The sequence below is a fragment of the Nocardia sp. NPDC001965 genome (assembly GCF_053594175.1).
In genome coordinates, this window is record NZ_JBSFDZ010000018.1 from 1 (window position 1) to 111,292 (window position 111,292).

117 protein-coding genes, 1 tRNA gene and 3 pseudogenes (1 of these 121 cut by a window edge) are annotated in these 111,292 nt (G+C 67.1%); 51 read left to right on the forward strand and 70 right to left on the reverse strand.

The genetic code is table 11. The features are described 5' to 3' along the window. Positions 1–391: 391 nt before the first annotated feature. Complete coding sequence (locus ACWCPQ_RS23030) at positions 392–2,035, reverse strand: alpha,alpha-trehalose-phosphate synthase (UDP-forming) (RefSeq protein WP_449902425.1); 1,644 nt, start codon at positions 2,033–2,035, stop codon at positions 392–394. Between the two features lie 89 nt (positions 2,036–2,124). Beyond that, positions 2,125–2,295, reverse strand: a complete 171-nt coding sequence (locus ACWCPQ_RS23035; protein WP_449902143.1) for a hypothetical protein — start codon at positions 2,293–2,295, stop codon at positions 2,125–2,127. 144 nt (positions 2,296–2,439) lie between these two features. Between ACWCPQ_RS23035 and ACWCPQ_RS23040 the strand changes: the two genes are divergently transcribed. The 3 genes from ACWCPQ_RS23040 (at position 2,440) to ACWCPQ_RS23050 (ending at position 3,821) form a co-directional block, all read left to right on the forward strand. Further along, positions 2,440–3,273: an alpha/beta fold hydrolase gene (locus ACWCPQ_RS23040; RefSeq protein ID WP_449902145.1), complete on the forward strand. Its 834-nt coding sequence runs from the start codon at positions 2,440–2,442 to the stop codon at positions 3,271–3,273. Positions 3,274–3,421: 148 nt separating this feature from the next. Beyond that, the gene (locus ACWCPQ_RS23045) at positions 3,422–3,652 is read left to right on the forward strand and encodes an MbtH family protein (RefSeq protein WP_063035441.1); all 231 of its coding nucleotides are present in this window, start codon (positions 3,422–3,424) and stop codon (positions 3,650–3,652) included. A gap of 97 nt (positions 3,653–3,749) precedes the next feature. After that, positions 3,750–3,821 (forward strand) — tRNA-Thr (locus ACWCPQ_RS23050). Between the two features lie 211 nt (positions 3,822–4,032). Here the strand turns inward: ACWCPQ_RS23050 and ACWCPQ_RS23055 are convergent. From ACWCPQ_RS23055 to ACWCPQ_RS23110, 12 genes are all read right to left on the reverse strand, one after another. Further along, positions 4,033–4,518: a h domain protein gene (locus ACWCPQ_RS23055; RefSeq protein ID WP_449902148.1), complete on the reverse strand. Its 486-nt coding sequence runs from the start codon at positions 4,516–4,518 to the stop codon at positions 4,033–4,035. A 97-nt stretch (positions 4,519–4,615) separates the two neighbouring features. After that, a complete protein-coding gene (locus tag ACWCPQ_RS23060; protein ID WP_449902151.1) occupies positions 4,616–5,524 on the reverse strand; it encodes a hypothetical protein in 909 nt (302 codons plus the stop codon). After that, on the reverse strand, positions 5,521–6,987 hold the full coding sequence (locus ACWCPQ_RS23065; RefSeq protein WP_449902153.1) for an MCE family protein: 1,467 nt from the start codon (positions 6,985–6,987) through the stop codon (positions 5,521–5,523). The genes ACWCPQ_RS23060 and ACWCPQ_RS23065 overlap by 4 nt, the downstream gene beginning before the upstream one ends. Then, positions 6,984–8,258: an MCE family protein gene (locus tag ACWCPQ_RS23070; protein ID WP_449902155.1), complete on the reverse strand. Its 1,275-nt coding sequence runs from the start codon at positions 8,256–8,258 to the stop codon at positions 6,984–6,986. The genes ACWCPQ_RS23065 and ACWCPQ_RS23070 overlap by 4 nt, the downstream gene beginning before the upstream one ends. Next, entirely contained in the window at positions 8,255–9,574 is a 1,320-nt protein-coding gene (locus ACWCPQ_RS23075) for an MCE family protein (protein WP_449902157.1), read from the reverse strand. The genes ACWCPQ_RS23070 and ACWCPQ_RS23075 overlap by 4 nt, the downstream gene beginning before the upstream one ends. Positions 9,575–9,689: 115 nt before the next feature. Continuing rightward, positions 9,690–10,751 carry an MCE family protein gene (locus ACWCPQ_RS23080; RefSeq protein WP_449902159.1) on the reverse strand — a complete coding sequence of 354 codons (1,062 nt, stop codon included), beginning with the start codon at positions 10,749–10,751 and terminating at the stop codon, positions 9,690–9,692. Continuing rightward, positions 10,748–11,773 carry an MCE family protein gene (locus tag ACWCPQ_RS23085; RefSeq protein WP_449902162.1) on the reverse strand — a complete coding sequence of 342 codons (1,026 nt, stop codon included), beginning with the start codon at positions 11,771–11,773 and terminating at the stop codon, positions 10,748–10,750. The genes ACWCPQ_RS23080 and ACWCPQ_RS23085 overlap by 4 nt, the downstream gene beginning before the upstream one ends. After that, positions 11,770–12,900 (reverse strand): MCE family protein, encoded by a 1,131-nt coding sequence (locus tag ACWCPQ_RS23090; RefSeq protein ID WP_449902427.1) that lies wholly within the window; start codon positions 12,898–12,900, stop codon positions 11,770–11,772. Before ACWCPQ_RS23090 ends, ACWCPQ_RS23085 begins: the two co-directional genes overlap by 4 nt. Positions 12,901–13,064: 164 nt before the next feature. After that, entirely contained in the window at positions 13,065–13,922 is an 858-nt protein-coding gene (locus ACWCPQ_RS23095; protein WP_449902165.1) for an MlaE family ABC transporter permease, read from the reverse strand. 3 nt (positions 13,923–13,925) lie between these two features. Next, a complete protein-coding gene (locus tag ACWCPQ_RS23100) occupies positions 13,926–14,690 on the reverse strand; it encodes an MlaE family ABC transporter permease (RefSeq protein ID WP_058853254.1) in 765 nt (254 codons plus the stop codon). 297 nt (positions 14,691–14,987) lie between these two features. Next, the gene (locus ACWCPQ_RS23105) at positions 14,988–15,893 is read right to left on the reverse strand and encodes a 3-oxoacyl-ACP reductase (RefSeq protein WP_449902168.1); all 906 of its coding nucleotides are present in this window, start codon (positions 15,891–15,893) and stop codon (positions 14,988–14,990) included. Positions 15,894–15,937: 44 nt separating this feature from the next. Next, the gene (locus tag ACWCPQ_RS23110; RefSeq protein ID WP_449902171.1) at positions 15,938–16,126 is read right to left on the reverse strand and encodes a ferredoxin; all 189 of its coding nucleotides are present in this window, start codon (positions 16,124–16,126) and stop codon (positions 15,938–15,940) included. Positions 16,127–16,352: 226 nt separating this feature from the next. Between ACWCPQ_RS23110 and ACWCPQ_RS23115 the strand changes: the two genes are divergently transcribed. Together ACWCPQ_RS23115 and ACWCPQ_RS23120 are read left to right on the forward strand one after the other, a co-directional pair. Beyond that, a complete protein-coding gene (locus ACWCPQ_RS23115) occupies positions 16,353–17,546 on the forward strand; it encodes an acyl-CoA dehydrogenase family protein (RefSeq protein ID WP_449902173.1) in 1,194 nt (397 codons plus the stop codon). A 26-nt stretch (positions 17,547–17,572) separates the two neighbouring features. Then, positions 17,573–18,679, forward strand: coding sequence for an acyl-CoA dehydrogenase family protein (locus ACWCPQ_RS23120; RefSeq protein ID WP_449902175.1), 1,107 nt, complete (start codon positions 17,573–17,575; stop codon positions 18,677–18,679). Between the two features lie 108 nt (positions 18,680–18,787). Here ACWCPQ_RS23120 and ACWCPQ_RS23125 read toward each other — a convergent pair whose 3' ends face one another. The 3 genes from ACWCPQ_RS23125 to ACWCPQ_RS23135 all read right to left on the reverse strand — a co-directional run bounded on the left by ACWCPQ_RS23125 (position 18,788) and on the right by ACWCPQ_RS23135 (position 21,190). Continuing rightward, positions 18,788–19,156 (reverse strand): type II toxin-antitoxin system death-on-curing family toxin, encoded by a 369-nt coding sequence (locus ACWCPQ_RS23125; RefSeq protein ID WP_449902177.1) that lies wholly within the window; start codon positions 19,154–19,156, stop codon positions 18,788–18,790. Beyond that, positions 19,156–19,353: a plasmid mobilization protein gene (locus tag ACWCPQ_RS23130; RefSeq protein ID WP_449902180.1), complete on the reverse strand. Its 198-nt coding sequence runs from the start codon at positions 19,351–19,353 to the stop codon at positions 19,156–19,158. Before ACWCPQ_RS23130 ends, ACWCPQ_RS23125 begins: the two co-directional genes overlap by 1 nt. A gap of 190 nt (positions 19,354–19,543) precedes the next feature. Then, positions 19,544–21,190: an acyl-CoA synthetase gene (locus ACWCPQ_RS23135; protein WP_449902183.1), complete on the reverse strand. Its 1,647-nt coding sequence runs from the start codon at positions 21,188–21,190 to the stop codon at positions 19,544–19,546. Between the two features lie 62 nt (positions 21,191–21,252). Here ACWCPQ_RS23135 and ACWCPQ_RS23140 point away from each other — a divergent pair, with 62 nt between their 5' ends. Then, positions 21,253–22,035, forward strand: a complete 783-nt coding sequence (locus ACWCPQ_RS23140) for a crotonase/enoyl-CoA hydratase family protein (protein ID WP_449902185.1) — start codon at positions 21,253–21,255, stop codon at positions 22,033–22,035. Between the two features lie 257 nt (positions 22,036–22,292). On the opposite strand, the gene ACWCPQ_RS23145 is transcribed toward ACWCPQ_RS23140, so the two are convergent. Beyond that, positions 22,293–22,709, reverse strand: coding sequence for a VOC family protein (locus ACWCPQ_RS23145; protein ID WP_449902188.1), 417 nt, complete (start codon positions 22,707–22,709; stop codon positions 22,293–22,295). Between the two features lie 110 nt (positions 22,710–22,819). Further along, the gene (locus tag ACWCPQ_RS23150) at positions 22,820–23,014 is read right to left on the reverse strand and encodes a hypothetical protein (protein WP_449902189.1); all 195 of its coding nucleotides are present in this window, start codon (positions 23,012–23,014) and stop codon (positions 22,820–22,822) included. Between the two features lie 601 nt (positions 23,015–23,615). On the opposite strand from ACWCPQ_RS23150, the gene ACWCPQ_RS23155 reads away from it, so the two are divergent. The 3 genes from ACWCPQ_RS23155 to ACWCPQ_RS23165 all read left to right on the forward strand — a co-directional run bounded on the left by ACWCPQ_RS23155 (position 23,616) and on the right by ACWCPQ_RS23165 (position 25,496). Continuing rightward, positions 23,616–24,620 (forward strand): sigma-70 family RNA polymerase sigma factor, encoded by a 1,005-nt coding sequence (locus ACWCPQ_RS23155; protein ID WP_449902192.1) that lies wholly within the window; start codon positions 23,616–23,618, stop codon positions 24,618–24,620. A gap of 235 nt (positions 24,621–24,855) precedes the next feature. Beyond that, positions 24,856–25,077, forward strand: a complete 222-nt coding sequence (locus ACWCPQ_RS23160; protein WP_449902195.1) for a FitA-like ribbon-helix-helix domain-containing protein — start codon at positions 24,856–24,858, stop codon at positions 25,075–25,077. After that, positions 25,074–25,496 (forward strand): PIN domain-containing protein, encoded by a 423-nt coding sequence (locus ACWCPQ_RS23165; RefSeq protein ID WP_449902197.1) that lies wholly within the window; start codon positions 25,074–25,076, stop codon positions 25,494–25,496. The genes ACWCPQ_RS23160 and ACWCPQ_RS23165 overlap by 4 nt, the downstream gene beginning before the upstream one ends. Before the next feature lie 417 nt (positions 25,497–25,913). Here the strand turns inward: ACWCPQ_RS23165 and ACWCPQ_RS23170 are convergent, their stop codons facing one another. Then, positions 25,914–26,951 carry an LLM class F420-dependent oxidoreductase gene (locus tag ACWCPQ_RS23170; RefSeq protein ID WP_449902199.1) on the reverse strand — a complete coding sequence of 346 codons (1,038 nt, stop codon included), beginning with the start codon at positions 26,949–26,951 and terminating at the stop codon, positions 25,914–25,916. A gap of 61 nt (positions 26,952–27,012) precedes the next feature. Here ACWCPQ_RS23170 and ACWCPQ_RS23175 point away from each other — a divergent pair, with 61 nt between their 5' ends. From ACWCPQ_RS23175 to ACWCPQ_RS23195, 5 genes are read left to right on the forward strand one after another with little or no spacing between them, the layout of a single operon-like run. Then, the gene (locus ACWCPQ_RS23175) at positions 27,013–28,026 is read left to right on the forward strand and encodes a Zn-ribbon domain-containing OB-fold protein (RefSeq protein WP_449902202.1); all 1,014 of its coding nucleotides are present in this window, start codon (positions 27,013–27,015) and stop codon (positions 28,024–28,026) included. Between the two features lie 13 nt (positions 28,027–28,039). Beyond that, positions 28,040–29,107, forward strand: coding sequence for a thiolase domain-containing protein (locus ACWCPQ_RS23180; RefSeq protein WP_449902204.1), 1,068 nt, complete (start codon positions 28,040–28,042; stop codon positions 29,105–29,107). Beyond that, positions 29,104–30,270: a thiolase domain-containing protein gene (locus ACWCPQ_RS23185; protein ID WP_449902207.1), complete on the forward strand. Its 1,167-nt coding sequence runs from the start codon at positions 29,104–29,106 to the stop codon at positions 30,268–30,270. The genes ACWCPQ_RS23180 and ACWCPQ_RS23185 overlap by 4 nt, the downstream gene beginning before the upstream one ends. 2 nt (positions 30,271–30,272) lie before the next feature. Further along, positions 30,273–31,148, forward strand: coding sequence for a TIGR03619 family F420-dependent LLM class oxidoreductase (locus ACWCPQ_RS23190; RefSeq protein WP_449902429.1), 876 nt, complete (start codon positions 30,273–30,275; stop codon positions 31,146–31,148). Between the two features lie 59 nt (positions 31,149–31,207). Next, the gene (locus ACWCPQ_RS23195) at positions 31,208–31,624 is read left to right on the forward strand and encodes a nuclear transport factor 2 family protein (protein WP_449902209.1); all 417 of its coding nucleotides are present in this window, start codon (positions 31,208–31,210) and stop codon (positions 31,622–31,624) included. Between the two features lie 301 nt (positions 31,625–31,925). Here the strand turns inward: ACWCPQ_RS23195 and ACWCPQ_RS23200 are convergent, their stop codons facing one another. Then, positions 31,926–32,807 (reverse strand): NAD(P)H-binding protein, encoded by an 882-nt coding sequence (locus ACWCPQ_RS23200; protein ID WP_449902212.1) that lies wholly within the window; start codon positions 32,805–32,807, stop codon positions 31,926–31,928. Positions 32,808–32,891: 84 nt separating this feature from the next. Between ACWCPQ_RS23200 and ACWCPQ_RS23205 the strand changes: the two genes are divergently transcribed. After that, the gene (locus tag ACWCPQ_RS23205; protein ID WP_449902214.1) at positions 32,892–33,734 is read left to right on the forward strand and encodes a helix-turn-helix domain-containing protein; all 843 of its coding nucleotides are present in this window, start codon (positions 32,892–32,894) and stop codon (positions 33,732–33,734) included. Here the strand turns inward: ACWCPQ_RS23205 and ACWCPQ_RS23210 are convergent. After that, positions 33,715–34,003, reverse strand: a pseudogene (locus ACWCPQ_RS23210) (zinc-binding dehydrogenase); the annotation flags it as partial. The gene ACWCPQ_RS23205 and the pseudogene ACWCPQ_RS23210 sit on opposite strands and share 20 nt — an antisense overlap. A 220-nt stretch (positions 34,004–34,223) precedes the next feature. Beyond that, positions 34,224–35,480, reverse strand: a complete 1,257-nt coding sequence (locus tag ACWCPQ_RS23215; protein WP_449902431.1) for a cytochrome P450 — start codon at positions 35,478–35,480, stop codon at positions 34,224–34,226. Positions 35,481–35,638: 158 nt separating this feature from the next. Between ACWCPQ_RS23215 and ACWCPQ_RS23220 the strand changes: the two genes are divergently transcribed. Then, positions 35,639–36,802, forward strand: a complete 1,164-nt coding sequence (locus tag ACWCPQ_RS23220; protein WP_449902216.1) for a steroid 3-ketoacyl-CoA thiolase — start codon at positions 35,639–35,641, stop codon at positions 36,800–36,802. 437 nt (positions 36,803–37,239) lie between these two features. Beyond that, positions 37,240–37,656, forward strand: coding sequence for a helix-turn-helix domain-containing protein (locus tag ACWCPQ_RS23225; protein ID WP_011207048.1), 417 nt, complete (start codon positions 37,240–37,242; stop codon positions 37,654–37,656). 234 nt (positions 37,657–37,890) lie between these two features. Here ACWCPQ_RS23225 and ACWCPQ_RS23230 read toward each other — a convergent pair whose 3' ends face one another. The 5 genes from ACWCPQ_RS23230 to ACWCPQ_RS23250 form a co-directional block, all read right to left on the reverse strand. Continuing rightward, positions 37,891–38,913 carry a hypothetical protein gene (locus ACWCPQ_RS23230; RefSeq protein ID WP_449902219.1) on the reverse strand — a complete coding sequence of 341 codons (1,023 nt, stop codon included), beginning with the start codon at positions 38,911–38,913 and terminating at the stop codon, positions 37,891–37,893. After that, complete coding sequence (locus tag ACWCPQ_RS23235) at positions 38,910–39,422, reverse strand: ImmA/IrrE family metallo-endopeptidase (protein WP_449902222.1); 513 nt, start codon at positions 39,420–39,422, stop codon at positions 38,910–38,912. The genes ACWCPQ_RS23230 and ACWCPQ_RS23235 overlap by 4 nt, the downstream gene beginning before the upstream one ends. A gap of 5 nt (positions 39,423–39,427) precedes the next feature. Next, positions 39,428–40,678, reverse strand: coding sequence for a hypothetical protein (locus ACWCPQ_RS23240; RefSeq protein WP_449902224.1), 1,251 nt, complete (start codon positions 40,676–40,678; stop codon positions 39,428–39,430). A 461-nt stretch (positions 40,679–41,139) separates the two neighbouring features. Continuing rightward, positions 41,140–42,054 (reverse strand): SDR family oxidoreductase, encoded by a 915-nt coding sequence (locus ACWCPQ_RS23245; protein ID WP_449902226.1) that lies wholly within the window; start codon positions 42,052–42,054, stop codon positions 41,140–41,142. 46 nt (positions 42,055–42,100) lie between these two features. Next, positions 42,101–42,898, reverse strand: a complete 798-nt coding sequence (locus tag ACWCPQ_RS23250; protein ID WP_449902229.1) for an SDR family oxidoreductase — start codon at positions 42,896–42,898, stop codon at positions 42,101–42,103. A gap of 65 nt (positions 42,899–42,963) precedes the next feature. Here ACWCPQ_RS23250 and ACWCPQ_RS23255 point away from each other — a divergent pair, with 65 nt between their 5' ends. Genes ACWCPQ_RS23255 through ACWCPQ_RS23270 form a run of 4 tightly spaced genes read left to right on the forward strand, consistent with a single transcriptional unit; the run spans position 42,964 to position 46,457 of the window. Then, entirely contained in the window at positions 42,964–43,728 is a 765-nt protein-coding gene (locus ACWCPQ_RS23255) for an enoyl-CoA hydratase family protein (RefSeq protein ID WP_449902230.1), read from the forward strand. Positions 43,729–43,744: 16 nt separating this feature from the next. Further along, positions 43,745–44,623, forward strand: coding sequence for a CoA transferase subunit A (locus ACWCPQ_RS23260; RefSeq protein WP_449902232.1), 879 nt, complete (start codon positions 43,745–43,747; stop codon positions 44,621–44,623). Continuing rightward, positions 44,620–45,378, forward strand: a complete 759-nt coding sequence (locus ACWCPQ_RS23265; protein ID WP_449902233.1) for a CoA-transferase subunit beta — start codon at positions 44,620–44,622, stop codon at positions 45,376–45,378. Before ACWCPQ_RS23260 ends, ACWCPQ_RS23265 begins: the two co-directional genes overlap by 4 nt. Beyond that, entirely contained in the window at positions 45,375–46,457 is a 1,083-nt protein-coding gene (locus ACWCPQ_RS23270; protein WP_449902235.1) for an NAD(P)H-dependent flavin oxidoreductase, read from the forward strand. The genes ACWCPQ_RS23265 and ACWCPQ_RS23270 overlap by 4 nt, the downstream gene beginning before the upstream one ends. A 182-nt stretch (positions 46,458–46,639) precedes the next feature. On the opposite strand, the gene ACWCPQ_RS23275 is transcribed toward ACWCPQ_RS23270, so the two are convergent. After that, positions 46,640–47,380, reverse strand: coding sequence for a globin domain-containing protein (locus ACWCPQ_RS23275; RefSeq protein ID WP_449902237.1), 741 nt, complete (start codon positions 47,378–47,380; stop codon positions 46,640–46,642). A gap of 54 nt (positions 47,381–47,434) precedes the next feature. Between ACWCPQ_RS23275 and ACWCPQ_RS23280 the strand changes: the two genes are divergently transcribed. Next, positions 47,435–47,812: a winged helix-turn-helix transcriptional regulator gene (locus tag ACWCPQ_RS23280; protein WP_449902239.1), complete on the forward strand. Its 378-nt coding sequence runs from the start codon at positions 47,435–47,437 to the stop codon at positions 47,810–47,812. Here ACWCPQ_RS23280 and ACWCPQ_RS23285 read toward each other — a convergent pair. After that, a complete protein-coding gene (locus tag ACWCPQ_RS23285) occupies positions 47,805–48,026 on the reverse strand; it encodes a hypothetical protein (RefSeq protein WP_449902240.1) in 222 nt (73 codons plus the stop codon). The genes ACWCPQ_RS23280 and ACWCPQ_RS23285 overlap by 8 nt on opposite strands. Before the next feature lie 141 nt (positions 48,027–48,167). On the opposite strand from ACWCPQ_RS23285, the gene ACWCPQ_RS23290 reads away from it, so the two are divergent. Further along, complete coding sequence (locus ACWCPQ_RS23290) at positions 48,168–48,440, forward strand: hypothetical protein (RefSeq protein ID WP_449902243.1); 273 nt, start codon at positions 48,168–48,170, stop codon at positions 48,438–48,440. 95 nt (positions 48,441–48,535) lie between these two features. Continuing rightward, entirely contained in the window at positions 48,536–48,883 is a 348-nt protein-coding gene (locus ACWCPQ_RS23295) for a DoxX family protein (protein ID WP_449902245.1), read from the forward strand. Positions 48,884–48,925: 42 nt separating this feature from the next. Here ACWCPQ_RS23295 and ACWCPQ_RS23300 read toward each other — a convergent pair whose 3' ends face one another. The 7 genes from ACWCPQ_RS23300 to ACWCPQ_RS23330 form a co-directional block, all read right to left on the reverse strand. After that, on the reverse strand, positions 48,926–49,672 hold the full coding sequence (locus tag ACWCPQ_RS23300) for a DUF427 domain-containing protein (protein WP_449902247.1): 747 nt from the start codon (positions 49,670–49,672) through the stop codon (positions 48,926–48,928). A 94-nt stretch (positions 49,673–49,766) separates the two neighbouring features. Beyond that, positions 49,767–51,008 carry an MFS transporter gene (locus ACWCPQ_RS23305; RefSeq protein WP_449902249.1) on the reverse strand — a complete coding sequence of 414 codons (1,242 nt, stop codon included), beginning with the start codon at positions 51,006–51,008 and terminating at the stop codon, positions 49,767–49,769. Then, positions 51,005–51,475, reverse strand: coding sequence for a MarR family winged helix-turn-helix transcriptional regulator (locus tag ACWCPQ_RS23310; protein WP_449902251.1), 471 nt, complete (start codon positions 51,473–51,475; stop codon positions 51,005–51,007). Before ACWCPQ_RS23310 ends, ACWCPQ_RS23305 begins: the two co-directional genes overlap by 4 nt. 280 nt (positions 51,476–51,755) lie before the next feature. Continuing rightward, on the reverse strand, positions 51,756–53,069 hold the full coding sequence (locus tag ACWCPQ_RS23315; RefSeq protein ID WP_449902253.1) for an alpha/beta hydrolase family protein: 1,314 nt from the start codon (positions 53,067–53,069) through the stop codon (positions 51,756–51,758). Positions 53,070–53,139: 70 nt separating this feature from the next. Beyond that, positions 53,140–53,721: an ArsR/SmtB family transcription factor gene (locus ACWCPQ_RS23320; protein WP_449902255.1), complete on the reverse strand. Its 582-nt coding sequence runs from the start codon at positions 53,719–53,721 to the stop codon at positions 53,140–53,142. A gap of 110 nt (positions 53,722–53,831) precedes the next feature. Then, positions 53,832–54,983, reverse strand: a complete 1,152-nt coding sequence (locus ACWCPQ_RS23325; RefSeq protein ID WP_449902434.1) for an acetyl-CoA C-acetyltransferase — start codon at positions 54,981–54,983, stop codon at positions 53,832–53,834. Between the two features lie 42 nt (positions 54,984–55,025). Continuing rightward, the gene (locus ACWCPQ_RS23330) at positions 55,026–55,637 is read right to left on the reverse strand and encodes a TetR/AcrR family transcriptional regulator (RefSeq protein WP_449902258.1); all 612 of its coding nucleotides are present in this window, start codon (positions 55,635–55,637) and stop codon (positions 55,026–55,028) included. Positions 55,638–56,009: 372 nt separating this feature from the next. On the opposite strand from ACWCPQ_RS23330, the gene ACWCPQ_RS23335 reads away from it, so the two are divergent. Then, positions 56,010–56,516, forward strand: coding sequence for a nitroreductase/quinone reductase family protein (locus ACWCPQ_RS23335; protein ID WP_449902261.1), 507 nt, complete (start codon positions 56,010–56,012; stop codon positions 56,514–56,516). Between the two features lie 209 nt (positions 56,517–56,725). Here ACWCPQ_RS23335 and ACWCPQ_RS23340 read toward each other — a convergent pair whose 3' ends face one another. Next, the gene (locus ACWCPQ_RS23340; protein WP_449902263.1) at positions 56,726–57,523 is read right to left on the reverse strand and encodes an SDR family oxidoreductase; all 798 of its coding nucleotides are present in this window, start codon (positions 57,521–57,523) and stop codon (positions 56,726–56,728) included. Beyond that, positions 57,520–58,680, reverse strand: a complete 1,161-nt coding sequence (locus tag ACWCPQ_RS23345; protein ID WP_449902436.1) for an acyl-CoA dehydrogenase family protein — start codon at positions 58,678–58,680, stop codon at positions 57,520–57,522. The genes ACWCPQ_RS23340 and ACWCPQ_RS23345 overlap by 4 nt, the downstream gene beginning before the upstream one ends. Before the next feature lie 192 nt (positions 58,681–58,872). Here ACWCPQ_RS23345 and ACWCPQ_RS23350 point away from each other — a divergent pair, with 192 nt between their 5' ends. The 5 genes from ACWCPQ_RS23350 (at position 58,873) to ACWCPQ_RS23370 (ending at position 64,649) form a co-directional block, all read left to right on the forward strand. After that, positions 58,873–60,444 carry a FadD3 family acyl-CoA ligase gene (locus ACWCPQ_RS23350; RefSeq protein WP_449902265.1) on the forward strand — a complete coding sequence of 524 codons (1,572 nt, stop codon included), beginning with the start codon at positions 58,873–58,875 and terminating at the stop codon, positions 60,442–60,444. Next, positions 60,441–61,352 (forward strand): enoyl-CoA hydratase, encoded by a 912-nt coding sequence (locus ACWCPQ_RS23355; protein WP_449902268.1) that lies wholly within the window; start codon positions 60,441–60,443, stop codon positions 61,350–61,352. The genes ACWCPQ_RS23350 and ACWCPQ_RS23355 overlap by 4 nt, the downstream gene beginning before the upstream one ends. Beyond that, positions 61,353–62,492, forward strand: coding sequence for an acyl-CoA dehydrogenase family protein (locus ACWCPQ_RS23360; RefSeq protein ID WP_449902271.1), 1,140 nt, complete (start codon positions 61,353–61,355; stop codon positions 62,490–62,492). Continuing rightward, positions 62,489–63,523 (forward strand): acyl-CoA dehydrogenase family protein, encoded by a 1,035-nt coding sequence (locus ACWCPQ_RS23365; RefSeq protein WP_449902274.1) that lies wholly within the window; start codon positions 62,489–62,491, stop codon positions 63,521–63,523. The genes ACWCPQ_RS23360 and ACWCPQ_RS23365 overlap by 4 nt, the downstream gene beginning before the upstream one ends. Before the next feature lie 73 nt (positions 63,524–63,596). Then, entirely contained in the window at positions 63,597–64,649 is a 1,053-nt protein-coding gene (locus ACWCPQ_RS23370; RefSeq protein WP_449902276.1) for an acyl-CoA dehydrogenase family protein, read from the forward strand. A gap of 11 nt (positions 64,650–64,660) precedes the next feature. Here ACWCPQ_RS23370 and ACWCPQ_RS23375 read toward each other — a convergent pair whose 3' ends face one another. After that, on the reverse strand, positions 64,661–65,503 hold the full coding sequence (locus ACWCPQ_RS23375; protein WP_449902278.1) for a helix-turn-helix transcriptional regulator: 843 nt from the start codon (positions 65,501–65,503) through the stop codon (positions 64,661–64,663). A gap of 101 nt (positions 65,504–65,604) precedes the next feature. Between ACWCPQ_RS23375 and ACWCPQ_RS23380 the strand changes: the two genes are divergently transcribed. Further along, positions 65,605–66,360, forward strand: a complete 756-nt coding sequence (locus ACWCPQ_RS23380; protein ID WP_449902280.1) for an SDR family oxidoreductase — start codon at positions 65,605–65,607, stop codon at positions 66,358–66,360. A gap of 244 nt (positions 66,361–66,604) precedes the next feature. Here ACWCPQ_RS23380 and ACWCPQ_RS23385 read toward each other — a convergent pair. Next, positions 66,605–67,159: pseudogene (locus tag ACWCPQ_RS23385) on the reverse strand (zinc-binding dehydrogenase); the annotation flags it as partial. A gap of 292 nt (positions 67,160–67,451) precedes the next feature. On the opposite strand from ACWCPQ_RS23385, the gene ACWCPQ_RS23390 reads away from it, so the two are divergent. Further along, complete coding sequence (locus tag ACWCPQ_RS23390; RefSeq protein ID WP_449902282.1) at positions 67,452–67,799, forward strand: hypothetical protein; 348 nt, start codon at positions 67,452–67,454, stop codon at positions 67,797–67,799. Between the two features lie 241 nt (positions 67,800–68,040). Beyond that, positions 68,041–69,087 carry a ribosome small subunit-dependent GTPase A gene (rsgA, locus tag ACWCPQ_RS23395; RefSeq protein ID WP_449902283.1) on the forward strand — a complete coding sequence of 349 codons (1,047 nt, stop codon included), beginning with the start codon at positions 68,041–68,043 and terminating at the stop codon, positions 69,085–69,087. Between the two features lie 121 nt (positions 69,088–69,208). Here rsgA and ACWCPQ_RS23400 read toward each other — a convergent pair whose 3' ends face one another. From ACWCPQ_RS23400 to ACWCPQ_RS23415, 4 genes are all read right to left on the reverse strand, one after another. Further along, positions 69,209–69,583 carry a type II toxin-antitoxin system VapC family toxin gene (locus tag ACWCPQ_RS23400; protein WP_449902285.1) on the reverse strand — a complete coding sequence of 125 codons (375 nt, stop codon included), beginning with the start codon at positions 69,581–69,583 and terminating at the stop codon, positions 69,209–69,211. Then, entirely contained in the window at positions 69,580–69,837 is a 258-nt protein-coding gene (locus tag ACWCPQ_RS23405; RefSeq protein WP_449902287.1) for a type II toxin-antitoxin system Phd/YefM family antitoxin, read from the reverse strand. Before ACWCPQ_RS23405 ends, ACWCPQ_RS23400 begins: the two co-directional genes overlap by 4 nt. Positions 69,838–69,957: 120 nt before the next feature. After that, positions 69,958–70,287, reverse strand: a complete 330-nt coding sequence (locus tag ACWCPQ_RS23410) for a hypothetical protein (protein WP_449902289.1) — start codon at positions 70,285–70,287, stop codon at positions 69,958–69,960. 1 nt (position 70,288) lies between these two features. Further along, positions 70,289–71,497 carry a Rieske 2Fe-2S domain-containing protein gene (locus ACWCPQ_RS23415; protein ID WP_449902292.1) on the reverse strand — a complete coding sequence of 403 codons (1,209 nt, stop codon included), beginning with the start codon at positions 71,495–71,497 and terminating at the stop codon, positions 70,289–70,291. A 214-nt stretch (positions 71,498–71,711) separates the two neighbouring features. Between ACWCPQ_RS23415 and hsaA the strand changes: the two genes are divergently transcribed. The 5 genes from hsaA (at position 71,712) to ACWCPQ_RS23440 (ending at position 75,777) form a co-directional block, all read left to right on the forward strand. Then, positions 71,712–72,875 carry a 3-hydroxy-9,10-secoandrosta-1,3,5(10)-triene-9,17-dione monooxygenase oxygenase subunit gene (gene hsaA / locus ACWCPQ_RS23420; RefSeq protein WP_449902294.1) on the forward strand — a complete coding sequence of 388 codons (1,164 nt, stop codon included), beginning with the start codon at positions 71,712–71,714 and terminating at the stop codon, positions 72,873–72,875. Further along, the gene (gene hsaD, locus ACWCPQ_RS23425; protein ID WP_449902296.1) at positions 72,875–73,753 is read left to right on the forward strand and encodes a 4,5:9,10-diseco-3-hydroxy-5,9,17-trioxoandrosta-1(10),2-diene-4-oate hydrolase; all 879 of its coding nucleotides are present in this window, start codon (positions 72,875–72,877) and stop codon (positions 73,751–73,753) included. The genes hsaA and hsaD overlap by 1 nt, the downstream gene beginning before the upstream one ends. Before the next feature lie 2 nt (positions 73,754–73,755). Continuing rightward, positions 73,756–74,655 (forward strand): iron-dependent extradiol dioxygenase HsaC, encoded by a 900-nt coding sequence (gene hsaC / locus ACWCPQ_RS23430; RefSeq protein ID WP_449902299.1) that lies wholly within the window; start codon positions 73,756–73,758, stop codon positions 74,653–74,655. 93 nt (positions 74,656–74,748) lie between these two features. After that, entirely contained in the window at positions 74,749–75,366 is a 618-nt protein-coding gene (hsaB, locus tag ACWCPQ_RS23435) for a 3-hydroxy-9,10-secoandrosta-1,3,5(10)-triene-9,17-dione monooxygenase reductase subunit (RefSeq protein WP_449902302.1), read from the forward strand. A gap of 78 nt (positions 75,367–75,444) precedes the next feature. Next, positions 75,445–75,777 carry a type II toxin-antitoxin system VapB family antitoxin gene (locus tag ACWCPQ_RS23440; RefSeq protein ID WP_449902305.1) on the forward strand — a complete coding sequence of 111 codons (333 nt, stop codon included), beginning with the start codon at positions 75,445–75,447 and terminating at the stop codon, positions 75,775–75,777. Here ACWCPQ_RS23440 and ACWCPQ_RS23445 read toward each other — a convergent pair. Continuing rightward, the gene (locus tag ACWCPQ_RS23445; protein ID WP_449902307.1) at positions 75,695–76,114 is read right to left on the reverse strand and encodes an acyl-CoA thioesterase; all 420 of its coding nucleotides are present in this window, start codon (positions 76,112–76,114) and stop codon (positions 75,695–75,697) included. The genes ACWCPQ_RS23440 and ACWCPQ_RS23445 overlap by 83 nt on opposite strands. Positions 76,115–76,173: 59 nt before the next feature. After that, positions 76,174–77,163, reverse strand: coding sequence for an NAD(P)-dependent oxidoreductase (locus ACWCPQ_RS23450; protein ID WP_449902439.1), 990 nt, complete (start codon positions 77,161–77,163; stop codon positions 76,174–76,176). 48 nt (positions 77,164–77,211) lie between these two features. On the opposite strand from ACWCPQ_RS23450, the gene ACWCPQ_RS23455 reads away from it, so the two are divergent. Next, positions 77,212–77,598 carry a winged helix-turn-helix transcriptional regulator gene (locus tag ACWCPQ_RS23455; RefSeq protein ID WP_449902310.1) on the forward strand — a complete coding sequence of 129 codons (387 nt, stop codon included), beginning with the start codon at positions 77,212–77,214 and terminating at the stop codon, positions 77,596–77,598. Here ACWCPQ_RS23455 and ACWCPQ_RS23460 read toward each other — a convergent pair. Together ACWCPQ_RS23460 and ACWCPQ_RS23465 are read right to left on the reverse strand one after the other, a co-directional pair. Further along, positions 77,577–78,326 (reverse strand): hypothetical protein, encoded by a 750-nt coding sequence (locus tag ACWCPQ_RS23460; protein ID WP_449902313.1) that lies wholly within the window; start codon positions 78,324–78,326, stop codon positions 77,577–77,579. The genes ACWCPQ_RS23455 and ACWCPQ_RS23460 overlap by 22 nt on opposite strands. A 179-nt stretch (positions 78,327–78,505) precedes the next feature. Beyond that, positions 78,506–78,880, reverse strand: coding sequence for a MerR family transcriptional regulator (locus ACWCPQ_RS23465; protein ID WP_449902316.1), 375 nt, complete (start codon positions 78,878–78,880; stop codon positions 78,506–78,508). Positions 78,881–78,944: 64 nt separating this feature from the next. On the opposite strand from ACWCPQ_RS23465, the gene ACWCPQ_RS23470 reads away from it, so the two are divergent. After that, entirely contained in the window at positions 78,945–80,048 is a 1,104-nt protein-coding gene (locus ACWCPQ_RS23470) for an alkene reductase (protein WP_449902318.1), read from the forward strand. 42 nt (positions 80,049–80,090) lie between these two features. Here the strand turns inward: ACWCPQ_RS23470 and ACWCPQ_RS23475 are convergent, their stop codons facing one another. Next, positions 80,091–81,059 carry a helix-turn-helix transcriptional regulator gene (locus ACWCPQ_RS23475; protein WP_449902321.1) on the reverse strand — a complete coding sequence of 323 codons (969 nt, stop codon included), beginning with the start codon at positions 81,057–81,059 and terminating at the stop codon, positions 80,091–80,093. Between the two features lie 82 nt (positions 81,060–81,141). Between ACWCPQ_RS23475 and ACWCPQ_RS23480 the strand changes: the two genes are divergently transcribed. Continuing rightward, on the forward strand, positions 81,142–81,750 hold the full coding sequence (locus ACWCPQ_RS23480) for a TIGR03086 family metal-binding protein (protein ID WP_449902323.1): 609 nt from the start codon (positions 81,142–81,144) through the stop codon (positions 81,748–81,750). On the opposite strand, the gene ACWCPQ_RS23485 is transcribed toward ACWCPQ_RS23480, so the two are convergent. The 3 genes from ACWCPQ_RS23485 to ACWCPQ_RS23495 all read right to left on the reverse strand — a co-directional run bounded on the left by ACWCPQ_RS23485 (position 81,723) and on the right by ACWCPQ_RS23495 (position 85,175). Then, positions 81,723–83,429, reverse strand: coding sequence for an FAD-binding protein (locus ACWCPQ_RS23485; protein WP_449902326.1), 1,707 nt, complete (start codon positions 83,427–83,429; stop codon positions 81,723–81,725). The two genes, ACWCPQ_RS23480 and ACWCPQ_RS23485, sit on opposite strands and share 28 nt — an antisense overlap. A gap of 343 nt (positions 83,430–83,772) precedes the next feature. Next, complete coding sequence (locus tag ACWCPQ_RS23490) at positions 83,773–84,225, reverse strand: ABA4-like family protein (RefSeq protein WP_449902328.1); 453 nt, start codon at positions 84,223–84,225, stop codon at positions 83,773–83,775. Beyond that, complete coding sequence (locus ACWCPQ_RS23495; RefSeq protein ID WP_449902331.1) at positions 84,222–85,175, reverse strand: hypothetical protein; 954 nt, start codon at positions 85,173–85,175, stop codon at positions 84,222–84,224. Before ACWCPQ_RS23495 ends, ACWCPQ_RS23490 begins: the two co-directional genes overlap by 4 nt. A gap of 108 nt (positions 85,176–85,283) precedes the next feature. Between ACWCPQ_RS23495 and ACWCPQ_RS23500 the strand changes: the two genes are divergently transcribed. The 3 genes from ACWCPQ_RS23500 (at position 85,284) to ACWCPQ_RS23510 (ending at position 88,660) form a co-directional block, all read left to right on the forward strand. Then, complete coding sequence (locus ACWCPQ_RS23500) at positions 85,284–85,922, forward strand: MerR family transcriptional regulator (protein WP_449902333.1); 639 nt, start codon at positions 85,284–85,286, stop codon at positions 85,920–85,922. Positions 85,923–86,084: 162 nt separating this feature from the next. Then, positions 86,085–87,773 (forward strand): 3-oxosteroid 1-dehydrogenase, encoded by a 1,689-nt coding sequence (kstD, locus tag ACWCPQ_RS23505; protein ID WP_449902334.1) that lies wholly within the window; start codon positions 86,085–86,087, stop codon positions 87,771–87,773. A gap of 23 nt (positions 87,774–87,796) precedes the next feature. After that, positions 87,797–88,660: a MaoC/PaaZ C-terminal domain-containing protein gene (locus ACWCPQ_RS23510; protein ID WP_449902336.1), complete on the forward strand. Its 864-nt coding sequence runs from the start codon at positions 87,797–87,799 to the stop codon at positions 88,658–88,660. Positions 88,661–88,733: 73 nt separating this feature from the next. Here ACWCPQ_RS23510 and ACWCPQ_RS23515 read toward each other — a convergent pair whose 3' ends face one another. Continuing rightward, positions 88,734–89,963 (reverse strand): MFS transporter, encoded by a 1,230-nt coding sequence (locus ACWCPQ_RS23515; protein WP_449902338.1) that lies wholly within the window; start codon positions 89,961–89,963, stop codon positions 88,734–88,736. Between the two features lie 91 nt (positions 89,964–90,054). On the opposite strand from ACWCPQ_RS23515, the gene ACWCPQ_RS23520 reads away from it, so the two are divergent. Then, the gene (locus ACWCPQ_RS23520) at positions 90,055–90,636 is read left to right on the forward strand and encodes a helix-turn-helix domain-containing protein (protein ID WP_449902340.1); all 582 of its coding nucleotides are present in this window, start codon (positions 90,055–90,057) and stop codon (positions 90,634–90,636) included. Between the two features lie 38 nt (positions 90,637–90,674). On the opposite strand, the gene ACWCPQ_RS23525 is transcribed toward ACWCPQ_RS23520, so the two are convergent. Both ACWCPQ_RS23525 and ACWCPQ_RS23530 read right to left on the reverse strand, forming a co-directional pair. After that, a complete protein-coding gene (locus ACWCPQ_RS23525; protein WP_449902341.1) occupies positions 90,675–91,436 on the reverse strand; it encodes an esterase/lipase family protein in 762 nt (253 codons plus the stop codon). A gap of 140 nt (positions 91,437–91,576) precedes the next feature. Next, positions 91,577–92,512, reverse strand: coding sequence for a MerR family transcriptional regulator (locus ACWCPQ_RS23530; RefSeq protein WP_449902344.1), 936 nt, complete (start codon positions 92,510–92,512; stop codon positions 91,577–91,579). Positions 92,513–92,645: 133 nt separating this feature from the next. Here ACWCPQ_RS23530 and ACWCPQ_RS23535 point away from each other — a divergent pair, with 133 nt between their 5' ends. After that, positions 92,646–93,620: an amidohydrolase family protein gene (locus ACWCPQ_RS23535; RefSeq protein WP_449902347.1), complete on the forward strand. Its 975-nt coding sequence runs from the start codon at positions 92,646–92,648 to the stop codon at positions 93,618–93,620. Beyond that, positions 93,617–94,198 carry an acyl-CoA-like ligand-binding transcription factor gene (locus ACWCPQ_RS23540; protein ID WP_449902350.1) on the forward strand — a complete coding sequence of 194 codons (582 nt, stop codon included), beginning with the start codon at positions 93,617–93,619 and terminating at the stop codon, positions 94,196–94,198. The genes ACWCPQ_RS23535 and ACWCPQ_RS23540 overlap by 4 nt, the downstream gene beginning before the upstream one ends. Before the next feature lie 216 nt (positions 94,199–94,414). Here the strand turns inward: ACWCPQ_RS23540 and ACWCPQ_RS23545 are convergent, their stop codons facing one another. Then, positions 94,415–94,888, reverse strand: coding sequence for a hypothetical protein (locus ACWCPQ_RS23545; RefSeq protein ID WP_449902352.1), 474 nt, complete (start codon positions 94,886–94,888; stop codon positions 94,415–94,417). 190 nt (positions 94,889–95,078) lie between these two features. Between ACWCPQ_RS23545 and ACWCPQ_RS23550 the strand changes: the two are divergent. Continuing rightward, positions 95,079–95,302 (forward strand): annotated as a pseudogene (locus ACWCPQ_RS23550) (ATP-binding protein); the annotation flags it as partial. Between the two features lie 437 nt (positions 95,303–95,739). On the opposite strand, the gene vph reads toward ACWCPQ_RS23550, so the two are convergent. Next, positions 95,740–96,594, reverse strand: coding sequence for a viomycin phosphotransferase (gene vph, locus ACWCPQ_RS23555; RefSeq protein ID WP_449902440.1), 855 nt, complete (start codon positions 96,592–96,594; stop codon positions 95,740–95,742). A 603-nt stretch (positions 96,595–97,197) separates the two neighbouring features. On the opposite strand from vph, the gene ACWCPQ_RS23560 reads away from it, so the two are divergent. Then, positions 97,198–97,455 carry a hypothetical protein gene (locus tag ACWCPQ_RS23560; RefSeq protein ID WP_449902354.1) on the forward strand — a complete coding sequence of 86 codons (258 nt, stop codon included), beginning with the start codon at positions 97,198–97,200 and terminating at the stop codon, positions 97,453–97,455. Between the two features lie 30 nt (positions 97,456–97,485). Here ACWCPQ_RS23560 and ACWCPQ_RS23565 read toward each other — a convergent pair whose 3' ends face one another. After that, positions 97,486–98,688: a hypothetical protein gene (locus ACWCPQ_RS23565; protein ID WP_449902355.1), complete on the reverse strand. Its 1,203-nt coding sequence runs from the start codon at positions 98,686–98,688 to the stop codon at positions 97,486–97,488. A gap of 101 nt (positions 98,689–98,789) precedes the next feature. Here ACWCPQ_RS23565 and ACWCPQ_RS23570 point away from each other — a divergent pair, with 101 nt between their 5' ends. Beyond that, positions 98,790–99,467 carry a class I SAM-dependent methyltransferase gene (locus ACWCPQ_RS23570; RefSeq protein WP_449902358.1) on the forward strand — a complete coding sequence of 226 codons (678 nt, stop codon included), beginning with the start codon at positions 98,790–98,792 and terminating at the stop codon, positions 99,465–99,467. 60 nt (positions 99,468–99,527) lie between these two features. Here the strand turns inward: ACWCPQ_RS23570 and ACWCPQ_RS23575 are convergent, their stop codons facing one another. The 3 genes from ACWCPQ_RS23575 to ACWCPQ_RS23585 form a co-directional block, all read right to left on the reverse strand. Beyond that, positions 99,528–99,911: a flavin reductase gene (locus ACWCPQ_RS23575; RefSeq protein ID WP_449902361.1), complete on the reverse strand. Its 384-nt coding sequence runs from the start codon at positions 99,909–99,911 to the stop codon at positions 99,528–99,530. Between the two features lie 45 nt (positions 99,912–99,956). After that, entirely contained in the window at positions 99,957–101,543 is a 1,587-nt protein-coding gene (locus ACWCPQ_RS23580) for an FAD-dependent monooxygenase (RefSeq protein WP_449902364.1), read from the reverse strand. A 318-nt stretch (positions 101,544–101,861) separates the two neighbouring features. Beyond that, positions 101,862–103,289: an FAD-dependent oxidoreductase gene (locus ACWCPQ_RS23585; RefSeq protein ID WP_449902367.1), complete on the reverse strand. Its 1,428-nt coding sequence runs from the start codon at positions 103,287–103,289 to the stop codon at positions 101,862–101,864. A gap of 65 nt (positions 103,290–103,354) precedes the next feature. On the opposite strand from ACWCPQ_RS23585, the gene ACWCPQ_RS23590 reads away from it, so the two are divergent. Beyond that, positions 103,355–103,996 (forward strand): TetR/AcrR family transcriptional regulator, encoded by a 642-nt coding sequence (locus ACWCPQ_RS23590; protein WP_449902368.1) that lies wholly within the window; start codon positions 103,355–103,357, stop codon positions 103,994–103,996. A 21-nt stretch (positions 103,997–104,017) separates the two neighbouring features. Here ACWCPQ_RS23590 and ACWCPQ_RS23595 read toward each other — a convergent pair whose 3' ends face one another. The 8 genes from ACWCPQ_RS23595 to ACWCPQ_RS23630 form a co-directional block, all read right to left on the reverse strand. Next, a complete protein-coding gene (locus ACWCPQ_RS23595) occupies positions 104,018–104,494 on the reverse strand; it encodes a hypothetical protein (protein WP_449902371.1) in 477 nt (158 codons plus the stop codon). After that, the gene (locus ACWCPQ_RS23600; RefSeq protein ID WP_449902374.1) at positions 104,491–105,765 is read right to left on the reverse strand and encodes a DUF58 domain-containing protein; all 1,275 of its coding nucleotides are present in this window, start codon (positions 105,763–105,765) and stop codon (positions 104,491–104,493) included. The genes ACWCPQ_RS23595 and ACWCPQ_RS23600 overlap by 4 nt, the downstream gene beginning before the upstream one ends. After that, positions 105,762–106,724: an AAA family ATPase gene (locus ACWCPQ_RS23605; RefSeq protein ID WP_449902377.1), complete on the reverse strand. Its 963-nt coding sequence runs from the start codon at positions 106,722–106,724 to the stop codon at positions 105,762–105,764. Before ACWCPQ_RS23605 ends, ACWCPQ_RS23600 begins: the two co-directional genes overlap by 4 nt. Before the next feature lie 28 nt (positions 106,725–106,752). Continuing rightward, on the reverse strand, positions 106,753–107,247 hold the full coding sequence (locus tag ACWCPQ_RS23610) for a hypothetical protein (RefSeq protein ID WP_449902380.1): 495 nt from the start codon (positions 107,245–107,247) through the stop codon (positions 106,753–106,755). Further along, the gene (locus ACWCPQ_RS23615) at positions 107,244–108,320 is read right to left on the reverse strand and encodes a DUF4129 domain-containing protein (RefSeq protein ID WP_449902382.1); all 1,077 of its coding nucleotides are present in this window, start codon (positions 108,318–108,320) and stop codon (positions 107,244–107,246) included. The genes ACWCPQ_RS23610 and ACWCPQ_RS23615 overlap by 4 nt, the downstream gene beginning before the upstream one ends. Before the next feature lie 372 nt (positions 108,321–108,692). After that, positions 108,693–109,871 carry a hypothetical protein gene (locus ACWCPQ_RS23620; protein ID WP_449902384.1) on the reverse strand — a complete coding sequence of 393 codons (1,179 nt, stop codon included), beginning with the start codon at positions 109,869–109,871 and terminating at the stop codon, positions 108,693–108,695. A 107-nt stretch (positions 109,872–109,978) separates the two neighbouring features. After that, positions 109,979–111,172 carry a lipid-transfer protein gene (locus tag ACWCPQ_RS23625; RefSeq protein ID WP_449902386.1) on the reverse strand — a complete coding sequence of 398 codons (1,194 nt, stop codon included), beginning with the start codon at positions 111,170–111,172 and terminating at the stop codon, positions 109,979–109,981. Positions 111,173–111,220: 48 nt separating this feature from the next. Beyond that, positions 111,221–111,292: the 3' end of a MaoC family dehydratase gene (locus tag ACWCPQ_RS23630; protein ID WP_449902388.1), read on the reverse strand. Its footprint extends 354 nt past the window's final position; 72 of the gene's 426 nt are visible here — the last part of the coding sequence; the start codon falls outside the window, past its right edge; it ends in the stop codon at positions 111,221–111,223.

Here is a 111,292-nt window from a genome sequence, read left to right on the forward strand (position 1 = left end):
GTTCAGGCCTCGAAGCGATGCGCCGCAGGCGCGAGTCTCGAGGCCTGAACGGCGAGACTCCGGGGGCCTCAACCCCCGCGCGCGCCAGCGCGCCGAAAACACAGCACCTTCACGAACAGGCCCGCCTCCCCCACCTTCACAAGGGCATGCCCACTTCCCCTACCTTCACGAACAGGCCCACCCCACCTTCACGAGCGGTGAGCCCCGATAACGAATGCCGCCGACCGTGCAGGCGTCGATCGTGAATACCGACACCCCCGCCCGCGAACGCGAATCGTGGGTTCGTCCCGCCCGACCCCGTCCGATGCGGGCCGATTGCAGCTCCGGGTATCTCGGATCGCCGTCGCCACCCCCCACCCACGCTCGCTTCCGGGACACGTGGTCCCCCAGGCTAGTCCGCGTGCGGCCCGGAGTCCTCGTACTCGTTGTCGACGTCGGCCATCAGCGCCTTGCCCGCGACCTGTCCTTGGGCCAGCGCGTCCAGGAATGCCCTGGCCCACCGGTCCACATCGTGGGCCAGGACCTGCCTGCGCAGCGAACGCATCCGGCGACGCCGGGTTTCGCGGTCGTCGGTGAGGGCGTCGACTATGGCGTCCTTCACGCTGTCGAGGTCGTGCGGGTTGCACAGGTATGCCTGGCGGAGCTCGGCGGCGGCGCCCGTGAATTCGCTGAGCACCAGGGTGCCGTTGAGGCCGGAGTGGCAGGCCACGTACTCCTTCGCGACCAGGTTCATACCGTCACGTAGCGGGGTCACCAGCATGACGTCGGCCGCGACGAAGAAGGAGATGAGTTCCTCGCGGGCGATGGGGCGGTGCAGATAGTGGACGACCGGGTAGCCGACGCGGGCGAATTCACCGTTGATGCGGCCGACCTGCCGTTCGATATCGCCGCGCATCTGGATATAGCTCTCGACGCGTTCCCGGCTGGGGGTCGCCAGCTGCACCATCACGGTTTCGGCCGGGTCGATACGGCCTTCGGCCAGGAGTTCCTCGAGGGCGTTGAGCCTGATGTCGATGCCTTTGGTGTAGTCGAGGCGGTCGACACCGAGGAGGATGTTCTTGGGGCTGCCGAGTTCGGCGCGGATGCGGGCGGCGCGTTCGCGGACCGAACGACGGCGTGAATGTTCGTCGAGACCCGCGGAATCGATGGAGATCGGGAAGGCACCGACGCGGACCGTGCGGAAACCGACCTGCACCACACCCATCTTCGACCGCACACCGACGGTGCCGCGAGAGGTGGGCTGTCCGGCCAGGCGCCTGGCCAGGTAGAGGAAGTTCTGGGCGCCGCCGGGGAGATGGAAGCCGATCAGGTCGGCCCCGAGCAGTCCTTCCACGATCTCGGTGCGCCACGGCATCTGCATGAACAGTTCCACCGGCGGGAACGGGATGTGCAGGAAGAATCCGATGGTGAGATCGGGGCGCAGCATCCGCAGCATCTTGGGTACGAGCTGGAGTTGGTAGTCCTGCACCCAGACGGTGGCGCCCTCGGCGGCGACTTTCGCGGTCTCCTCGGCGAAGCGCCGGTTCACCTGCACGTAGGCCGACCACCAGGCCCGGTTGTAGACGGGACGGACGATCACATCGTGGTACAGCGGCCACAGGGTCGCGTTGGAGAAACCCTCGTAGTAGTCGGCGACCTCCTGCGCCGACAGCGGCACCGGAAACAGTTCCAGCCCGTCCTCGACGATGGGGTCGACGTCGACGTCCGGCACACCGGCCCAGCCGACCCAGGCGCCCCGATTACTGCGCAGCACCGGCTCGAGTGCGGTCACCAGACCACCGGGACTGCGCTTCCAGCGAGTGCTGCCGTCCGGCAGCTTCTCCAGGTCGACCGGTAGCCGGTTGGCCACGACCACAAAGCCGGAACCGGCCCCGCGCTCACGCAGGGGTTCGGCGTCCACCGCTTCGGGGAGGGCCTCGGCCGGATCGATCGGGCTCTCCACCGGCCCGGAACCGTTGCGTTCTCCGGGCCGGTCGACGGACACGGCGGTTTCATCCTCGGGGGCGGAATCGCTGCTGGACGGCTGATCGGTCATCTGGTCCACTCACGCATCCTTTGCGCGGCGCTGTACGCCATGTAGTTGTGTGTGGGTCCGCCGACGTCGCCGTTGGCGCCGGTGGCTGTTTACTCGGCGCGGACTCCCGGGCCGATACCGAGCATCGACAGAAGCATCCGGCATTCGTCGGCATCGGCGGCATAGGCGGCCACGACCCGCTGCGCCTGACGAGCGGTCTCGTCGGCGAGGGGTTCCAGTTCGTCGTCGGCGATACCGTTGGCGCTGCTCTTCGCGGCCATCTCGATCCTCCCGGCAGGTGCGCTTGTATGTGAAATGTCAATGGTATCTGTCCATGGAAGTGGTCGCTCCCGCCGCGGGTAACGTAGCGGGGCCCCCGGGGCTATACCGTTGGCAGCAGAAACGATGAGGAAGGGGCCCGAAGCATGCCGTTGGCCACGGTGAACGGAATATCGCTCAACTATCAGGTCAAGGGAGACCGTGCCAAGGGCACCGACGTCAAAGGCGGCGGCCCGCTGGTGGTGCTGATCATGGGCACCGGTAGTCCCGGCCGGGTGTGGGAACTGCACCAGGTGCCGGCCCTGCTGGCGGCCGGGTACCGGGTGTGCACGTTCGACAACCGGGGTATCGCGCCCACCTACGAGGCCGCGGACGGAATGACCATCCACGAGATGGTGGCCGATACCGCAGCCCTGATCGAATTCCTGGACGAAGGACCCGCCCTGGTGGCCGGCACCTCGATGGGTGCCCGGGTGGCGCAGGAGCTCGCGCTGGCCCGGCCCGAACTGGTGCGCAAGGCGGTGTTCCTGGCCGGACACGGCCGGTTGGACCAGTTCCAGAAGACGCTGTCGCTGGGCGAACACGAGATGGACGCGAACGAAGTCCGGCTGCCGGCCAAATACGACGCCGCGCTGACCGCGGTGATGAATCTCTCGCCCGCCACCATGGCCGATACGAACAAGGCCCGGGACTGGCTGGATCTGTTCGAGTTCACCGGCGGTCCGGTTCCGCCCGGTATCCGGGCCCAGCGCCGCATGGACCACGATTTCGATCGGCTGCACGCCTACCGCGGTATCACCGTGCCGTGTCTGGCCGTCGGATTCGCCGACGATCGGATGATCCCGCCCTACCTGGCCAGAGAGGTCGCCGACGCCATTCCGGGCGGCCGGTACCAGGAGGTTCCCGATGCCGGGCACTACGGCTATCTGGAGCGCCCGGACGCGGTGAACAAGATCTTGCTGGAATTCTTCGCCTCGTGAGGGGAGGACCCACAGCTAACGCCGAGCTTGCTAGTGTCGACACATCGTTTGGGTTCGCGACGCGGCAGCCGGAGATCCAGACCCGAGCCGCCGGGGTGGGCCCACACAGATCCGAATCCACAACCCACGAGCACCCCAGTGAGGTGAAATGAGCACCAACCCGTTCGACGACGAGGACGGCCGCTTCTTCGTTCTGGTCAACGACGAAGAACAGCACTCCCTGTGGCCCGCCTTCGCCGAAGTCCCGGCCGGCTGGCGGGTGGTCTTCGGCGAGGAAAGCCGCGCCGCCTGTGTGGAGTACGTGGAGCAGAACTGGACCGATATGCGGCCCAAGAGCCTGCGTGACGCCATGGCGGCGGATGAGGCGGCCCGCAAGTAGGTCGCTCGCGGAGCCGGTCGATCCGTACAACCGCTGTGCGGCACCGTAATCAGGTGTCGCGCGGCGGTCGCGTACGGTTATGATGGCTCCGCTTCTCGCCTCCTTAGCTCAGTGGTAGAGCACTCGCCTTGTAAGCGAAAGGTCGTCAGTTCAATCCTGACAGGGGGCTCCGGACGAAACCGCCGGTTCACTCGCACTCGCGAGCGGACCGGCGGTTTACTTTCGTCCCGCCGCGCGGCGACTCATCCTGCCGCGAGACGGCCCGGGCGCACTCAGCCGTAGGTCGGTGTTCGATCCGGCGCGGGGTCATCCAGCAGCGGAAGAGCCCTCCACCGCTTCGGTGGAGGGCTCTTCTCCGTGATTCCGGACCCGGCTGCGGGCTAGATCGGGGTGACCGACGCGACCAGCCACCGGTCGTCGGATTTGTCCAGCGCCACCCGGACCCGGCTGCCCGTGGTGGTGCCCTGCGGGCTCTCTTTACTGGTGGTCACCTGGTTCAGGAAGAGCAGCACCACGGCGTGCGCCCGGTCGGCGGAGACGACTCCCCCGGCCTGACTGGTCGCCTTGACCGTCAGTTCCTTCTCCTTGGCGCCCGGAACGATCGCCTTGTCGATCAGTTCGAGGTAGTCGGCCTTGAAATCGGGGGCGAGGTCCTCGGCGGTCTTGGGCAGTTCCTTGTCCACCGTCTGGAATTCGTAGCTGAACATGGCCGATACCGTTCGGGTCGCGGCGGCGACCGCGTCGGTGCGGGACTGTTCGGACTGCCGGTAATCCCAGTACCGGTAGCCGCCGATACCGGCCACCACCGCCGCTGCCACGACGACCACCGCGGTGAGACCGATCAGGATCTTGTTACGCACACTCATTCTCAGTTCCTCCGCCCGGTCATACTGTGTTCACCTGGGCATGACCGGACATCGCCCTCCGTGGTTACGCGAGCTACCGCCTCCGGGCGCTGTCCGGTCATGCCACGAACTTCACGTCCGAGGCGGTCAGCGTCCCGTCGTCGGCCCGCTGCACGGTCACCCGGAACCGGTAGAACCGCTGCTGCTGTTCCTGCGATCCCGCGTTGGTGAGCGTCTGCTTCGCCGCGACGAGGATCACCGCGGATTCGTCGTCGTCGCGTTCGACGGCGGCTTCGACCACCTCACCGGTGGAGACGACCTTGGCCTGTTTGACGATCTCGGTGAACGGATCCACCCGGCCGTCGAACTCGGTCTTGAAATCACCCGAGGCCATGGTGAGGATGCGGTCGATATCCTCCTTGGCGGTATCGGCGCGAATGGTGGTCAGGTTGAGAACGGTCTGCCGCGCGGTCGCCACGTATTCGGAGCGACGCTCGTCGCGCTGCTGCGTGGACTGCACCGCGAGCACGGAGACAACGGCGACGCCCACCAGGCCGATCACCAGCACCGCCGCCGCGGCGAGCGCGGCGATACGCTTCCAGGACCGGGTTCCGGTGGCTTCCGGCCGGTCCGGATCGGCATCGTCCGCGGCGTCCGCGGCTTTGTCGCCCTTGTCCAGTCGTACGGTCTCCGCGGACTTCCCCGCCGCCTCGGAGGCCGGCGCCGGCACACCCTCGGCGGTCTCTGCGGTCACGATCTTCTCGGTCGCGGCCTCGGCATCGGGCTTACCGGCGACCGCGACCTTCTCGGTCGGGGCTTCGGTCGTAGCGGCCGCCGATTTCGCGGTGGCGGATTCGGTGGTCGCCGCAGCGGCAGCCGGTTCGTCGGCGGCCGGGGCCGCTGCCGCCGACCCGGGCTCGGCGGCGCCGGCTTCGAGCTTCTCGGTCGCGTCCGCCTCGGCCGGGGGCGGGCCCGCCGTCCGGCTGGCCCGCCTGCGGGTGCGGCCGGGGTCCTTGGTCTCGCTCATCGTTGCTGCTCCTCGAACATTGCCTGCCAATCCGCGGGTACGGTGCCCGAACCGCCGGGGGCGATATCACCCTGACGGTAGCTGCCTCCATCGCTGCCGGTGTAGACCCCGCTGGCCGGATCGTAGGAGAGGGCGGCGGCGGGGGTGCTTGCGCCCGAAAAACTAGCAGGTGCTGCGGGTACTCCCGCAACCCCCGGCGCCGCATCGGGCGCGGATGCGGGCGCCACCGGTCCGGGAGGTTCGGTCGGTGCGACCGGCTGCGGCGGCCCGAACGGCGGGTTGGTTCCCTCCGGAACGTAACCGGTGCGGCACAATTCGGGCGACGGCGCCCGGCGGCCGGGATATTCCATACACGGCGTATTGCGGATACCGCGAACCGCGGTCTTGTCATCCTGCGGGACCTTGCAATACAGGCCCTTCGGCGTGTCGGGGGTATCGAGTTGGCTCGGGTCGCGCCGCTGGTCCGGCGGCAGGAAGCCGGTGGTGCACGGCGGCGGATCGTTGAGCACGGTCATGAAGTCGACCAGCGCGCCGTATTCCATCGGCCCGCGTACCGCCGTGAGCAGGGCCGCGATCAGCGGCGGATACACCACCAGGATCTGTTCCAGACCGGAGTGGTAGGTGACACCCACCTGGCCCAGGCTCACCAGGTTGTTCAGCAACAGCGGCAGTGTGGGCCGCAGATCGTCGAACTGCTGGTTCACCCGCTCCAGCGCGGACGGGCCGTTGGCGAGGATGCTGCGCAGCGCCGGATCGTGCGCGCGCAGCGTGTCGGTGACGGTCGCCAGGTCCCGGGTCCACGAACGGATGGCGGCATCGGAGTTCACCTGGGTGTCCAGCAGCGGGCCGATCTGCTCGATCAGCTGTTTGGTCGGCCCGACATTGTCGTTGGCTTCCTGGACCAGCAGCGAGGCGGAGTCGAGGAAACGCTGCAGATCCGGTCCGGCACCGTTGAATGCCTTGAACGCCTCGTCGATGACCTGCCGCAGCCGGGTGTCGGCGACACTGGCCAGCAGCCGGTCGGCCTGATCCAGCAGCGCGCCGACATCCTGCGGAAGTTCGGTCCGGTCCACCGGGATCACACTGCCGTCGTACAGGTCGGCATCGCCGGGATCCGGTGGGGGCACCAGATCGACGTACTGTTCACCGATCGCGGACACGCTGCGGATCAGCGCCGAGGAATCGGCCGGGATCTTGTAGTCGCTGTCGACCGACAGCTTCGCCTCGACCCCTTCGCTGGTGAGCCGCACCTCTCGGACCACCCCGACATTGGTACCGCGGAAGGCGACATTGGCGTTCTGGTAGAGCCCGCCGGTAGCGGCCAGCTCCACCGTGACCTCGTACCGGCCGATCCCGAGCAGCGCGGGCACACCGACGTAGGTGCCGCCCATGACGGCGAGACCGACCACGGTGAGGATCGCGAAGATCGTCAGCTGGATTCGAACGAATCGGGACAGCGTCACCGGCCCTCGCCCCCTTGCGGCTGCTCCCCGGGCATCGGCACGGTCAGTCCGGGAATGGCGGGCAGGCCGGGAATCGGCGGCAGCCCCGGAATCGTCGGTTGCGGCTGTTCACCGGCGGCGGGCGCACCGGGCGGCGGCGCCAGCGGCGCGGTGAGCGGGTTGCCCTGCTGGCCGGCGGCTCCGGCGACCTGGCCCAGTGCCACCTCGACGCCGCCGAACATACCGCCGAGCCCGGTACCGGTGAGGAAGTTGGAATCCAGCCGCGCACCGGTCAGATCGACGGTCATGAACAGGTTCAGGTAGTCGCCCTTGATCGCCTTGTCCAGGTTCTTCAGCGGGAACGGGAACGAGGCGATGATCTTGAGCGATTCGGTGAGGTCGGCGCCCGTATCGGCGAGGGTCTGCAGAACCGGGGCCAGATTCGCCAAGTTCGCCTTCAGATCGTCACCACTGGCGGCGATCAGGCGGTTCACCACATCGCTGAGCTCACCCAGCTTGGTGATCGTGGTGGTGATGTTCTGCCGGCGGTCGGCGAGCACGGTCAGTGCCGGATGGATCTCCTCGATGGCCGCAGCCACCACATCGGTCTGCTGGACGAACTGCCCGCTGACCCGGTCCAGCCCTTCCATCGCGGCGATGATGTCGTTGCGCTGCCCGTCGAGATTGCGGATCAGATCGTTCATCTGCGGGATCAGGTCGCGCACTTCGTCTTCGTTACCGACGAGCGCCTTGTTCAGTTCGCCGGTGATGTTCTCCAGCTGGGAGATACCGCCGCCGTTGAGTACCACCGACAGCGAGGACAGCACCTGCTCGGTGGTCGGGTACACCCCGGCCCGGTCCAGCGGAATGACATCGCCTTCGGCGAGCCGTCCCTGCGGCGCCACATCCGCGGGCGGGGCCAGTTCGACGTGGTTGCTGCCGAGGAGACTGGTCTGGCCGATCTTGGCGGTGGCGTTGGCGGGCAACACCACATCGGGGTTCAGCGAAACGGTGACCAGCGCGTGCCAGTCCTCGACCTCGATATCGGTCACCGTGCCGACCGCGACATCGTCGACGCGCACCGGCGAATTCCGGGTCAACGTGGTCACGTTCGGCATCTGGATCCGGACCTTGTAGGAGCCGTCGCCGGTGCCCTCGGTACCGGGCATCGGCAGCGAGTTGAGTCCGTCGTACTGGCAGGCGGTGGCCGACAGCGCCACTGCCAGCCCGACGCCCACCGCGGCGATCCGGCGCCGGGCGCCCGGCAGCCGCAGCTCGAGCCGGCGCATCATCGTCCTCCTCCGGGCAGGCCGGGAATCTGGGGAAGCTGCACACCGGGAATGGCCAGCCCGGCGACCCCGGCGGGCACCGTGATCGGCGCGGGTTCCGGTGCGGCCGGTGGGCCGACCTTCTGCGGATCGACCTTGCCCGCCAGATCCGGTGTCGTGTACTGCAACTGGTTCGGGAACGCCGTCACACCGGTGGCCGGGTTGGTCATGATGGGCAGGTAGTTCATGGCCAGCGAGCTGAGCACCGGGGCGAGATACTGGGCGCAGAGGTCGGCGCTGGTATCGGATTGATTCTGTTCGAGGGCGCGAACCGAACCGCACAGGAAGCTCACCGGATCGGCGAAGTTGTTGAGCGAGATGGCGCCGGTCAGGGTGCCCTGGGCGGGTTTGTAGATCTGGTAGAAGTTCACCAGCGCGGTCGGACCCGAATGCAGTGCCTGTTCCAGTTCCGGTCGCTTGTCTACCAGGATCTGGGTGACATCGGCGAGCCGCTGCACACCCTCGGTGAGTTCGGTACCGCTGCCGTCGAGGAACCGGTGCACATCGCCGAGCGCGAGGTCCAGATTGTCCAGTCCCGCTCCGAGGTCGGTGGAAACCCCGGCCAGGACACCCGATACCGATGCCAACCGGCCGCCGAATTCGACGATCTGATCATTGCTCTTCGAGAGCACGTCCACGAACTTCTGCAGATTGCGGATGGTGCCGAACAGATCGGTGCGACCGTCGGACAGCGTGGTCAGCGTGGCCGAGAGTTCGTGCAGGGTGGCGCGGAAGCTGTCGCCGTTACCGTCCAGATTGTCGGCCGCGGTGTCGACGAACCGGCCGAACGAACCCTGGGGGTCGTCACCGACCGGGCCGAGAGCGGTGGACAGTTTGTTCAGTTCAGTTTTGATGTCGTCCCATTCGACCGGGACCGCGGTGTGCTCGAGCGGGATCTCGGCGCCGTCGGTGAGCTTGTCGCCACCGGTGTAGGCGGGCGCGATCTGGATGAACCGGGCCGATACCAGCGACGGCGCGATGATCACCGCGCGGGCGTCGGCGGGCAGATCGATGCCGCTGTCCACCGACATCGTCACCTTCACCTGGTCCTTGCCCGGTTCGATACTGTCGATCTTGCCGATCGGCACCCCGAGCACCCGCACATCGTCGCCCGCGTACAGGCCACTGGTCGAGGTGAAATAGGCGGTGATCTCGTTCTCGGTGATCCGCTGGAACGCCGTATATCCGCCGAACGCCACCAGCCCCACCACCACGACACCGGCGACGATCGCCACCCACTTCCGTGGAACGGCCCGAACCTTGTCCGTCAGAGTCGTCACAGCATTGCCCTCCGAACGGGTTCATGCGGTCCACGGAAAACGGAGCGAACGCGGGGGTATCGCACCATGCCGTCCGCGGAGGCCGTAGCGAAGGCGGAGGTATCGCAGTATCGCCTCATCGAGGTGGCTCCTGTACGGACGGGCCGATCTTCGGACCGGGTTCGAGCAGATAGGCGCGCAGCGAATCGGGCAGATGCTGCGGCCACACCAGCGCGTCCACCAGCGGGTGCAGCGTCTCACTGCTGGCGTTGACGACATAGGCGTTGAAGTACGGTCCGCTGCCCACCTGTTCACCGAGCGCCGCGGCGAACGGACCCAGGCCGTCGAGCGCGCCGTTGATGTTGTCCCGGTTGCGCTGCAGCAGATCGAGTATCGAGTTGAGTTTGTCCAGTGCCGGTTTCAGCTGGGCTTCGTTGTCGTGCACCAGCCCGGACAGCTGCTGGGCCAGCGCGTTCACATAGACGATCATCTGGCTGATGGCCGTGCGCCGCCGATCGAGTTCGCCGAGCAGCTGGTTGCCGTCGACCAGTAGCGCGTTGATGGAATCGGCCCGGTCGGCCAGGATCTTGGTGACATCCTGTGCGCGGGTCAGCAGATCCGAGAGCGCCTGGTCGCGGGCATTGATGGTCTTCGACAGCGCGGTGACGCCGTCCAGGGCCGACCGCAGCGGTGCGGGGGTGTCGGCGAAGGCCGCCGACAACGCGTCCAGTGTCTGGTCGACCTTCTGCAGGTCCAGGTCGCCCACGGTGCCGGCGAGGTCGCTGAGCGCTTCGTTGAGCGAGTACGGCGAGGTGGTGCGGGCCAGCGGAATGGTGTCGGTGACCTTCAGCGCCCCGTCCCCGGCCGGGTTGACGGCCAGCGATTTGCGTCCCAGCACCGTGTTGGTCTTGATGGCGGCCGAGGTCTTGTCGCCGAGCACAATTGATTCGTCCAGGCTGAAGCGCACCAGCACCTGCGCACCGTCGAGCTCCACGTCCTCGACCTTGCCCGACCTGACCCCCGCGACCTCCACATCGTCGCCGGTCACCAGACCACCGGCGTCGGCAAAGTTGGCGGTGAACGTCGCCCCGCCGCGGATGAACGGCAGCCGTTCGAACTGCAGGGCCGACAATGCCACCGCCACGGCGAGTACCAACCCGACGATGCCGATGGTCACCGCGCGCGATTGCTCTTTCATTCGCTGGCACACCTTCCGGTCGTCTGCTCACCGGGCAGTTCGAGCAGCAGCGGTTTCCCGTCCGGACCGTCGATCAGGAAGTTCGTCCGGCATACGTACAGCTGCAGGAACGAACCGTAGGAACCGATGCGGATCAGCTTGCGGTAGGTGGCCGGCAGTTTGTCGAGCACCCACTGCACGGTGTCCGAACCGTTGTCGAGGTTGGTGGCCAGCCGCCCGGTCTGCGCGATGGTCGCCGCCAGGTCTGGGCGGGCCTGGGCCAGTAGATCGGTGGTCGCGGCGGTGGCGTCGGCGATGCGCGGCAGTGCGGCACCGATCGGATCACGGTCGGCGGCCAGCCCGCTCACCAGGCGGCGCAGTTCGTCGATGGTGGTGGCGAACTGGTCGCCGCGGTCGTCGATGGTCTTCAGCACCGAGTTCAGATTGTCGATGACGCTGCCGATGAGTGCGTCCCGGTCGGCGAGGGTTTTCGTGAACGAGCCGCCGCTGTTGAGCAGTTCGACCAACGTCCCGCCCTGTCCTTGGAAGATCTGCAGCAGCGCGTTGGTCAGATCGTTGACCTGCGCCGGGTCGAGTCCACGCAGCAGCGGTTTGAACCCGCCCAGCAGCATGTCCAGGTCCAGTGCGGGCGCGGTCTTGTCCAGGCCGATGGTGCCGCCCTTGTTCAGGGCGGTCGCCTCGCCGGGGCCTTCGAGCAGTTCCAGGTAGCGGTCGCCGACCAGGTTCTCGTAGCGGATGGTGGCTCGGGTGCTGGTCAGCAGCCGGTATTCGGTATCGACGTCGAATTTCACGTGGGCGTGGTATTCGTCGTCGACCTGCACCGAGGAGATGGATCCGACCGGTACCCCGGCGATCCGGACCTTGTCGCCGGGCAGCATGCCCGAGGCGCTGGTGAAGACCGCGTTGTATCCGGTTTCCCGGGAGAACCGCATCTGCGAGAAGACCACCGCCAGGCCGGCGAAGATCAGGGTCATCACCAGTGTGAAGACGGCGAGTTTGACGGTGGTACCGGTGTTCTTCACTGGCCCACCCCTGGAAGTCCGGCGAACAGCACCTGGAAGACCTTGGGCGCGTTCAGTTGCAGCTTCGTCACCGGCGTGTAGGGATGCCCTTCCGAAGTGTCGGTGACGACATAGTCGGAATGGCTGTCCGGTACCCGGTCGAGCAGACCTCCGCACCGTGGTCCGCCGGTGGCGTTCACCTTGGGCAGATCGTTCGGATAGGTGTAGGGCGGAGACCCGTACATGAATCCCGTGTTCAGGGCGACACCTTCCTGTCCGCCACCGAAGACCGCCTCGCCCAGCGGCAGCGCCTTGGCACTTCCGCCGATCAGGCAGAACAACGCTTCCTTGTAGCCGTTCAACAGCTCACCGGTCGGGCGGAGCAGGTCGAGGGCCGTATCGATCTGCCCTTCGTTGTCGCGCAGAACCGCACCGGTGGTGTCGGCCAGGCCGGTGAGGTTCGCCAGCATGGAATCCACCTCGGATTCCGATTCGGTGATGGTCCGGCTGCTGACCGTCGCGCCGTCCACCGTGCGCAGCAGATCACCGGAGACATCGGCGTAGAGGTTGGTCACCGCGGCGGTGGTGTTCAGATCGCGCTGCAGGGTGGGCAGCGTCGGGTTGATCTCGCGCAGGTAGGAATCGCTGTCGGCGAGCAACTTGCCGAGGCTTTCGCCGCGGCCCTGCAATGCGGTGCCCAGCGCGGCCAGTGTGGCATTCAGCTTCTCCGGCTGCACATCGGCGAGCACATCGCTGAGATGCTGAAAGACCGTATTGAACTCGACGGTCACCTGATCGGCGGCCAGCAGCGCACCGGGTTGTAGCGATTCGGCGGCCGGCTCCTGCGGAATCACGAAGTTGATGTATTTCGCGCCGAACACGGTGGTCGAGCGGATATCGACGGTCGAGTTGGCCGGGACCAGATGTAGCAGACCGGGGTTCAGGGCCAGTCGCAGATTCGTGCCGTCGACCGTGCGGTCGATTCCGGCCACCCGCCCGATCTGCACCCCGCGCACCTTGACCTTGGCGTCGGGATCCAGCACCAGGCCGCTGCGCGGCGCGGATACGGTCACCTCGACGCTGGGGGTGAAACCGCCGAAGAACATGGTCAGCGAGACGGCCACCGCGGCCACCGCGGCCAGCACCATGCCCGCCCCGGCCAGTTTGATCCCGGCGCTCGCCCGCAGCGCCGTCCAGCGGTTCGCTCCGATGGGGGCCCAGGGGTCTTCGCCACCGCGGGACGACCCGCCCGCGGTGGCGTTCGACGCCGCTGCCCTCTTGTTGTTCGTTCGCATCAGTTCCGTCATCGCAGCTATCCGGAAAGGTTGAAGTTGCCGGAGGTGCCGTATACCGCCAGGGATATCAACAGGGTCACCGTGACCACCGCGACCAGCGAGCTGCGTACCGCGTTACCTACCGCGATACCCACCCCGACCGGGCCGCCGGCCGCGTTGTAGCCGTGATACGTATGGATCATCATCACCGCCAGCGCCATGAAAATGGCTTGGGCGAACGACCACAGAATGTCGCTCGGGATAAGGAATGTGGAGAAGTAGTGGTCGTACACACCGGCCGACTGGCCGTAGATGACTACGGTGGCGAAGCGGCTGGCGATGAACGACGCGATAACCGCCAGCGCGTAGAGCGGCACGATCGCGATCATCCCGGCCAGGACCCGGGTGCCCACCAGGTAGGGCACCGGCCGGATCGCCATGGATTCCAGCGCGTCGATCTCTTCGGCGACCCGCATGGCGCCCAGCTGGGCGGTGGAACCGGCCCCGATGGTGGCGGCCAGGCCGATTCCGGAGATCACCGGGGCGGCGATACGGACATTGAGGAACGCGGCGAAGAAGCCGGTCAGCGCCTCGACGCCGATATTGCCCAGGGAGCTGTAGCCCTGTACGGCGATGGTGCCACCGGAGAACAGCGTCAGGAACCCGACGATCACCACGGTGCCGCCGATCACCGCCAGCGCACCACTACCCATGCTGATCTCGGCGATGAGCCGGATCGTCTCGGTACGGTAGTGCACGAGTGCGCGCGGCATGGAGCCGATCGCCTTGCCGTAGAACACCGCTTGTTTGCCGAGATTGTCGAGGGAGGTCGACCAGCGGCGGACACGACGGGTGACTTTGGGAAAGCGGGATTGGATGATCACCGAGGCCGACATCGATCACCGCACCGCGAATTTGAGGCCGACGGCGGTGACCACGACGTTCACCACGAACAGCGCCATGAAGGCGAAAACCACTGTCTGGTTCACCGCATCACCGACACTTTTTGGACCACCTTTTACGTTCAAACCCAGATAACAGGCCACCATTCCGGCGATCAAACCGAAAAGGCCTGCTTTGACCGCGGAGATGAGCAGTTCGGGGAGATGGGTCAGCAGCGTGATGCCGTTGACGAAGGCACCGGGGTTCACATCCTGCAGATAGACCGAGAACAGGAACCCGCCCACGATGCCGATCGTGCACACCAGGCTGTTGAGCAGCAGCGCGACGAACATCGATGCCAGCACGCGTGGCACCACCAGCCGGTGGATGGGGTCGATGCCGAGCACTTTCATGGCGTCGATCTCTTCACGGATGGTGCGGGCCCCGAGATCCGCGCAGATGGCGGTGGCGCCGGCCCCGGCCACGATGAGGACGGTGACGATCGGACCCACCTGGGTCACCGCACCGAATGCCGCGCCCGCACCGCTGAGGTCCGCGGCGCCGATTTCGCGCAGCAGGATGTTCAGCGTGAAGCTCACCAGCACGGTGAACGGTATGGCCACCAGAAGTGTCGGCACGATGGATACTCGTGCGACGAACCACGACTGGTCGATGAACTCGCGCATCTGGAAGGGCCGGCGAAAACTCGCCCGGGCCACCGATGCGGCGAGTTCGAAGAATCCGCCCACGGCCCCCAACGGCACGGTAAGGACCTTGTTCATCCTGATCCTCCTTGCCCGACTACTGGTCCCGCTGGCGGCAGCTCGGGATACACCCCGGCGCACGCCCCGCTAAGTAGAACACGTTCATTTCCTAATTGGGGCCATTTTGAGGCTTCTGAACTGGAAGCTTGTTGCAATCCCAGACAGCGGGATTGGAACACGATTCATACGCCTTGAGCATCATTGTGTGAGGCCGGGCACAGTCGACCCCTCTGTTTACCAATGACTGGACGGTTGATCAACTCTCCGCGGCGAGTCCCGGGACCGAAACCCCGCGACCCGCTCCGGCGAGATCGCTCAACCCAGTTCGTGCAGAGCCGTTGCAGAGAAGGTACGACCTTCATCGCGCCCGGCGAAGTAACCGGTCAGCGTGGTAGCCAGATCGTCACCTGACCAATGCGAACCCGCCGCGTCGAACCGCTGCTCGACCACCGGCGCGGCCATCAGGGCCACCATGGGTCCGTACACCACGAACACCTGCCCGTTGACCGCGTCCGCCGCAGGTGAGGCCAGGTAGGCCACCAGCCGGGCGACATGGTCGGGCGAGAGCGGGTCGACCTCGCCCTCCGGGGCCGCACTGAAGACCTGCTCGGTCATGGCGGTGCGCGCCCGGGGGCAGATGGCATTGGCCCGGACACCGAATCGGTTGAGGGCGCGCGAGGCGGAAAGGGTGAGTGCGGTGATTCCGGCCTTGGCTGCCGCGTAGTTCGCCTGCCCCTCCGGACCGAGGAGACCGGCTTCGGAAGAGGTGTTGACGATCCGGCCGTAGACCGGAGCGCCGGCTTCCTTGGATTTCGCCCGCCAGTAGGCCCCGGCATTGCGGGTCAGCAGGAAATGTCCGCGCAGATGGACCGCCAGGACCGCGTCCCAGTCCTCGTCGGACAGGTTGAACAGCATTTTGTCGCGGGTGATACCCGCATTGTTGACCACGATGTCCAGGCCACCGAAGGATTCGGTCGCCGCGGTGATCAACGCGTCGGCGGTGGACCGCTCGGCGACACTGCCGGCCACGAACTCGGCCTTGGCGCCGAGTGCGCGCACCTGTTCCAGCGTCTCGGCCACGGCGTCGGACTCGGCCAGATCGTTGATCACGACCGAGGCTCCGGCTGCGGCCAGGGCGAGCGCTTCGGCCTTACCCAGGCCGGCACCCGCTCCGGTCACGATCGCAACTCGCCCGGCAAGGCTGGTATCTGTATCGCTCACCGGGCCGACTCTAGAACGTGTTCTTATTCACGGCAAGAGCCGATTCACAGCAAACGCAATGCGGCTTTCGGGCATTGCGCGACCGCTTCGGCCACTTGCGACTCCTGCTCCGGCGCGACCTCGCCCTCGGCGACGTGCAGCATGTCCTCGTCATCGAGTTCAAAGACGTCGGGAGCGATTCCCGCGCAGATTCCGTTCGCTTCGCACTGATCGAAGTCAACGCTGACCTTCATCGAAACTCCTTTTCCCGCCCTATGGCCGAAGCCTAACAAGCGACGGCCGCCGAGACGGGCTACATGGGCTGATTACCCTTCAATACTGGAACATGTTTCAGTGCATATGCAATGATCGGAGCAAGGTATCGGAGATCCATTCCGCGCTCCCGGCGGGCGAGCACGGCGCGATCCCACATCCAGGCCCCATCTCCAAACCCGTAGAACGAAGGCTCGAGGTACCGCTATGCGCATTGCGTATACCCCGGAACATGTTCAGCTACGCGCCGAGTTGCGTGAATATTTCGCCCGGCTGATCACCCCCGAACGGCGGGAGGCGCTGAGCTCGCAGACCGGCGAGTACGGCCAGGGCAATGTGTACCGCGAGGTCGTCGCGGAAATGGGCCGCGACGGCTGGCTGGCCCTGGGCTGGCCCGAGGAGTTCGGCGGCCAGAACCGGCCGATGCTGGATCAGCTGATCTTCACCGACGAGGCCGCCATCGCGGGCGCTCCGGTGCCGTTCCTGACCATCAACTCGGTGGCGCCGACGATCATGCACTACGGCAGCGATGAGCAGAAGAAGTTCTTCCTGCCCAAGATCGCGGCCGGTGACCTGCACTTCGCCATCGGTTACTCCGAACCCGGCGCAGGCACCGACCTCGCCAGTCTGCGCACCACCGCCGTACGGGACGGCGACGATTACGTGATCAACGGCCAGAAGATGTGGACCAGCCTCATCGCCTACGCCGACTACATCTGGCTGGCCGTGCGCACCGACCCCAGCGCCAAGAAGCACAAGGGCATCAGCATGCTGATCGTGCCCACCACGGCCGAGGGCTTCTCCTGGACCCCGGTCCACACCATGGCCGGCCCCGATACCAGCGCGACCTATTACCAGGACGTACGCGTCCCGGTCACCTCCCTCGTCGGTCCGGAGAACGGCGGCTGGCCGCTGGTCACCAACCAGCTCAACCACGAGCGGGTCGCGCTGACCTCCGCCGCCGCGCTGCAACTGGCACTGGCCCAGACGACCGCGTGGGCCAAAGAGACCAAAGCCGCGGACGGTTCCCGGATCTTCGACCGCGAATGGGTCCAGCTGAACCTGGCCCGGGTACACGCCAAGGTCGAATACCTCAAGCTCATGAACTGGGAGATCGCCAGCCGGGCCGACGCCGGTGGCGACGCGGCACCGCGGCCGTGGGACGCGTCGGCATGCAAGGTCTACGGCACCGAATTGTCGACCGAGGCCTACCGGCTGCTCATGGAGGTGCTCGGACCGCAGGCCTCATTGCGGCAGGACTCCCCCGGTTCGGTCCTGCGCGGCCGGCTGGAGCGGATGCACCGCGCCGCCCTGATCCTCACCTTCGGTGGCGGCACCAACGAGGTGCAGCGCGACATCATCGCCATGACCGCCCTGAAGCAGCCCGCCTCCGGCCGCTGACCTCAGCTCGACTCCAGGAGTTCATCATGGATTTCACCCCCACCGAAGCCCAGTCGGATCTGGCCCGGCTCACCGGCGAGGTCTGCGACAAACTGGTCACCGCCGATCGCCTCCGCGAATTGGATCGCGGCACCGCCAAGTTCGACGAGCCGCTGTGGAAATCGCTCGCCGAGACCGGCGTTCTGGCCGCCGCCCTGCCCGAGGATGTGGGCGGTAGCGGCTTCGGCTCGCTCGAGCAGACCGCGATCCTGCGCGAACTCGGCAAAGCCGTCGCGTCGGTCCCCTACCTGTGGTCGATCGTGCTGGGCGCGGGCGCCCTGGCCGAGTTCGGTTCCGCCGAACAGAAACAGCTCGCGACCGACGCCGGGGCGGGAATCTCGATCCTGACCGTGGCGCTGGCCGAAGAACACAACTGGGAACCGGCCCGCCCCGCCACCACCGCCACCGAGACCACCGACGGCTGGCGCGTCACCGGCACCAAGATCACGGTCCCGATGGCCGACCGCGCCGCGCGAATCCTGGTGCCCGCGTCGGTATCCGGAGTCGCCGCGGTCTTCCTGGTCGACCCGTCGGCCGAATCCGTCACTGTGACCGCCCAGCAGGTGACCGACCGCAGCGCCGAATCACTCGTCGAATTCACCGACGCCCCGGCCGAACTGCTGGGCACCGTCGAGGACGGCGCCCAGGTCCTGGACTGGCTGCTCGACCGCGCCTGGCTCGGCCTGGCCGCGCAGCAGCTGGGCACCCTCGAACGCTCCCTGGACCTCGTCGCCGGCTACGCCCGGGAGCGCGAACAGTTCGGCCGCGCGATCGGCAGCTTCCAGGCCGTGGCCCAGCGGCTGTCCGACAGCTACATCAGTCTCCAGGGCCTGCGCCTGACCGTCACCCAGGCGGCCTGGCAGCTCGCGGAGGGCCTGGACGCGACCGGGGCGGTGCACACCGCGAAGTTCTGGGCCGCCGAGGCGGGCCACCAGGTCGCGCACACCCTGGTCCACGTGCACGGCGGCGTCGGCATCGACCGCGACCATATCGTGCACAACTACTTCACCGCCGCCACCCGAAACGAGTTCGCTCTGGGCGGCGCTACCAACCATCTGCTGCCCCTGGCGCAGTTCGTCCCCGAATCGGCGTAGGCGGCGTCCTCACCCGGGCGCACCTCGCAGGCCACCGGCCGCCGAGACATACATAAGTGCGCAGAGTCGGCGGCTGTGGGCATTTCCCACAGCCGCCGCAAGCACCGACTATCTCTCGAATCTTGTCAGCTCGTCCGCGATCTTTGCCAGATCGAGTTGGCCTTGCGCCACCGCAAGGACGAACTCCTCAGCAGCATCCACATCGAAATCTACGGCGAGCGGATGCCCGTTCAGGTGCAGAAACACCCACGTCCCATACCAAGCGAGCCGTTTGTTTCCATCGACCATCGCGTGGTTGCGCGCGATGGATTCCATCAGCGCAGCCGCTTTCTGCCATAGATCCGGGTACGCATCCTGGCCGAAGACGCTGGCCCGTGGACGTGCCAGCGCTGATTCCAACAGCCCGTAATCTCGTACTTCTGGTGTTCCCAAACGCTCCGCCAGATGCATCAGCTCGACAAGCGTGAGGTACTCCATCAGGCGAGCCTCCGGTTGAGTTCTTTGCTGGCAGCCAGAACGTGATCGGCGGCTTCATTGAACAATCGCGAATGCGCGTTGATCGCGGTGATGACCGCGTCATGCGCAAACTGCTGCATGCTCCGCCCCTCCCGTTCGGCCCGCTGCCGCAGGGCCTCCAGCTCCTCATCAGTGAATCTGACATTCAGACCGGCCATACCAAACGGTACCACGCGGTACCATCAAGGCTCGTTCCGGAATTGCAGATCGCAGACAGTCGCGGCACGAGAACGCCGCTGAGCGGGCACCGAGAAGAAGAGCCCTGATCCCCAGCACTTACGTGGAACTACGATCCGAGCGACGCGTGGGCTGCCGCACGCCGTGCGGCAGCCCACGTACGCATCGTTTCTATGAGGCGTTACCCGCCGAACCGTGTTCGTCGGCGTCGCGCTCCTCGGTCTGCGCTTTGGCCCATTTGTAGTCGGGCTTGCCCGCCGGCGACCGTTTGATCTCGTCGACGAACCACAGGCTGCGCGGCAGTTTGTAGGAGGAGATCTCCTGAGTCAGCACCGGGCGCAGGTCCTCCAGGGTGGGACGGTTCGCGCCGCGACACTGCACCACGGCGGCCACCCGCTGACCCCAGCGTTCGTCCGGGACACCGACCACCAGCGCGTCGAAGATCTCGGGGTGGCATTTCAGCGCGCCCTCGACCTCTTCCGGATAGATCTTCTCGCCGCCGCTGTTGATACTGACCGAACCGCGCCCGAGCATGGTGACACTGCCGTCCTCCTCGACCCGCGCCCAGTCGCCGGGGATCGAGTAGCGGACGCCGTCGTACTCCTTGAACGTGGCAGCCGTTTTCACCGGGTCGTTGTAGTACCCGATCGGGATATGGCCCTTACGCGCCAGCACACCGGTCTGCCCGGAACCCGGCACGACAGGCTTGCCGTCCTCGTCGATGACCGCCGTGGACGCGTCGATCTTCACCCGCGGGCCGCCGGTGTGGGTCGCGCCCTTGGCGGCGATGGAGATACCACCGAAGCCGGTTTCCGAGGAACCGATCGAATCGGTGATGACGGTATTCGGCAGCAGGTCGATGTACTCGTCCTTGAGAGCGGGCGAGAACAGTGCCGCGCTGCTGGCCATCGCCCACAGGTTCGCGTGCTGGTAGGACTCACCGCTCTCCGGGTGCCCGGCCTTCAGGGCGTCCAGCATCGGCCGGGCCATGGCGTCGCCGGTTATGAAGATCATGTTGATGCCGTGCTGGTCGACGGCCTGCCAGACGGTGTGCGCGTCGAACTCCGGGATCATGATGGTCTTACCGCCGTCGAACAGACCGTGGAAGACCGCGGTCTGCGAACCGCCGTGGATCAGCGGCGGAATCGGGTAGCGCACCATCTGACCGCCGGCCGCGCCGTTCTTGGCCTGCTGCCATTCGTCCTCGACGTAGTCGCCGGTCATGAAGTTGATACCGCCGCCGAGCACCCGCCACCAGTCCTCGTGCCGCCACATCACGCCCTTGGGCATACCGGTGGTGCCGCCGGTGTAGATCATGAAGATGTCGTCGTTGGAGCGATCGCCGAAATCGCGTTCTCCCGACGATTCCGCCAGTGCCGCTTCGAAATCCACCGCGTCCGCCGGAGTGGCGCCCTCGGTACCGTCGTCGACGATCAGCACAGTTTTCAACTGCGTGACCTTCGGCCGGACATTCACCACCTTGTCGGTGTAGCGACGCTCGTGGATGAGCGCCACCATGTCCGAATTCTCGAAGATGTACTGCAACTCGTTCTCGACGTAGCGGAAGTTGACGTTGACCATCACCGCCCGCGCCTTGAACACCGCCAGCATCGATGTCACTGCCTCGATGGTGTTGCGCGAGTAGATGCCGACCTTGTCACCCGGCTGGACACCGTGTTCCAGCAGGTAGTGCGCCAGCCGGTTGGCTCGGTCCTCCAACTGGGCGAAGGTAACCGAGCGGTGGTCGTCAGCCAGCGCAACACGGTCCGGCACGAGGTCGATTGTGTGTTCGACGAGGTCGGCTATGTTGTACGTCACAAGGTCAAAAATAGAACGTGTTACTGTTTCTGGCAAGGGTCCGAGTAACAGGAGAAACAACGATGCCTCAATGCCTCGTCGAGAAGCGCGGCCATGTCCTCATCGTCACCATGAACCGCCCCGAGGCGCGTAACGCGCTCTCGACCGAGATGATGGCGATCATGCGGGATGCCTGGGATCAGGTCGACAGCGATCCCGATATCCGGGTCGCGATCCTGACCGGCGCGGGCGGGGCCTTCTGCGCGGGCGCCGATCTCAAGGGCATGACCCAGCAGCACCCCGGTGATTCGTTCGCCGGCGGCGGCTGGGATCTGTCCAAGATCGAGGCATTGCTGAAGGGCCGGCGGCTCACCAAACCGCTCATCGCGGCCGTCGAAGGCGCGGCCATCGCCGGCGGTACCGAGATCCTGCAGGGCACCGATATCCGGGTCGCGGGCGAGAGCGCGAAGTTCGGTGTGTCCGAGGCACGCTGGGGCCTGTTCCCGCTGGGCGGCTCCGCGGTCCGGCTCGTCCGTCAGGTCCCCTACACGGTCGCCGCCGATATCCTGCTGACCGGACGGCATCTGAGCGCCGCCGAGGCCAAGGACATCGGCCTCATCGGCCATGTGGTGCCGGACGGGCAGGCGCTCGACAAAGCACTCGAACTCGCCGACCTGATCGCGGCCAACGGTCCCCTCGCGGTGCAGGCGATCCTGCAGACCATCCGCGACAGCGAATGCGTCCCAGAGGAAGAGGCCTTCCAGATCGACGCCAAGCTCGGTATGGCGGTCTTCCAGTCCGCCGACGCCAAGGAGGGCCCGAAGGCGTTCAAAGAGAAGCGCAAGCCGAACTTCAGCGGCAAGTAGGAACCGAATCCGGCCGGCTCGGCCCCCGGTCCGTGAGCCCGGGGTGACTCCGGCCGGAGAACTGCCTCCGGACCCGACCGGCCGAACGGCCCTCTCGCCGTCCCGGACCGGAGAAACCCGCCGCACCGAACGCCCACTTCCCTCGGACGGTCACAGTCCGATCCGGGCGGACCTCTGCCGCCGGGACCACGCAGCAGAACGCCGAACGCCCGGCCGACAACCCCGTCGGCCGGGGCGTTCGCGTGGACGTACCGCGACTACGCGCCCGGGTAGTCCATGTAGAACGGCTCCCACTGGTGGCCGTCGGGATCGAGGAAGGTCCGGCCGTGCATCCCGACCTGCGCTTCCTGCGCCTGCTTATCGGCATTGATCTCCTCGGTACCGCCCGCGGACACCGCGGCCGCGGTCAGCTGGTCGACCTCCTCGGCGCTACCCAACGAGAGCGCGTACGCGGCACCCGTCGCGGCCCGGGTATCGGCGATCGGCCTACGGCTGAAGGTGCTGAAATGCCCGTGGGTGAGCAGCATCAGGCAGATGTTGTCGTCGACGACGATGCAGGCGGCGTTGTCGTCGGTGAAATCGTCGTTGACCTTCCAGCCGAGCGCCTCGTAGAAATTCTTGGACCGCCCCAGATCGGTGACGGGTAGGTTCACGAAAATCATCTTGCTGCTCACGGTTTCGGTCCTCTCGAAGTGGTCTTGTTTGCCGGCTGCAAACGTTCAGACGCGGACCGAACCCGGAACTCATCGGTGGACCCGAAATTCCCAGGTGACCGGATCGAAGGTTACGGCCGAACCGGCCGGACTTCGCCGGCCTTCGCGTACTTCCCGTGGCTGCCCGCACCGATCTGCCAGGTCACCGGCATACCGGGGGTGATGAGCTGTTCGTCGCCCTTGTACTCCCAGAGGGAGAACCAGACGTCGCCGGACCTGCTGGCGATCAGTCCGTCGTAGCTGTGTGGCAGCCACCACCGGACCACTCCGTCGAGGTGCGGATCGGGATCCCGGGCCGCCTCGACCTGTCCGTACGATATCGATCCCCCCGGCCCCGCCAGCCGCCTTCGGTCGGAAGCAACGGCTGGTCACCGCCCGTAGGGTCTGCGGGCCAGATCTTTCCGCTACGAGCCAGAACGTCGTCATGGATGTCCCGAGCGAATGCCCACGCCACATCGGCGGGGGTGTGCTCGTGGGGGGGTGCGGCCGATGAGGACCTTCAACGCGGGGACCGTGAATTCGATCCACCATGCCGGTGGAGAAGGTCGACGGCGCAGATGCTCGGGAATCGTTTCGTCGATGCGCACTTCGAAGCCGAGCGCGGCCTCGATATCGGCTGCCGGCAGATCGGCGCCTCGTCTCGCTGTCGCTCGATCCATATACCGATACTGCCGATCAGCGCCCGGCTTCAGAAGTGCTTTTCGGCCCGCGGCACAGTCACGTGTGCATGCCTTCCCGTCTGCCCCGGTACCGAGAACATTCCGGAAATGTGGCTTCTGAGCCTGGTGGGAGTCCTGTGCCACCGAGGCGAAACAACGTGTTTCATCCTCTGTTCACGTGTCGGTGCGCTGTGCCACAGTGGCACCCATGAGCGAGCAGACCGGCACCGTCGATGCCGATGTCATGAGATCTTTCGAGGCGCACAGACGCGAACTGTGCGCCTACGCCTACCGCATGCTGGGGTCGTCCTTCGAAGCCGAGGACGCCGTCCAGGACGCGTTCACCCGCGCCTGGAAGTCCTACGACTCCTTCGAGGGCCGCGCGAGCCTGCGATCCTGGCTCTACAAGATCACCACCAATATCTGCCTCGATATGCTCGACGGCCCACAGCGCCGGGCCCGGCCGATGGACCTGTCCGGTGCTTCTACGCCGGACAAACCACTGCCACCCCCGCAGCCGGATTACGTCTGGGTGGAGCCCATCCCGAACTCGCTCGCCTTCGGCTCCGATCCCGCCGAGCACGCCACCGCCAAGGATTCGCTGCGACTGGCGTTCGTCGCCGCCTGCCAGCATCTGCCCGCCACGCAGCGCGCCATCCTGATCATGCGCGAAGTCCTGCGCTTCTCCGCCAATGAGACGGCCGAAGCGCTCACCATGAGTACGGCTTCGGTGAACAGCGCCCTGCAGCGCGCCCGGGCCACTATGGGCAAGGTGAAGCCCGCCGAAACCGACAGCTACGACGAGGCCGACGAGGACCAGCGCAAACTGGTCTCCGACTTCGTGGCGGCGTTCGAGTCCTACGATATGGACGCGCTCACCGCGCTGCTGAAAACCGATGTGGCGCTGTCCATGCCGCCCTTCGATCTCTGGGTCTCCGGGCCGGAGAACGTGGCCGCCTTCATGCTCGGTACCGGTGCGGCCTGCCGGGGTTCGCGGCTGGTTCCACTCGCCGGAGCGAACGGGCACCCGGCGTTCGGCCATTACAAGCCGAGCGGGGAACCGGGCCGCTGGACCCCGTGGTCGGTCACCGTGCTGGAGATGCACGACGGGGTCATCACCGGACTCAACTTCTTCCTGGATACCGAGCGGCTGTTCCCGCTGTTCGGCCTGCCTCCGGAGTGGACCGAAGAATCGGCGGGCGAGTCGGCCTGAGCGCCACCGGGTCGGCGTGGCTTCCACACGCCGACCCGGCTTCGTTCGTTTCCGACGTCGCCGACGATCGTGAGAGACGACGCCGATCTCCACAAGGACCCATGAGGCGCCGTGCGGGAATGACGATCGTCGGCGCCGATTTCTTTTCGCGGATGATCCCGGCAGATGGGCGGACGTCCCTGGCGCGTCGAAGAGGACAACCTACCCCCATGCAATCACTGCTAGCATTGATTGCATGGCAACCATAACGATCCGCGACCTGGACAGCGACGTCAAGGAGCGCCTGCGTCGGCGAGCCGCCGCGCATGGACGCAGCATGGAAGCCGAGGCCCGAGACATACTCGCCGCGGCGGTGCGCCCGAAACGGTTGTTGCACGAACTCTATGAGCGCAGTCGGCCCTACGCAGCCGATCTGGACATTCCGGAGCAGCCGCAGGCCGGAGCGGCGCAGCTGTGATCATCGCCGATACGAACGTGGTGTCCGAGCTGTTCAAACCCAACCCCGACAACCACGTCCTCACTTGGCTGGAGGAATCCGACGACGTCACGATCAGCACAGTGACCATCGGTGAGATCTGGGCAGGGATCGAGAATTTGCCGGAGGGATCTCGCAGGGCGGGCCTGGCCACATTGGCGGAGGAGCTGTTCGACGAATTCGGCGACGAGGTCGAAGCCTACGATTTCCGCGCGGCACGTATCTACGGTCGAATCGTCTCCGAGCGTCGGCGCCGAGGTCGGCCGATCGGATATGCGGACGCACAGATCGCGGCGATCTGTCTCGCGAACGATTGCCCCGTGGCGACCCGGAACGTCAAGGACTTCACCGACCTCGGCCTCACCATCATCGATCCCTGGGAAACAATAGAAACGCACTGAACCGGTGCCGCATGTACGTCGTTCCAGATCGGCCCAACGCCGGACACCTGCACCATCGTCGCCGACCACACAGCGCTGGACTCCCCTTACATCCTGATCTTCAGGATCACCCCGGACGGCCGAGCAGCCGAGAATCGCCGACCACGGGATCTACCGGATCGGGCAAGAGTCCCTCGATCTCCGTCGGTTTCCCTCTGCACGAGGAGCGGCACCGGCCTCGGTGTTACGCATTTCAAGGCCGACCGAGACTCCGTCGTATGCAACGGCGAACGCATGACCGCGCGAAATACGCTATGCGCGCAACATGTCGACAACGACTACACGAACCCGCCCGGGATGCAACCCGGAATGGCATCCCACACCCGCCGATGATCTTCAGCGGGTGCCGGTCAGCGATATTTTCTGAAACAAGTTCCGCTAATGGTGGACCAGTGGCACCAACCGCTTCAGCTGCTCCACATCAGGCACCGACACCAACAGCATGGTGACCCCGGCGGCCTCCCAGACGCCGATCTGCTCGCGAACCTGCGCCTCGTTGCCGATGATCGCTGTCTCGAGGACCAGTTCGTCCGGTACGGCGGCCGCGGCTTCGGCCTTCTTGCCGGCCTGGAAGAGGGTGCCGATCTCGTCGACTTCCTTCTCGTAACCCATCCGGCGGTACACCTGGGCGTGGAAATTGAGCTCGGGCGCACCCATGCCGCCGATGTAGAGCGAGGTGATCCAGCGCATCCGCTCGATCTCGGCCGCCGGGTCGTCGGTGATGATCACCTGAGCGGTGGCGGCGATCTCGAAGTCCGCCCGCGAACGCCGGGCACCCGGCCGCGCGAAGCCCTCGTCCAGCCATTCGTTGTACACATTCGCCATGCGAGGCGTGTAGTAGATGGCCAGCCAGCCGTCGGCGATCTCGGCGGTGAGGGCCACATTCTTCGGCCCTTCCGCGCCCAGCCAGATCGGCAGATCCGCACGCAGCGGGTGGGTTATCGGTTTGAGCGGTTTACCCAGACCGGTCGCGCCCGCACCGTTGTAGGGCAGCGGATAACTCGGCCCGTCGTTGGTCACCGGCCCCTGCCTGGCCAGCACCTTGCGCACGATATCGACGTATTCGCGGGTGCGCTGCAACGGTTTGGCAAACGGCTGCCCGTACCAGCCCTCCACCACCTGCGGACCCGATACACCGAGGCCGAGGATGGCCCGGCCGCCGCTGAGGTGATCGAGGGTGAGTGCGTGCATCGCCGTCGCGGTGGGGGTGCGGGCGGACAACTGCACCACCGAGGTACCCAGGCGCACCCGCTCGGTCGCCGACCCCCACCAGGCCAGCGGCGTGAAGGCGTCCGACCCCCAGGACTCGGCGGCGAACACCGCGTCGAACCCGGCTTCCTCGGCTGCCACGACCACTTCGGCGGCATGTTCCGGCGGCCCGGCGCTCCAGTATCCGAGCTGCAATCCGAACTTCACATCCGACCCCTTTCCGGCCTACTGCTTGCCAGCAGAATAAGAACCTGTTCTACTCGATATCGTGACTCAGGGGAATACTGCACCCACGGTAATTACGCAGGAACGCCCGCCGGGACTGAAACCGAGCGATGTGCTCAGTGCGCCCCTGCGGATGGAGTTCGACTACACGCGCTCCGTGGGACCCACCATCGGCAAGTTCCTTACCGGCCTGCGCGAGCGACGCGTCTTCGGTAACCGAGGTTCGGACGGCCGGGTACTCGTACCACCGGCCGAATTCGACCCGGTGACCGCCGAACCGCTCGCGGAGTTCGTCGAGGTCGCCTCCGTCGGGACGGTGAAATCGTGGACCTGGGTCCGCGACCCACTGCCCGGCCAACCCTTCGATCGGCCGTTCGCCTATGCGCTGATCCAGCTCGACGGCGCCGATACGGCGCTGCTGCACGCGGTCGACGTCGATAGCCCGGAACAGATCAGCACCGGTATGCGAGTGACCGCCCGCTGGGCCGCCGAACTCACCGGCACCATCCACGACATCGCCTGCTTCGAGCCCGGTGAGGCGCCGACGGCCGAACCGTTGCCGGCCTCGGACGCCGAACCGGTCACCGGGATCGTCACGCCGATCGGGATGGACTACAAACACACCGCCTCCCCCGAGGAGAGCACCTTCCTGCGCGGCCTGAAAGAGGGCAAGCTCATCGGCGCCCGGGCCGACGCCGACAGCAAGGTGTACTTCCCGCCGCGTGGCGTCGACCCCATGACCGGACGGTCCACCGCGGAAACGGTCGAACTGGCCGAAACCGCCACAGTCACCACTTTCTGCATCGTGAACGTGCCGTTCCTCGGGCAGCGGATCAAACCGCCCTATGTGGCGGCGTATGTGCTGCTCGACGGCGCGGATATCCCGTTCCTGCACCTGGTACTCGGTTGCGACGCGAGCGAGGTGCGGATGGGTATGCGGGTCAAGGTGGTCTGGAAACCCCGCGAGGAGTGGGACTTCACGATGGCCAATATCGACCATTTCGAGCCGACCGGCGAGCCGGATGCCGACTACGACACCTACAAGCATCACCTGTGAGAGGGCTCCCCGCGTGACCATCACCGAGCGTTCCATCGACAACGCCACCGAGATCGCCGTCGTCGGCTTCGCGCACGCACCGCATGTCTCGGAGACCTACGGCACCACCAACGGCGTGGAGATGCTGGTGCCCTGCTTCCAGCAGCTCTACGACCAGCTCGGCATCACCAAATCCGATATCGGCTTCTGGTGCTCCGGATCGTCGGACTACCTCGCCGGCCGGTCCTTCTCGTTCATCTCCGCGATCGACTCGATCGGCGCGGTGCCGCCGATCAACGAATCCCATGTGGAGATGGACGCCGCCTGGGCTCTGTACGAGGCGTGGGTGAAACTGCGTTCCGGCCAGGCCGAAACCGCCCTGGTGTACGGCTTCGGTAAATCGTCGGCGAGCACCCTGCGCCAGGTCTTGAGCACCCAGCTCGACCCGTACCTGGTCACTCCGCTGTGGCCGGATTCGCTGGCCGTCGCCGGTCTGCAGGCCCGCGCCGGTCTCGACGCCGGCCGCTGGACCGAACGCGATATGGCGGCGGTCTCGGCCGCGCACACCCTCGACGGCACGCCTGTCGACGAGCTGCTCGCGGGCGACTACGTCGCCGATCCGCTGCGGGCCCACGACTGCGCACCGATCACCGACGGTGCGGCCGCCATCGTGCTGGCCGTGGGCGACCGCGCCCGCGAGCTGACCGAACGACCCGCCTGGATCACCGGAATGTCGCATCGCATCGATTCCAGCGTGCTGGGCGCCCGCGATCTCACCGTCTCCCCCTCGGCGGCGGCCGCGGGTCAGGCGGTCACCAATGGCGACACCAGCGGTATCGATATCGCCGAACTGCACGCGCCGTTCAGCCACCAGCAGCTCATCCTGACCGAGGCCCTCGGACTGAAACCGGAGACCAGGGTCAACCCGTCCGGCGGCGCGCTGGCCGCCAACCCGATGTTCGCCACCGGGCTCGAGCGCATCGGCTATGCCGCGCTGCCCATCATGGCGGGCGACGCCGGCCGCACCCTGGCGCATGCCACCAGCGGCCCGGCGCTGCAGCAGAACCTTGTGACCGTCCTGGATTCGGAGGCCCGCCGATGAGTTTCCCCGCCGCGGTGCTGGGCACCGGACAGACCCATCACGTCGCCAAACGCGCCGATGTCACCATGGCCGGGATGTGCCGGGAGGCCATCGACCGGGCGCTGGCCGATGCCGAACTGACCATGGCCGATATCGACGCCATCGTCATCGGCAAGGCGCCGGACATGTTCGAGGGCATGATGATGCCCGAGCTGTATATGGCCGATGCGCTCGGCGCCCCCGGTAAGCCGCTGCTGCGCGTACACACGGCCGGGTCGGTCGGCGGGTCCACCGCCAATGTGGCCGCGAATATGGTGCAGGGTGGCGTACACGAGCGGGTGCTCGCGATCGCCTGGGAGAAGCAGTCGGAATCGAACGCCATGTGGGCGCTGTCGATTCCGGTGCCGTTCACCATGCCGGTCGGCGCGGGCGCGGGCGGCTACTTCGCGCCGCATGTCCGCTCCTACATCCGGCGTGCCAACGCGCCGCTGCATGTGGGCGCGATGGTCGCGGCCAAGGATCGCCGCAACGGCGCGAAGAACCCGTACGCGCACCTCCAGCAGGGCGATAAGACCATGGAAGAGGTCCTGGCCTCCCAGGTCCTGTGGGACCCCATCCGCTTCGACGAGACCTGCCCCTCCTCCGACGGCGCCTGCGCCGTGGTCATCGGTGGCGAGCAGTCGGCGACCGCGATGGAGGCCTCCGGCAAAAAGGTCGGCTGGATCCACGCCACCGCGATGCGTACCGAACCGCTGGCCTACGCCGGCCGCGACCAGGTGAATCCGCAGGCCGGCCAGGAAGCGGCCAAGGCACTGTGGGCGCAGGCCGGGATCACCGACCCACTGGCGGAGATCGACGCCGCCGAGATCTACGTACCGTTCTCGTGGTTCGAACCGATGTGGCTGGAGAACCTCGGTTTCGCCGCCCCCGGCGACGGCTGGAAACTCACCGACAAGGGTGAGACCGAGATCGGCGGCACGCTACCGGTGAACCCGTCGGGCGGCGTGCTCTCGTCCAACCCGATCGGCGCCTCGGGCATGATCCGGTTCGCCGAGGCGGCCAAACAGGTCATGGGCCGGGCCGGTGAGTACCAGGTGGAGAACGCGCGCAAGGCCGTGGGGCACGCGTACGGTGGTGGCTCGCAGTACTTCTCGATGTGGGTCGTCGGATCGGAACGCCGATGACTCTGCAATTCAGTCTCGGGATCGCGCTGAGCCCGCTGGAGCAGCTGCCCGAACTCGCCCGGACCGCCGAGGAGGTGGGGTTCACCTCCATCGCCCTGCCGGACTCGCTGTTCTATATGAAGTCCCAGGCGGCGAAGTATCCGTACACCCCCGACGGCAGCCGCTTCTGGGGTCCGGAGACCCCATGGGTGGATCCGCTGATCGCCGCGACCGCCATGGCCGCGGTGACCACTCGGTTGCGCTTCTACACCAACGTCCTCAAACTCGGTTCGCGTAATCCGCTGCTGCTCGCCCGCCAGGTCGGGTCGGTGGCGAACCTGTCGAACAACCGGTTCGGCTTCGGTGTGGGGATCGGCTGGGCGCCGGAAGAATTCGAATGGTGCGGTGTGCCCTACGCGCGCCGCGGCGCCCGGGTCGACGAGATGATCGAGGTCATCAAACTGGTGCTGGCCGGCGGGATGGCCGAGTACCACGGCGAATTCTTCGATTTCGACGAACTGCAGATGAGCCCGGCGCCGAGCGAACCGGTCCCGTTCTATGTCGGCGGCCACACCGAGGTCGCGCTGAAGCGCGCGGCCAAGGTCGGTGACGGCTGGACCTCGGCGATGATGAAGTTCGAGGATCTGCAGAGCACCATCGCCCGGCTGGGCGAGCTGCGGGCGGAGTTCGGGCGGGCCGACGAGCCGTTCGAGATCCAGGCGGTCTGTATCGACAAGTTCGGTCGCGACGGCTACCAGGAGCAGTACGACGCCGGTGTCACCGACGCGATCGTGATCCCCTGGCTGGCCGCGGGTATCGGTTTCGACGGTGATATCGAGGCGAAGAAGGACGCGCTGCGCACATTCGCCGAAGAGCACATCCAGAACCCGATCAACTGACACTCCGCGGGTGCCGCTGCGTTGTCGCGGCACCCGCGGAGCTGTCGAGAGGAACCCCTATGAGCAGTGAGGAACATCCCGCCCGAGCGGCCGGGCTGGCCTCCCAGGCCGCGGTCCGCGCCCGCGACAAGGATGCCTGGCTCGCCCTGTTCGCACCGGACGGCATCGTGGAAGATCCGATCGGTCCGTCCGGTTTCGATCCCGAAGGCAGAGGACACCGTGGCCCGGCGGCCATCGGGGCGTTCTGGGACAAGGCGATCGCCGCCACCGACTCCATCGATTTCCTTTTCGGTGATTCGTTCGCCTGCGGTGCCGAAGTCGCGTTCACCGGCACCATCCGCAGCGTTGTCGGCGGCCACCGGATCGACGCGGAAGGCGTGTTCACCTACAAGGTCGACGAGGCGGGCAAGATCCTCGCCCTGCGCGCCTTCTGGGAAGTCGACCGGGCCATGGCGACGGCCGCACCGGCCACCTGAGCGGCGGCCGGCCGGTTTCCCTCCCGGTGCGGCCGCTTCGAACCCCATATGGTCTGCCCGGCACGCCCCGTGGTGTGCCAGGTAGACCATATGCGCACACGATCGTGACAGGTCACGCTGTCGCGGCCGTAGCCACGAGTCATCCGCACAGGTTCGCGACGCAGGTCAGCTGGAGCCCCGGTGCACACCCACGAGGCGCCCGGATACGAGCGGCGCGGGCGGCGGCCGAATCCGGAGCCTCCAGCGGATGAGCCGGTCCGGCACGGCTCGAAATTCCCGCCCGCGGCCGCGTGGGCGAGGATCAGTACGCCCGCCAGTCGCTCGATACCGGCGGCCGGTCGAACGCCGAGACATGATCGCCGACCCAATCCGCATAGGCACGCGGGTCACGACCGAGAACTGCCGCGACATCGTCGGTCAGCACAGCATTGCCGCCCGCGCGCGCGAAGGCCTGACCCGCCAGCGCACCGTCCACGAATTCGGGAGTGGCTCCCGCGGCGAGCATATGGTCGCGGGCGGCGGCCTCGGCGATATCGACCACTTCGACGGGACGCCCGAGCGCGGCCGCCAAGGCGGCGGCCTGGTCGTGAGTGGTGAGCAGTTCGGGGCCGGTGAGCGTATAGACGCGACCGGAATGCGCGGAAGACGACAATGCCTCCGCCGCGACCGCGGAGACATCACGCGGGTCGACCACACCCTGCGCACCCGAGCCGGTCAGGTTCGAGACGGGTAGACCGCTGTGGAGAGCCGGTGCCCAGCTGAGCGTGTTCGACGCGAAGGAGCTGGGACGCAATATGGTCCAGTCGACACCGGCCGCACGAACCGCCTCCTCTCCGGGCAGATGCCAGGTACCGACCCGGCCGAGAGCCAGGTCGCCGGTGCCGATCGCCGACAGTTTCACGATCCGGCGGGCGCCGGCGTCGCGCGCGGCTCGGACGAGTGCGCGGTCGGCTTCGGTGTACTCCGGGCCGAGTACACCGACGATGAAGACCGCTACCGCCCCGGCCAGCGCGCGTTGCATTCCGGGGAGATCGGAGTAGTCCCCGCGTACGACTTCCACCCCGGCGGGGAACCGGGCCGTGTCCGGTCTCCGGGTTATTGCGCGAACGTGCTCGCCACGCGCCGACAGGAGGCGGACGATCTCGCCGCCGATGGTGCCCGTGGCACCGGTGATGATGATCATGGGCACAACCGTGCCGTTCTGCGGACCGGACCGATAGGAAATTTCGGCACGGCGCAATCGTCCTCATCTGCATACAGTCGAAGGGTGACCATTGCGCAGGGCCAGGCGCCCGTGACAACCGACCTCACCGAGAGCGCGACGCCCGCACCGAAATCCCTGCGCCCCTGGTTCACCGAGCTCGGGCACATTCTTACGGTGCGCGATACATCCGTCCCGTTCGCCCATATCCCCCAGGCTGCCACCATGATCGTCCTGCGTACCGAGGACTGCGGCCCACGTGATGCCCTCGTACTCGGGCCGAGAACGCGGGCGTCCTATGCCGAAGCGGACAAACCCATGGGCTGTCTCCGGTTGCGGCTCGCTCCGGGCGCCGTCGGATCACTGCTGGGGGTATCCGCCGGTGAGCTGACCGACCGGATCGTACGCCTTGCCGACCTGCCCGGTCCGGCGGCACAATTCGCCGGCGAACTCGTCGAATTGCGGCGCAACGAGCTCTTCCCCTATCTGGAACAGCGGCTACCGCAACGGATCCGGGAGAGCCCGGCCCAAATATCGCATCGGGAACTGCTCCGAACCGCCGTCGAATCCGTATCGGGCCGTGCCGTGCCGGCCACTGTCCCGGAGCTGGCCGGCACCCTGGCGGTGAGCGAACGCCAACTCCGCAATCTCTTCAGTTCCGGTATCGGCGTATCTCCCAAGCACTACACCCGGATAGACCGGATCCGGCGTGTGCTGACCCGTCTCGGAACATTACCGTGGTCGCATCTGGCAGTCGGCGCCGGCTATTACGACCAATCCCATCTGACCGCCGAGTTCCGTTCTTTGATGGGTGTCGCCCCCGGGTCTTTCCTCGGTGGCACCCGGCTGCCGATTGAACCCTGCCGCCCCGCGATGTACGGCCGAACCATCAGATCGCCGGGTCGATGAGTATCTTGCCGCCGGCTCGCCCCTCGGCCGCCCGGCCCAGGGCTGGTGCGGTGTCCTCCAGTGCGCGACCGCGCCGTTATGCGGGGTCACGCGGCCGATGGAGAGCAGTTCGGCGAGTTCGGTCTCGTTGCGCGCGAACTCGTCCGGGTCGATGTCACGGAACTGGAATCTTACGATCTGTACCCCTTTGACCAGCACCAGGTTCAACGGAACCGCGGGACGGTTCCGGAGGCGTAGCCGATGGTGACGAACCGGCCGCCTCGGCGAACGACGGCGCTGACCGGCGGATACGCCATATCCGTGGTTTTTCGGCGGTTACCACCAGGGCCCCCGGTTGTCAGGCGATATAACGATCTCTTCCCGTCGACGCCGGGAGCCTATTCCACAGCGCGACAGGCGGGGTGACGTGCGTCGCGCACCGCCACCCCGCCTGTCACTCAGCCACAGACCCCCGTTGTGCGGGGTCGAACTGTCGGCGTGATGCCACCGTCAACTGGAGGTTTTGCCGGTGACCGGGCAGGTCTTGTAGTCGACCTGGAACTCCTTGATCCCGTTCAGCCATCCCGACCGCAGCCGCTTCGGGTCGCCCAGCTTGCTGATATCGGGCATATGGTCGGCGATCGCGTTGAAGATCAGATCGATCTCCAGTTTGGCCAGGTTGGCGCCGATGCAGTAGTGCGCGCCGGTACCACCGAAGGCCACGTGCTGGTTGTCCTCGCGCGTGATGTCGAACTTCATCGGGTTTTCGAAGACGTCCTCGTCGAAGTTCGCTGCCCGGTAGACCATCAGCACCCGCTGGCCCTTCTTGATCTGGACGCCGTTCAGTTCGGTGTCCGCGAGCGCGGTGCGCTGGAAGGTGGTGATGGGGCTGGCCCAGCGGATGATCTCGTCGGCCGTGGTCTTGGGGCGTTCCTTCTTGTAGAGCTCCCACTGATCCGGGTTCTCCAGGAAGGCGATCATGCCGTGGGTGATGGCGTTGCGGGTGGTCTCGTTACCCGCGACGGCCAGCAGCATCACGAAGAAGCCGAATTCCTCGGATTTGAGCGATTCACCGTCGATATCGGCCTCGACCAGGGTGGTGACGATATCGTCGGCCGGACAGGCCTTACGGGCTTCGGCCATCGCGTAGGCGTATCCGAGCAGTTCGGTGGACGCCTGCACCGGATCCACATCGATTTCCGGATCGTCGTAACCGGTCATCTCGTTGGACCAGGTGAACACCTTCATCCGGTCTTCCTGCGGGACGCCGATCAGTTCGGCGATCGCCTGCAGGGGCAGTTCGCAGGCGATCTGAGTGACGAAATCGCCGGACCCGGCCTCGGCAGCGGCCTTGACGATGGCCTCGGTGCGCTTGGACAGCTCTTCGCGCAGCGAATTGATCGCCCGGGGGGTGAACCCGCGCGAGATGATCTTGCGCATCCGGGTGTGCTCGGGCGGATCCATGTTCAGCAGGATGAAACGCTGCAGTTCGATCTGCTCACGCTCGATATCATCGTTGAAGCGCGGCAGCGCCGTGTTCTCGAAGGTCGAGAACACATCGCTGCGCCGCGACACCTCCTTGATATCGGCGTGCTTGGTGACGACCCAGAAGCCGTCGTCGTGGAATCCGCCGACCTCCGGCGATTTCTCCTGCCACCAGATCGGCGCGGTACGCCGGAGTTCGGCGAACTCCTCGACCGGAATCCGCTGCACGTACATGTCGGGGTCCGTGACGTCGAACCCGTCCGGCAGGTTCGGCCGGGCCATGCGCGTATCCACCACCAGATGTCTCCTTCGACAAACTGAAACACGTTCTACAATCATTGAAGCACAGGCCGGAGAACGGGGAAAGAAACCGGACCGAACAAGCCTCGTGCCGTGTGCGGAACACGTTACAGTTTTATGTCCGAAACGAAAGGTTCAAGATGGGCACACCCGTTATCGTCGAGGCAGCTCGCACCCCCATCGGCAAACGCAACGGCTGGCTGTCCGGGCTGCATGCCGCCGAGATCCTCGGCCTCGCCCAGCGCGGCCTGCTGGATCGCGCCCACCTCGACCCCGCCAAGGTCGAACAGATCATCGGCGGCTGTGTCACCCAGGCGGGCGCGCAGTCCAACAACATCACCCGCACGGCCTGGCTGGCCGCCGGCCTGCCGTGGCAGGTGGGCGCCACGACCATCGATGCCCAGTGCGGTTCGGCCCAGCAGGCCAACCATCTCGTCGCCGGCCTGATCGCCGCCGATGCCATCGATATCGGCGTGGCGTGCGGTGTCGAGGCGATGAGCCAGGTCCCGCTGGGCGCCAATGTCGGAGACCAGGCCGGTCCGCGCCGGCCCGCCTCCTGGGATATCGATATGCCCAACCAGTTCGAGGCGGCCGAGCGGATCGCCAAGCGGCGCGGCATCACTCGCGAGGATGTGGACGCGCTCGGCGTCCGGTCCCAGCGACTGGCCGCGCAGGCCTGGGCCGAGGGCCGGTTCGATCGCGAAGTCCTCACGCTCACCGCGCCGGTGGTCGACAAAGAAGGAAACCCGACCGGAGAGAAGCAGGAGGTCAGCCGCGACCAGGGCCTGCGAGAGACCTCGGCGGAGAGCCTCGCCAAACTGAAGCCGGTACTCGAGGGCGGAATCCATACCGCCGGAACGTCTTCGCAGATCTCCGACGGCGCCGCGGCCGTACTGCTGATGGACGAAAAGGCCGCTCAGCGTGAGGGTCTGCGGCCGCGGGCCCGGGTCGTCACCCAGGCCCTGGTCGGCTCCGAGCCCGAGTTTCACCTCGACGGCCCGGTCCAGGCGTGCAGCCGGCTGCTGGCACGGTCCGGGATGAGCATCGGCGATATCGATCTGTTCGAGATCAACGAGGCGTTCGCTTCCGTAGCATTGTCCTGGGCGCAGGTCCACAAGCCCGATTTCGATCGGGTGAATGTGAACGGCGGGGCAATCGCCCTGGGCCATCCGGTGGGCTCCACCGGGTCCCGTTTGATCACCACGGCGCTGCACGAACTCGAGCGTTCCGATCAGAACATCGCAATGGTTCTCATGTGCGCCGGTGGCGCACTCGCGACAGGAACGATCATCGAACGGCTGTAGTAGCTCGGCCGAATTCCCTATTGCTACAGCACATCGGGGCCCGTACAGGTACCAACCACACCTGTGCGGGCCCCGTGTCGTTCGCAAATTCGACCCGGTAGGTTGAACGTTCATCTCAACTTTGGGCAGACGTGTCGTACGCCACACAATGGATACAGCACGACTTCGGAAGGGATACCAGCTACCCAGAGGCTACTCACCGCCCATCCGGGAAGACCCCCGCGACGGGCGGCTACCTGGCCGTATCAGAGGTCCACAAGTCCGGTGCGGGCAACCCGCAAACGCGGTACCACGGTCCACTTCTCCTGATACGTGCCTGGAAGCTTCAAGGAAATCCTGATTCAGGCGTAGGTTTTCAGTTACTGAGCCGCTAATATCAATGATAGGTATCCGAGATAACGACTGTTAGTACAGTGAAGGGAATTGGGCGGCTCACAATGGCTGATTTCGCGGCGCGGCTGAACAAGCTGTTCGAAACCGTGCATCCCCCAGGGCGAAAGCCGCATACCAATGCAGAGGTAGCGGCAGCACTGACGGCATCCGGTCATCCGATCTCCAAACCGTATCTGTCACAGTTACGGTCGGGCCAGCGCACTAATCCTTCCGATGAGACGGTCGCGGCGCTGGCGAAGTTCTTCAAGGTGAAGCCGGACTACTTCTTCAACGACATCTACGCCGCGAAGATCGACCACGATCTGGAACTCCTATCGCAGCTACAGGGTTACGGTCTGCGCCGGCTGTCCAGCCGGGCGTTCGACCTGTCGGAGGAGTCGCAGAATCTGCTCACCTCCATGGCGGAGAAACTGCGAGCAAGCGAGGGCTTGCCCGAAATTCCTCCGGACGGCACCGAATAGCAGTCACTGTGAGCGCGGTGCGATCCCCGAGCGGGGTCGCACCGCGCTCACAGCTGTGCACTAGAAATCCATGGGCCGAGTTCCCATGGATGGCAAGAATTCTTCGGTGAAGCTATCGGTATGCCTGAACATCTGCGGTACGGAAGAATCCAGACCGACCGCTCGGCACGATTTCGAAGCCTTCGCCGACCATAATCACAGTGACGTAACGCCCATACCGCATACCCCCGGCAACTAGTGAATCGCGACCCCGGCACGCTCAGGGGTTTCCGGCTGCGCTTCGAAGGCGACAGCGATCGCCTGCACCCAGCCACGCGGGCTGATGCCCTCGGGCGGCGCTATCCATCGCGAATCCACCACGGCCGGACCGAGTGGATGCCGTGCCCACTGCGCCACCCGCCCGGCTCGCTCGGCCACCCCGTCGGGAGGTTCTCCGGCAGTGGCGATCTCGACCCCGCCACCGGACTGCAGATAGAGCGCGTCCATGATCTGGGCGACCCGGTCGGAGGCCTTGAGCTGGGTCGAAGTCCCGGTCTCTTCCTGGACGACCTCGGGAAATCGTTCGACCAGCACCTTGTGCAGGGTCCGCACGCGGCGCAGCAGCAACCGGGCACGTACCCACATCTCGACCACGATCCACACCGCACCGAAAGCAATGAGCAACGCGGCGACCTGCCAGAACGGCCAGGCCCAGCCGGGCTCGCCCGGACCGGATCGAGCGGCCCCGGCGGCACTGCGCACCAACTGACCGACAGCGAGCACAACCACCAGCACAGTGCCGGTGACATAGACGGCGATCCCACGGCCGAGCGCGGTCCAGCTCAGATTGCGCAGACCGGTGACCACGACGAATATCCCGGTCAGCCCGGTCACCACCCAGCCCGCGGCGAACGACGTGCTCACCGTGGCGGCCATGGCGAACAACCCGGTTCCGTATATCCCCCCGGCGATCTGGCGCAGATTGCGGCGCGAGACCACAGGCCAGGCCGCCGAGGCGACCACCGAGGTCGCGGTGGTGAAGAGCAGCCATGCTGCGACCACCAGCCCCTCCGACAGCCGGCCCGGCGGCAACCCACCGGGCAGCAGATTGTCGATGGCGAGCGCCACATCGGGAACCGCGACGGTGCATGCCAGCGCGACTGCAGAAACGGCCACCACGATCGCCACCCGCGCGGTGGTCGCCGGTTTCACGAGTACTCGCCCCACCCGCGCACCCGCGGCGACCCAGACGATCAGGGCGGTCAACCAGAACGTCATCCCAGAGCCTCATCGAATCGAAGGACCGAGACGCCAGCGCCCCGGCTGTTGAATACGCGCAGCCGCGTCATCAGCATGGCGGCGAAAGTTTCGGCCTCCCATTCGGCCTGATCGTCCGCACCGTCCTCGAGTGCGGTCTGATGAGCGCGCTGACTCAGCATGTAGGCGATGAGTTCGTCGCTGACCTCAAGGGTCACCTCGGTAGCCGGAGCGCCTTCGTGATCGAAGACGATATGCCCCAGTTCGTGGGCCAGCGTGTGGTCGCGGCTCGGCAGCGCACTGGCCAGCACGATGATGTCCTTGGCCGGGTAGTAGCGGCGCTGTCCGCAGACCCCGGGACCGAGATCGGCATCCGCGATCTCGATCGGCCGGCCACGTTCGGCGGCCACCGCTTCCACCACTTGTTCGAGGGTGGTGGCATCCGCGTCCGCCGCGACCGCGCATACCGCGTCGACCGCCGCCGCCACCCGGCGATAGGCACGAGCGCTCTGTGTCCGGCTCTGTGTCATCGCGATCACGCACCCGTTCCGAAGAATTGGGCGCGCGCGGCGTCGACCCGTGCCTGAGCCTGGGCGGCACTCTGGTAACTCATCACGGCCGAACCGGTCCCGGCGATGGCCAGCGCGATCAACCCCCCGATCACCGACAACACCTTGGGTTCGGGCAGCAGGCCCTCGGCATTCGTCGGTCGCACCGCGTGGTTCGGCGGTGCGGCGGCGATCGAGGGGGCATCACCCGGAGCGGGTGCGGCGGCGACCGGCGGGGCGGCAGGGGAAGCGAGGACCGCGACAGCCACATCCGGCGCGGCCGGGCCACCGGCACCGCCCGGTGCGGGCAGCGCAAGCGGCGGGCCGACCGGCGGTGGAGGTGCCGCCGGAACCGGAAGCAACAGTGCCAGTAGTGGAACCGCGGAACCCACACCGGCCGAACCCACCGCGGCCGAACCGGCAGCAGCCGAACCGACAGCAGCCGAGCCCACCCCCGCCGAACCGGTGCCGAGCACTCCGGCGCCCGCGGAACCGAGACCGGCGGAACCGGTCCCGAGCAAGCCGGCTCCCGCGGCCGAACCCGTTCCGACCGCGGCCGAACCGAGCCCGAGTCCGGCCGAACCGGTGACGCCCACCCCGAGACCGGCGGAACCCACCGCGGCCGAACCGGTGCCTACAGCGGCCGAACCGGTGGCACCGGCAGCCGATCCGGTCACCGCTAGCGGGGCGATCGCGGCCGATCCGACTGCCGCCGATCCGGTGGCGAGGATGGTGCCCAGCGCGGTCGCCAGCCCAGCGGCGCCCAGCGGTTCGGCTATCGGTGCCGGTTCGGGGGCCGGGGCGGCGGGTGTACCGGATTCGATCGGAGCCACGGGTTCGGCGGCGGGGGCGCGGCCCGGGATGTCCAGTGTCCGCCATCGGGCCGAATCATCGGATTCCGTTCCGCTGCCGGCTGTCCCCTCGTCCGGCACAGCGGGTGTGTCTCCGGCCGGCGCGCTGCTGCCGGTGCCGAGTCCGGGACCCGGTTCCGGCTGTGCCCGGCCACCGGCCGCCGGGTCGCCCGACCGATCCGGGATGACGAGCGGCTCCCCATTCTCGGAAGGTTCGGGCGCATCCGGCGACGCCGGTCCGGCACTGCCGGAACTACCGGACGGCCCCTGCTCGACGATCGGTCTGCGGGACGGATCGGCCTGCGCGACTACCGGCCCCCCGAACACGCCCAGGCATCCCGCCGCCCCGGCTACTGCGAGCAATCGCTTGAAGCGGCCCAAGGCCATGCGTCAGCCATCCCCTCGATCGGTCATGCGAATTCACCCGGCGTTGCCGCGTTCCGGGCAGTAGCTACAGATGGTTGCCCATGGTAAACCAGCACACAAGTCGACGCATGACGAAGCGTCGACCCCGCAGCAGGCCTGGTACCGACCCGCAGATAGCGGGCCAGGCCACCGCATTCACCGCCCGGATGGGCATGGGATAGGTCACGATCACCCCACCGCCGCCGGGTAGCTGGAAAGCGACCCCTTCCCGCACCGAACCGACACGAATATCTCCTCGATCTGCCGGGACCGAGACCCGCGTTCAGCGAGGCGGCGCTCCGGGACCGAGGAGACCGAGGAGACCGAGGAGACCGAGGAGACCGAGGAGACCGAGGAGACCGAGGAGACCGAGGAGACCGAGCGTAGGCGTGCGGAACCGGGTTCACGAGAGCCCGGCTCCGCAGCGCCGGAGGCGCCGCCGGTTATCCGGCGCCGTAGACCGGTTCCGGGGTGGCGCCCTTCGCGATCAGTTCCGATACCACCGACCCGAGTTCGGCCGGATTCCACCGCTGGCCGCGGTCCACCGGGACACCGTGGCGCCAGCCCTCGGCCAGCGCGAGGCGCCCGCCTTCGACCTCGAACATCCGCCCGGTGATTCCCGCCGATTCCGCGCTTCCCAGCCACACCACGATCGGGGAGATGTTCTCCGGCGCCATGGCGTCGAAACCGTCTTCGGGCGCGGCCATCATGTCCGCGAAAACTGTTTCGGTCATGCGGGTGCGGGCGGAGGGGGCGATCGCGTTGACCGTGACACCGTAGCGGCCGAATTCGGCGGCGGCGGTGAGGGTCAGGCCGGCGATTCCCGCTTTGGCGGCACCGTAGTTGCCCTGACCGACGCTGCCCTGCAGACCCGCGCCGGAGCTGGTGTTGATGATCCGGGCATTCACCGCGCGTCCGGCCTTGGATTCGGCGCGCCAGTACGCGGCCGCATGGCGCATGGTGGCGAAATGGCCCTTGAGGTGGACCCGGACGACCGAATCCCATTCGTCCTCGGCGAGGTTGACCAGCATTCGATCGCGGACGAACCCGGCATTGTTGACCAGGACGTCCAAGCCGCCGAAGGTGTCCACGGCCTGCTGGACCAGGCGTTGCGCGCCGTCCCAGCTCGCGATGTCGTCACCGTTGGCGACGGCTTCGCCGCCGGCCGCGCGGATCTCCGAAGCCACCTGCTCGGCGGGGGTCTCCGCGGTCGATTCACCGCTGAGGGTGGAGCCGAGATCGTTCACCACGACCTTCGCGCCCTCGGCGGCGAAGGCCAGCGCGTGCGCCCGGCCGATGCCCCGGCCGGCGCCGGTGATGATCACGATCCGTCCGGCGCAGATGCCCTCGGTTGCCATGTCCGTTCCTATCGTCGATGGTCGATATCTGTTCGAGCTGGTCGGGTCAGCTCTCGGGCTTGTCACCGCTGTGTCCGGCAGTGGCGACCGCGAGGAAGGCCGGGGGTTCGCCGCCACCGTGTATCTGCAGGGTCGCCCCGGAGATGTATCCGGCCAGCGGGGAGAGCAGGAAGGCCACTCCGTTGCCGACGTCCTCGGGTCGGGCCAGCCGGCCCATGGGGATGGTCTGGCCGACGGCGGCCACGCCCTCGGCGTCGCCGTAGTGGAGGGCGCTCAGTTCGGTTTCCACAGCGCCGACCACCAGTGAGTTGATCCGAACCTTCGGCGCCCATTCGGCGGCGAGGGAGACGGTCAGCGCGTCGACCCCGGCTTTCGCCGCACCGTAGGCGGCGGTTCCCGGCGAGGGCCGGTGACCGCTGAGGCTGGAGATATTGACGATCGAGCCGCCCTCGTCCTGGCTGCTGATCACCGCGTGCGCGGCCTGCGCGACATGTAGAGCCGAGAGCAGGTTCAACTCGATGATCTTGGTGTGGAATCTGGGGCTGGCGTCCCGCGCCAGCGCGTAGGGCGCTCCCCCGGCGTTGTTGACCGCGTGATCGAGCCGGCCGTGGCGCCGGACGATCTCGGCGATCATCTCCTGGACGGCCTCGGGATCGCGGACATCGCACGGTAGGAAGTCGATCGCCCGCCCGTCCACCTCGACCGGCACGTCGCCGGGGCGGCGGGCGCACGCCACCACCGTCGCACCGGCGGCCAGCAGGACCCGGCTGATTCCGGCGCCGACGCCGCGGACACCGCCGGTTACCAAGACGACGCGATCGGACAGGTCGATTTCGAGTGCCACCGTGTTAACCTACCAAGCAATTGCTTGCTTAGCCAAGATGCTCGAGATGCGAGATGGGATACGCGATGGGGATCAAGCGCCATTCGGAATCCGCCGGTATCGCCGTGATCACGGTCGACTATCCGCCGGTCAACGCCATACCCTCGGACGGCTGGTTCGCCCTCGCCGACGAGATCCGCGCCGCCGGGCGCGACCCGGAGACCCGTGTGGTCGTGCTGCGGGCGGAGAACCGCGGCTTCAACGCAGGTGTCGATATCAAGGAGATCCAGCGCAAACCGGGACATCAGGCACTGATCGACGCCAACCACGGCTGTTTCGAGGCCTTCGGCGCGGTCTACGACTGCCCGGTCCCGGTGGTCACCGCAGTCCAGGGCTTCTGCCTCGGCGGCGGTATCGGCCTGGTCGGTAATTCCGACATCATCATCGCCTCCGAGGATGCGACCTTCGGCCTGCCCGAGGTCGACCGCGGTGCCCTCGGCGCCGCCACCCACCTCGCCCGCCTGGTCCCCCAGCACCTCATGCGCGCGCTCTTCTTCACCGCCAGCACCGCCACCGCCCAGCAGCTGCACCATTTCGGTTCGGTACTGAAGGTGGTCCCGCGCGAAGAGCTGGACGCCGCGACGCTGGAGGTCGCCAAGGACATCGCCGCCAAGGACGGCCGGGTCATCCGGGCCGCCAAACGCGCACTCAACGGAATCGACCTGCAGGACGTGCACCGCAGCTATCGCTTCGAGCAGGGATTCACTTTCGAATTGAACCTCTCCGGAGCATCCGACGAGATCCGCGAACGCTTCGACGAAGACCTGGCGGCGCAGAAGGACAAGAACTGACATGGAGCGGAAAACCATGCGAGACAAGCGGAAGACACTGGACGAGATCGTCGGTGAACTGCGTAGCGGTATGACGATCGGGATCGGCGGCTGGGGTTCGCGGCGTAAGCCGATGGCCCTGGTGCGTGCCCTGCTGCGGTCCGACGTCACCGATCTGACGGTGGTCACCTACGGCGGACCGGATCTGGGCCTGCTGCTCTCGGCCGGGAAGGTCCGTAAGGCCTACTACGGTTTCGTCTCCCTCGACTCGGCGCCCTTCTACGACCCGTGGTTCGCGAAAGCCCGGACCTCCGGGCAGATCGTGGCCCGTGAAATGGACGAGGGCATGCTCAAATGCGGACTCGAGGCCGCGGCGGCGCGACTGCCGTTCCTGCCGATCCGCGCAGGGCTGGGTTCGGATGTGCCGAACTTCTGGGACGGCGAACTGCAGACGGTGACCTCGCCGTATCCGAGCCCGGACGGGCGCTCGGAAACCCTGATCGCCATGCCCGCGCTCGACCTCGACGCGGCGCTGGTGCACCTGAACATCGGTGACGCCCACGGTAACGCCGCGTACCAGGGTGTGGACCCCTACATGGACGACCTGTTCTGCCTGGCGGCCGAGAAGCGGTACCTGTCGGTGGAGCGGATAGTGGAAACCGAGGAACTGGTGAAATCGGTTCCGCCGCAGTCGCTGCTGCTCAACCGGATGATGGTCGACGCGGTGGCCGAGGCGCCGAACGGCGCGCATTTCACCCTCGGCGGTGAGAGCTACGGCCGCGACGAGAAGTTCCAGCGCCACTATGTCGAAGCTGCCGGGTCCCCGGAGACCTGGAAAACCTTCGTCGACACCTACCTCAGCGGTTCCGAGGCCGATTACCAGGCAGCCGTCGCGCGTTTCAAGGAGGAGCAGTGACCAGCACCGAAACCAGTACCCGGGCCGAGGTGTGCGCGATCGCCTGCGCCGAGATCTTCCGTGGCGCCGGCGAGATCTTCGCCAGCCCCATGTCGCCGATGGCGCAGCTGGGTGCGCGGCTGGCGAAACTCACCTTCGAACCCGATCTGCTCATCTCCGACGGCGAGGCGTTCTTCCTCGCCGAAACGCCGCCCATCGGCGGTAGAGCGCCGGTCGAGGGCTGGATCCCGTTCCGCAGAGTCTTCGATGTCCTGGCCTCGGGCCGCCGCCACGTGGTCATGGGCGCCAACCAGATCGACCGCCACGGCAACCAGAACCTCTCCGCCTTCGGCCCCCTCCAGCAGCCGACCCGGCAGATGTTCGGGGTGCGCGGCGCACCCGGCAACACCATCAACCATCCGACCAGCTACTGGGTCGGCCGCCACACCAAGCGGGTCTTCGGTGAGAAGGTCGATATCGTCGCCGGTGTCGGCTACGACAAGGTCGACCCCGGCAACCCTGCCTTCCGCTTCCACCACATCCACCGTGTGGTCAGCAATCTGGGCGTTTTCGATTTCGGCGGCCAGGACCACACCATGCGGGCGTTGAGTCTGCATCCCGGGGTCACTGCCGACGAGGTCGCCGAGAACACCTCGTTCGAGATCGCCGATCTGGGCACCGCCGGTGAAACCCGCCTGCCGACCGACGAGGAACTGCGGATCATCCGCGAGGTCCTCGATCCGAAGAAGATCCGTGACCGCGAGGTCCCGCAGTGACACCCCGGCTGCGAACCCCGCTCACCGAACTCGTCGGGATCGAACATCCCGTCGTGCAGACCGGTATGGGCTGGGTGGCGGGACCGGGCCTGGTCTCGGCCACCTCCAACGCGGGCGGTCTGGGCATTCTGGCCTCGGCCACGATGACCTACGAAGAGCTGGAAACGGCCATCGCCAAAACCAAGGCGCAGACCGATAAACCGTTCGGCGTGAACATCCGCGCCGACGCCTCCGACGCACCCGAGCGGATCGATCTGCTGATCCGCGAGAACGTGAAGGTCGCGTCCTTCGCCCTCGCTCCGAAGAAAGATCTCATCGCGAAGCTCAAGGACGCGGGCGTGGTGGTGGTCCCGTCCATCGGCGCGGCCAAGCACGCGGTGAAGGTCGCGTCCTGGGGTGCCGACGCCGTGGTGGTGCAGGGTGGTGAAGGCGGTGGACACACCGGCCCGGTGGCCACGACCCTCTTACTGCCGTCAGTGCTGGACGCGGTCGATATCCCCGTGGTCGCGGCGGGCGGTTTCTACGACGGACGCGGTCTGGCCGCGGCCCTGGCCTATGGTGCCGCCGGAGTCGCCATGGGCACCCGCTTTCTGCTCACCCAGGAGAGCAGCGTCCCGGATTCGGTGAAACAGGAATACTTACGCCGCCAACTCGGCGAAACAGTGGTGTCGACCAAGGTCGACGGGATGCCGCACCGGGTGCTGAACACCGAACTCGTTCAGAAACTCGAGCACTCGGGCCGGGTCCGCGGTCTCACCGCGGCCGTCGGTAACGCAGCCCGGTTCAAGAGCATGACCGGGATGAAATGGTCCACGCTGGTCAAGGACGGCTTGGCCATGCGCAAGGCCAAAGACCTCACCTGGTCGCAGGTCGTGATGGCGGCCAACACCCCGATGCTGTTGCGCGCCGGGCTGGTCGAGGGCAATACCGAAGCCGGCGTGTTGGCGGCGGGACAGGTGAGCGGCATCCTGGACGACCTGCCGACCTGTCAGGAGTTGATCGACCGGGTCGTGACGGACGCGGTCGCCCGGATCGGGGCCCTCGCCATCCTCCCCCAGGGCGCCGAATCGAACAGCTGACGGCAGTCGAAAGTCCCGTCTGCCATTGGCAGACGGGACTTTTCGTGCCGAGAAGGCCTCGCGAACCTGTCGACGACAAACTCGGCCGCTGGTGGATCGAAATCTTCCGGGTCGGCTCATGGTGCGCGCAAAGGCCACCGCGTCGGGCGCGACGCTCCGGATTCAGCGGCTGCGGATCACGCTCAACCTCGCGGCCAAGGGCGGATCTCGCCCCAGCCCCAGGTGGGCGTGGGTTCACTGGCCCCTTCCGGGGCGTCCGGGCCGGAGAAGAGCAACGCCATCCGGGTGCCCCATTCCAGATATCCCACAAAGGCCGACCGGAACTCGGCGTCGGCGGGCAGCCCGACCTTGTCCGCGGTATCGATCAACAGACTCATCCAGCGCTGACGCTGTTCCTCGGTCAGCGCCCGGCCGCGGTGCCGCGAGATCATGTGCTGATGGCCGCCGTGGTGCTGCGAATACACCGCGGGCCCGCCGAAAACCTCGCCGAGCCAGGCGGCCACATGTTTCGCGTGATCGGGATGCATACCCTCGAACACCGGCGCCAGCACCGGATCCTCGGGAACGCGGTCGTAGAAGGTGGCGAAGAGGTTCTCGAACGCCGCGGCGCCACCGGCCCATTCGTACAGCGAGGGCACCAGCGCGACCGGCTCGTAGTGCCGCATCTCCTCGATACCGGTCACGTAATCCTTGATCTCGGCGAAGAACGCGCGGAACTGCGGACTGTTGCGGAATTTGTCCAGATGATCGCTCGCCGACGTCCAGGTCAGCCGGAGGATATAGCTTTCGGGATCGTCGACGCACCGGTCCAGGTCATAGGTCCGGCAGTAGGGTGAGGCTTGCAGTGATACTGCGGCACGCCGGTAGGCGTCCTCGAACGCGGCCGGATCGGTGATGCGGTACCGGATGTACTCGGTGATCATCGGAGAAGTCGATCACCTTTGGCCGTAGGAGCACAAGAACGTACTTTGTGGTTCGTGAGCGTGCGGCGGACCTTCTACTCCTGCCAGGTCGAGCTGGCCATGGACACGATCGGCGGTAAATGGGCGGTGGTGATCCTCGGGCACCTCAAGGAATACCCGCTGCGCTACGGCGAACTGCGCCGGCTCGTCCCGGATATCACCGAGAAGATGCTCACCCAGCGGCTGCGCGAACTCGAGGCGGCACACCTGATCGAACGAACTGTGGACGAGGCAGCGGTCCGAACAGTGACCTATCGGCTGATCGACTCCGGACTACAGCCGGTACTGCAGGCGCTCTACGACTGGGGTGGCGCCCTGGCGGCCCGCGACGGGATCGAGATCGGCCGGCCCGAGGATCCGCCGGCACCGGAACCCGGCGGTCCCCTCAGCTGAGCGGAATCGACGCGTCCGCCTCGGCCTGTTCGAGGACGCTGTGGGCAAAGATCCGGGACGCGATACTGTCGCGCCCGGCCGCCCGGATCAATGCCTGGTGGACGGCGCGGGCACCGGATAAGGGCACGAAGGCCACATCCGGACGGGCGTAGAAGCCGCCGGCCCAGTCGCAGGTCGGGGTGATGGCTTTGCCCGCACCGATCAGCGACAGCATCTCCTGCCAACCGGCGGCGACCGGACCGCGGAGAATCGGGCGGCCCGACGGGGTCTGCCGCGGAAAAATGGCGTGTAGAACAGCGCCTGATCGGCCGGGACACCATCGTGAATATCGTGATCGGGATTTCTGGCCGGCCGAGTGGACACCGCCCACACCATCAGCGAACCGAATGTCGTGATCGACGGTGATCGTGCGCAGTTGCGCGCAATGGTCGAGGTCCGTCATCGGCTCGTCGCGGATCGGCGTCGCTACGCAGACCTCACCTACCTCTGCACTGCGCAGCTGATCGGCACCGAATCGCGGTGGCTGCTGCGCTACATCGGTATCGATACGGTCCGGCACGAGGGCAATCCCACCGAAATCTATTGCCGCGCACCGGTCGGAGCCCGTCCCCGGCTCCGGTCCGGATAACGCACCTCGTATTCGTCTACCCGGGCATCGGGTTCACGCGGTTCGCCCCGCACGGGCGAACCGGCAGTCTGTGCTGTCGAAAGGAAACAACTCTGATGAACATCGCCTACTACATCGTGGGAGTGGTTGCCGCCCTCTGGGTCGGCTTCTCCGGGTATGCACTGTTCACGAAACAGCAGTTCGTGGTCGAACCGCTCGAACAGTACGGAGTCCCCCGGTCGTGGTGGAACTGGCTGGCAACGGCCAAATCCGCCGGCGCCCTGGGCCTGATCGTGGGGTTCTTCGTACCGGTGATCGGCATCGCGGCCGCCATCGGGTTGATCCTCTACTTCCTCGGCGCGACAGCGACAGCGCTGCGGGCGCGTTCCTACAAGACCGCGATCTTCCCGGTGCTGTACATCATCCCGGTGGCCGCGGCACTGGCCCTGCAACTGGCCCGGTGAGCCCGGTGACGGCCGGCCCGCAACGAGCCGGCCGTCGTTCTCTCAGTGGAACGGAGTCTGTGGCCGCTCCTGCAACTCCCCATCGATATAGATATCGACCTTCTCGTTGTAGAAGCAGGCCAGCCCCGCGATCTTCTGGCTCTCCGGAGTAGGGGTGCGATAGATCCACACCAGATCCGGATACTCGGTGTCGCCGACCCGGACGTTCCAGTAGTCGGCATTGCCTTTGTACGGGCAGCTGGTGTGGGTCTCGGAGAGGCGCAGCAGATCCATCCGGATATCGGTGAGCGGCAGGTAGAAGCGGGCGGGCAGCCCGGTTTCGAACAGGATCCGCGGAGACCGTGAATCGGCCACCGTCACACCGTCGAGTTCCACCCGCACATGCCGCGAACTCGCCAGAATGTCGACCCGGGCGTAAGGGCTGCGCGGGTGGACATAGATCGGCTCGTCTTCCTCGAACCACTCGTCCATCGCGTCCCAGTCCAGCCGCACCAGGTCGCGCAACCGGGGCGATTCCGAGTAGCGAAGTGCCGCGCCGGGAGCTGTGGTTCCGTCGACGACGACGTCGTATCCGGTGCCCTCGCCACGGCTCGCCGAGGTGCGAGTACTGCCGTCGGCTTCGAGTTTCGCGCGGATATCGGCGGCCGGGATGTAATAGGTCGGGTAGTAGGGGTTCTCCCATACCAGTGCGGGCCGCACGGTATCGGCGACCAGGTGTCCGCCGAGATAGACCCGCACCCGCTTCTGGCTGGTCTCGACCCGGACCTCGTCTCGCTGCGCTTCGGTCATACCCTCCGACCCTACGCTCGGCAGGTTTCACCCGGCGGTCGCGAAAAGCGGGCCCCGCCTGTTGGCGGGGCCCGCGGGCGACCTCTCGTGAAGGTCAGTCTCCGACCGTCACCGCCTGCGCTTCCTCCACACTGTGCGGGGCGGGGTCGTGGTCGTCGATATGGGCGAGCGCGGAGCGGCCGGCCAGCAGCACTACAACGCCCGCGGCGGTGCAGACCGCGCCGACCCAGAACGGCAGCGAAACACTGGTCTCACCGAGTTTGCCCGCCAGCCACGGCGCGGCGGCGCCGCCGACGAACCGGACGAAACTGTAGGCGGCGGACGCGGTCGAGCGCTCGACCGGAGCGGAGATCATCACGGCCTCGGTGATCAGGGTGTTGTTCACACCGAGGAACAGGCCCGCCAGAACCACGCCCCCGATCAGCACGGGCTTGTGCTCGGCGAACATCGCCATCACCGCCAGGTCGGCGGCGAACAGTCCGACCGCCACCGCGATCATCGGCAGGGTGCCGAAGCGGTGCTGTAATTTCGGCGCGAAGAACACCGAGGCCACGGCCAGCAGGATGCCCCAGCCGCAAAAGATGAAGCCGATCGCGTAGGTACCCATGTCCAGCGGGAACGGGGTGTAGGCGAGCAGGGTGAAGAAGCCGAAGTTGTAGAGCAGGGCGGTGATGCTCACGACCAGCAGTCCGCGGTGCCGCAGCGCTTTGAAGGGCGCGGCCAGCGACGTCGGCTTCGCGGCCTTCGGGCTCTCGGGCAGCAGGACGACGATCGCGATGAAGGCGATGGCCATCAGCACGGATACACCGAAGAACGGGCCGCGCCAGCTGATTCCGCCGAGCACACCGCCCAGCAGCGGTCCGGTGGCGATACCGATACCGAGTGCGGCCTCGTAGAGAATGATGGCGCGGGCGACCCCGCCGCTGGCGGCGCCGACGATGGTGGCCAGCGCGGTCGCGATGAACAGCGCGTTGCCCAGGCCCCAGCCCGCGCGGAAGCCGACGATCTGCCCGACTGTTCCCGACATGCCGGCCAGCGCCGCGAAGAGAATGATCAGCGCGAGTCCGGCGAGCAGCGTGCGCTTGGCTCCGAACCGGCTCGACACCACGCCGGTGACCAGCATGGCCACCCCGGTGACGAGCATATAGCTGGTGAACAGCAGCGACACCTGCGACGGCGAGGCGTTCAGCTGTTCACCGATGGGTTTGAGAATGGGATCGACCAGGCCGATGCCCATGAACGCGATAACGCTGGCGAAGGCGACGGCCCAGACTGCTTTCGGCTGCCCGGTCGATGTGCTGGTCGGCGCGGTGGCCGTCCTGGTCGTGGTGCTCATCGGTGTTTCCTCGGTTGCGTGTGGTCCTCGGTCGACTCCCGGATCACCGCCAGTAGTTCCCGTAGATCAGCGGCGAGTCCGGTCAGGCGTTCGGCGTCGAATCCCGGTAGCGGACCCGACAGCGCCTCGCGCATGGACGCGCGGGTGGCGGCGAGCCGGGCATGTCCGGCCGGGGTGAGTGCTACGACGACGGCGCGCGAATCGTCGGGGTCGCGGTGCCGGGAGGCGTAGCCCTCCGCCACCAGCCGGGCGATGAGCGCGGTCGCCGTGGGTTGTGATGTGCGATCGATACGAGCGAACTCGCTGATCCGCAGCGAACCGTGTTCGTCGAGCACGGCAAGTGCGCGCACGGTGGCGCGCGGCAGGTCGTCGACGCTGAGCATTCCCGCCGCGCGCGTGAGCCGACCCGCGGTGACCAGCAGATCGACGACGGTGTCGTCCACTTCTGTCATCGGGATCGGCTGCACCCAAATATTATTACATAGGCTAACTATCTATTTCCAGGCCGTGCGGTGGGATGCCCGCCACATGCCGCAACTGCGCAGTCAGCTCATCGCGGCCGAGGTCGACCGCGGCGACGCGACGAAGACCGCGCTGACCGATCTCGAGATCGCCGGATTCCTCTCACTACTGGGCGGCGCCGGCGCCGAAACAGTTGCCGAGCTCGTGGGTATCGCCGCCGCACTGTTCGCCGATCACCCCGATCAGTGGCAGGCCCTACGTCCCGATCGGGCCCCTCGGAGGCGTTCACGGGAGCAGGAGACCCCAGTAGATCGCCCAGAGCACGAAACCTGTTCCGCCGCCGACCATTACCGCCCATCGGGTCCGTGCGCCGGCGGTCGCTCCGGCCAGCGTTCGGTGTCCTCGCGCGACGACGAGGCTCAGTGCGATCACCGCGCACACGGCGAATATCTGCAGTGCCAGCCATGGCAAGGTGCGTCCGAACAGCAAGGGGCCGAAAGAGGTGGCGCGGGTCGTGAGGATATAGCCCAGTTGGACGACGGCGCCGCCGATACCGATCACCCCCGCGGACACGAGTATCCGCGCGGGCCGCCGGTCCGGCAGCCGCCAGGCCCGCACGGTGCCGGTCAGGGCATAGCCACCGAACGCTAGAACGATCGCGCCCAGCAGCACCAGGTTCGCCGCGGCCGACTCCCACCAGGCCACCGGTCCGAGGTCGCGCACCGGACGCCCCTGCACCACGGGTCGATCCACCCGCGGCGTGGCAGCCGAACCGGGCAGCCCGTTCACCCACTCACCCAGGAGTTCGCCGTATCCCGGCGCCAGGCCGGGCAGTTTGTCGAAACCGTCGGTGGTCGGCTGCCCGCCGTGCTGAGCGCCGGGCAGGGTGACCAGCGTGTAGTTCGTCTTCCCGACCCGGTCGAACGCCGCCCGGAAACCACGCAGGCTGTCACCCGGCGGGGTCAGCCGATCCTGCTCGCCCCAGATCGCGAGCACCGGCTGCGCGATCTGTTCCAGCACCGGAATCGGGTCGTAGTCGGCCTGCGCGAACAGCCCGGCCCCGACCAACTGTCGAATCCCGTTGCGCGCCAGCACGTCGACCATCGATCCGCGCACTCCCGCCGCACCGAACCTGGTCTCGTTCGCCCACGCCTGCTGTGCGGCGGGCGCGACCGAGTTCGCGCCGATCGTGATCAGGAAAGCGGCGTCGGTGGACCGCGAAGCGGCCAGCGGTGCGACCCATCCGCCCTCGGACAACCCCCACAGGCCCACGCGGGTGGGATCGACTTCCGGCCGACTCCGCAATGCGGCCAGACCCGCCAGCGCGTCATCGGCCAGCAGCGAATAGTCGCGGTGCGCCGGCGTATACCCCTCGGTGCGCTTCTCGTAGCGCAGCGCGACGATCCCCGCGCGAGCGAAAGCATCGGCGACCTGGTCGTATTGAGCGCCCCGGCCGTCGCCCGAACCGTGGACGAGCACGACACCGGGCCGTCCGGTGGCGGCGGCCGGCGCGTGCACAGTGCCGGTCGTCGTGGTGCCGTCGCCACGGGTGAAGGTGATATCGACGGTGGTGCGTTCCTGCGCGTGTGCGTATGGCATCCCGCAACACACCGTCGCGATCATGATGGCGGACACTGCGATACGCCGGACTGTCGAGAGCATCGTGGTCCTACTCGGCCGAGGTCGCGTCGGGCGCGGGGAAAGCGAGAAAACGAGTCAGTACGCGGCGGGTGCCGGGCCGGTCCCGCTGGTGGGTCGCCTGGAAACGCTTCAGCAGCGCCAGGTAGTCCTCGAAGAATTCCTCGATTTCTGCGGGCGTCGCATAGATCGCGCCCCGCGAGAAGGGCATGAGGTCCGCCCACTCACCCATCTCCGCGCGTTCGGCCTCGAACCGCCGGAACATCTCGATATCGTCGGCGAGGTGTTGCGCGAACAGCCGTTCCAGCAGCTCGCGTACCTCCGGGGACTGTTCGCGATCCATCCGGTACCGCAGATCCTTGGCCGGCGAACGCCACCACCGCTCCTTCCCTTTCGCCAACTCGGGAGCCTCCTCGATGAACCCGTGTTCGGCGAGCTGTCGCAAGTGGTAGCTGGTCGCTCCGGTGCTCTCGCCCAGCAGCGCGCCGAGCGCGGTGGACGTCGCGGGGCCGTTCTCGGCGAGCGCGCGCAGGAGTCGCTGACGTAAGGGATGCGCCAGCGCGCGGAGCGCGGCCGGATCGGCGATCTCCCTGGGTGGTATCTCCTCGGACAAGGGTCGAGGCCTGTCTCGCCGTTCAGGCCTCGAAGCGCATGCGCCGCAGGCGCGAGTCCCGAGGCCCGAACGGCGAGACCAAGGGGGCCTCGACCCCGCGCCGCCGCAGATCAAACACAGCGTTCGATGATTGTCGCGTTGGCGGTGCCGCCGCCCTCACAGATGGTGAGCAGCCCGTAGCGGCCGTTGATGCGCTCGAGTTCGTTGAGCAGCGAGGCGAAGAGTTTCGCGCCCGTCGCGCCGAGCGGGTGGCCCAGGGCGATCGCGCCACCGTTGACGTTCACCTTCTCGGGATCGGCGCCGGTTTCTTTCAACCAGGCCAGCACCACCGGGGCGAAAGCCTCGTTGATCTCGACCACATCGATATCGTCGATGGTCAGGCCGGTCTTCTCCAACGCCCACTTGGTGGCCGGGATGGGCGCGGTGAGCATGTACAGCGGGTCGGCGCCGCGGGCGCTGACGTGGATGATGCGGGCGCGCGGGGTCAGGCCGTATTCCTGGACCGCCCACTCCGAGGCGAGCAGTGTGGCGCTGGCACCGTCGGAGATCTGCGAGGCCACGGCGGCGGTGAGCGGGCTGCCCTCCTCCAGCGCGGGCAGCGAGGCCATCTTCTCCAGGCTGGTCTCGCGCGGACCCTGGTCGATCCAGAAATCCCCCACCGGCACGATCTCGTTGTCGAACCGGCCCGCTTTGATGGCGGCCCGGGCGCGCTCGTGGCTGCGCAGCGCCCACTGCTCCATATCCTCGCGGCTGATCCCCCACTTCTCGGCGATCATCTGCGCGCCGCGGAACTGCGACACCTCACCGGTGCCGTAGCGGTGATCCCAGCCCTCGGCGCCGACGAACGGCGAATCGAAGCCGTACTCCTTACCCGCGATCATGGCGGCGGAGATCGGGATGGCACTCATGTTCTGCACGCCACCGGCCACGATGACCTCGGCGGTACCGCTCATGATCGCCTGGGCGCCGAAATTGATGGCCTGCTGGCTGGATCCGCACTGACGGTCGACGGTGACCCCCGGCACCTCTTCCGGATACCCGGCGGCCAGCCAGATGGTGCGGCCGATATTGCCGGCCTGCGGGCCGACATTGTCGACACAGCCGACGATCACATCGTCGACCCGCGCCGGATCGATCGAATTGCGCCCGAGCAGGCCCTGGAGCGCGGCGGCACCGAGATCGGCCGGGTGGACCTGCGCGAGCGCGCCGTTGCGCTTACCGACCGGGGTGCGCACCGCGTCGATCACATACGCCTCGCTCAGCGGCGTATAGGGGCGGCGGGCAGCTGTTGCCATGGATTTCTCCTAATCGGTGTGGCCCGGCACGGTGAGCCCGTCGAGCACGATGGTGAGGTACTGCTTCGCGAGGGTGTCGACGGTGACCGAACCGCCGCCCGGCCGATACCAGCGGACCGCGACCCAGACCGTGTCGCGCAGGAAGCGGTAGGCCAGATCGATATCGAGTTCGGCGCGGAAACTGCCGTCGGCGACACCGCTGGTGAGGACCCGCCGCCAGAGTTCGCGGAATTCACGGTTGTAGTCGTCGATATAGGCGAACCGTTCGGCGGCACGCAAGCGTTTGGCCTCGGACTGGTAGATGGCCACGGCAGCGTGTGAGCGGTCGAAAGCCTCATAGGAGGCCAGTACCAGAGCTTCGAGGGTGGCGCGTGAACTCAGCCCGGCGGCGACGATCTCGCGGTAGCGTCCGAACAACTCGTCCAGGAATCCGCGCAGGATCTCGTCCACCATGCCCTCTTTCGAGGAGAAATGGTGGTAGAGACTGCCGGAGAGGATGCCGGCCGCGTCGGCGATATCACGCACCGTGGTGGCGCGCACGCCCCGTTCGGCGAACAGCTCGGCCGCCAGGTCCAGTAGTTCGGTTCGCCGGGCCGATTTCGAAGGGTCGGGTGCGGTCACCCCGCCATGATACAACCAAGCATTTGCTTGGTAAATGGCGGTAACGATACCTAGCCCGCGAGGCCGAGACGATACCGGCGAGAAGGCCCGAGGTTTCCGGCTCCCCCCTCCTGTCGGAGCCGGACCCCTCGGGCCCATATCTCGGAAGAAGCACGAACTCCGCACTGCTTCCGATCTTTTGGACGCAACAGATCCGGAACCGGTTCCACCACATAGAAATATTCGAACCGGGTTGATCCCGTGCGCTGGCCCGCACACCGGAAATCCCCACGTCGGTCCGGTGCCGCGGCGCACCCGGCCGAACCACGGCGAGCCGGCCGCGCTCGGACCGGCCCCGCTGGACACGACGGCCGCGCCGGTATATTCCGGCGTATGACGACGCCGTTCCCGCAGCGACAGTGGGGCTCCCCGGAGAGCCCGCTGGCCCACGCGGCCGACAGGTTCGCCGGCACGAAGATCGGCTCCCGGGTGATCCGCGCTCTCACCCCACTGGATCGAAAGGTCTTGGAGCGCACCGGCGCCCGCTACACAGTGCTCGGGCCGGTCGGCGCACCCGTGATCCTGTTGACCACGACGGGCCGCCGGTCCGGGCAACCGCGCACCCAGCCGCTGCTGTGCGTGCACGACGGCGCCACGCTCTATGTCATCGGCAGCAATTTCGGCGGTGCCCGCCACCCGGCGTGGACGGCGAATCTGCTCGCCGAGCCGAGCGCGACCGTGTCCATTGCGGGCGAACGTATCCCGGTCACCGCCGCCCGGGTCGAGGGTCCGGAAGCGGAATCTGTTTTCGAGCGTTTCGTAGAGATCACCGGCGCGTATGCCGCCTATCGGGGTCGTACCGACCGTGAGCTGCGCATCTTCGCGCTGACCCGCGCCTGACCGACCTCGACATCTCCTACGGCCGCCTTCCGGTGGCCTCGGACCCGGCAGTCCCCGCCACGGCTCGTCGCCGAGCCCGGCAGCGCCGGTGCCGGCGTGGGCCTTTGTGTGTGCACCGATACCGGCCGGGCCGTGCGGTAGCCGATATCGGCCCGGCAGCCCCGGGCCGATATCCGGCCGGTCACGGGACCGGCCCCGGACCACAGCGCTCAGGCGCGCTGGCTGCTGATCGAGACCACCTCGCCGGTGAGGTAGGTGGTGTAGTCGCTGGCGAGCATCGCGATGGTGGCCGCCACCTCCCACGGTTCGGCCGCACGACCGAAGGCCTCCCGTTCGGAGAGCCGGTCGAGCAGTTCGGTGGAGCTGGTCTTGTCCAGGAAGGCGTGCCGGGCGATACTCGGCGAGACCGCGTTGATCCGGACCCCGAGTTCGGCGGCTTCCACCGCGCTGCACCTGGTCAGCGCCATCACTCCGGCCTTGGCGGCGGCATAGTGCGCCTGACCGTACTGGGCCCGCCAGCCGAGCACGCTGGCGTTGTTGACGATGACGCCGCCGTGTTTCGCGTCGCGGAAATAGTTGAGCGCGGCGCGAGTACAGCGGAAGGTGCCGTTGAGCGTGATGTCGAGCACCCGGTCCCACTGTTCGTCGGTCATATCGACCACCGGCGTCTCACCGCCCAGCCCGGCATTGTTGACGAAGATATCGACTCCGCCGAGCGCACCGGCCGCACCGCGCACCAGTTCGTCGACCTGCCCCGTGCTGGTCACATCACAAACGATCGCGGCGACTTCCCGGTCGGCGAATTCCTCGGCCAGTTCGGCCCGGGTGGCCGCCAACCGGCGTTCGTGCCAGTCCGAGACCACCACATCGGCGCCTTCGGCGAGCAGCCGGCGAGCCGTCGCGGAGCCGATCCCGGTACCGGCGGCAGCGGTGACCACGGCCCGGCGGCCGGTGAGCAGTCCGTGTGCCGGGGTCTGCTGGGGCGCGACCGACAGCGGCCCGCTCACTGCCGGGCCTCACGGGGCAGGCCGAGCACCCGCTCGGAGATGATGTTGCGCTGCACTTCGTTCGAACCTCCGTAGATCGTATCGGCGCGGGTGAACAGATACAGCCGCTGCCATTCGTCGAGATCGCCGTCCGCGGCGACCAGTCCGGCGGCACCGCGTACCGCCATGGCGAGTTCGCCGAGCCCGCGATGCCAGTTCGCCCACAGCAGTTTGCCCACCGAGGCCTGACCACCGTCGTCCGCGGTCTCGGCCATGGTGCGCAGCGCGTGCGCGCGCAGCACCCGCAGCCCCACCCAGGCCCGGTCTATCTTCTCCGCGAGCAGCGGATCGTCGAGGGCACCGGATTCGCGGGCCAGATTCTCGATCGCGGCGAGTTCCCGGGCGAAGCGGATCTGCTGGCCGAGCGTGGAGATACCGCGTTCGACATTGAGAGTGCCCATGGCCACACGCCAGCCGTCGCCCGGTTCGCCGACGACCAGGTCGGCGTCGGTGCGGGCGTTGTCGAAGAACACCTCGTTGAATTCGGAGGTGCCGGTGAGCTGGACGATCGGGCGAACCTCGATACCCGGCTGATCCATCGGTACCAGCAGATACGAAAGACCTTTGTGACGTTTGGAGCCCGGTTCGGTGCGGCAGACGGCGAAACACCAGTCGGCCACGTGCGCCAGCGAAGTCCAGATCTTCTGCCCGTTGATCGACCACTGGTCGCCGTCGAGCCGGGCCGAGGTGGCGACCGCGGCGAGATCGGAACCGGCGCCCGGTTCGGAGTACCCCTGGCACCACAGTTCGGTGACGGTGCGGATCCCCGGCAGGAAGCGGTCACGCTGCGCGTCGGTGCCGAAGGCCAGCAGTGTCGGCCCGAGCAGCTCCTCACCCACATGGGAGACCCGCGCGGGCGCGTTCGCCTTCGCGTACTCCTCGTGGAAGATGATCTGCTGCGCGACGCTGGCATCGCGACCGCCGTATTCCACCGGCCAGCCCAGACAGGTCCAGCCGGCGGCCGCCAGCGCGCGGTCCCATTCCAGGCGTTCGTCGAATGCCTCGTGTTCGCGGCCGGGTCCGCCGAGCCCGCGCAGTTCCCGGAATTCTCCGTTGAGCTGCTCGTCGAGCCAGCTCCGCACCTGATCGGCGAATTCGCCGTCGTTCAGGGCGGCCACGCTGGTCCGCTCGGCCGTCGGCCGCGCCCGGGCGGCGGGTTCGGCCGATTGCCGTCCGCCGTCGCGACCGGTACCGGATTCTGAGGTCTGGATAGCACCCACGCCGGTAGGATAACCTACCAAGCACTTGCTTTGTAGACCGCAACTCGCAGACCGCGCACCGCCCACGGCCGCACGACATCGAGGACACCCGTGACAACCCCTGCGCACACACCACCGACGGACCGGACCACCCCCCTGGCCCTGCACGCCGCCGCCCGGAGCTACGGCGCGGCGCCGGCACTTGCCGACGGCCCGGTCCGGCTCGACTGGAACCAGCTGCTCGGACAGGTACAGGACGTGGCACGCGCGCTGCTCGCCCGCGGTATCCGCACCGGAGACCGCATCGGTATCTGGTCGCCCAATACCCACCACTGGGTGATCGCCGCCCTGGGCGCGCACTACGCGGGCGCCACTCTGGTCCCGCTCAACACCCGCTACGTCGCCGACGAGGTCGCCGATGTGCTGCGGCGGGTCGATGCCAAAGCGCTCTTCATCGCCGGCACCTTCCTGAAACGGGACCGGCTCGCCGAACTGCGCGCGGCCGCGCCGGATCTGCGGATCGACACCGTGGTCGTACTCCCGGTCGAAGGCACCGAGGAGGCGGTCGGCGACGCGCTGAACTGGTCGGATCTGGAGGCGGCCGGTGCCGGCGTGAGCCGCGAACAGGCCCGGGAACACGCCGAATCGATCAGCCCCGAGGATCTGTCCGACATCCTGTTCACCTCCGGCACCACCGGGCGCAGCAAAGGCGTGCTGATCGCGCACCGCCAGACCCTGTCCGCGGTCCGCGGCTGGACCGAATGCGCCACGCTGAACAGCGACGACAACTACCTGATCGTCAACCCGTTCTTCCACAGCTTCGGCTACAAGGCCGGAATCATCGCCTGCCTGCTCACCGGGGCGACCATGGTCCCGCAGATCGTCTTCGATGTGCCGACCACCATGCGGCTCATCGATCAGGAGAAGATCACCGTCCTGCCCGGCCCGCCCACCATCTACCAGTCGATCCTGGATTTCCCGGACCGCGGCGAGTACCGGTTGGACAGCCTGCGGGTGGCGATCACCGGGGCCGCGCCGGTACCGGTCGTCCTGGTGGAACGGATGCGATCGGAACTGGATTTCGATGTGGTGCTCACCGCTTACGGGCTCTCCGAATCCAGCGGTTTCGCCACCATGTGCCGGGTCGACGACGATGCCGAGACCATCTCCGCGTCCAGCGGCCGGGCCATGGCCGGGTTCGAGCTGAAACTCAGCGAGGTCGGCGAGGTACTGCTGCGCGGACCCAATACGATGCTCGGCTATCTGGACGATCCGGAGAGCACCGCGAAAACCGTCGACCCCGACGGCTGGCTGCACACCGGCGATATCGGCGAGATCGACGACCGCGGATATCTGAAGATCACCGACCGCCTCAAGGACATGTACGTCAGCGGCGGCTTCAATGTGTATCCCGCCGAGATCGAACAGGCACTGGCCCGGCTGGACGGTGTCGCGGTATCCGCGGTGGTCGGCGTGCCGGATACCCGGATGGGCGAGGTGGGCAAGGCCTTTATCGTCCGGAAACCGGGCGCTTCGCTCACCGAGGACCAGGTGTTCTCCTACGCCACCAAAGCACTGGCCAATTTCAAGGTGCCCCGCTTCGTCGAATTCCGCGACGAACTGCCCTACAACGCCAGCGGCAAGGTGCTCAAACGCCAGCTACGTGAGGAGAATTCGCAATGACGGACAACGGGGCCGCCGACACCGCCGGGAGTATTCCCTACGAGCCGGATGTGGTCACCTACGAACGCCGCGGCGCGATCGCGGTGGTCACCCTGAACCGCCCGGATTACCGCAATGCGCAGAATTCGGTGATGACCTACGCCATCGACGCCGCGTTCGAACGGGCGGTGGCCGACCCCGACGTCAAGGTCATCGTGCTGGCCGGAAACGGGAAGCACTTCAGCGCCGGTCACGACCTCGGTACCCCCGGCCGCGACCATCACGTGAAGTACCCGAACAAGGCCGCACTGTGGTGGGACCATGTGGACCGGCCCGGCGGCGACCAGCGGTTCGCCCGCGAGACAGAGGTCTATCTGGGTATGTGCCGCCGCTGGCGGGAGATCCCCAAGCCGACGATCGCCATGGTGCAGGGCGCCTGTATCGCGGGCGGGCTCATGCTGGCCTGGGTCTGCGACATGATCATCGCCGCCGACGACGCGTTCTTCTCCGATCCGGTCGTGCGCATGGGAATTCCGGGCGTCGAATACTTCGCCCACCCGTGGGTGATGGGTCCGCGCGCGGCCAAGGAGTTCCTGTTCACCGGCGACCGTTTCGGTGCCGACCAGGCCAAGGAATGGGGCATGGTCAACCGGGTCGTACCGCGCGCCGAACTGGAATCGGAGACCATGGCGCTGGCCGAGAAGATCTCCGCCATGCCGCAGTTCGGGCTGGCATTGACCAAGAAAGCGGTCAACCAGTCCGAGGATCTCATGGGTATGCGCGCCGGTATGGACTCCGTGTTCGGCCTCCACCATTTCGCACATGCGCACAATGCCGAGGTCGGCACGGATTCACTGGGCGGTATGAACGCCAAAACGATGGCGCAGGCGAGTTCGGCCGCCGCGAAGAAAACTGATGGGAAAGACTGAATGGACCTCGATCTCGACGAAGGCACCCGGGAATTCCAGCGGGAGGTCCGCGAATTCCTGGCCGTGAACGTTCCACCGGAACCTCTGCCGTCCATGGACACCGAAGCCGGGTTCGAAGCCCATCGCGCCTGGGAGCACACCCTGGCCGAGGCCCGGTTGTCGGTGGTGTCGTGGCCGGGCGAGTTCGGCGGGCGCGACGCGTCACTGCTGGAATGGGTGCTCTTCGAACAGGAGTACTACGCGGCGGGCGCGCCCGGCCGGGTGAGTCAGAACGGTATCTTCCTGCTGGCCCCCACCCTGTTCGAACACGGCACACCCGAGCAGCTGGCGCGGATCATGCCGCGGATGGCGCGCGGCGACGATATCTGGGCGCAGGCATGGTCGGAACCGGAAGCCGGCAGCGATCTGGCCGGTATCAGGTCCACCGCCAAACGCACCGACGGCGGCTGGTTGCTCAGCGGCCAGAAGACCTGGAGTTCGCGCGCGGCATTCGCCGACTGGGCCTTCGGCCTGTTCCGCAGCGACCCCACCGCCGAACGGCACCGCGGTCTCACCTATCTGATGTTCCCGCTCACCGCCGACGGTGTCACCGTGCGCCCGATCCCCCAACTCGACGGTGAACCGGGTTTCGCGGAGATCTTCCTCGACGATGTGTTCGTCCCGGACAGCGATGTGATCGGTGCCCCGAACGAGGGCTGGCGGGTGGCTATGAGCACCTCCAGTAACGAACGCGGTCTCTCGTTGCGCAGCCCCGGCCGGTTCAGCGCGACCGCGCAGCGGCTGATCGACCTGTGGACCGAGCGCGGCGATACCGGCACTGCCGCCCGGGACGCGGTGGTGGATGGCTGGATCGGCAGCGAGGCCTACCGGCTGCACACCTTCGGCACCGTCACCCGCCTGAACGAGGGCGGCAAACTCGGTGCCGAATCGTCGATCACCAAAGTGTTCTGGTCCGAGCTGGATATCTCGATGCACGAGACCGCACTGGAGCTGCTGGGCGCCGAGGCCGAGCAGGAGAGCCGCTGGACCGACGGCTATCTGTTCTCACTGTCCGGCCCGATCTACGCCGGCACCAATGAAATCCAACGCAACATCATCGCCGAGCGGCTCCTCGGCCTACCGAGGGGAAGCAGCCGATGAAATTCGCGCTCAGCCCGGAGCATCTCGACTTCGGTGCCAGTATCCGCAAACTGTTCGAATCCGGTTCCACCACCGCCGCGGTGCGGGCGTGGAGTGCCGACGATCCGGCGCCCGGCCGCGCGCTGATCGAACAGTTGGCCGCCGCCGGGGCATTCGGCCTGACCATCGGTGAGGAATTCGGCGGCCTCGCCGCCGAACCGCTCGACCAGATAGTCGCCTTCGTCGAGATCGGCCGCGCCGCCGCGGCCGGACCGCTGGTGGAATCGGCCGCGGCCGTTCCCGCGCTGCTGCAGGCGCTGGCGGCCACCGACCAGGAACCCGCCCGGCGCTGGTTGCCGGGTATTTCCGAGGGCACGCTCGCGGCCACCGTGGCCTTGCGCGGTCGCGGCGGTCGAGCGGTGGCCGTGGACGCCGACCGGGTCGACCTCGTCCTGCTGGTCGACGGTGATCGGGTGAGCACCGGCCGGATCAGGGAACAGGTCCGCTCCGTGGACCCGGCACGCCGGCTGTTCGTGGTCGAGGCCGAGGAGCTCGTGGCCGAGGGCCCGCAGGTGGCCGCGGCCGCCGCGGCCGGGTTCGACGCCGGCGTCCTGGCCAACGCCGCGCTGCTGCTCGGTGCCGGCAAGGCGCTGCTCGATGCGTCCACCGAATACGTGAAACAGCGCAAGCAGTTCGGTCGGCCGATCGGTGAGTTCCAAGCCCTCAAACAGAAACTGGCGGATGTCTTCATCGGCCTCGATCTGGCCGAACCACTGCTGTACCGGGCGGCGCTGACCACCGCGACCCCCAACCGGGCCCGCGACACCTCCGCCGCGGCCGTGGCCTGCGCCGACGCCGCCTACCGGGCGGCGCGCAGCGCCCTGCAGGTACACGGCGCCATCGGCTACACCGCCGAATACGATCTGTCGCTGTGGCTGACCCGGGTCACCGCCCTGCGCACCGCCTGGGGCACCCCGGATCTGCATCGGGGCCGGGTGGCCGACGCCCTGCGCGCCCCGGCCGCGGCCGACCCGTCGGGCGCGCTCACCTGACCAGAACCAGCAGGCAGCGGCGACAACGGACGGATGCGCTGCCGGTGTCCGTCCGGAAGACACGGGAGAAGAGATGATCAGCGAGGAACAGCAGGAGCTGGTGACGGCGGTCCGGGGACTGCTGACCAAACGGGACGCCCGGGCCGGTATCCGCAAGGCCATGGACACCGAACTGGGTTACGACCCGCAGCTGTGGGCGCAATTGTGCGAACAGGTCGGGGTGGCCGCATTGGCCATACCCGAGGAGTTCGGCGGGTTCGGTGCGGGACTGGCCGAATCCCTGCTGGTGGTCGGTGAACTCGGCCGGACCCTCGCCGATGTGCCGATGCTCGGATCGGCTGTGCTGGGGGCGCAGGCGGTGCTGCTCTCCGGGGACACCGAGGCCTGCGCGCGTCTGCTCCCCGCTGTCGCCGAGGGGAGCGGCACGCTCGCCGTCTGCTGGGCCTCGGCGAAAGGCTGGGACGATTTCGGGGTCCGGGCCGACGGCGACACCCTCGACGGAACGGCGCACTACGTGCTGGACGGCACCGTCGCCGACACCCTGATCGTGGTCACCGGAACCGGCCTGTTCGAGGTGGACCCGGCCGCCACCGGTGTCGAACGGCGCCGCGTCGCCGCCATGGATCCCTCGCGGGCCCTGTCCGAGATCTCCTTCACCGCGACTCCCGGCCGCCGGCTGGGCGATGCGGATCCGGGGCCGATCATCGAACGGCTGCACCGGATCGCCTGGGCCGCCGTCGCCGCCGAACAGGTGGGTGCCGCCGAGTACTGCCTGGAAGCGACCGTGGAGTACACGAAGTCACGGGTGCAGTTCGGCCGGGCCATCGGCAGCTTCCAGGCCCTCAAACACCGGATGGCCGATATGTACGTACTCGCCGAGTCCGCGAAATCCGCGTCGCTGGCCGCCACCTTCGCAGTGGCCGAGGATGCCGCTTCGGCGCCGGAGGATGTCTGGGTCGCTCGGCGGCAGTGCTCGGAATCGTTCTCCGAGATCGCGTCGGAAACCGTGCAGCTGCACGGCGGCATCGCCATCACCTGGGAACACGACGCGCACCTGTACTTCAAACGCGCCCACGGCGACGCCGAACTCTTCGGTGTTCCGCGCCGGCCGCTGGTCGACCACTGACGGCACAGCGTTCATCGACTCACCGCCGGCTCGGCCGCCTCGGCTACCCGCCGGAAGGCCGAGCCGGTCGGCGATCCGGGACTCGCGCAGTACACGATCATCCGCTGGTCGGTATCCGGTACGTGTAGCACCTGACATTCGAAGTCGAGCTGCCCCAGATCCGGGTGGGGCACCTGCTTGCGATGGGTGCGCCGCACCGCGACGTCCTGGGCGGCCCACAACTGCGCGAACCGCGGTGCGGTAGCGAGCAGTTCGGTCACCAAGCCGGTCACCGAGGGATTTCCCGGATATCGAGCACAGGTGGCGCGCAGATCGGCGACCGTGGTCCGGGCGAAGGACAGGATCTCCTCGTCGTCCCATCTCGGATCGTCCGCGGGCTGCCGGAAGATCCAGCGGACCATATTGCGTTCGGACCCCGGCAGGGTGGCGAGATCGCCGATGAAGGGAACCGCACACCGGTTCCAGGCCAGCACTTCGTAGGCGGCGTCGACGATATAGGCGGGAAGCGGCACCATTGCGTCGAGAATCGTGCGCACAGCCGCGGACACGATCCGGTTCGGGCCGACGATATCCGGCGCCCGATAGCCCGCCGTCCGGTACAGATAGGCGCGTTCGTCACCGGTGAGCATCAGCGCCCGGGCCAGCGCACCGAGGACCTGCTCCGACGGCCGGGGCCCACGCGCCTGTTCCAGCCGCACGTAGTACTCCACCGAGATACCAGCCAGCTGCGCGACCTCCTGGCGGCGCAACCCCGGAGTACGCCGCCGGCCCGTCTCGGGGAGCCCCACATCGCGCGGACGCAGTTCGTCGCGCCGGGCCCGCAGGAACGCGGCGATAGCGATGGCGTCGGTCATCGTCCCATTCTGGGCTGTCCGGCCCTGTCCAGCGTGGTACAGCCGATACCACGTTCGCCCGGGACTCCCTGCCCGGCGCCCGCCGATGGAACCTTCTGCCCATGACGACAATCGCCTTGATCACCGGAGCCAACCGGGGCATCGGATTCGAAACCGCCCGCCTGCTCGCCGAACGGGGAGCCACCGTGTTGATCGGTGCCCGCGATTCCGGCCGCGGCCGGGCGGCCGCCGAGAAGCTGGCCGCGGGCGGCGGGGACGCCCGGTTCCTCCGGCTGGATGTGACCGATGCCGATTCCATCGCCGTCGCGGCGTCCGGTATCGACACCGAGTTCGGACACCTCGACATCCTGGTGAACAACGCCGGTATCCCCGGCCGGCTCGACGGTGACGGCACGCCGTCCGCGACCACCCCGGACACACTGCGGGAAGTATTCGAGACCAATGTGTTCGGGCCGGTCGCTGTCACGAACGCGATGCTGCCGCTGCTGCGCCGGGCCACCGCCGCCCGGATCGTCAACACCTCGAGCGAGGTGGGGTCGATGGCGCTGGCCGCCGATCCGGACGGCCCGCTGTGGCCGATGGCGGCCATCACCTATCCCACGTCGAAGACCGCGCTGACGATGATCACCCTGATGTACGCGAAGGAGTTGCGCGATACCGCGATCAAGGTCAATGCGGCCAATCCCGGCTACTGCGCGACGGATTTCAACGGCAACACCGGTTTCCGCACCGCCGCGCAGGGCGCCGAACCGGTCGTGCACCTGGCGACACTGCCCGACGACGGGCCGACGGGACAGTTCTGGGGCTATCGCTGGGGCGCCGCGGACAGTGCGGAATACGGACCGCTGCCTTGGTGAAAAGGTGCCGCCCACGCCGCCGGGGGCCGGTCCGGTGGGAATCCGGCCTGATCGGTGGTATCCATTCGCACCGCCACCCGCCCGGTGTTCCGGCGCTTCTCGATGGATTCGATCGCGGTGGCGATCGGTTCGAGCGGGTAGACGGTGTAGCGCGGGCGGATCCGGCCGCTCGCGTGCAGCCGCCACAGCTCGGCGCGGTAGGCGTCGACGAGTCCGGCTCGGTGCGGGCGAGCAGCCCCATCGAGAAACCTGTTACGGTCTTGTGCTCCGCGAGCAGAGTTCCCGCCTCCACCGTGCCGCCGCCCGCGCTGTAGACCACCAGTCGCCCGCGCGGCGCCGGCGCTTCGACCGCCCGCGGTACCAGCGCACCACCGACACCGTCCACGATCACATCGAACCGTTCGTGCCACGGCTCGTCGTAGCCGAGTACGGCGTCGGCGCCGCATTCGCGCACGAAGTCGGCCTTGTCCGCCGAACCGGCCGCGCCGACCACCCGTGCGGCGTCCATGATTCGCGCGAGCTGCACGGCGAGATGACCGGATCCGCTCGCCGCGGCTGTCACCAGCACCGATTTCCGTGCCAGGGAACCGGCCGCGTGCAGCGCCCCGGTCGCCACCAGGCCGCCGCGCACCAGCGCGAGCGCGGCGGCGGGGTCCGCCTCGGCGGGTAGTTCGGTCACCAGGGCCGGGTCGGCGAGGACGTAGTCGGCATAGACCTCGTCGAGAACCACACCACCCACGTCCTTCCCGAGCCAGGTAGCGGGAAGTCCGGGGCCGACCTCGATCACCGTGCCCACCATCTCTCCGCCGGGCCGGTGGCTGCTGCCGGTCCGCAGCAGCCGGACCAGGCCTAGATGGACACCCACCAGCCGGGTACGAACCAGCAACTGTCCCGGGCCCGGAGCCGGCCGCGGGACATCTGCGGTTCGGAGGTTCTCGCTGTACCGGATACTGCGCACGACTCCGCCTTTCCTTTTCGCCGCCGGGAAGACCAGCGATCACCCGTGCGGTCCGTGGGCCGAAACGGGTGTCGAGCCGACCACTCCGGCAGTCGGGCCATCCCGTGCCCGGGGCATCTCCGCGCTGGCCGCCTTGCGCGACGAATACGTGGCCGCCGCAAGACGTTCCGACGCCCTGGCCGGTTTTTCCGGCCCCGGCTTCTGCCGCATGATCGCCGACAGTCCCACGCTGGTGGCCAGACTGCGCGAATTGCACGAACTCCGCGAACAGGCACTCGGCGCGGTCCTGCCCGGTGACGAGCTCACCCGCCGGGCGGCGGCCGCCCAGTTCGGTGCCGCCCACCGTCTGCTGTTCCAGCGAGTCCAGGAGCTGACCCTGCGCGGGCTCCCCGTCGAGCGGATCGTGGCCAGGACGGTCGAAGACGCCGGCCGGGTTTTCGATCTGCTCGAACCCGGGCTCGGCGATTACGCGGTCGCCTGAACCTCCCGACGCGGCATCCGCCGGTAACGGTGCGATCGCCGTGAAAAAGGATTGCGCGGCGTCGAGGGGCGTGCCAGAGTAACCGAAACAGCGAGTCGTGAAGGAGGTGGAGAACGTGACGGTCGCCCGGATTGCCGTGGCGCGGCGAACCGTATCGGTTCGTACCGCCCCGTCGTTCTCCCTCTCGAATTCCACTCGCTGAGCCCGTCGGGCTCGGTGCCCGACGAAGGATCTTCTTCCGATGGTCGACTTCGACCCACTCGTCCCTTTCGGCTGGACTGAAGCCGTAGCCGCGCAGTGTCTCCCCCTCCTTGAAGCCGATTGCGTTCCCGCGCGCATCGTCCGGATGGATCGCGGCGAATGTGATGTCGTGACCCCCACCGGCCCCGCCCGGGCCACCTGTCCACGCGCGGACTCGCCGGTGAGCGGTTTGTGCACCGGCGACTGGGTGAGCCTGGACGCGCGTTCGCATGTCCGCGCGCAGCTGCCCCGACGCACCGCCATCACCCGTTCGGCCGCGTCCGGGCGGTCGGAGAGCCAGGTACTGGCCGCCAATGTCGATACCGTGCTGATCTGCGCGCCCGCCGACGGCGACGTGGATCTGGGACGGATCGAACGCATGCTCGCCCTGGTCTGGGAGAGCGGCGCCCAGCCCGTGGCCGTGCTCACCAAAGCCGACGCCACCGAGGACCTACCGCTCGACGAGGTGCGGGCCGTGGCGCCGGGGGCCTCGGTCCTTGCGGTCAGCGCGACAGCCGGTCTCGGGCTCGATGTGCTGACCGCCGTGCTGGACGGCACGGTGGCGTTGCTCGGGCCCTCCGGCGCCGGTAAATCCACCCTGGCCAACGCGTTGCTCGGTGCGGAGGTCTTCGCCACCGACGCGGTGCGCGCGGCCGACAAGAAGGGCCGGCACACCACGGTGCATCGCGAGCTGCGGCCGCTGCCCACCGGGGGCACCCTCATCGACACCCCCGGGCTGCGGGGGATCGGTCTGTGGGACGCGGCCGAGGGCATCAGCCGGACGTTCAGCGATATCGAGGAGCTCGCGGCGGGCTGCCGGTTCGCCGATTGCGCCCACGACGCCGAACCGGGTTGCGCGGTCCGCGCGGCGATCGACGCCGGGGAAGTCCCCGAACGGCGACTGCGCAGTTATCGCAAGCTCGGCAAGGAGAACGCCTGGATGGAGGCGCGGTCGGACAAACGACTGCAGGCCGAGCGCAGCCAGGTGTGGCGGGGTATCGCCAAGGAGCAGCGGCGGATGTATCGCGAGCGCGGTAACCGGCGCTGACCGCGCATTTCGGTACGCACGAACATCGTCGGGTGTGGCCTGCTTCCGAACCCTCCGGAAGGAGGCCACCACCACGAAATAGGTGCGGCCGTATTCGTACCTCGGCGCGGACCGCGGACGGTCAGACCGCCAGTGTCGGAACTTCGTATTTGCGGCACCAGGGATCGCGGGTGGCGAGCACCAGATTTTCCGAACTCGCCTGCGCCAGCAACATCCGGTCGAACGGATCGCGGTGGATCAGCGGCAGCCGACCGGCCGCGATGGCGTGTTCTGCATTGATCTGCAACAGAGTGAAACCGCTGTCGCGTACCCGCTCGGGAAGATCGGCCGGCCCGTGCAATCTCCCACCCGAATGCTTGATCGCCACTTCCCACACCGAAACAGCACTCACGAACACATCCGGATCGCGATCGAGCCGATCTTTGATCTCGTCGGCGAGTGTCGGATCGTCGGCGAGCCACCACAGCACAACGTGGGTGTCCAGCAGCAAGCTCACCGTGGAATGCCGAAGTCGTCGGCTATCGCCTCGTTCGTCTCATCGGAGTCCCAGTCTGCGTCGAGCGTGAGCGTTCCACGCAACGATCCACGGCCGGTACGGTCGGCGCGCCGGACCAGCGGCACAACCTTGGCCACCGGATGGCCGGCACGGCTGATCACGATTTCCTCGCCGCGCTCGACTCGTTCCACGATTCGCGACAAGTTCGTCTTCGCGTCGTGGATATTGAACTGCTCCGCCGCGTTTCCGGCCATGGCCACCTCCTTAGCTAACAGGTTAGCCCACTGGCACTTTTTCCCAGAGCGCCGCAGCGAACCGGGCCGGGCTCCCGTTCACACACGAGCCCGGACGGATGTCCGGTGGAATCCGGCCGTTTACTCGGGTACTTCGAGAACGCCCTCGTCGACGGCCCATTTGATGGTTTTCTGCAACCGTTCGCAGGTATCGGGCCGACCGGGCCCGTAGCCCTTGGCACTCAGTTCGGCGAAGACCGGGCAGTGGGTGGCGGGGTTCTGCGACCACTGCACCGAGGTCTGCCGGGAACTGCTCTTGCGGACCCGTACCTCGATGTGGCAGGCCTGACACCGCAGCGGTGTCAGGCCGTCCTCCAGGTACCGTTCCTGGTCCACGACCGTCTGGGCCCGCACCTCGGCCCGCCGGGCGGGCTGGTCGGCGAAGTCGGGTGCTTTCGCCCAGCTGGTCATATCAGACTCCTGCCTCCGCCTGGTCGGCGTCCGCTTCTTGTTCGCGTTTGCGCCGCAGGTTCTCTTCGACCTCGGCTTCCCATGCCTCGTTCGCCTTCGTGGTGTCGACCTCGAATTCGAACCGCTGGGTCATCTTCTCGGTCACGTCCGCGATATCGACGTAGAACTGGTCGTACCAGCGCCGCAGCTGATAGACCGGGCCGTCTTCCTCGCAGAGCAGCGGATTCTCGACCTTGGACTTGTGCTTCCAGATCTCCACGTCCTGCAGGAATCCGTCGCCGAAGAAATCGGCCATGGTCTTCGCAAGATTCTGGGCGGTCGCATCGTCGAGGCCCTTGGGCTTCTCGACGGTCAGGCCCCACTGCAACATGAACGAATCCTGCGATACCGGATAGTGACAGTTGATCAGCTGGACTTTGATCTCATAGCCACCGTAGCTGTTGATCAGCGGATTGATCATATAGGAGGGGCCGAAATACGACGCCTCCGATTTCAACAGCTGCTCACCGGCGTACTTTGCGCCCGCACCGACATCCGGGCGCCCCTTGGTCTCCAGGAACTGAGTGGCCACGTGCCCCTCGAAAACGTTCTTGAAGTAGGTGGGGAACGCGTAGTGGATATAGAAGAAGTGCGCCATGTCCACGACGTTGTCGATGATCTCGCGGCAGTTCGCGCCCTCGATCAGCAGGTTGTTCCAGGTCCACTGCGTCCAGCCGCTGTCGAGTTCTTCGACCGGGTTGCCGTCGGCATCGGTGTAAGGACCCTCGATATGCGGAATGGTGACCTCGGGCGGAGGTTCGTTGCCTTCGTGGTCGTGCCAGACGAAGAACTGACCGTTGCGTTCGAGAGTGGTCCAGCGCCGGGTCCGCGCCAGCGGCGGTACCCGCCGGGCGTAGGGAATCGAGCTGCATCTACCGTTCGCGCCCCAGCGCCAGTCGTGGAACGGGCAGGCGATATCGTCGCCCTTCACCTCGCCCATGCTGAGGTCGCCGCCCATATGGCGGCAGTAGGCGTCGAGTACGTGCAACTCGTCGGCACTGTCGGCCCATATCACCAGTTTGGTTCCGAACGCCTGCACCGAATGCGGTTTGCCGTCGCGGAAATTCTCCGCCAGTCCCAGGCAATGCCATCCGCGCGCGTAGCGGGTGGGGGCCGAGCCGACATCGAGTTCCCGGACCTTCGCACCGCCGCCCGGCGTGCTTGCTGCCATCGCAATTCCTCCTCCTGCTGTACTAGAACACGTTACAAAACTGGCGCCTCGAGCGCCAGCTATTCGCGCCACATCCAGCACATGTCGCATATTCGCACCACGTTGGCACCGGTTCTCGACATGAACAAGAACCTGTTCTAGTCTCAGAGGTAAATTCTGCCGTGAGCAGATGACTACCGCTTAGCAAACGACCAGGCAGGAGCAGGGGCCGAAGATGACGCGAGAAGTGACCGAACGGGTCGAGGCGCTGTTGCCCACGCTGCGCGCCCGCGCACAGGAGGCCGAAGACCTTCGGCAGATTCCCGAGGAATCCATCAAGGACCTGCAGGAAGCCGGTTTCTTCCGGCTGTTGCAACCGAAGCAGTGGGGCGGGCACGCCGCCGATCCGGTCGTCTTCTACGACACCGTCCGCAAGATCGCCAGCGCCTGCGGTTCCACCGGCTGGGTCGCCGGGATCATCGGCGTGCACAACTGGCATCTGGCCCTCTTCGGCCAGGAGGCCCAGCAAGAGGTGTGGGGCGAGAACACCGATGTCCGGATCTCCTCGTCCTACGCTCCCATGGGCGCCGGCACCGTGGTCGACGGCGGCTACCGGGTCAGCGGTTCCTGGGCCTGGTCCTCGGGTTCGGGGCACGCCGACTGGACCTTCGTCGGTGGACCGGTGATCAAGAACGGTAAGCCGGTCGATTTCGGCAGCTTCCTGATCCCGCGTTCGGAATACGAGATCGACGACGTCTGGAACGTGGTCGGCCTGCGTGGCACCGGGTCGAACACTCTCGTGGTGAAGGACGTATTCGTCCCCACCCACCGATTCCTCAGCTACAAGACGATGAACGATCTGAAATCTCCCGGGCTGGAGCGCAACACCGACCCGGTGTACAAGATGCCCTGGGGCACCATCCATCCCACCACCATCTCCGCACCGATCGTCGGCATGGCGTACGGCGCCTACGAAGCCCACGTCGAGCACCAGGGCAAGCGACTGCGCGCGGCCTACGCCGGGGAGAAGGCCAAAGAGGATCCGTTCACCAAGGTTCGGATCGCCGAGGCGTCCAGCGATATCGATGCCGCCTGGCGTCAGCTCGCGGGCAATGTCGCCGACGAGTACGCGCTGCTGCTCGAGGGCAAGGAGATCCCGTTCGATCTGCGCGTCCGCGCCCGGCGCGACCAGGTCCGCGCGACCGGCCGGGCCATCGCCTCGATCGATAAACTCTTCGAGAGCTCCGGGGCCACCGCACTGGTGAACGGCACCCCGCTGCAGCGCTTCTGGCGCGACGCGCACGCCGGTCGGGTGCACGCCTCCAACGATCCCGAGCGGGCCTACGTCATGTACGGCACCCACGAGTTCGGGCTCCCGGTCTCCGACGGGATGGTGTGATGACCTCCACCGCCGAACTCACCTACGAGTCCACTTCGCGGTTCGCGCAGGTTCGTCCGGATCTGAAACTGCACTATCACGAGGCCGGGGTGGGCAACGGCCCCACCATCGTGCTGCTGCACGGTGGCGGCCCGGGTGCTTCGTCGTGGTCGAACTTCTCGCGCAATATCCCCGTACTGGCCCGCGACTTCCATGTGATCGCGGTGGACCAGCCCGGGTACGGGCAGTCGGACAAGCCGACCGAGCATCCGCAGTACTTCGTGCACAGCTCCTCGGCGCTGAAGGATCTGCTCGACACCCTGGAGATCTCCGAGCGCGTGCACCTGCTGGGCAATTCGCTCGGTGGCGGTGCCGCGGTACGGTTCGCGCTCGACTACCCCGATCGCGCCGGAAAACTGATCCTGATGGGCCCAGGCGGGCTCAGCACCAACCTGTTCGCTCCCGATCCCACCGAGGGCGTCAAACTGCTGGGCAAGTTCAACTACGAACCGACCCGGGAGAACCTCGAGGCGTTCCTGCGGATCATGGTGTTCGACCAGTCCCTGGTCACCGCGGAGCTCATCGAGGAACGCTTCGCTTCCGCGAGCACGCCCGAGGCCCTCGCGGCTACTCGCGCGATGGGCAAATCCTTCGCGAGCGCCGATTTCGAGAAGGGCATGCTCTGGCGCGACGCCTACAAACTGCGTCAGCCGGTACTGCTCATCTGGGGTCGCGAGGACCGGGTCAACCCGCTCGACGGCGCGCTGGTGGCGCTCAAGAACATCCCGCGCGCGCAACTGCACGTCTTCGGTGGCTGCGGACACTGGGCGCAGCTGGAGAAGTTCGCCGAGTTCAACCGGCTGGCCACCGATTTCCTGCTCGGCGTCAAGGAGAAGTGACAATGAGTATCAAGGCACTCGGGTACATGCGCATCGAGGCCACGGATATGGCGGCCTGGCGCGAGTACGGCCTGAAAGTGCTCGGCATGATGGAGGGCGACGGGAACAACCCCGATGCGCTCTATCTCCGGATGGACGATTTCGCCGCCCGGCTGGTGATCGTGCCCGGCGAGAAGGACCGGCTGCTGGTGTCGGGCTGGGAGGTCACCGACGGTCCCGCTCTCCAGCGCCTCCGGGAGACGCTGGAGAAGAACGGCGTCGCGTTCGAGGAGGGCACCAAAGCGGAGCTCGCCGAGCGGCGGGTCGAGGGCATGATCCGCTTCCGGGATCCCGCCGAGAACACCCTCGAGGCGTTCTACGGGGCGCAGTATCTCGGCCGCCGGTTCGTCAGCCCGTACGGCCACAAGTTCGTCACCGCCGAACAGGGCCTGGGCCATGTGGTCCTGACCTGCAACGACGATGCCGCGGCCCAGGCGTTCTACCAGGATGTGCTCGGGTTCCGGCTGCGCGATTCCATGCGCCTGCCGCCGCAACTGGTGGGCCGTCCAGAGGACGGCGATCCGGCCTGGCTGCGGTTCTACGGGTGCAATCCGCGCCACCACGCGCTGGCGTTCCTGCCGCTGCCCAACCCGACCGGCATCGTCCACCTCATGGTCGAAGTGGAGAACTCCGACGATGTCGGCCTGTGCCTGGACCGCGCCCAGCGCAAGAAGGTCAAGATGTCAGCCACCCTCGGCCGGCACATCAACGACAAGATGCTGTCGTTCTATATGAAGACCCCGGGCGGATTCGACGTCGAATTCGGCTGCGAGGGGCTCGAAGTCGACGATCACAGCTGGATCGCCCGGGAATCCACCGCGGTCAGCCTGTGGGGCCACGATTTCAGCGTGGGTTTCAAGTGATATCCGGCCGGGCCCGGTGCGATACTCGCACCGGGCCCGGCGCAATCCGGCGGTCCGTCCGCCGGCAGCTCCACCGAACGAGGCGAGGACGGTATGAACGTGACGGCACCAGCTGATCCGGCGGGCGAAGCGACCACGGACGAGGCCACCACCATCGACCCCCGGCAGTTCCGCAATATCCTCGGGCAGTTCTGCACCGGTATCACCGTGATCACCACGTTCACCGACGGCGATACCCCCATCGGGTTCGCCTGTCAGTCCTTCGCCGCGCTCTCCCTGGAGCCGCCCCTGGTGCTGTTCTGCCCGACCAAGGGGTCCCGCTCCTGGGCCGCCATCGAGGCAAACGGGCATTTCTGCGTGAACGTTCTGGCCGAGGAGCAGCAGTCGGTCTGCGCGAAATTCGGCTCCCGCGAACCGGACAAGTTCGGCGGAACCGATTGGCACACCTCGGAACTCGGCCTGCCCCGGCTCGACAACTCACTGGCCACGATCGAATGCCGGGTGGACAGCGTGGTCGACGGCGGTGACCATTTCATCGTGATCGGCCGGGTCCTGGCCATGTCCGAAACCCCGGCCACCTCGAACGGCCGCCCGCTGCTGTTCTACCGCGGCCAGTACACCGCCATCGAGCCGGAGAAGACCACCCCGGCCCCCTGGCGGGCCGACCTCGACCATTTCCTCACCACCACGACTCTGGACACCTGGTTGTAGCGCCGCAATCGCAGTCGATATCAAAATCAACCGTGTGCGATATTCCGGGTGGCTCCGGCTCCCCGGAGGTGATGCGCCATGGCACGAACCGTGATCGACGTAGACGACGAGAAATTGGCCGCCGCGGCTGAGATCTTCGGTACCACCACCAAGGTCGCGACGGTCGACGCGGCTCTCGAGGGCGCGATCGAGCGCCGTCGGCGACAGTCCTTTCTCGACCGGATCGGAAGCGACTACGACATGATCGCCGCCGTCACCGGGCAACCGACCCGATGGTTGGTCCCGGCCGGCACAGCGGACTGTCCGCGGGGGTGCCTGCGGAATCCGACTAGCCGAGCTGCAAGAGTTCGGGATGGCTCGCCAGCGCGCGCCACTGCCGGGCCGGGTCGGCCACGAGCCGGCGCGAGGTGAGGTCGAGCAAACCGCTGACGTGTGTAACCGTTGCGGCGACCTCGCCGTCGGGGCGGGTGAGGATGTGCTCGACCCGATAGGTCTTGCCCGTCCCCCACGCCCACGTGCACGAGATGTCGACATGGTCGCCACCACGTAGTTCCCGCTGGAACCGCAGTACCGTTTCCAGGTTGACCGGGCCGAAGCCCCCGGCGATCATCTGTTCCACCGAGATCCCCGCCGCCTGCACACATGCGAACCGGGAATGGTCGGCGTACTGGTGGTAGGCCGCGCCGGTCACGTGGCCCTGGAGATCCAGATCGGAGACGCGGACCTCGATACGGTTGTTGAACGCCATGGCCGGATCATGCCGGTGGCCACCGACAATCTCGGTGGCGGGACGGGACCGCCGCCGTGCTAGCTCCGATTTCCCGCCAGTTCCTCGGTGATCCGCTCCAGACCCTCCCCCGCCCGGCCGTCGGCGATCTGCCGGTCGATGAGGTTCTTGACGGGTCCGATCACGTCCAGTGCGACCCCGGCATCGCGACTCGCACGCACGATGGCATCGAACGCGGGTTTGTGGAAGCGGGCGGGCTGTACCTCGTCGGCGTAGTCGCCGCTGTCGATCACCGCGGCGTAGGCGGGCAGCAGTTCGGCCATGGCGGTGAGGTAGGCCGCCGCGCGCGGCGCGAAGGACCCGGCGGTCACCCCGGCACTACGCACCATGGCGGCGCCGTGGAAGAACCCGGCGAACATCGAGTACATGCCGGCGAGCAGCGCGAAATCGTAGAGCGCCGCGGTGCCCGGATCGGCACCGAAATAATCCGCCGCACCGAGCTTTTCGAGGTCTTTTCGAAACCCCTCGAATACCTCTTCCGCGCCGCTGTAGAGGATCGAGGCGCCTGGGCCGCCGATCATCGGCGGGACCGCCATGATGCCGCCGTCCAGGAAGGCGATATCCCGCGCGGCGGCCCATCCGCCGAGTTCCCGGGATTCCTCGGGCGCGGTGCTGGTGAGGTCGATCAGCGATTTACCCCGCAGCCGGTCGGCGATCGGTTCCAGCACCGCGTGGACCGACGCGTGATCGCTCAGGACCACGAGTACCAGATCGGCGGCGGCTACAGCCGCGGCCGGATCGGCGGCGCGCTGTGCGCCCAGCCCGACGAGTTCACTGTCCTTCCCGGGTGTGCGGTTCCATACGATGGTCGGGTTACCGCTCTTCACGAGAGCGGAAGCGATGGCCCGGCCCATCGGCCCGAGGCCGAGTACCGCCACAGTGGCCTGTTCGTTTTCGGTCATATCTGTGCCGACTCCCTTGCTGACGGAGCGGAAGCTCCGGTGAACACTGGCTCGGCGCGCCGTATCCGAGAATCGCCGACCCGGGATGCCGTGGCAAGTACCTACTATTCGGTGCGGTGGTTACGACGAGGTATGTGAACAGGTAGTGAGGCCGGGATGGGCGCGAAAAGATTCGGACCGTACTTCTGCGGAATCGATGCCGCCATGGATGTGATCAGCGGCAAATGGAAGAGCCTGATCCTCTGGGAGCTGGACAACTACGGGGTGCGCCGGTTCGGTGAACTGCGCCGGGGACTACCGGGTGTCTCGGAGAAGATGTTGATCCAGCAGCTGCGCGAGCTGGAGGAGGACGGTCTGATCGACCGGTCGGCCTACCCGGAGGTCCCGCCCCGGGTGGAGTACCGGCTCACCGCACTCGGCCGCTCACTCAATGCCGCGCTGGAACCACTCGGCGCGTGGGGGCGGGAACGTATCGACCGGATCGGCGCCGCCCGTATCCAGCCGCACAGCGAGAGCTACGGTCAGGACGCGGCCGCGAAGTAGGCCGTTCGTACGTCCACGATCGTCGGCGGCGGCAGGTCCGGGGAACCGGCACCGAGTTCACCCATGGACACATGCCAGGTGGGCGCGGCGGTATCGATGGCGGTGCGGGCGTCGGCGGGTTGCAGCACGACCTCGGCGCCGCCGGTGCACGAGTAGGCACCGACCAGCCCGTCGGCTCGCCCACCCCAGGCCCCACCGACCCGGATACGGCATTGCCGGCCGTCGGCGAGTTCGAGCGCCCACGGCTCGGGATCAGCGGTCTTCCCAACCGGTTCCAGTGGGGGGCTCACGCTGTACCAGCGCAGTTCGCGGCTCCAGGGATCGTCGGCGCAGAGCACTTCGCTGCGAGCGGTCCTGGCCCAGCACACGTCGGCGGCGTCGGCGGAGGCGCCGCAGCGGTAGATACCGGGGCTGGTGGCCGAACGGCTGGATGTGGTCTTGTCGCAGTCGATTTCGCCGGAGGGAGCGGTTCCGGTGACGACGAAACCGTCGGCCGGCTGGCCGGCCGCGTCGACGGCCACCAGCGAGACCACGGCGGTGGGAGGCGGATCCGACCGCTCCGATGTCGAAGTCTGCGCGACCGTCGACGTTGCGACCGGGCCCGGCGACGCGGTGGCCGAAACCACCGACCCGGGATCACCGCCGCTCGTACTCGCACAACTGCTCAGCGCTGCCACCAGCAGCACCGAACAGACCGGAATCGACCGCACCCATACCGCGAAAGCCATGAGTCACCACCTGACTCGGGGACAGTGGGCTCGAGTGTAGGCCCGAACTGCCGCGATCGCGGCAGAACCGCCGGAGTACTCCAGCGCGGGCGTCGGTATGCGGCCGCGCACCGAGCGACCGGCTGTCGGCTGTCGGCTGCGTAGAGAAGTTGCCGGAGAACATCACCGCCCGGCGAGTCTCATCCGGACACCGCGAACCTCGCGCCCGCCCGTTCGATCACCTCGTCGAGCACTTCCCGGGAGCGGAGCAGATCGGCGATCATCCGATCGATCCGCGCGCGCTCGACCTCCAGTTCGCCCACCAGTTCGGGGGTGGCCTTCTCGTTCGCGCCGCCGTCGGAATCGCGCATGCAGGGCAGTATCTGCACGATCTTCTTACTGCACAGTCCGGCCGCGAACAGTTCCTGGATGTGCACGACCCGATCGATCGCCTGTTCCGGATAATCACGCTGCCCGCCCGGCGTACGGTCGGCCGCGAGCAATCGCTGCTCCTCGTAGTACCGCAGCGACCGCTCGCTGACCCCGGTGCGCCGGGCCAGTTCTCCGATTCGCATCTCCACCTCGTAGTTCGCTTCCGGACTTGCACCTCACATCGATGTCAGGTCTTACCGTCCAGGCATGACAACCACAGCGCCCCTGGATCTATTCGCCACCACCCGCCTGGCCGGCCTCGAACTGCCGCATCGCCTGGTCATGGCACCGTTGACCCGTAACCGCGCGGAGGCCGACGGCACCCCCTCGGACCTGATGGCGACCTACTACGCGCAGCGGGCCGGTGCGGGGCTGATCATCGCCGAGGCCGCGACTCCGAACCAGGTAGGCCAGACCTACGCCAACATCCCCGGTATCCACCGCCCCGAGCACATCGCGGGCTGGCGGCGCGTCACCGAAGCAGTCCGCGCGGCCGGAGGCCAGATGTTCCTGCAGATCCAGCACGGCGGCCGGGTCGGCCACCCGGACAACAGCGGCCTGCTGCCCGTCGCGCCCTCATCCGTTCCGCTCCCCGAGACCGTGCACACGCCGTCCGGTCACCAGCCGGCCGTGATCCCACACGAACTGACCGTCGACGAGATCCGCTCGACCGTAGCCGATTTCGTCGCCGCTGCCCGCAATGCGATCGAGGCCGGTTTCGCGGGTGTGGAAGTACACAGCGCCAACGGTTATCTGCTGCACCAGTTCCTGGCCGCCAACACCAATCACCGGACCGACGCCTACGGCGGTCCGGTGGCGAACCGGATCCGTTTCACGGTGGAGATCGTCGAGGCCGTGGCGGCGGCGATCGGGCCCGAGCGGGTGGGTGTGCGGATCTCCCCCGCCAACCCCGTCAACGGGATCGAAGAGGGCGATACCGCGGCGATCTATCCGGCACTCGTCGGCGCCCTCGCGCCGCTGGGCCTGGCCTATCTGCACATAGTCCGGGTCGACGCGGACGATCCACTGTTGCGGCAGCTCCGGGAGATCTGGCCGGGCAGTCTGATCGCCAACCCCGCGCAATCCGGTGATACCCGTGATCCACGCGCCCTCGCCGAGGAAGCCACGCGGCTGCTCGCCGTCGGCGCCGACCACATCGCCCTGGGACGCTCGTTCCTGGCCAACCCCGACCTGGTCGAGCGGCTGCGCGTCGGCGCACCGCTCAACGCGATCCGCGATACCCACCTGATGTACGTGGGCGGAGCGGAGGGCTACACCGACTATCCGACCCTCGCGGAACTCGCGGTATGAGGAGGCCGGGCACGGCGGCCCGGGCCAACGGACCGGCACCGGTCACAGGTGCGCGACCGCGTCCCGATAACGCCGGCCCAGCGTACGGACGTGTTCGACCAACTCCGGCGGACCGTCGATCCGGAAGTCCATCATGAGCATGCTCAGATAGATCGCGATGGTCTCCATCGCGTCCGCGCCGGTGAGCAGCAAGCACGAGTTCTCGTCGACGGGTACCACCACCCCGACCGCGGGATTGATCCGAGCGATAACGGTTTCCGCGGGTGCGAGCACCGTGACCCGGGCGTGTACCGCGTAGCCCGCGGAGGCCACCTCCCGGAGCACGAAGGCGACCAGATCGCTGTCGGGCGGGGTCCGGGCCGCGAAGCGCCGGGTGCCCGCCACCACCCGACCGACGTTCGCCACCGGGAAAGCGCGCCAGGTGTGCGCATCGAGGCCGTAGCCGACCAGATACCAGCGCCGCTGCCAGCTGACCAGCCGGTACGGCTCGACCCGGAGATCGTCGAGTGCGAGTTCCCGGGCGGCCCGGATCGCCGCCGCGATCGTGGCCAGGGTTTCCGCGGGAACCGGCGCGTCCGGCTCGCGGGACCCTATCGTGGCCGGGCCCACCGCCGTGGCCTCGCGCAGCGCGTTCACGGTGCGCTGCAATCTTTTCGGCAGGATCCGCTCCAGTTTGGCCAGCGCCCGTTTGACGCTGTGGTCGATATCGGCGATACCGGTCGACCCGTCCTCGGCCAGGCCCACCGCTACCGCGACGGCGATCGCCTCGTCGTCGTCGAGCAGGAGCGGCGGCATGGTGGCCCCCTGCCCGAGCCGGTAGCCGCCCACCGGGCCGCGGGTGCCGTGCACCGGATAGCCGAGTTCGCGGAGCCGGGCGATGTCCTGGCGCAGCGTGCGATCGGTGATGCCGAGCCGTTGTGCCAGTTCGGGGCCGGTATGGGAGCGATCCTGGAGCAGCGACAGCAGCCGGAGCACCCGGGTTGTGGTGGAGGTCACAATTTCCTCGTTCACACGGTGGTTCTATCAGGAAAGAAATGAGCCTAATAGCGCCATAGTCTGAGTTCAACGCCGAAAACGACGGAGAGGCAAGACAATGGAAACCACCACCCCCGAGATCGTCACCCAGCTCGCACCGGTCTGGCGCGATGTCCTCGCCGGCGCATACGAGGCGCTGCGCTCGGCCGTCGACGGAGTCGAGGCGGACCAGTGGCAGCTCGCGACCCCGTGCGCCGAATGGACCGTCGCACAGGTGGCCGAGCACGCGGCCGGCGATCAGCGGGCCTTCGCCGCGGCCCTCGGAGTGGGCACCGGCCCGGATTACGACCCCTTCTCCCCGTCCGGCACGATCGGCGACGGACCCGTCGCACTGGTCGCGGCAGCACTGACGGAGACGACGACCGCCTGGGCGACCGTCACCGACGACACCGAGAACGTCCCCACCCCACTGCCGTTCGGCCCGCTGCCCACCCCGATCGCCGCGGTACTCTGCGCCCTGGACGCGGCGGTGCACGCCTGGGATATCGCTGTCGCCACCGGCCAGGAGTCGCCGCTCACCGAGGAACTGTCGGCGCCGATCCTCGCCGCCGCCACCGGCCGCATCGAGCCACTGCGCGACTGGGGCGCCTACGGCCCGATCGTCGCGGGCGAGGGCTCGAGCACGGACCGGTTGTTGCGCTACCTGGGCCGCCGGCCCCAGAACTGAATTCCGAGCCGGCCGGTCGGGCGTGCGACGACCCCGACCGGCTCGAACGGTCGCACACTCCGATGGTCGCAACTGGCATCGACCGGCCCCCGCGCCGATCCGGCCGCACTCCGCCCCGCCCGCCGGCCGGAGAAAACGCAGTCCGACAGGGACAGTCCGCTGACGTAGGAGTTCACGCAGATACCCGCCGCCGTCCGGCCCGCCGCGTACAGACCCGGAATCACGCCCCCGCGCGTATCGCGGACCGCACCGGTCTGCTCGTCGACCGCGAGACCGCCGACGGTGAACATCGGGCACGGATTGGTCAGGCTCGGTTTGATGGAGACGTCCAGCATCCAGTACGGGCCCGCGCCCACCGGGCGGACGTACTCGGCGGGCTTGCCCACCGGATCGGGTGCACCGGTCGCGTAGGCGGTGTTGTGTGCTGCCACCGTCTCCCGCAGACCGTCCGGGTCCACTCCCGCGGCGGCGGCCACTTCGCCGAGGGTCTTCCCCCGCTTCGCCTTACGCCGCATCACTTCGAACTGCATCCGCTGGAACCAGGCGGCCTGCGGCCCGATCTGGGAGATCGCCGTGCGCATGAGGGCATCGTCCGCGAGGAGCCAGCCGATACCGTCGTGCCGGTTGATCAGTGCATCGCCGACCGCCGCGCCGTAGCGGGTCTCGTCGATGACCCGCTGTCCCTTCCCGTCGACGAGCATCGCGCCGGCGAACGAACTCGGTGGGAGCAGGAATCGCCAGGCCGAGACATTGCCCATCCGGTCGGTCGCGGCACCGATACTGCGCCCCAATTCGATCCCGCTTCCGTCGTCGCCGGAGCTGCCCAGGGCCAGGCCGTTGCGGTAGGCGGGCGCGTGGGCGTGCAGCATCTCGCGGTTGGCGATGAAACCGCCGGCGGTGAGCACCACCCCGCGCCGGGCCAGCACCCGGATCGTGGTCCCGTACCGGCTGTCCAGCCGGGCCAGGCGTTTCTCCAGGGCGCGGCGCAGCGGTGGGTAGTAGATACCGGGTTTGGCGGCGATCGCGGCCATCCGCGTGTAACGGCTCTTGATACGTGCGGGCGCATCGCGCAGGGTCCGGCATTCCACGCCCGCGACCGCACCGGTGTCGTCGGTGACGAGTGCGGTCGCGGTGGTGAGGGTTTCGACCCGGATGCCCCGGTCGGCCGCCGAGCGGGCCAGTGGCGCGAACAGTTTCTTACCGGAGGTACCCCACCCCTTGACCCGGTGGCCGCGCTGCGCCGGGGTGATATCGGCGAACGCGCCCGAGATCTCGCTACCGGAGTAGTAGAGGTAGTAGTCGTTGTTCGGATAGGAGGTCTTGTAGGGGCACAGCGAGGCCTCGAACGGCACTCCGTGCCCGGTCAACCAGTCGATCATGGCGGGGCTGTCGTCGACGAAACGGCGCAGGGTTTCCGGGGAGACGGCGTCGCCGACCTCGCGTTCGAGGTAGGCCAGCATCAGCTCCGGGGTGTCCTCCACCCCGCCCGCGCGCTGTACCCAGGTGCCGCCGCCCGCGTAGATGATGCCGCCGGACAGCGCGGTCGCGCCGCCACCGGTGAATCGATCGAGCACCAGGACCTGGGCTCCGTCCTCGGTGGCCTGCAGAGCGGTCGCCGCGCCCGCCGCGCCGTATCCGACGACCACGACATCCGCGGTCAGGTCCCATTCGTGCGCCATCTGTCAACTCCACCAAAACTGAAACGAGTTTCCCTGCTGTTACGCCACGGATCGAGCCTTCTGCCAGACAACATAAACCCACAGCCGCATCATTCTATAACGTGTTCTACACGAACGATGGGGAATACGATGTGGTGGAGGTCGGCAGCGGCGCCGCCGGGATGGCCGCCGCCGCCCTTCACCGCCGCGCACAACGGACTGGGTGTGACGATCCTGGAGAAGCCTCCCCACCCTCCCTACCGACCCCGGCTTCACTCGGTGCGAAGTCGGGCCCTTCCTCTCGGTGTCATAGGTGTCCGGAGAGGTGGGGCCCATGCCCGACAGACGATCACGGCTTCTGCCGTCAAGACCGCCGAGGCGTTGGGCGGCCGGGCGGTGGCTGCGCCGCACGGATGGATCGGATGATCAGATACAGCAGGACACCGAGCGGCGCGAACAGGATGGTGAGTGCGAGCAGCGGGCTGATGAGTAGCGCGGGTAGACCGCGCGCGCGGCTGTCATGGAAGATCCACCGCCCGAGAAACAGATCGAATGCGACGAAGTGCGCCCAGGCCGCTGCCGCTCCCGTACTGCTACCGAGCACGGCCTGCAGCCCGGACAGGCCCGGGCTGATCAGCTCCCCCGCTAAATGGCCGAAATCGGGAATGATCAGCATGCTGTAGATGACCAGCGGCGGTAGGCAGATAAGTGGCGATGCCACAGCAGCGCTGGTTCGACGCCATCCGGGAGCCAGGATCATCAGCGCCCAGAACGGCGCCGCAAACCAGAAGCTGATATCGAAGAGCAGCTCGGTCACCGGACCGGCTCCACCGAGTCGACGGGCACGGCAACGGGTTTCGTCCGCAGGACAACGCTTGCCGAACACACGGCAGCGATGGCGATCACGATGAAGGCGAGCACCGTGGGGACGTCCGGATGTGCAACCGACTGGCCGCGCAGCGCCTGCCAGGTCAGCACGGCGAGCAACGCTGCGTACGCCGCTGCCGCGGTCACGACGAGTTTCTGCCGTACCTGCGTCGACCGCAATGCCGGCATCCGCCGCGCCCCGAACTCGAAGGCAACCAGTAGCAGCGGAATCGCCTGCAGCGCGTGCATACCGATGAAATGCGGGACCCGCAGGTCGCCGCCGGCAGTGCTCCAGCCCAGGAATGGCAATCCGGGTCCACCGTCGGGGAGACCGACGGTATGCGCGCCGATGACCGAACTGTTCGTCTCTCGCTGTGCCGGGGTCGCCGGAACCATCAGCAGGCCGAGCGCCGCACCGGCCAGGGACAGCGCGCTACCGTAGCGGATCGCCGTATTGCGGGCGCGTTCCGCTGTGCCATTCCGGAACAGCGCCACCGATACAACCAGCGTGGCGACCCAGACCAGCATGATCGAGGCCCCCATGATCCGCCACAGGGTCGCGTTCAGCGGCGTCGTGTAATTGAAGTGACTGGTGGTCCCTCGCACGATTTGAGTGACAATGATGATCAACTCCACCGCGAGACCGGCCGCCGCGATCGTTCCGGACCACCACGCGATCCTCCGCCAGCGGGTGAGCTGAGCAATCAGCCAGGCCCACGTCACAGCGTAGATCACGACGGACAAGGCGAATTTCACAGATTTGGTCCAGATCGGCAGGCCCGTCAGGGTGCGATCGTCGATGACCATGCCGATGAGGGACGCGACGGTGAGCGCTGCCATGGCGACAGCCAGCAGCAGCAACGGGCGGTGCCAGCGGAGTGCGGGTAACGGAACTGTCATCGGAGTCGACTTCCTAGTTGAACCAATACTATCGATAGTTGCACTATCGATAGTAGTATCGATAGATTCACTACCGACTGTCAACCCGACCGAGAGGTGAGCGCATCGATGCGGATAGCGGAACTCAGCCGCGTCAGCGGCATTTCTGCCGCGACGATCAAGTACTACGTTCGCGAGGGCTTGATACCTCCCGGCGTGCGAACTCATCACAATCAGGTGGACTACAACAACGCACACATCAGCCGCCTGCGCCTGATCAGGGCACTGATGGATATCGGCGGACTGTCGGTCGGAGAAACCAAAGAGCTACTCGCCGCGCTCGACAGCAGACAGTTGTCCGCCCGCGATTCGCTCGGCCGTGTGTTGTACGCGGTCGCCGACCATCGATCGCCGGTCGGTGACGAACGCCGCGAGTCGGCCACAAGGGATGTCGCGGCACTGCTGGAGCGCCGGGGCTGGCACATCGCCGAGCACAGCCCCGCCCTCGCCAACCTCGTCGATGTATGCGCAGCGCTTCACCTGCTCGGACATTCCGATGTGGTCGCCGCATTGGATGAGTACGCCGTCGCCAGCGAAGCCATCGCCGCCACGGACCTCGGGCTGGTCGGCAACGAGCCCACTATCGAGCGCATGATCGAAACCGCCATCGTCGGGACCGTCCTCGGCGACACTGCGCTTTCCTCTCTCCGCCGCTTGGCCCAGGAGCACTTGTCCGCCACGCTGCTACCCCCGGCGACGGGGAGGTGACCACAGCCCAGGGCGCCCGCGCTCCGCGACAGAGGACCGGCCCACGGGTCGAGCCCGGGCCGGGCCCGCCCGGGAAAACTGAAACGAGTTTCCCTGCTTTTTACACCGCAGATCAAGTCTTCTGCCAGACAACATAGACCAACAGCGCACTCATTCTATAACGTGTTCTACATGAACGATCGGGAATACGATGTGGTGGTGGTCGGCAGCGGCGCCGCCGGGATGACCGCCGCCCTCACCGCCGCGCACAACGGGCTGAGTGTGGTGCTCCTGGAGAAGGCGCCTTACTACGGCGGGTCCACCGCGCGCTCGGGCGGCGGGGTCTGGATCCCCGGCAACAAGGCGTTGCGCGAGTCGGGTGGCCCCGACGACCGTGAAGAAGCGCGCAGGTACCTGCACAGCATCATCGGCGACGTGGTCCCCGCCGAGCGGATCGATACCTATATCGACCGCGGCGCGGAGGCCATGGATTTCGTCCTCGCCCATTCACCCCTGAAGATGACCTGGGTCAAGGGCTACTCGGACTACTACCCCGAGGCCCCGGGCGGCCGGGCCGGCGGGCGCTCCTGTGAGCCGAAGCCGTTCAATGCCAAGATCCTGGGCGAGGAGCGGTTCAATATCCACCCGCCCTACTCGAAGGCCCCGCTGAACGTCGCGGTCACCCAGGCCGACTTCGTCCGGCTGAACCTGATCCGCCGCCATCCCAAGGGCGTCCTGCGCGCCCTGCGGGTGGGTGCGCGCACCTATTGGGCCAAATTCACCAACAAGCATCTGATGGTGATGGGTCAGGCGGTGATCGCCGGTATGCGCAAGGGGCTGATGGACGCGAACGTACCCCTGCTGCTCGACACCCCGATGACCAAACTCGTGGTCACCGACGGCAAGGTCACCGGCGTCGAGGCCACCCACAAGGGCGAAACCGTCACCTTCACCGCCCGCCACGGCGTGATCCTGGGTAGCGGCGGATTCGAGCACAACGCGGAGATGCGGGCCAAGTACCAGCGCGAGCCGATCACCACTGAGTGGACAACCGGTGCCGCCACCAACACCGGCGATGGCATCGTCGCGGGTATGGACGCGGGCGCCGCTATCGGCTTCATGGAGGACGCCTGGTGGGGGCCGACCATCTTCAAGGGCGGTAAGCCCTGGTTCGCGCTGTCGGAACGCAACCTGCCCGGTTCGATCATGATCAACCCGAAAGGTGAGCGGTTCGGCAACGAATCCGCGCCCTACGTCGAGGCCGTGCACACCATGTACGGCGGCGAGTACGGCCAGGGCGAGGGCCCGGGCGAGAACATCCCCACCTGGCTCGTCTTCGACCAGCGCTACCGCAACCGGTACATGTTCGCCAGCCTCCAGCCGGGGCTGAAGTTCCCGTCGCGCTGGATGGAGAACGATCTCATCGTCAAGGCCGCGACCCTCGACGAACTGGCCGGGAAGATCGGTGTTCCCGCCGACAAACTGGCAGCCACGGTGGAGCGGTTCAACACCTTCGCCGAATCCGGTAAGGACGAGGACTACGGTCGCGGCGACAGCCAGTACGACCGGTACTACGGCGACCCGACCGTCAAACCCAATCCGTGCCTCGCGGCGCTGGTCCAGGGCCCGTTCTACGCGGCCAAGATGGTCCCCGGCGACCTCGGCACCAAGGGCGGGCTGGTCGCCGATACCGCCGCGCGCGTGCTGCGCGAGGACGGCACCCCCATCGAAGGCCTCTATGCCTCCGGGAACGTCTCGACCCCGGTGATGGGCCACACCTACGCAGGCCCCGGCGCCACCATCGGACCCGCGATCGCCTTCGGCTACCTCGCTGTCCACGACATCATCGCCCGCTTGAAGACCGCGGCCTGAGCCGATCCGAGGAGACCTCTCGTATGCCGATCGATCCGAAAGTCGCTCTGGGAGCGGAACTCCCGAGCAAGGAATTCTCCTGGACCGCCTCCGATGTCCAGCTCTACCACCTGGGTATCGGTGCGGGCCACCGCTGGACCGACTCCGCCGAACTGCGCTACCTCGACGATCGGGAACCGCAGGTACTGCCCACCTTCGCCACCGTCGCCCACACGCTGCGCGATACGGATCCGCCGAAGGTGAAATTCCCCGGTGTCGATATCGACCTGGCCAAGGTGGTGCACGGTTCACAGGAAGTACAGGTGCACCGGCCGCTACCCGCCTCGGGTAAGGCGACCCGCTCCGGCCGGATCAGCGAACTGTGGGACAAGGGTTCCAATGCGGTGATCGTGCAGGAGTTCACCGTCACCGGTTCCGACGGCGAAGCACTGTGGACCGAACGATCCTCCATCTTCGCGCGCGGCGAAGGCGGATTCGGCGGTGAGCGCGGCCCGAGCAGCAAGGCCGAACTCCCCGATCGGGACCCGGATTTCGACGTCACCACCGCGACCCTGCCGCAGCAGGCTCTGCTCTACCGCCTCTGCGGTGACCGCAACCCGCTGCACTCCGATCCGGAGTTCGCGAAGGGCGCGGGTTTCCCGGCGCCGATCCTGCACGGACTGTGCACCTACGGGATCATCTGCAAAACCGCCACCGATACGGCCCTGGAATCCATCGCCGGCCGGGTGACCGGATTCAAGGCGCGGTTCGCCGGGGTGCTCTTCCCCGGCGAGACGCTGCGGTCGCGGATCTGGCAGGAGCCGGGACAGCTGATCATCAGCGCCACCGCCGTCGAACGCGACGGTGCTCCGGTACTGGGCGATGTGGTGCTGTCCTACACCGAGTGACACCGGCCGAGCGGCGACCACGCCGTGCCCGGCAGACCTTCAGGTCTGCCGGGCACCGTAATTTCGGGCGGGGTCAGCGAACCCCGCGGGCCCGGTCCAGAAGAATCAGCGGAACCGCCGTCGCGGCGAGCACTGCCCCGATCAGGCAGACCGAGGTGAGATCGGCTTCCCGCGTCAAGGTCACCGCCGCGAACACGGGGGTGGCACTGATGCCCAGCTGGAAAGCCGATACCGTGGTCGCCCCGGCCAGGGTCGGGGCGTCGGCGGCGATGGCGAACACCCGCGCGTACAGCGCGGGGTTCAAGACGAATGCGGCGACGCCCAGCAGGAAGACCGCCGCAACGACCACCGGGATCTGCCCCATCGCGAGAGCCAGGACGACCGACAGCGCCGCGATCGCCACCGACCCGGCCAGTAGCGCCGTATGCGGGCGCCGGTCGGAGATCCGGCCACCGATGGACAAACCGGTGAAGGCGCCGATGCCGAACAACGCGAGCACTGCCGGCACCCAGACCTCGGGGACTGCGGTGATCCCGGTGAGCAGGGCGGCGAGGTAATTGAAGGTGATCATGTACGCCGCGGTGGTGAGCACGGTGATCGCGAAGATGCCCCAGAGGGCCGGGCGGCGCATGGTGGCGAGCTCCCGGGCGATGTCGGGCGTGGTCACCGCGGTGGAATTCGCGGCGGCGGCCGGTATCCGACGGAGGCAGCCGATCGTTCCCGCGAGGGTCAGCGCCACGACCGCCCAGAACCCGCCGCGCCAATCGGTGAAGTGGCTCAGCAACGTACCCATGGGGCCACCGGCGACCATGGCCACACTCAGACCGCTGACCACCACGGCGGACGCTCGGGCGTTGCGGTCCGCGGTGACCAGGCCGATCGCGGTCACCGCCGCGACAGCGAAAAAGCCCGCGTAGGCGATGCCCGAGATCACGCGGGAGATGAGTAGCACGGGATAGTTTCCCAGCAGTCCCGCTGCGATACCGGCGGCGAAAACGCCCTGGAAGGCCACGAGGGCGGTCCGGCGGGGCAGGCGCAGCGCGAGCACGGCCAGTGGCGGACCGCCGAATACGACACCCAGCGCGAACGCGGTGATGAGGATTCCCGCCGAGGACAGCGGCACATTCAGGTCCGCGGCGATATCGGGCAGGACCCCGGCGAGCAGGAATTCCGCGCTGCCCATGGCGAACAGGCAGAAGCCCAGCAGGTAGACCCCCGCGGGCAATCGGTCCTTGCGACGGGTTCCGCCATTCGCCGTCCGTGTTGCCGGCACCGACGGTGCCGTATCCGTTCTTGTGTCCATCTCGGATCACCTCCGACCCGAGCATCGGTCCGGTTGTGCCGAATCAGCAATAAACCTTGCCGATTCCGGGACGAATCGGTTGGCTGCCGTCATGAACCAGCAACCCAGTGTCGATGCCGTGATCGAACAGATCGCTCCTCGCCTACGGCGAGCCCGTGAACAGCGCGGATTCAGCCTGGCCGACCTGTCCCGGGCCACCGGCCTGTCCACGAGCACTCTGTCCCGCCTGGAGTGCGGTCGGCGCAGACCGAGTCTCGAACTACTGCTGCCGATCACAGTCGCGCTCGGCGCTCCGCTCGACGAGATCGTGGCCGCCCCTCGGATAGCCGAACCGCGCACGCCACCGGAATCCGGCAACAGCGGCCGCGTGGTGATTCCACTGTCCCGTCGGGGACGCCCGCACGCGGCCAAGATCGTGATCCCCGCGCACGACACCCAGGCGTACCCGCGGGCCCACCGCGGCCACGAATGGCTCTATGTCCTGCGCGGCCGCCTGCGCGTTCGCCTCGCCGAGCACGACTTCGTCCTGTACGCCGGTGAGGCGGCGGAGTTCGACTGCCGGATACCGCACTGGTTCGGCGCGGCCGGATCCGACGGCGCGGAAATCCTCAGCCTCTTCGGCGAGCACGGCGAACGGATGCACGTGCGCACCCGGCCCACCTCCGGTCACTGACACCGGGGTACCGCGAGATCGCCTCTCGCCGGGACGGACTAGCGCGAACTGAGGAAGAACTGCCGCGAACAGTCCGTGGCCAAGGGTCCACCCCGCAGCGCGGAGTCGATCAGATCCTGGAATGCCGCATCCTGCGGCTCGTCGCGGTGCGTGACATGCCTGCCGGAACAGTACTGCTGCACACTCGCATTGACCGCCCCCGGCAGATGCAGGCGTTCGGGCCCCTCGTTCTCCGAATACAGGTGATACGCCGGAATTCCGGGCGGCAGCGCCGGGGGCGTGTTCAGCTGCTGCAGGAACTCCGAGGCCGGTGCGATATCACGGCAGCCGGGAAAGATGGGCGCGCAGAGAAATCCGAGCGGTTCGCCGTAGTTCGGGGTTCCGAAGTCGAGATAGGTTCCCACCGAGTCGATTCCGCCGAGGAACTTCACGTAGTGGCGCTGTGCCAGCCCACCCATCGAGTGCCCGACCAGGTCGACCCGCCGGGCGCCGGTCGTCCGCCGTATCTCGGCCACCTTGTTTCCGACGACAGCCGCCGAGTCGGCGATACCCTCGGTTCCCGAGGAGCCGGCCGGTGCGGCCGGCAGCACCATGGAATAGGCGTCGTATCCACGATCGGCCAACTCCGACCGCAGGTTCTCCAGAATGCCGCGGTCGGCGTCGAAACCGCCGATGACCAGGACCGGATTCACCGGCTCGGCAGCTGCTCGGGCGAAGTCGTGGGGTAACGCCGTCACTGCGCAACCCAGCGATACGACGACGACAGCGAATCGGGCCAGAACCGCGAGCACAGTTTTCATCGACCTGCTTTCCGGAGGCTGAGCGACCGCTGTGCCGTCACCCCGGACCGCGAACAGCGTCGACCGACGGCCAGGATGATAATGCGGTCTACGGACAGCTCCGGGTAGGCGCGACGGGATCAGCCGCTGATGATCGAAGATCAGCTCGTAGCCGCCCGCAGCGCCGCGGCGAACCAGCCGAACACCGGCCCCAGATCCGGCGGCGCCGGCCAGCCGTTGACGGTGGACACCAATTGCCAGTACCGCACCACCCGGGGGTCGTCGGCGACCTCCAGCCGCTCCAGGATCCACGATCGCAGGGCGCTGTCGTCCGGCCTGCCGAACGTGGTGGCGTACCGTGCGCTCAGCCGGTCGACGATCCGGAGTGCCGCCGCCGAGTCCGGGGCGATTCCGGCCGCCAGCGCCCGGGTCACCTCGTCGCGGACCGCCTCGGTCAAGTCGTGGTGCAGGCCGGTGTCGTCACCGGCGGCCCGTTCCCGCGCCTGGTACTCGGCCATCCGGCGTACCGCGGCGCGGAAGGTCTCGTCGCGCACCAACTCCACCAGGCTCGTCCACGCCACCACCTGTTCGGTGGCGGGATCGGCGGGCAGGTCCGGCATGCTCGACCGCAGGAGCTGCGCGACAGCCGGGTCGGCATCGACGGCGCCGAAGGTCTCGTCGACGAAATCGTGGACCAGACGCCGACGTTCGGACTCGGACAGGTTCACCAGTTCGTGCATCAGTTCCATCTCCTCTGGATTCGATCCCCGTTCGGACACCGCCCGTAACACCGCGCGCCGGAGCCGCAGGGCGCGGATCTGCACCTCCAGGGCATCGGCATGCGCAGCCGCTACCGCACTCAGGGAGATCTCCCGGGCCAGGATCGCGCGCACTGTCGCGAGATCGATATCGAGCGCGCGCAGCGTACGGACCAGTTCCAGCCGGGCGAGCGCGCGGGCGTCGTACAGGCGGTAACCGGCGGGGCTGTGCTCGGTGGGTGGGACGATGCCCGTATCGGAGTAGTACCGGATCGTCTTGACCGAGAGTCCGGTCCGTTCGGCCAGGGCCCCGATCGTGCAGAGCGTCGCGTCGTCCATGGCACCAGCCTGCTGTCTCCCCCTGGTGGAGACACAAGACATTTTGTTCGGGGTTTCCGGATCACCGCGCCGAGATACCATTTTTGACATTAAACTGTCAAAAGACAGTCGACTGCCACTTGATGGAGGAATCATGCGGACGATCGCCCTCGAAGAACATTTCGCGACTCCGTCCTTCCTGGCCGGTCCCGGGCGCGCGATGGCCGAACAGGCGCGCGCGGCGGGCGTCGGACAGATTCCGGAGCTGCTCGCCGACCTCGGCGAGCAGCGGATCGCGGCGATGGACCGGGCCGGAATCGATGTGCAGGTACTGTCGCTGACCGCCCCCGGAGTCGAACAGTCCGACCCCGCGGAAGCCGTCGCGTTCGCCCGCGAGGCCAACGATCGGGCGGCCGAAGCCGTTCGCCGGCATCCGGACCGGTTCGCTGCGTTCGCGGCCCTGCCCACCGCGGCACCCGACCACGCCGCCGACGAGCTGGACCGTGTCGTACACGATCACGGTTTCGTCGGCGCGATGATCAACGGACACACCCGGGGCCGCTACCTCGACGACGACTTCTTCCGGCCGATCCTGGCGCGCGCCGCCGAATTACGGGTCCCGATCTATCTGCACCCCACACCGCCGCCACCGGCGGTGATCGAGGCGTCCTACCTCGGCAACTATCCATCCGAGGTGACGCAGGCCTTCGCGACCAGCGGCTGGGGATGGCATATCGAGACCGCCATCCATGTCCTGCGTATCGTGCTGAGCGGGGCGTTCGACCGCTTCCCCGATCTCCAGGTGGTGGTCGGTCATATGGGAGAGGGGCTGTCGTTCATGATGCCCAGGTTCGAACAGGTCATGTCCCGGGTGGTGCAGCTGGAACGACCGGTCGGCGAATACTTCCGGACCAACCTCCACTACACATTCGCCGCCTTCAACTGGACTCCCACTTTTCTGAACCTGCTGCTCCAAGTGGGTGCGGAACGAATCCTGTTCGCCACGGATCACCCCTACGGGTCGATGGACACCGCGCGCGAGTTCCTGGACCGGCTCCCGGTCGCCCCCGCCGACCGCGAACGGATCGCGCAACGCAACGCCGAACGACTGCTGGGGCTGAGTACATGACCGGGCTGCGCGAGCGCAAGAAGCAGCGCACCCGGCTCGCGATCCAAGAACAGGCCCTGGCACTGTTCGCCCGCGACGGCTACGAGAACACGACGGTCAAACAGATCGCGGCGGCCGCGGAGGTCTCCGAGCGAACCTTCTTCCGGTACTTCCCCACCAAAGAAGACGTGGTGGCCTGGGACGCACTGGACCTGTCGTTCGCGCAACGGTTCCGCACGCAGACAACCACCGGCAGCGCGTTCGAAGCCGTGCGGGCGACCCTGCGCGAAACCTTCACCGACCTCTCCCCCGCCGAACAGCGCCGTCTGCGGGAGCGGGTGGTACTGATGACATCCGTTCCCCCGCTGCGGGCCCTGCTGCTGGACCAGCTGGTCAGCACCGGGCACGCGATCGCACAATTGGTGGCCGACCGCACCGGTGTGGCACCCGGCGATCCCGGAGTCCGCGCCCTGACCGGCGCGGTGGTGGGAGCTGCCTTCGCGGCGGTTCTCGCGGTACCGGAGCATCCGGACACCGACTTCGCCACCCTGCTCGACGAAACCCTCGGGCAACTGTCCACGCTGACGACGATCGAATAGCATCCACCCCAAAGTCGCCGCCGAATGGCAACACGCCGCCTCCGGCGACTGGAGCAACTACGCCGCGGACATCGGCCGCCGCTACCAACGAAAGTGACCGAAGGCGAACGCGTTCCAGGACTTCGAATATCGAATATCGGAGGTCACCATCCTTGGTCGGCGGCCACCAGGACGTACTGGGCGACCTGCATGACCTCGCCGCTCTCACACCTGGGTCTACGGCCTCGCGCCAGCGTCGATTGTCCAAACACGCACAACCGCGTGCTCTGGCTGTGTCATATCAGCGCTGTGTTCTACCGGTTCCGAGTTCTCCCACGGAACGAGTGCCGGCCTTACGTCCTTCAGGAAGTCTTCCACGATCACCGCCAGCGTCACATCAGCGTCCACCGGTGCTCGGAATGGCAGCTGATCCGGTGGCAACGACGTGGTCGAACACCGCAGCTGCCCAGCCTGAGCGTCGTGCCACACATAGAACGTCGCCGGCCCCTCATATCCAAGAGAGCGGATCCGCTCACGCAGGACCGACGCACACTCCTCGAATGCGGCGACAACGTCGTGAACCGACAACGAGCCGCGTTCGTCGGCCGAAGTCGACAACGACCACGTGTTCTCCCGAGCTTCCGCGTCGCGGGCGGTCGGGTCGATGAGCAACGGCTCGTCTGCGACCTCGCGGATCCATGTCAGCAGCATGACCTCAGCATGTCAGCGCAGATCGTGCGAAGCGCACACCGTTTACCGGCACTCCCGAACGATCGTGACCAGTGAAGGCATTCCGACAGTTCGAATATCCGACATCACCATCCCAACTGCTCCGCCGAACGCCCACCACGACGAAAGGATCCACCACCGCGTGACAACCTCCACACCCCGGCGTCACGCCATGACCGAACAGGCCGCCGACGCCGCAGACGACCAAGCCTGCCGCATGCTGCGGCTGCCCACCGTCCGGTCCAGTTCAAGGCGATCGCCGAGAACGCCGGCCCCGAACAGATGAGCTAACGGGCCTTCCTGGCCGACCTGCTGATCGCCGAATGCGACGACCGAGCCCGCCGACGCTCCGGACGCCGGATCCGCGCCGCCGGACTTCCCAGGGACAAATCGCTGTTCATCGGGGGCCTTGTCAGGAGTGGGCAAGACCACTGTCGGCAACGAAATTCATGCCCAGCTATCTGCTAACGGAACCTCGCGGCGATGTGGGCCAACTACCGCGCGCTCGGATACCGGCGATTGATCTACATCGACACGGCCAGTGTCCTGGGTGAGGTGACCGACCAGTCGGCCGGAGCTATGGGAGACGACCCCCCATGTCACCGGTGTGCTGCTCACCTGTACAGACGAAACCGCTCTCCACCGTCTTTCCCAGCGCGAAAGAGGTTCTGCTCTGAACGCGCACCTCGAACACAGTGCCGCCATCGCCCACCGACTGAGCAGCGGTTCCCGGCCTCGGATCCGCCGAGTAGCTACCGATGAGCCGTCGGCTGACCGAGCGTCCTTTGTTGGGGCCGATGGTGCCGGATTTCGCGGCACTACGGTGACCCGATTCAGCGGTAGACCGTCAGACCGTCCGCCAATTCCTCTTCGTCACCGTCACGGTAGGCGGCGAGAGCCTGCTGCAGGGCGAAGGTTCCGGCGATCGCGGTGATGCGGGCAGTCGTTTCGTGATCCGCCCAGCCACCGAGTGTGAGCACCCGCCGCATCAGGGAATCGCCGTAGCCGGCTCCGAGAGCTGCAAGGTCCTCGGCGGGGTCACCGAGGCAGACCTCGTCCCAGTCGACCACCCCGCTCAGGCGCGGGAGCCCGTCGATGTTCTCCCACAACACGTTCTCGGGCCCGAGGTCACCGTGCACTACCGCCGCAGTGAGGTGAGGAAGGGCTTCGATGGCGACGAGTTCCTGTTCGGCACGCCGACGCCCACCGACGGACATGAGCTCGAACAGCTCGGCGCGGACATCGGCCGCGAACCGCGGCCACCGGTCTTCCAGAGCCGGTAGGGCCGCCCGCACCCTATCGTCGCTGCCGGCTCTGGCCAGATCGGCCAGCAGTCCGACGTACTGGCCTGCGACCACATCGGCCACTTGCGGGTCATCGAGTACCTCAGCGGCCAACGGAGCTCCAGGAACACGGCTCAACACCAGGAACGGCTGCTCACTGATGCCGTCCGCGCCGCCTTCCTCCAGCGGAACCGGCACACGGAAACCCAGGTCGATTCCGGCCATGACACGCAAAACAGCCGCTCGCCGCGGCAGCCGGACCGCCACCGCCTCGGTGCGAGGCAGACACACGACACGATCCGGGCCGACCACCACCAAATGGAACTGCCCCTCCCGAACAGTGAAATCCCCCCGTTCGGCATCCGGCAGCAACCGGCTCAACACAACCCGATGCCGTCCAATCACCGTCTCCACGACACAACCCACTCTCGCCACCGTTTGGTTCAGCTTCACACGTTGATGACACGAATCGCAGTCACCGGCATTCCAGAGCTCGGCGGAGACACTGTCCGGGAATGAAGGCCGAAACCTCGGACATATGCAACCGCCGTGAACGAAACGCTCCAACGACCCGCCCACCTTCGCGCCGCCGGGTCATTGTCGGCCTGATAACGCCGTAGCCCCTCGTCGGAGACCCGCGCATCCTTCACGAGACTACGTGCCGACCTATGCGGTCATCGCGCCGACAACACCGATACCGGTCCCACCACCATCGGCAGCAGGCCCGACCGGGATATAGCTGTCGACGTAGCGCTCGCTGGACATCACGCCACCTCCGTCGGCAGCTGGAAGCGCTGATGATGGAGGTTTTTTCTAACCTCGGCCTCACCTATCCGTCAGCGCCGAACACGACGGAAACCCCCTCGCGGGAGGCGATGTGAACGTACGTCGCCTGCCCTCTCTCCGGGGGGGCACGGTGCTGTTTTCGGCGAGCCAGCGCAGGCCGGTGCGAGGCCGAGAGGTGGTGGCGAAGTTGTGGTGCAGGGCCTGTAGTTCCGGACGGATGGGTTGCTCGCCGTTTCCGGTCTGACGGCGGGCAGTATCGCGCTGCATCTGCCACGGTATCGGGCGCTCACGGGAGACACCGTGGCGAGTATCCGCGGCGTCACCATGCCCGGGGTGTTCAATCTCGACAGTGCCGCTGTCGATGCGGCGGCCCACCGGCTGCTCGAGATGGATGTGGACATACTCTGCGTCGGACACGGCGATGTGCTCACCGGGGAATCGTTGCGCACCCGCCGGGCCGGACCACCGCCCGCACCGTGACCGAATCGCCGGGCGATGGGCGACTACCGGTCAGAAGGGACGGTGGAATCCCGGTGAGGCGACGGCGAGACGTAGTCTGCCGTCGTCGCGGAGGGACAGGGTGAGCTCGTACCGGTCGGGCGTGCGCGCCTGCGCGGAGATGCCGTCGATACCGGTGGAGGTGGTCACCGTCCAGTCCGAGTGCTCCCAGGTACGGAGTATCAGCGGCAGATAGGCCTGCGGACGGTCCGGGGGCGGCGGGTCGAGAAAGTAGCGGATCTCCAGGCGATCCAGCTGGTAGATATTGCCCGCATCGTCGTCGCACGGCAGTACGGTTTCGCCGTCGCGACCGTCCCGGGGGCTGATCCTCAGCTGACCACCGACTGCTTCGAGCAATTCCGCGACGAGGCCGGCGATACGCGCACGAGCGCTCTCCTCGGTGAGCTCACGGGTCCACACCACCGCCCGCGCCGCGCGCACCGTCGACAAGGCGGCGATGCGTTGCCGCAGTTCCTCCGGGGTCGGCGGTGTCTCGGTGGCGGCGGGTTCCGGGGGCCAATCTCGCGCCAGTTCGAAACCGCGCCCCATCAGATCGTCGAAGGTGCGGCCGAAATCCATGGGCCGCTCCATATCACCGCCGAATTCCCAGCCGACGGTATCGGCCGGCAGATCCGCGGACACGAAGTAGTTGGTATCGCCCAGGCCCTTGGCGATCAGCATCGCCCGATCGTCCGGGATGCGCTCGCCGGTATCCCAGTTCCGCACCGATTCGGCCATGCCGAGCGCGGCGTAGGTCTGCATATCGCGGGGACGCGCGGGACCGAACGATATCCCGTCGAGATCGGTGAACCCGGCGTGCACCATGCTGAGGAAAACCCGCAGCGGCTCCGGCAGCCGATCCCAGCACGACGGCACGTTTACGCCGAAGGTCGCCGGATCCCAGCCGATCCGGAACTCGTGCGGCTGGAACGGTTTCCGCAGGGCGTAGATCAGCACCCAGTCGCCACGCAACAGACAGACGCGGACATCGTCGAGACATTCGGCCAGCACCGCGCCGAACCTGGGCATCAGCTCGAACATGTCGAGGTTCCAGAGCGCCACGGCAGCCGCACCGCGGACGCGCGCATCGCAGGCGCCGGCGATCTCCGCCCACTGCGCGGGAACATGGGCGGCCGCCGAACTCCCCGGTTCGACGAGCAGCGCTGAGCCGGACCCGAATTCCGCTACGACCCGCGCGAAGTCCACAGTGTCCACGGCATGCATTGAACAGCACACGTCCGACAGATACCCGCCGATTCCCGGTATTGTCCGCCGGACATGCCACGATTGTGCTGACCGAGCCCCGGAGCAGGGAGGTGGCGGCATTGTCCGGACAACCGCGAGACAGCGACAGCGATCCGTTCGGCGGCAGACGACCCACCAGCCATGAACACGACAGCGGTCTGCCGTGGGACGCCTCCTACCGAGACGGTCCCGCCCCCTGGGATACCGGTCGTCCACAACCGGCGGTGGTGCGAACAGCCGCCGAAGGCGGGTTCACCGGGTCGGTGCTGGACGCGGGTTGCGGTACCGGGGACAACGCCCTGCACATCGCCGCACTGGGCCTACCGGTCCTGGGTTTCGACGTGGCCGGGACCGCCCTGGAAACCGCGCGGGCGAAAGCGGCGGACCGGGGTATCGAGGCCGAATTCGTCGCCGCCGACGCACTCGCGCTGGAAGGATTCGGCCGCACCTTCGACACCGTGCTGGACTGCGGACTGTTCCACACCTTCGACCGCGACGAGCGCATCCCGTACATCGCGAGCCTGGCATCGGTGACCGAACCGGGCGCGACCTTGTACGTGCTCTGCTTCAGCGACGAGGGCACCGATCTCGGCCCGCACCCGGTGAGCCTGGAGGACCTGAACGACGCCTTCAGCCCCTCCACCGGATGGAATATCGCCTCGGTAGCGCAGGAACGGATCGAAACGAGATTCCACGACCACGGAGCACCGGCCTGGCTGGCGAGGATCGACCGGGTGCGGGCAGTCTGAGCAGACGTACCGATTCCGGAACCGGGTCTTGCCGACCGATGGTTCGCCGGTAACCATCACCTACTCCTGGAAGTACTCCATCGTCGACAACTCCTCTGCCACAGTGGTGAACAGGTTTCCGGTTTGCTGCACAACCGGTTTCGCCGGACCGGCAGGAGTGCCGTCCGGCCGAAGGAACTCGGGGTTGAACCAAGCGTCCTCGACCTCACCGACGAAGATCCCATGGTTACCGAACAAGTCGATTCGCGCGATGGTCCTGCAAGTCGCCCATCCGATACCGGTGGGAACGACAGGCCCGTAGCCCGACTCGTCCAAATCCAATTCGATGCCGCTCGCTCGAAGTTTCTCCGCGGGTGACCTCACCGGGAATCGCGAGTACTTGGCTCCCAGTTTCCACACCGCATCCGGGTGACTCGGCGCCGGCACATTGAGCGTGAAGCCCATCGAGCCCAACCGGTGGGTGCGCGGGACCACTGCCCCTGGGCCCTGTCAGCGCCCTTCGGAGCCCGGATCGGCAGCGAGGGCCGGTGTCCGGCTGGGCGCACCGAACCAACCGGACAGCGCCTCACGCAATCCGGCCACCGCGGTATCGACCGGTTCGCCGGTCTGCGCGGCCCAGGCGATATGCCCGTCCGGACGGATCAGGAGGGCATCGGCCGGCCTGTCACCTGTGGTGGCCGAACGGAAATCGACGCGATCCGCCCATTCCCCGGCGACCTCGCGCAACTCCGGCCGGTCGACGAGGTCCACTACGACCGGTCGCGCCGCGTGCAGCAGTTCGGCGACGGTGGTCGCGCCGATATCGGTGTGCAGAGCGAGGTCTGGGGCGAACGTGCCGGTCAACGGGTGGTTGTTCGGGTTGGGCAGGTCGTAGCGGACATCGGTGCCCGCGATGAAACCGGCCACCCGGCGGGCGGACTGCTCGGCACCGAGCAGTTCCTGGACCACTTCCCGCAACGCGTTCGCGGCCGGGTCGAGGCCGCGACGCAACGCCACCTGGGCCCGGGTCTGCCGGAGGGCACGGGCCCCCGCGTAATGGCGTTCCGCGTGGTAACTGTCGACCAGCCCGGGTGGGGCCCAGCCGTGCACGTCCGCGGCCAGTTTCCAGGCGAGATTGACCGCGTCGAGCAGGCCGGTATTGAGCCCGGACCCGGTGGCGGGCAGCAGATGGGCGGCGTCGCCCGCCACCAGGATCCGGCCGGCCCGGTACGTCTCGGCCTGGTGGTCCTTGAAGGTGAAGCGGGCCAGCCGCAGCGGTTCGCCCAAGGGGATGTCCTTGCCGAGTACCCGGTGGACGCTGTCCTGGAATTCGGTCAGTGTCATCGGTTCGTCGTCGGCGATATCGGTGGACTCGTCTTCGGTGGTCGAGAACATCAGCATGTCCGGAGTCAGCGACCCGTATCCGAAGGCACCGCGTTCGGTCCGGATGAAGCCCGTGGTGATCCGCCCGGTGCCGGGGATCTCGATATCACCGTTGTCGTGGCGGGTCACCGAATCGGGCACGGTGACCTGGCACAACCGGTTCACCTCCGGATAGGTAGTGCCGGTGAACGCGATACCGGCAATCTCCCGGATCGGGCTGCGCCCGCCGTCGCAGCCGACGAGATAGCGCGCGGTGATCCGGTACGGACCGTCCGGCCCGGATACCTCCGCTGTCACCGAGGTGTCGTCCTGACTCACCCCGATCACCTCGTGTCCGCGGCGGATATCCGCGCCGAGCTCATCGACCCGCTCGGCGAGCAACTCCTCCAGCCGCGTCTGTGGAAGCGGCAGCCCACGCAATGGTGGGTCCACCATGCCGGTGAGGTCCACGTGTACGCCGCCGAAGGGGTACCGGGGCGGCGGTTCCGGGGCGGTCACAGCGGCTTCGATCCTGGCCAGCAGCCCACGGTAGTGCAGCAGTTGCAGGATCTGCCCGCCGAGGCCCTGGGCCTTCTGTGTCGTCCGGGGCTGTGGGTATTTCTCCAGGAGCACCGGCCGCACCCCCGCCAGACTCAGTTCGGCGGCCAGCAGCAGACCGGTCGGTCCGGCACCCACGATGATCACCTCGGTATCCACCGTCGACCGCTGCTCCACCGATTGTTCCGTGTGTCCGTTCGCTGACGACTGCACTCGCACCTCGTAACCCTCTCTGTCCCCACCGTTGTGGGCTAGGCCAGCGAGTATGCGGTATCAACGGGGTCTTGCCGCAAGCCCCCCGGTGCGCTATACATTGAGGACGGGAGAAGTATCGCTCCCCAATTCCCCTGCGTCCGGTCCGGGCGGTTTTCTCTCCGCAGATCCCTGTGCGGTCGGCCGGGCACCAGATCCGGAGCGTCGGCGGATCGAGGTTGTCGCCGGTAGCCCCTGTGCACACTTCGTCCCTGCTTCGGGCGGATCACGCCGGCGCGGTGCTCAACCGAACCATCGGGCGAGAGCGGTTTCGAGTGGTTCTGTGTCGGTGGCGGACCAGGCGATGTACCCGTCCGGGCGGATCAGGACGGTGACGGCGCCTTCGTCGGCCGCGGCGACGACGTGGTCGACCCGGTCGGACCAGTGGTCGATCGACCTGGGTGTGTCGTCGAGAGAGAGCAGCAGACCGCGGCCGGAACGCAGCAGTCGACTGACCCGGGTCGGGCCGTCCGGGGTTTTCAGGTCGAGGTCGATCATCCGTGGGCCGACCCCGGCGTACTGGATGTCCAGGCCCGACATCATGCCCGCGACGAAATGGTTGGCTTCGGGTAGCCGGAGCAGATCGGTGAACATATCGCGGACGGTCGCGAGATCCTCGTCCTGGCTCGGGTTCATTATCAGGCTCTGCGCGCGGGTGGTGCGCAGTACTCGCGCGGCGACGGGATGACGCTCGGCGTGATAGCTGTCGAGCAACCCTTCGGGCGCCCACCCGTGCACTGTCGCGGCGAGTTTCCACCCCAGGTTGACGGCGTCCTGGACGCCGAGGTTCACCCCCTGGCCGCCGATCGGCAAATGGATGTGGGCCGCGTCCCCGGCGAAGAACACCCGCCCCTCGCGGTAACGCTCGACCTGCCGGGCGGCGTCGCCGAATCGGGATGCCACGCGCAACTCGCCCAGTTCGGTCTCCGGCCCACACACCGCGCGCAGCGCTTCCTCGACCTCCTCGGTCGTGACCGGTACATCGCGATCAGGTCTCTCATCGGCGAGCTTGCCGAATATGAATCGGTACAGATCACCGTCGATGGGGTGCAGGACGCTGAAGAATCCGCCACCGAACTCGATGTAGCGGCTGAAATGCTCGGACGAAGTGCGGACCGCGGCCGAGCGGGCGGCGAGCGTGATATCCGCGACCACCGAGTACATCCTGCTCGCGGTGCCGGGGAACGGTACGTCCAGCAGTTTGCGGACGGTGCTGTGCCCGCCATCGCAGGCGACCAGATAACTGCCGCGAATATCCCCGACCGTGACCCCCTCACAATCCTGTTCGATCGCCGACACCTCGGATCCGCGCAACACCGGCACGCCTCGGTCGACGAGGAGCTTTTCGAGGAAAGCCTCGAGCCGAGCCTGTGGGATGGAGACCGGGTACGGATGACGGGTTCGCCACGATCGGCAGTCCAACTCGATCGGGAGTCCGGCGAAGTGGCCACCGAACTCACCGCGGGGAAGTGCGCGGTCGAGTAGCGGATCCAATAATCCACGCAGGTCGAGTACCTCCGCGGTCCGCGGTTGCAGTCCGCCCGCTCGGGACTGCGTACTACGTGTGCGCTGCTTTTCCAGCACGACGACCGGTATCCCGGCAAGGGTGAGTTCGTGGGCCAGCATCAAGCCGGTCGGGCCGGCTCCGACCACGATCACTTCGGTCCGCACATCATCCTCCAAAGTAGACTGAGTGCAATAATATACTTGATCTACTAATGAGTTATGGTGAGACCATGACCGAGCCGATGGGGTTGCGGGAACGCAAGAAGGCGCGCCTGCGCGAGACGATCGCGGCCACGGCGATCCGCATGTTTCTCGAATCAGGGTTCGACCAGGTATCGATCACCGATATCGCGCGGGCGGCCGAGGTCTCCCGACGCACCCTGTTCGCGTACTTCCCCACGAAGGAAGACCTCGTCCTGCAACGATTCGCCGACCACGAGGACGAGGCGGCCAGGACGGTCAGGGCACGCCGAGCCGATCAACAGCCGCTCGACGCACTCCGGGACGCGCAGCTGAGCGCACTACGTGACCGCGATCCGAACAGCGGCCTGAACGACGACCCCGAGATCATGGCCTTTCTCCGATTGATCCGCGGCACCGAGACTCTGGCGGCGAGGCTTCGGCAGTACACCTCGCGCGGGGTGGACACACTGGCCGACGCACTGCGCGCGAGCGGTTTCGATCCACTCACCGCGCGCCTGACCGCGGCCCAGGTCATCGTGGTACAGCACGAACTCGCCTTCATCAATCATGAATGCCTCGCCGGTGGCGAGTCCGCGGCAGATCGCTACCCGGAGGCGGTCCGGGCCACCGATCGCGCGTTCGATCTACTGCGCGACGGCCTGGGATCCCCCGGTATCGGCCGAAGATGAACTTCCCGACCGAAGCACCGCTCAGGACTTCGCGGCACCCTGGCCGTCGTCGGATACCGCCGGAGCGGGCGGCCGCCGGCGCGCCGAAGTGATGCTGTAGGTGAGGATCGACGACAGCAGGATCACCAGCACCGGGGCGATCACCGGTGCCCACGCCAATTCGACCGGAAGCAGCGCCGCCGCCCCGGCGGACGCCGTCCACACGACCGCACCCACGACCGAGGGCAATGTGGTCGGAACGACACCGCGCGGCGCCGTGACGGTCGCGATGTTCAGCAGATAGGTCGTTGCCACCAGGCCCGCCGCGGCCGCCGACACCAGACCGGTGTCGAAGAGTGCCAGCACACCGATCACCAGCAGGACCGCGCCGATCGCCGCCCAGCGCCACCACCAGCCCACCACCACCAGCACGATCGCGGCCGGAGCGGCCCACGGCTGGATCAGCGCGACCAGCAGCACCAGCAGCGCGCCGGAGAGATGCGCGAGGAATTTGATCATCGCCGCACCCGGGTCATCCGGCGATGCTGGGGCAGCAGGCGCATCGTCTGGTCCAGCCGGGTGTCAGCGGCCCACGGGACGATATCCACGCCGACAGTGCTCATATCGCGGTACATCGACATCCGCTCCAGCTGCCACATCTTCTCCATGGTCGGATCCAGATCTCCGGCGAAAGGACTGCCGCGCAACACATCCACCGCCACCACCACGTGCCCGCGTTTGCGCAGATCGATGAGCGCGAGTGCGAACTGAGTATCCAGCAGGGTGGTGAACGCGACGATGACCGCGCCCAGCGGGACCGCGGCATAGGGCGCGAGCGTGCCGGTCGTGGCGATGAACTCGTCACCGACGTCGAGCACGGTGTCCACGATCCGGTAGTACTGCCGGCGCCCGATATCGGGACGCAACCACCGTGGGGACTGGCCCAGGCAGACGACCGCGGTGCGATCCCCGGCCTGCAAGGTGGACTGCACCACCTGTGCGGCCCCGCGCACCGAGAGTTCCAGCGCATCGCTGGCCGGGCCCGGCGCCTGCTGCGAGGTATCGACCAGGACGACCACATCGGCGGACCGGTTGGTCAGGCGCTCGGTCACATACAACCGGCCGCGCCGCGCGCTGACCGGCCAGTTCACGATGCGCAACTGGTCGCCGGGTGCGTAGGGGCGGATATCGGCGTACTCGACGCCGGGGCCGTGCCTGCGGGTGAGGTGAACTCCGAGACGTTCGGGAAGTTCGGTGCGCGGCAACCGCATCCGCTGTGGATCGGTGATGGGGTAGACGTAGACCTCCCCGGCCGGCAGGGTCGCGGTGGCCAGCGCCATCCCGGCCGGGCTCAACGCCTTCACCCGCACAGCGATCGGATAGCGGCCCCAGCGCGACGCCGATACCTTCAGCCGTAGGCCGGCCGGGGCGGAGCCCGAATCGGCGGATTCCTCCACCGTCACCGTCATACCGTCGACCGCGACCGGTTTACAGCGCAACAGCGCCTGCCCCTGGTCGACGAAGGCGGCGATGGTGACGGTGACTTCTTCGTTCTCGAAGCAGCGCTGCGTACCGCTGCCGTCCACCTGGACCCGGGTGCGCGACACCTGCCAGGGCGCGCTGGCCAGCACACCGAGCATCGGGGAAGCGAACACCACCAGCTGCCAGCTGCCCGCCACCACCGCCACCAGAAGCGCGACGGCCGAGGCGATGGCCAGCAGGTAGGTCAGCGGCGCGGGGCGCCAGCGGAGACGGGCCTCCACTGTGGCGCTGGCGTCGCGGTGTCTCATGGCGTGGCGGCGCGCGGAACCGGCAGGCGGCGCAGCAGTTCGCTGATCACGTCCTCACCGCGGATACGGCGCACCCACATCTCCGGCCGCAGGGTGATCCGGTGTGCCATGGCGGGAATCGCGAGTGCCTTCACGTCCTCGGGGACCACGAAATCGCGGCCGTTCAGCAGTGCGCGGGCCCGGGCCATCTGCACCAGGTCCAGTTCGGAACGCGGACTCGCACCGACCTCCACCTGCGCGTGGGCTCTGGTCGCGGCGGCGAGGGCCACCACGTAACTCACGACATCCGGATGTACCGAGACGAATTCCACCGCGTGCCGCATCTCCAGCAGCCCCTTGGCATCGACCACCTGGTTCACCCGGGGCGGCACGGCACCACGTTCCAGCCGGCGCCGGATCATCTGGGTCTCGTCCTGTTCGGACAGGTAGCCCAGCCGCAACTGGATGGCGAACCGGTCCAGCTGAGCCTCGGGCAGCGGATAGGTGCCCTCGTACTCGATGGGGTTGTCGGTGGCGAGCACGATAAAAGGTTGTGGCAGCGGGAAGGTCTCACCGTCGATACTGACCTGCCCCTCCGCCATCGCCTCGAGCAGGGCCGCCTGTGTTTTGGGCGGAGTGCGGTTCACCTCGTCGGCGAGCAGCATATGAGTGAACACCGGGCCCCGGCGGAAGGTGAACCGGCCGGTGGACATGTCGTAGATGGTGGAGCCGAGCAGATCGGCCGGTAGCAGGTCCGGGGTGAACTGCACCCGGGTGAAATCCAGGCCCAGGGCGGCCGCGAACGACCGGGCGATCAGGGTTTTGCCCAGCCCGGGCAGATCCTCGATGAGCACATGGCCGCCGGCCAGGATCGCGATCATGATGAGCTGTAGCTCATCGCGTTTGCCGACCACCACCCGGGAAACCTCCCGGAGCACGGCTTCGGTGCGTTGGACGGTCGCGTCCAGAGGCATCGTCATGTCATTTCTCGCAATGGGTCGACCCGTTTCACATTCTCTGAAGGCGGCTCAGGATCTCGTCCAGAGCCGCGCGGCCCGGGGCCGGCGTGTTCTGGTCACGCAGCTCCGAATCGGCCGGATCCACCCAGCGCCACAGCTCGGCGCCGAACAGATGGACTCCGGCGCTTTCCAGCGCCCGCCGGTTCTTGCTGACCCGCAGGCCGGCGGACAGTTGGAACTCCTTGGCCAGCAGTGGCCGCAGATGCCGATCCCAGTCGGCGCGGCTACCGTCGGCCCGGTCGACGAGCATTTCGGCGCGGGCGTGCCAGTGGCGCAACATTTCGGCGGGCCCGTTCTCCATCTCGTCGGCGAGTTCCTTTTTCTTCTTCTCCGGGCGCAGCAGCACCCAGACGAAGCAGCACAACGCGATCGCGACCGGCACCCCGGCGGCGATCAGCACGAATTCCCGGGCCCGCAGGGCGGCGGCCGCCTCGAGTCCCGCGACCGCGACGATCGCGGCCACGACGATCCAGGGCCTGCTCATCGCGGCCTCGTCCCACTCGGCGATCCAACCTGCGGTGGGACGACCGGCGGATACCCGCCGGAGACCGGGGCGGCCGAAACCGCCGGATCGGGGCTGGTGCCCTGTAGGTCCGACAGGGCCACCCGGAGCAGCTGTTCGGCACGCATCCGCTGCCACGACAGCATGGGGTGCGGACTGAACCGCGCCTCTTCGAACAACGCCACCAGTTCCCGGGCCGAGGCCTCGTGCAGGGCCCCGTGCTCGAACGCGCGCGCCAGTACTTCCATCGGGGTATCGGAGGCCAGCGGAGCCAGGCCGCGCGCGTAGATCAGGCCGCGTTCCATCGCCAGATAGCAGGCGATGATCGCGGCGCGCGGGTCCTGACCGGCCGCGCTCATGGCGGCCAACCCCATTTCGGCGGCCTTGACCAGGGTGTCGGTATCGGTGGCGGGCAGGTCCCCGGCGGCCGGCAATTCGTCCTCGGGTTCCTCGGCAGGTTCGCGCCGCTGGGTGTTCACTGTGACGACGGCCAAACCGGTCACGGCCACCGCGACCAGGGTGCCGGCGGCGGCGGTGGCCAGGATCAATCCGGTTCCGGTCAGTACCGGTTGGTCCTCCTCGGTCCCGGGCGGCGCCGCGGGGTGTTGCGGGGCCGGGGCACCGGGCGGTGGCACCGGAGCCGGTTCGGCGACGCGCTGGAAACCGATGAAGTAGACGGCGAACACGATCGCCGCGAGCACACCGACGAGCGCCAGCAGGAACAACACCGCCAAGCCCACGCGCCCCAGCCGCCAGTGCGATTCGGAATCGATATCGAGGTCGGGCAGCGCCAAGGGAAGCCGATGTTGGGAGGCGATGACCCCGGCCAGCAGCACCACGACCGAAACGGTGAGCAGAACCGGCATCAATGCCACGGTGAGGGCCGAGGAGACACTCCCCGAAGAACCGCTGCTGTCCGGCATCCCCGGGATATGTCCACGCAACGCGATGACAGCGCAGAACAACAGCGCGAACACCGCCACAATGCGCGCGATCAGCGCCCGCGACCCGGCCAACCCGATACCTCGAACCTGCTCACTGCCAAGAACAGCCACATGTTTACATGCCGGACGGCCGGTTCGGTGGCGAATCGGCAATATGAAATGACAAGTTTTCCATTTTTATCCAACCCCTCGCCGGCAAACCTACTGCTTATTGCGCGATCGACAGTTACATCTTGTTCCCGACTGTGAATACTCACAAGTTCGTCGGCGATGCGGGGACCGCCGGATGTCCGTTTCCACGTGCTTGTGGTCCCGATATCGAATCGGCACGGCGCCACAGCCGGATGGCTGAGCGACTCGGTGACCGCCTCTCCCGATCGACCGCGAAACCGGCGCCGAGCCGGGTGACGAAGCGCAAGCGCACCGAGGACCGGGCGGTGAACCCCGGAAACATCGGCCCCGCGGTAGCCGCCGATACCCCGGTCAGTCCGACCGCAGCGGTAGAACTTTCCAGGGTATCCCGCCGTCACGTGCCGAAGACAATGCTTCCGACAATGCACCCGGCGGCTCGCCGGGGAAGATCACATGGTCTATATCGGAAACCTTGACCCCACCGTGCACCTGGGCCTCGACGTATTGATGCCTGAGGAATTCGGCCGAATCGTACTGCCGGTCGATCCCGGTCAGGACACCGAGGGCCGCATGATGACCGAACTCCGTATCCGCGGCTCCGTGCGGGACGATTCCATACGACCAGGCGTTCGGGTCGAGTACCGGCGATGGACGAGTATGAAAGCTGTGCGACACGGCGTCGCCGACACACGCGGTAGTGCGTCCGAGCACTTCGGGTTTCAGAACCACCTGCACATCGCCGTAAACGGCGAGCGCATCGAGGCTACGCGGCCCGGAAGGCTGTTCACCGAGTATCCGCACATACCCGGCGACCGGACGTAACTCCGGCGGGTAGGTGCGCCGGTCGTATCCGAAACAATCGTCGTGCAGGGCGACTCGCGACCGAACCACATTGCTGTTCGGGTGGGCAATATCGACAGCCGTCACGAAGCGCTTGTTCCGCAGAATTCCGGCAAGGCCCTCCGGAGTGACGCGGATAGCGATGTCTTTGTTCGCGAACAGCCCGCGCAGCTGATGCCGCATGACGGCGCTCACTTCCTCGGGCCGAGCGCCGAGCTGTTCGGACAGCTCGGCGAGTTTGCGATGTAGAGAGCTGAATTTGTGGAAATCGACCGGGTATTCCCGGAAATGCTCTCCCATTTCATCCAGCGCCCGCTGTCTGTCCCGATCCGGCAACCGGACGGCGCTGTCGTACATCTCCCGATACCGTTCGACCATTTCACGCGGTGGTTCCGGGCGCATCGGATTCCACAGCACACTTCCGTTTCCGTCCGGGCGCATCCCATCGTGTGGGCCGAACGCGGACCGGCCGTTCGTCTCGGTGTTTCTGGCATCCTCCAGCGCGCGAGTGAATGCTGCACGATCCGCTGCCTGCTGATTCGCACTCCGGAATATTCCGGCGCCCTTGTCCACCTCCTCAGATGTATGCCGGACATGTCCGCTCACCGTTCGGCCGATCGCTTGCACCGCATCGCTCACGACACGCTTGGCACCCAGCAGGAGCTGGGTCACCGGATTGCTCGCCGCCATCGTCGAACGATGCCAGCCGCGGCCGGCGGTCGCAATAGCCCGAAGGCCGGGAAAGGCCTACGCAGCAAGGTTTCTCGGCCGCTGCGGCGGCGGCGAGGCGAGCTCGGCTACCCTCGTCGGTCCGCGCTGAGGACCAGGCCCGAAGTCGGGACCCCGGTGCCCGCGGTCACCACGATGTTCTCCATATCGGCGACCTGATTGACCGATGTTCCACGCACCTGGCGAACAGCTTCGGCGATACCGTTCATGCCGTGGATGTAGGCCTCGCCGAGCTGGCCACCGTGGGTGTTGATCGGGAGTTTTCCACCGATTTCGATCGATCCGTCCGCAATGAAGTCCTTCGCTTCACCGCGCGGGCAGAAGCCGAGTTCCTCCAGCTGCATGAGGACGAACGGAGTGAAGTGATCGTAGAGGATCGCCGCCTGCATATCGGCAGGGCGCAATCCGCTCTGCTCCCACAGTTGGTCACCGACGAGGCCCATTTCCGGCAGTCCGGTCAAGGCGTCGCGATAGTAGCTCGTCATCACGTACTGGTCGGCGCCACTGCCCTGGGCCGCCGCGGTGATCACGGCCGCCGGGTTCGGCAGGTCCCGGGCCCGCTCCGCACTGGTGACGACGATCGCCACACCACCGTCGGATTCCTGGCAGCAGTCCAGCAGATGCAGCGGCTCGGCGATCCAGCGCGAATTCTGGTGGTCCTCCAGGGTGATCGGCTTCTGATAGAAGAACGCGTTCGGGTTCATCGCCGCGTGCTTACGGTCGGCCACCGCGATCCGACCGAAATCGGCGCTGGTCGCCCCGTACACGTGCATATACCGCCGGGCGACCATCGCCACCTGCGCGGCGGGTGTGCCCAGACCGTGCGGATAGGACCAGCCGGCATCGATACCCGAGGAGGTGGGCGCGGCGGCCAGCGAGGTCGAGAACTGCCCGAACCGGGAGACCGACCGCTCGTTGAACGCCCGGTACGCCACCACCACATCGGCGACCCCGGTCGCGACGGCCATCGCGGCCTGCTGCACGGTGGCGCACGCCGCGCCACCGCCGTAGCCGATATGGCTGAAGAACTTCAGCTGCGGGATACCGACCGCTCGCGCGACCGCGACCTGCAGATTGGTATCCATCGTGAAGGTCGTCAGTCCGTCGACGTCGGCCGGGGTGAGACCGGCGTCGGCCAGGGCCGCGGTCACGGCCTCGGCGGCCAACCGCAGTTCGCTGCGGCCGGATTCCTTGGAGAAATCGGTAGCGCCGATACCCGCGATGGCGGCACGGCCGGACAGGGGATGTTCCGAAATAGTCATACGAACCTCATTCCGCGGGCTGGACAGGATCCGGCGTGGTCGCTGTGGTCACGCCGCGCCTCCGGCACCCGGGACGGTGGCGACCACCGTCGCGACGATGTGATCGCCCAGACTGTCCTT

Coding starts and splice junctions, on each gene's coding strand:
- ACWCPQ_RS23030 (WP_449902425.1), bottom strand. CDS start 2,035: ATGACCGATCAGCCGTCCAGCAGCGATTCCGCCCCCGAGGATGAAACC.
- ACWCPQ_RS23035 (WP_449902143.1), bottom strand. CDS start 2,295: ATGGCCGCGAAGAGCAGCGCCAACGGTATCGCCGACGACGAACTGGAA.
- ACWCPQ_RS23040 (WP_449902145.1), top strand. CDS start 2,440: ATGCCGTTGGCCACGGTGAACGGAATATCGCTCAACTATCAGGTCAAG.
- ACWCPQ_RS23045 (WP_063035441.1), top strand. CDS start 3,422: ATGAGCACCAACCCGTTCGACGACGAGGACGGCCGCTTCTTCGTTCTG.
- ACWCPQ_RS23055 (WP_449902148.1), bottom strand. CDS start 4,518: ATGAGTGTGCGTAACAAGATCCTGATCGGTCTCACCGCGGTGGTCGTC.
- ACWCPQ_RS23060 (WP_449902151.1), bottom strand. CDS start 5,524: ATGAGCGAGACCAAGGACCCCGGCCGCACCCGCAGGCGGGCCAGCCGG.
- ACWCPQ_RS23070 (WP_449902155.1), bottom strand. CDS start 8,258: ATGATGCGCCGGCTCGAGCTGCGGCTGCCGGGCGCCCGGCGCCGGATC.
- ACWCPQ_RS23080 (WP_449902159.1), bottom strand. CDS start 10,751: ATGAAAGAGCAATCGCGCGCGGTGACCATCGGCATCGTCGGGTTGGTA.
- ACWCPQ_RS23090 (WP_449902427.1), bottom strand. CDS start 12,900: ATGGTGCTGGCCGCGGTGGCCGCGGTGGCCGTCTCGCTGACCATGTTC.
- ACWCPQ_RS23095 (WP_449902165.1), bottom strand. CDS start 13,922: ATGTCGGCCTCGGTGATCATCCAATCCCGCTTTCCCAAAGTCACCCGT.
- ACWCPQ_RS23100 (WP_058853254.1), bottom strand. CDS start 14,690: ATGAACAAGGTCCTTACCGTGCCGTTGGGGGCCGTGGGCGGATTCTTC.
- ACWCPQ_RS23110 (WP_449902171.1), bottom strand. CDS start 16,126: ATGAAGGTCAGCGTTGACTTCGATCAGTGCGAAGCGAACGGAATCTGC.
- ACWCPQ_RS23115 (WP_449902173.1), top strand. CDS start 16,353: ATGCGCATTGCGTATACCCCGGAACATGTTCAGCTACGCGCCGAGTTG.
- ACWCPQ_RS23120 (WP_449902175.1), top strand. CDS start 17,573: ATGGATTTCACCCCCACCGAAGCCCAGTCGGATCTGGCCCGGCTCACC.
- ACWCPQ_RS23125 (WP_449902177.1), bottom strand. CDS start 19,156: ATGGAGTACCTCACGCTTGTCGAGCTGATGCATCTGGCGGAGCGTTTG.
- ACWCPQ_RS23130 (WP_449902180.1), bottom strand. CDS start 19,353: ATGGCCGGTCTGAATGTCAGATTCACTGATGAGGAGCTGGAGGCCCTG.
- ACWCPQ_RS23140 (WP_449902185.1), top strand. CDS start 21,253: ATGCCTCAATGCCTCGTCGAGAAGCGCGGCCATGTCCTCATCGTCACC.
- ACWCPQ_RS23155 (WP_449902192.1), top strand. CDS start 23,616: ATGAGCGAGCAGACCGGCACCGTCGATGCCGATGTCATGAGATCTTTC.
- ACWCPQ_RS23160 (WP_449902195.1), top strand. CDS start 24,856: ATGGCAACCATAACGATCCGCGACCTGGACAGCGACGTCAAGGAGCGC.
- ACWCPQ_RS23185 (WP_449902207.1), top strand. CDS start 29,104: ATGAGTTTCCCCGCCGCGGTGCTGGGCACCGGACAGACCCATCACGTC.
- ACWCPQ_RS23195 (WP_449902209.1), top strand. CDS start 31,208: ATGAGCAGTGAGGAACATCCCGCCCGAGCGGCCGGGCTGGCCTCCCAG.
- ACWCPQ_RS23200 (WP_449902212.1), bottom strand. CDS start 32,807: ATGATCATCATCACCGGTGCCACGGGCACCATCGGCGGCGAGATCGTC.
- ACWCPQ_RS23215 (WP_449902431.1), bottom strand. CDS start 35,480: ATGGCCCGGCCGAACCTGCCGGACGGGTTCGACGTCACGGACCCCGAC.
- ACWCPQ_RS23220 (WP_449902216.1), top strand. CDS start 35,639: ATGGGCACACCCGTTATCGTCGAGGCAGCTCGCACCCCCATCGGCAAA.
- ACWCPQ_RS23225 (WP_011207048.1), top strand. CDS start 37,240: ATGGCTGATTTCGCGGCGCGGCTGAACAAGCTGTTCGAAACCGTGCAT.
- ACWCPQ_RS23230 (WP_449902219.1), bottom strand. CDS start 38,913: ATGACGTTCTGGTTGACCGCCCTGATCGTCTGGGTCGCCGCGGGTGCG.
- ACWCPQ_RS23235 (WP_449902222.1), bottom strand. CDS start 39,422: ATGACACAGAGCCGGACACAGAGCGCTCGTGCCTATCGCCGGGTGGCG.
- ACWCPQ_RS23240 (WP_449902224.1), bottom strand. CDS start 40,678: ATGGCCTTGGGCCGCTTCAAGCGATTGCTCGCAGTAGCCGGGGCGGCG.
- ACWCPQ_RS23245 (WP_449902226.1), bottom strand. CDS start 42,054: ATGGCAACCGAGGGCATCTGCGCCGGACGGATCGTGATCATCACCGGC.
- ACWCPQ_RS23255 (WP_449902230.1), top strand. CDS start 42,964: ATGGGGATCAAGCGCCATTCGGAATCCGCCGGTATCGCCGTGATCACG.
- ACWCPQ_RS23260 (WP_449902232.1), top strand. CDS start 43,745: ATGCGAGACAAGCGGAAGACACTGGACGAGATCGTCGGTGAACTGCGT.
- ACWCPQ_RS23275 (WP_449902237.1), bottom strand. CDS start 47,380: ATGATCACCGAGTACATCCGGTACCGCATCACCGATCCGGCCGCGTTC.
- ACWCPQ_RS23285 (WP_449902240.1), bottom strand. CDS start 48,026: ATGCTGTCGCTGATCGGTGCGGGCAAAGCCATCACCCCGACCTGCGAC.
- ACWCPQ_RS23295 (WP_449902245.1), top strand. CDS start 48,536: ATGAACATCGCCTACTACATCGTGGGAGTGGTTGCCGCCCTCTGGGTC.
- ACWCPQ_RS23300 (WP_449902247.1), bottom strand. CDS start 49,672: ATGACCGAAGCGCAGCGAGACGAGGTCCGGGTCGAGACCAGCCAGAAG.
- ACWCPQ_RS23305 (WP_449902249.1), bottom strand. CDS start 51,008: ATGAGCACCACGACCAGGACGGCCACCGCGCCGACCAGCACATCGACC.
- ACWCPQ_RS23315 (WP_449902253.1), bottom strand. CDS start 53,069: ATGCCATACGCACACGCGCAGGAACGCACCACCGTCGATATCACCTTC.
- ACWCPQ_RS23335 (WP_449902261.1), top strand. CDS start 56,010: ATGACGACGCCGTTCCCGCAGCGACAGTGGGGCTCCCCGGAGAGCCCG.
- ACWCPQ_RS23355 (WP_449902268.1), top strand. CDS start 60,441: ATGACGGACAACGGGGCCGCCGACACCGCCGGGAGTATTCCCTACGAG.
- ACWCPQ_RS23360 (WP_449902271.1), top strand. CDS start 61,353: ATGGACCTCGATCTCGACGAAGGCACCCGGGAATTCCAGCGGGAGGTC.
- ACWCPQ_RS23365 (WP_449902274.1), top strand. CDS start 62,489: ATGAAATTCGCGCTCAGCCCGGAGCATCTCGACTTCGGTGCCAGTATC.
- ACWCPQ_RS23370 (WP_449902276.1), top strand. CDS start 63,597: ATGATCAGCGAGGAACAGCAGGAGCTGGTGACGGCGGTCCGGGGACTG.
- ACWCPQ_RS23375 (WP_449902278.1), bottom strand. CDS start 65,503: ATGACCGACGCCATCGCTATCGCCGCGTTCCTGCGGGCCCGGCGCGAC.
- ACWCPQ_RS23380 (WP_449902280.1), top strand. CDS start 65,605: ATGACGACAATCGCCTTGATCACCGGAGCCAACCGGGGCATCGGATTC.
- rsgA (WP_449902283.1), top strand. CDS start 68,041: ATGGTCGACTTCGACCCACTCGTCCCTTTCGGCTGGACTGAAGCCGTA.
- ACWCPQ_RS23405 (WP_449902287.1), bottom strand. CDS start 69,837: ATGGCCGGAAACGCGGCGGAGCAGTTCAATATCCACGACGCGAAGACG.
- ACWCPQ_RS23410 (WP_449902289.1), bottom strand. CDS start 70,287: ATGACCAGCTGGGCGAAAGCACCCGACTTCGCCGACCAGCCCGCCCGG.
- ACWCPQ_RS23415 (WP_449902292.1), bottom strand. CDS start 71,497: ATGGCAGCAAGCACGCCGGGCGGCGGTGCGAAGGTCCGGGAACTCGAT.
- hsaA (WP_449902294.1), top strand. CDS start 71,712: ATGACGCGAGAAGTGACCGAACGGGTCGAGGCGCTGTTGCCCACGCTG.
- hsaD (WP_449902296.1), top strand. CDS start 72,875: ATGACCTCCACCGCCGAACTCACCTACGAGTCCACTTCGCGGTTCGCG.
- hsaC (WP_449902299.1), top strand. CDS start 73,756: ATGAGTATCAAGGCACTCGGGTACATGCGCATCGAGGCCACGGATATG.
- hsaB (WP_449902302.1), top strand. CDS start 74,749: ATGAACGTGACGGCACCAGCTGATCCGGCGGGCGAAGCGACCACGGAC.
- ACWCPQ_RS23440 (WP_449902305.1), top strand. CDS start 75,445: ATGGCACGAACCGTGATCGACGTAGACGACGAGAAATTGGCCGCCGCG.
- ACWCPQ_RS23445 (WP_449902307.1), bottom strand. CDS start 76,114: ATGGCGTTCAACAACCGTATCGAGGTCCGCGTCTCCGATCTGGATCTC.
- ACWCPQ_RS23455 (WP_449902310.1), top strand. CDS start 77,212: ATGGGCGCGAAAAGATTCGGACCGTACTTCTGCGGAATCGATGCCGCC.
- ACWCPQ_RS23460 (WP_449902313.1), bottom strand. CDS start 78,326: ATGGCTTTCGCGGTATGGGTGCGGTCGATTCCGGTCTGTTCGGTGCTG.
- ACWCPQ_RS23465 (WP_449902316.1), bottom strand. CDS start 78,880: ATGCGAATCGGAGAACTGGCCCGGCGCACCGGGGTCAGCGAGCGGTCG.
- ACWCPQ_RS23470 (WP_449902318.1), top strand. CDS start 78,945: ATGACAACCACAGCGCCCCTGGATCTATTCGCCACCACCCGCCTGGCC.
- ACWCPQ_RS23480 (WP_449902323.1), top strand. CDS start 81,142: ATGGAAACCACCACCCCCGAGATCGTCACCCAGCTCGCACCGGTCTGG.
- ACWCPQ_RS23485 (WP_449902326.1), bottom strand. CDS start 83,429: ATGGCGCACGAATGGGACCTGACCGCGGATGTCGTGGTCGTCGGATAC.
- ACWCPQ_RS23495 (WP_449902331.1), bottom strand. CDS start 85,175: ATGACAGTTCCGTTACCCGCACTCCGCTGGCACCGCCCGTTGCTGCTG.
- ACWCPQ_RS23500 (WP_449902333.1), top strand. CDS start 85,284: ATGCGGATAGCGGAACTCAGCCGCGTCAGCGGCATTTCTGCCGCGACG.
- ACWCPQ_RS23510 (WP_449902336.1), top strand. CDS start 87,797: ATGCCGATCGATCCGAAAGTCGCTCTGGGAGCGGAACTCCCGAGCAAG.
- ACWCPQ_RS23515 (WP_449902338.1), bottom strand. CDS start 89,963: ATGGACACAAGAACGGATACGGCACCGTCGGTGCCGGCAACACGGACG.
- ACWCPQ_RS23520 (WP_449902340.1), top strand. CDS start 90,055: ATGAACCAGCAACCCAGTGTCGATGCCGTGATCGAACAGATCGCTCCT.
- ACWCPQ_RS23525 (WP_449902341.1), bottom strand. CDS start 91,436: ATGAAAACTGTGCTCGCGGTTCTGGCCCGATTCGCTGTCGTCGTCGTA.
- ACWCPQ_RS23530 (WP_449902344.1), bottom strand. CDS start 92,512: ATGGACGACGCGACGCTCTGCACGATCGGGGCCCTGGCCGAACGGACC.
- ACWCPQ_RS23535 (WP_449902347.1), top strand. CDS start 92,646: ATGCGGACGATCGCCCTCGAAGAACATTTCGCGACTCCGTCCTTCCTG.
- ACWCPQ_RS23540 (WP_449902350.1), top strand. CDS start 93,617: ATGACCGGGCTGCGCGAGCGCAAGAAGCAGCGCACCCGGCTCGCGATC.
- ACWCPQ_RS23545 (WP_449902352.1), bottom strand. CDS start 94,888: ATGCTGCTGACATGGATCCGCGAGGTCGCAGACGAGCCGTTGCTCATC.
- ACWCPQ_RS23575 (WP_449902361.1), bottom strand. CDS start 99,911: ATGGGCTTCACGCTCAATGTGCCGGCGCCGAGTCACCCGGATGCGGTG.
- ACWCPQ_RS23590 (WP_449902368.1), top strand. CDS start 103,355: ATGACCGAGCCGATGGGGTTGCGGGAACGCAAGAAGGCGCGCCTGCGC.
- ACWCPQ_RS23595 (WP_449902371.1), bottom strand. CDS start 104,494: ATGATCAAATTCCTCGCGCATCTCTCCGGCGCGCTGCTGGTGCTGCTG.
- ACWCPQ_RS23600 (WP_449902374.1), bottom strand. CDS start 105,765: ATGAGACACCGCGACGCCAGCGCCACAGTGGAGGCCCGTCTCCGCTGG.
- ACWCPQ_RS23605 (WP_449902377.1), bottom strand. CDS start 106,724: ATGACGATGCCTCTGGACGCGACCGTCCAACGCACCGAAGCCGTGCTC.
- ACWCPQ_RS23610 (WP_449902380.1), bottom strand. CDS start 107,247: ATGAGCAGGCCCTGGATCGTCGTGGCCGCGATCGTCGCGGTCGCGGGA.
- ACWCPQ_RS23620 (WP_449902384.1), bottom strand. CDS start 109,871: ATGGCGGCGAGCAATCCGGTGACCCAGCTCCTGCTGGGTGCCAAGCGT.
- ACWCPQ_RS23625 (WP_449902386.1), bottom strand. CDS start 111,172: ATGACTATTTCGGAACATCCCCTGTCCGGCCGTGCCGCCATCGCGGGT.